Genomic DNA, 112,608 nt, shown 5'->3' on the forward strand with positions numbered 1-112,608 from the left:
TGAACGACCACCTCGCACCCGACCTCATGCAGTGGTGCCTCGACCGTGGCTACGAGCTCCGGTTCATCGAGCAGATGCCGCTCGACCCCGACCACGCCTGGGACCGCACGTCGATGGTGACCGCGGCCGAGACCCGCGCGATGCTGTCGGACACGTTCGCCCTGGTGCCGGACGAGGCACCCCGCGACGGTGCTCCCGCCGAGCGCTTCCGCGTGCTCGCGCGGACGGCCGACGGCGGAGTCGGCGCCGAGCTCGGCACGATCGGGATCATCGCGAGCATCACCGAGTCGTTCTGCGCCGACTGCACCCGCACCCGCCTGACCGCCGACGGCAACGTCCGGAGCTGCCTGTTCTCGGACGACGAGACCGACGTCCTCGGTCCGATGCGCGCCGGTGCCTCCGACGACGAGGTCGCCGAGCTCTGGCGTCGGGCGATGTGGGCGAAGCCCCGCGACCACGGCGACGACAGCGACGACCTCGTGCACCCCACCCGCGGCATGAGCGCGATCGGGGGCTGAGCGTGACGACGATCCGGTTCTTCGCGGCGGCCCGTGCTGCGGTCGGCGCGGACGAGGTCACCGTGCGGGCCTCGGCGCTCGACGACGCGCTGCGGTCGGTGACGGCCGAGGACCCCGACCGCTGGCGGGCACTGCAGGAACGGTGCTCCTACCTCGTCGACGGGGTGACCACGCGCGACCGGTCGACCCGGCTCGACGGCGTGGCGGTCGTCGACGTGATGCCGCCCTTCGCCGGCGGCTGAACCGGTCCGTCCCGCGCAGAGCGTCGGGTCAGGCTGGCGGGTAGACCGTCAGCTCGTCCGGCGGCACGGCGATGCGCACGACGTCCCCGGGGACGAGTCCGAGCGTCGCCGCGACCGCCACGGTGACGTCGGCCACGAGGGCACCGGCCCGCACCCGGACGAGTCCGTCCCGCGGCTCGAGCGCGGTCACCCGGCGCGTCGGTCCGGCGCCGTCGCGGGTCACGACGGCGACCGTCGGGTGGTAGGCGGCGAGGGCGGGCGATCCGGGAGGCACGGTGTGCGTCGTCGAGACGAGCTCGCCGCCGTCGACCGGTGCGATCCCACCCCGGGTGGCGGTGCCGCCGACGAGCGTCAGCCCCGAGAAGGACGCCGCGAACGCACTGGTCGGACGACCGAGGACGGCGGCGGTCGGTCCCTGCTCGACCACCCGGCCACCCGCGAGCACGACGATGCGGTCCGCGAGGCCGACGGCCTCGAGCGGGTCGTGCGTGACGAGGACCGTCGGTCGACCGGTGCGGGCGGTGCCCAGGGCGGTCCGGACCTCGGCGCGGGCGTCGACGTCGAGCGCCGAGGTGGGCTCGTCGAGGAGCAGGAGCACGGGGTCGGTGGCGAGTGCCCGGGCGATCGCGACGCGCTGGGCCTGTCCGCCCGAGAGCGTCCCGGGGGCGCGGTCCGCCAACCCGGCCACGCCGACGGCGGCGAGGGCCGCGTCGGACCGGTGTCGCGCCTCCCGGCCGCCGGAACCGGTCGCGCGCGGTCCGTACGCGACGTTGCGGGCGACCGACAGGTGCGGGAAGAGGTCGGCGCGCTGCGCGACGAGGCCGACGCCGCGGCGGTGTGCGCGGACGCCCGTCAGGTCGCGCCCGCCGAGGATGACCGCGCCGGACCGGACCCGCAGCAGGCCGGCGAGGGTCTCGACGACGGTGGACTTGCCCGCGCCGTTCGGACCGACCAGCGCGACGCACTCGTCCGGGGCGACGTCGAGTCGCACGTCGACGCCGCGGTCCGGCACCACGACGTGGGCGCGGAGGCCGCCGTGTCCCGGGTGGTCGCTCGTCATGCGATCACCGTCCGGGTGCGGACCGCGGACGCGCCGATGACCACGAGCGCGACGACGACCAGCACGAGGGCCAGCGCGACCGCCGTGTCCGGGTCGATCTCGCGCTGCAGGTAGATCTCGAGCGGCAGCGTCCGGGTCACGCCCTGCAGGCTGCCGGCGAAGGTCAGGGTGGCCCCGAACTCGCCGAGCGCGCGGGCGAAGCAGAGGACGAGGCCGGCGAGGATCCCCGGCAGTACGCGTGGTGTCGTCACGGTCAGGAACGTCCGGGTCGGGGACGCGCCGAGCGTTGCGGCGACCCGTTCGAACCGGTCGCCGCCGACGCGCAGCGCCCCCTCGATGGACGACACCAGGAACGGCATCGCGACGAAGGTCTGGGCGATGACGACCGCGGTCGTGGTGAAGGCGATGCGGAGGCCGTGGTCGTCGAGCCACGCGCCGACCACGCCGAGTCGACCGAACGCCGCGAGGAGCGCCAGTCCCCCGACCACCGGCGGGAGCACGAGCGGCAGCAGGACGAGTGCCCGGGCCGCGCCGATCCACCGCGACGTCGACCGGGCGAAGAGCACGGCGAGCGGGTACCCGAGCACGAACGCGATCCCCGTCGCGGCCGCCGCGGTGCCGAGGCTCAGCCCGAGGGCGGTCAGCGACGCGGTCGAGGTGACGAGTGCGCCGAAGGAGCCCCAGTCGACGCGGCCGACCATCGCGAGGACCGGCACCACGACGAACAGGCCGCCGAGCACCGCCGGGAGCGGGAGCCACCACGGCACCGGCGTCCGGACGGCGCGGACCGCCCGCGGCCCGGCGGTGCGGACCGCTCGGTCGGGGGTGCGGCCGGCGTCACCGGTCGGCTCGGTCGCCTCGGGCACGGGTCAGGGGGCGCCGAAGCCGGCGGCGGTGAGGACCTCCCGGCCGGCGTCGGAGCGGACGTACGCGGTGAACGACTCGGCGAGGCGCGGGTTCGCCGCGTCCCGCAGGACACCGATCGGGTAGGTGTTCACGGCCTTCGACGCGGCGTCGAAGCGCACGCCGTCGACCTTGCCGCCTGCGCCCTCGACGTCGGTGACGTAGACGAGTCCGGCGTCCGCCTGCCCGGACTCGACCTTCCCGAGGACGTCGGTCACGGACTGCTCCTCGCTGACCGGGCGGAGGTCGACGCCGCTCGCCCGTTCGACCTTCGCGGTCGCGGCGCCGCACGGAACCGGGGTCGCGCACGTGACGAGCTGCACGTCCGACGCCGTCAGGTCCCGGAGGCCGGTGATCCCCTTCGGGTTGCCGGGTGCCACGGCGATCTCGAGGACGTTCGTGGCGAAGTCGTGCGCGGTGCCGGCGGCGACGTCGGTCCCCACGAGCTTCTGCATGTTCGCCTCGTCGGCCGAGGCGAAGACGTCGGCGGGGGCGCCGTTCTGGATCTGGGTGACGAGGTCGCTCGACCCGGCGAACGAGAAGGTGATCGTGGTCCCCGGGTGGGCGGCCTCGTACTGCTCGCCGAGGGTGGTGAAGGTCTTCTGGAGCGACGCCGCCGCGAAGACGGTGATCGTGCCGGTCGGACTCGCCGATGCGCTGCCGGACGACGCGGTGCGCGCGCTCGCGCTCGGGGCGGCCGTGCCGGTCGTCGCACATCCCGCGAGGCCGACGGCGGCGAGTGCGGCAGCGGCGAGCAGGAGGGCGGCGTTCCGCACGTGCGTCGTCATTCCCCGATCGTACCCGCATCTGCGGCCGATGCGGGGATGGTCATCGGCAGTCCCTCACGCTGCCACGCCTGGATGCCACCGTCGAGCACGGTCGCGTCGCGCCCCGCGGCGCGGGCGGTGCGCGCCCAGGCGGTCGCGCGGACGCCGCTCGCGCACACCACCACGAGGGGCCGGTCGTCGTCCGCGGGGAGGTCCTCCGGACGGAGGCTGCCGGGGACGATGCCGGTGGCCCGTTCGGCCGGGGTGCGCACGTCGACGAGGACGGTCGCGTCGGACCTGCCGTCAGCCGACCGGCCGTCGCTCGTGCTGCCGTCGTTCGTGCTGCCGTCGCTCGTGCTGCCGTCGTCCGTGCTGCCGTCGCTCGTGCTCCCGTCGGCCGACCGGCCGAGTCGCGCGGCGAGTGCAGCCGGTGCGATCCGGGGCGGGGCGTCGTCGACCGTCGGGGCCGGGCGGCGGGACCCGGGGCCGCGGCGGAGCGTGCTCTCGGTCCACCGCCAGCGCCGGGCGTCGACCGTCAGCACGCGACCGGTCAACGGTTCGCCGATGCCGGCGACGAGGGCCGTCACCTGCGCCGCCATCACGCTGCCGACGGCACCGCAGAGCGCGGGGAGCACGCCGTCGAGCGCGCAGGACCCCTCGTCCGGCAGGGCGTCCGGGTGCAGGTCGTGGAAGTCGATCGGTTCCGGGCCGGCGTCGTGGAACACCGACACCTGCCCGTCGGTCCCGAGCACGGTCCCCCAGACGAACGGGATCCCGGCCGCGGCGCAGGCGTCCGAGATCGCCCGGGTGACCTCGACGCTGTCCGCGGCGTCGACGACCACGTCGTGCCCCGTGACGTGCTCCGGGCGGAACGGCTCGGCGATCGCCACCACCTCGAGCTCCGGGTCGACGCCACGGACACGCTCGGCCGCGCACTCCGCCTTGGGACGGCCGACGTCCGCCCGGGCGAAGAGCGTCTGCCGTGCGAGGTTCGACGTGTCGACGACGTCGAGGTCGACGATGGTGACGCGGCGGAGCCCCGACCCGGCGAGGTAGGTCAGCACGGGTGCGCCGAGGCCGCCGGCCCCGACGACGAGGACGCTCGCCTCGGCCAGCGCCCGGACGGCCCGGTCACCGGCACCCGCGAGCGCTGCGGTGCGCGACATCAGCCGGCGTCGGTCGTCGGTCATGCGTCGGCCGGTTCCGCCGGCACCTCGACCGAGACCATCGTCGCCTTGACCGAGGCCACCGCGACGGTGCCGACCTCGAGCCCGAGGTCGCGGACGGCCTCGGCGCTCATCAGGGACACGACACGGTGCGGGCCGCTCTGCAGCTCGACCTGCGCCATCACCCCGTCGACGACGAGGTCGGTGACGATCCCGACGAACCGGTTGCGGGCCGAGCTCCTCGCCCCGGACGGGTCGTCGAGCTGGGCGGCGGTCCCGCGGATGTGCGTCGCGAGCTCGCGACCGTCGACGACCGTCCGGCCGGAGCCGTCCGTCGACCGGGTGAACACACCGGCGTCCACCATCCGTCGGACGGTGTCGTCGCTGACGCCGAGGTACCGCGCGGCGTCGCGGATGCGGAGCTTCGTCATGGTCCTCGGCACGATACCGGTATGGGGAACTCTCAGTCTCGCCTGCCGGGACGCCGGGCACCTGCTCAGCCGCCACGGATACCGTCCTCACCGTGACTGCACCACGGACCGGCACCATCAGCATCCCCCGCTCCCCGGGGATCGCGCCGGTCCGTGCCCGCTTCCGGACGCGCCTGCGCGGCCTCGCGTCGAGCGCCGGTGCCGCCGTCGTCCGCACGCCGGAGCTGACGGTCGGCGCGTTCGGCGTCCTCGTCGGTGCCGCGTTCGCCTGGGTGCCGTCGCTCTGGTACGACGAGGCCGCCACGGTGACGAGCGCCACGCGCAGCTGGCCCCAGCTCTGGGCCGAGCTGCACAGCGTCGACGCCGTGCACGGCCTGTACTACGCGCTGATGCACGTCTGGTTCTGGCTCGTGGGGTACACGCCCTTCACGCTCCGGTTCCCGAGCGCCCTCGCGATCGGGGTGGCGGCCGGGCTCCTCGTGGCCCTCGGCCGTCGACTCGGCGGGCGCCGGCTCGGCATCACCGCCGGTCTCGTGTTCATCGCGCTGCCGCGGGTGCAGTGGGCCGCGTCCGAGGGGCGCCCCTACGCCACGATCACGACCCTCGCCGCCTGCCTCACCCTCGTCGGCCTGACCGCGGTCCGCCGGACCCGCACCGGGCGCAGCCTGCACTGGTGGGCGGCCTACGGGGCACTCGCGCTCGTCTCGGTCACCTTCAACGTCTACCTGTCGCTCGCCGTCGTCGCGCACGCCGTGACCCTGCTGTGGACGCTCCTCGCCCGACGCGCCGCCGTGCGCCGCGCAACGGTGTCCCGCGGTGGCCCCGACCTCGGCCCGGCACTCGTGACCCGCGGGGTCGTCGTGCGCTGGGCGATCGCGTCCGCGATCGCCGCCGTCGCCGTCTCGCCCCTCGTCGTCGAGGTGGCGTCGCAGTCGAAGCAGGTCGCGTGGATCGCCGGCATCGGGGAACGGACCGTCGCCCAGGTGTTCGCGACGGCGTGGTTCGGCGGTGCCGACGTGTACGCCGCCGGCGCCTGGGCCCTGATGCTCGTCGGCACGGTGCTCGTCCTGGTCGAGGCACACCGACGGTCCGCGACCGTCCGGACCCTCGTGCGCGCCCAGGCCGTCCGGGTCGCCCTGCCGCTCGTCGTGATCCCGACCGCCGCGCTGGTCCTCGCCACGGCGATGGGCAAGCACCTGTACTCCCCGAAGTACGCCTCGCTCAGCCTGCCGTTCGTCGCGCTGCTCATCGCCCTCGCGCTGACGTTCGTCCGTCCGAAGGCCCTGCTCGCCACCGTCGTCGCCGCGGTCCTCGTGCTGTCCGTCCCGACGGCCGTCGCCGTGAAGGAGCCGCTCGCGAAGCAGGACTCCACCTGGGCCCGTGCCGCCGCGATCATCTCGGCCGAGCGCAGCAGCAACCGGGCCGACGCCGACGAGGGCGTCGTGTTCGGCAGCGTCTACGGCCACCCCGGCACCACGGCCGACATCATCCGCATCTCGTACCCGACGGCGTTCACGGGCATGACGGACCTCGGCGTCCGCAAGCTCGGGACCGAGTCGGGTGTCCTCTGGAACCAGACGGGCGACCTCGCCACCACGATCCCGAGCCGCCTGGGCGACATCGACACGGTGTGGTTCGTCGGCGGGACCGTGAAGGCGCGCAACATCGAGCCCGAGACGGCCGAGGTGCTCGCCGAGCACGGGTTCACCGCCAAGGAGCACTGGAAGACCGGAACCGTCGTCATCACGGAGTACGTCCGCAGCTGATCGACGCCGAGCGCGTGCCCGAGCGCCTGCCCGTCAGTGCAGGAGGCGGGCGCCGTGCACGGGACCGGCGGCGCGCACCGCGACCATGCCGGCGGCACTGAGCTCGACCTGCACCTCGAGTGCCGCGTCGCGGTCGGTGACGAGGAACGCCACGGTCGGCCCGCTGCCCGAGACGAGTCCGGCGAGGGCACCGGCCTTCTCGCCGATCTCGAGCGTCGTCGCGAGCGTGGGCTGCAGGCGCATCGCCGGGGCCTGCAGGTCGTTGTGCAGGCAGTCCGCCAAGAGGTCGGGGTCGCCGGCGCGGAGGGCCTGCAGCACGTTCGCCTCGACCACGGGCGTCGTCGGCGCGGGGGCGATGTCCGCGCGGTAGCGCTCGCGGTGCTCGTCGAGGGCGCGGTACACGGCCGGCGTCGACAGGCCGGCGTCGCTCAGGGCGAGGACCCAGTGGAACTCGCCCTTGGCCAGGGCCGGGCTCAGCTCGTCGCCGCGACCGGTGCCGACCGCGGTGCCGCCGGCGAAGGCGAACGGCACGTCGGCGCCGAGCTGCGCGGCGAGCCGGAGGAGCTCCTCACGCCCGAGCGCCGTCCCCCACAGCGTGTCGACGGCGAGCAGGGTCGCGGCGGCGTCGGCGGATCCCCCGCCCATCCCGCCGGCGACCGGGACCTGCTTGTCGATGGTCAACCGGACGCCCCCGCGGTACCCGGCGGCGTCGGCCACGAGCCGGGCGGCACGGATCGCGAGGTTCGACTCGTCGACCGGCACCGCCCGCGTGTCGATGGGTCCGGTGAAGGTCACCGAGAAGTCGTCGGCCGGTTCCGCCGAGACGTCCTCGTACAGCGAGACCGCCTGGTACGCCGTCGCCACGTCGTGGTAGCCGTCGTCCTGCAGCGCGCCGACCGACAGGTAGACGTTGATCTTCCCGGGGGCGCGCGTCCGCACGCGGGTCGGTGCGGCCAACGTGGTCATGCCCCCAACCTATCCCGACGCAGCCGCGAAGCCGCGCGCGAGGTCCGCGCGGATGTCGTCCACGTGCTCCAGCCCGATCGACAGGCGGATCAGCCCGTCGCCGACGCCCGCGGCCGCACGCTCCGCCGAGGTCATCTGCACGTGCGTCGTCGACGCGGGGTGCACGACGAGGGAGCGCACGTCGCCGATGTTCGAGACGTGGTCGAACAGCTCGAGCGCCGCGACGAACCGCCGTCCGGCGTCGACGCCGCCGTCGAGGTCGAAGGCGAGCACGGCGGACGGTCCCGCCGGCACGTACCGCTCGGCCAGGTGGTGCCAGGGCGACGTCGGCAGTCCGGCGTAGTGCACGCCGAGCACCTGGTCGTGCGCGTCGAGCCACGACGCCACCGCGGCGGCGTTCGACACGTGCCGCTCCATGCGGAGCGAGAGCGTCTGGACGCCCTGCAGCACCAGGAAGGCGTTGAAGGGTGCGATCGCCGGTCCGAGGTCGGCGGACAGCTTCGACCGGGTGCGCTGGATGAACGCGCGACGGCCGAACTTCGACGCGAAGTTCGTGCCCGCGAACCCGGACTGCTCGGTCGTCGTGAGCTGCGGGTACCGCTCGGCGTGTGCCGCCCAGTCGAAGTTCCCGCTGTCCACGATGAGCCCGGCGATGGCGCTGCCGTGCCCGGCGAGGTACTTCGTGGCCGAGTGCACGACGATGTCCGCACCGTGCTCGATCGGACGGACGAGGTACGGGGTCGCGATCGTGTTGTCGACGATGAGCGGGACGCCGTGCTCGTGCGCGACGCCGGCCACCCCCTCGAAGTCGAGGACGTCGCCGCGCGGGTTCGGGATCGACTCGCCGAAGAACGCCTTCGTCTCCGGTCGGACCGCCGCGGCCCACTCGTCGAGGTCCGTCGGGTCCTGCACGAAGGTGAACGAGATGCCGAGGTCGCCCAGCGTGGAGTGGAACAGCGTGTAGGTCGCGCCGTACAGGGACGCACTCGACACCACGTGGTCGCCGGCACGGGCGAGTCCGAGCACCGCGAGCGACGTCGCCGCCTGCCCGGACGCGAGTGCGAGGGCGCCGACACCGCCCTCGAGGTCGGCGATCCGACGCTCCAGCGCGGCCGCGGACGGGTTGTTCACCCGCGAGTAGGTGTGCCCCGGTGCGTCGAGCAGGAACCGGGCGGCGGCGTCCTCACCCGACGGGTACACGAAGGCGGCGCTCTGGGCGATCGGCGGGACGTTGGCGCCCCAGCCCGGGTCGGCCTTGTAGCCGGCGCGGATCTGCCGCGTCTCGAACGCCCAGTCGTCCTCGGTGGCCCCCATCAGGCGCCCGCCCCGGACGGCACCGTCACCGCGGGGCGGACCAGGGGGATGACCTGCTCGCCGAACCGGTCCATCTCCTCGAGCTGCGGCGAGAACTGCAGCAGCAGCGTGTCGACCCCGGCGTCCTCGAACTCCCGGATCCGCGCGGCGACCTGCTCGGGCGTGCCGACGAAGCCGGGGCGGAGGCCGCGGTTCGACACCGAGTAGTCCTCGAGCGACGGGACGTGCTCGAGCTGCGACTTCGAGATGAAGTCCTGGTAGGACTCGTACGCGTGGCCGTGCTGCACGTCCGTGATCCGGGCGAGCTCGGCCTGCGCCTCCTCCTCGGTCTCGCGGACGATGACGTAGGCGGCCATGCCGAACGCCTCGAACGGCGGCAGCCCGGCGTCGACCCGGCGCTGCTTCATCTCGGCGATCTTCGTCCGGAGTTCCTCGACCGTGCCGCCGTGGGTCACGTAGGCGTCGGCGTAGCCCGTGATCGCCGCCTTGCCGGCCTCGCTCTCCCCGCCGGCGTAGATGCGCGGGGTGACCCGGGGCTTCGGCTCGAGGTGGCTGTTCTCGATGTCGTAGTACTCGCCGTGGAAGGAGTACGGCGTCTCCCGCCAGAGCCCCTTCATGACCTCGACGAACTCCGCCGTGCGCTTGTACCGGTCGTCGTGCTCGGAGAAGATCCCGCCGTACTGCTTGGCCTCTTCCGCCCACCACGCGCTCACCACGTTGAACGTGAACCGGCCGCAGGAGATGTCGTCGATGGTCGCGGCCTGCTTCGCGGTGACGGCGGGCAGGTGGTACCCGGGCCGCATCGCCGCCATGATCTCGAGGCGCTCGGTCGTCGCCGCGATCCCGGCGGCGAGCGCCCACGCCTCGAGGCTCGGTGCCGCGGTGCCCTTGATGTCGTTGAGGTTCAGCTCCGGCACGAGCGTCAGGTCGAAGCCGACGCGCTCGGCGCGCTGCGCCAGTCGCTTGACGTAGTCGAAGGTGACCGGCATGTGCTCGTTGTCGACGTTGCGCAGCCAGCCGCCGAAGAGCGGGGTCCAGTATCCGAATCGCACGGGTGAGTTCCTTGGGGAGGTGGGGATTGACGGACTGGAGGCGCGGGGCGGGCCCGCACCGCGCCTCCAGTCCGGTGGATCTTGCGTTCTCAGGCCGTCAGGTGCGCCGCGTACTGCGTCTCCAGCAGGCCACCGAGGTACCGCGCGATGGAGCGCGGGCCGGAGGCCGGCGCGGTCTCCTCGACGGCGGGGTTGTAGTTCGTGTTCGTGTTGATGTCGTAGACGACCGTGCGACCATCGGTCGTCTCCATGAACTCGACGCCCGCGATCTGGATGCGCTGGTCGGCGAGGAACGTGCGGAGCTGCTGGACGAGCGGGTGCTCGGCGGTGACCTCGGTCCGGACGCTGAACGCCGGAGGTGCGCCGACGGCCTCGGTGCCGGGCACGTCGCAGACCGCACCCGCGATGACCTGCGGGACCTCGCACGCGTCGGCCGGGCAGAGCTCGAAGCTGCCGGCACTCGTGTCCACGCGGACGGCGTAGACGAACTCGCCGCCGACGAACTCGACGCGGGTGATGAACGGCTCGCGGGCGGTGAGGTACTCCTGCAGCAGGGTGATGCCGTCGACCGGCTCCTCGAACTCCGGGCTGTCGACGTAGGCGTCGAACTCGGCGAGCGAGTCGAAGCGACGGACGCCGAGGCCCTTGCCGCCCTGGTTGTGCTTCGTGATGAAGGGCACGTCCTGGCCGCCGGTGAAGTCGTGGGCCGCCCGCTTGAGCGTCGTGCGCCCGAAGACGGCGGTGGTGCGGGGGACGTCGAACCCGGCGTTCCGGAGCAGTCCGTGCTGGGCGACCTTCGACACCTCGAGCTCGAGGACGTGGCTGCCGCCGACGACCTGCCGGCCGGCCCGCTCGAGCCAGCCGAGGACCGCGCGGGTGTACTCCTTGCTGTGCTCGTGCCCGCGGGTGTGGGAGCTCGCCGACATCCGGGACCAGTACACGCCCGGCTCGGGGTCGGCGGCGAGGTCGATCTGGCCCTCGGTGAGGAGGATCTCCTCGACGGGGACCCCCTCGGCCTCGAAGGCAGCGGCGAGCGGCGGGAACCACTCGGGGTTCTCGTGGATGACGTACACGCGGGGAGTGCTCACCTCGCCACCCTAGGCACGGCACCCTGGAGTCGCCAGGTGTGTGACGCGGCGTTGCTCGGTGGGTGCGGTGCTGCTCGCCGCGTGCGGCGTTGCTCGCCGGGTGCGGTCGTGGGGTTCGCCGGATCCGCACGGTGCGACCTTGTCCGATCCGTGCGCCGCTGGTGGCTCGGTGCGAGGTTGTAGGGCCGCACCGAGCGATCGCGGCGGCACCGAGTGAACAACCTCGCACGGTGCGCGGCCGGCCAAGCTCGCACGGGCCGCACGGACCTGCACGGTGCGCGGACGGCCGAGCTCGCACGGGCCGCACGGACCCGCCCGGACCCACGCGGTTGGACGAAGCCGCACGGTGCGACCTTGTCCGATCCGTGCGCGGCTGATGGCTCGGTGCGAGGTTGTAGGGCCGCACCGAGCGGTCGCGCCAGCACCGGGCGGACAACCTCGCACGGTGCGCGGCCGGCCAAGCTCGCACGGGCGGCACGGCCCCGCACGGGCCGGACGAAGCTGCACGGTGCACGGCCGGCCAAGCTCGCACGGGCCGGACGGACCCGCACGGTGCGCAGGTCTCAGCCGGAGAAGACCTGCCGACCCACGACACGGAGGAGCTCGAGCTTCTGCGCGGCCTCACTGCCCGCCGGCGCCGTGAAGAGCAACAGCGCCTGCGTCTGGCTCGTGGTGTGCAGCACCTGGCAGTCGACCGTGATCCGGCCGAGCTCGGGGTGGACGAACGTCTTGTGGTCCTCCCAGCGGCTGGCCACCTCGTGCAGGGACCAGAGCGCCCGGAAGTCCGCGCTGCCCGCCTCGAGGTCGGCGATCAGCCGGGCGGCCCGACCGTCGCCCGGCCCGGCGGCACCGACGGCGGCGCGGAGTGCTGCGACCTGGGCCCGAGCGAGCCGTTCGTGCTCCTCGGGCGCGTACCTCGCCCGCTCGTACTCCGTCATGAACCACCGCCACGGCTGGTACCGCTCGTTGCCGGGCAGGCCGGTGGTCGTGCCGACGAGTGCGGCTCCGAGCTCGTTCTCGACCAGGGTCTCCCCCAGGTCGTTGACCACGATGGCCGGGGTGTCCTCGAGACGGTCGAGCACACGGAGGATCGCGGGGTCGACGTGGTCGGAGCGGTGCACCCGTGCGGGTGCGTTGTGCCCGGCGAGGCGGAACAGGTGGTCGCGCTCGTCGAGGGTGCAGCGGAGTGCCCGGGCGATCGCTGCGACCATCTGCTCGGACGGCTGGGGCCCGCGCTGTTGCTCGAGTCGGGTGTAGTAGTCGGCGGACATCCCCGCCAGCGCGGCCACCTCCTCGCGCCGGAGCCCCGGCGTCCGGCGGCGCTGCCCGGAACCGAGTCCGACGTCCTCGGGGCGCAGCAGTTCTCGGCGGCGACGGAGGAAGTCGGCGAGCACGGGTCGGTCCATGGTCATCATCGTGCCCCCGCGGCGCGCCACGTGCCAGGGATCGGCGGTCCCCCGATGACCGGCCTCTGGATGCTCCTGGAGCGTCGCACCACGGTGGTGGACATGGACATCACGAACTCCACCGTCTTCATCCCCGGCGCGACCTCGGGCATCGGTCTCGGCCTCGCGCTCCGCCTGCAGGCAGCGGGCAGCACCGTCGTGATCGGCGGCCGACGCCGGTCGTTGCTCGACTCGCTCGCCGCTGAGCACGGCTTCGGTACCGTGCAGCTCGACGTCACCGACCCGGCGTCGATCACCGCTGCGGCCGCCGCCGTCACCGAGGCGTACCCCGCGCTCGACGCCCTGATCACGATGTCGGGCATCATGCGCACCGAGGACCTGCGCTCGTCGGAGCACCTGCGCGACGCCGTCGCCGTCGTCGAGACGAACCTGCTCGGGACGATCCGCCTCGTCGACGCGTTCCTGCCGCACCTGCTCACCCGTCCCGCGTCGACGATCGTCACCGTGACGTCGGGGCTGGCGTTCACCCCGCTCACGGCGACGCCGACGTACAGCGCGACGAAGGCCGCCGTGCACTCGTACACGCTCTCGCTCCGGCAGCAGCTGTCCGGGTCGCCGGTCGCCGTGCTCGAACTGGCGCCGCCGGCGGTCGCTACGGACATCATGGGAGAAGGGGTGGACTTCGGCGGGATGCCGCTCGACGACTTCCTGACCGAGGTCGTCGACCTGCTGCGCTCGGGTGCCGCCCCGGAGATCCTCGTGCAGAACGTCCTGCCGCTGCGGTGGTCGGAGCGTGACGGGACGCAGCAGCAGCTCATCGAGGCGCTGGCGTCGCGCGGGCACTGACGACCGGCTCACCGTCCCCGCCGCCGGGCCGGCGGCGGGGACGGGTGACGGGTGGCGGGCGCGCTCAGTCGGTGGCGCCGTCCGCCTCGCCGCGAGCTCCGCGCCGCCGGATCACACCGTCGAGGAACCGGTTGACGAGCCGCCAGGCCGGCCAGGTGAGGGCCCCGATCAGCGCTGTGTCGACCGGCCGACCGAGCGCGCGGATCACGACGTAGGCGCCCGTCATCGCCAAGCCGGTCGACAGGGCGGTGTTGAGGCGACGGGGCGTCCAGATCGACGCACGAGGATCGTCCCGGTCGTGGCCCTCGCGGTCGTCGTCGTCGTCGGGGAGCCGGTCGAAGGTGATCCCCCACGCGACGAACATCGCCCCCAGCGCGACGGCCACCCACGCGGCGTCGGCGGACGGATCCCGGAGCAGCGCGCGCACGGCGACGACCACGATGGCGCAGCCTGCGACCACTGCCGTGAGCAGGAGGACGAGTGCGGAACGGGAACGCGGTGCAGACACCCGTCGAAGCCTAGGGCCATCCGGTCGGCCCACGCGTGCAGGTCGACGTGCTGCGGATCTCGAGGACCCGTCGCGCGCTTTCGCTGTCGAGGGACTCGCGCTGGACACCGGATCCCACGAAGATGGGCGGTGATGAACGACCGCCTCGCCACCGTCCAGCGCATCGTCGCCGAAGCCGGCATCGACGCGACCGCCCGGGAACTCCCCGACTCGACCCACAGCGCCGCGCAGGCCGCCGCCGCGCTCGGCACCGAACCGGGAGCGATCGCGAGCAGCCTGCTGTTCCTGGCGGACGGTGCACCCCTGCTCGCGATGACCTCCGGTCGGCACCGGGTCGACACCGACCTGCTCGCGGCCCAGATCGGCGCGACCGAGCTCACGATGGCCACCGCGAAACAGGTCCGCGAGATCACCGGGCAGCCGATCGGCGGCGTCTCCCCCGTCGGCCACCCGGCCCCGATCCGCACCGTGGTGGACGAGGCGCTCCGCGAGTACGAGACGGTCTGGTCGGCCGCAGGGACCGCCAACAGTGTGCTCCCCCTGACCTTCGAGCAGTTGCTGTCGCTGACCGGTGGGACGGTCGTCCGGGTCAACGACCACTGATGACGACGCGGACGCGTGTCGAGCTGGGACGACGCGAGGACCTCGGCGCCGACTGCGCGAACTGCTTCGGCCTGTGCTGCGTCGCCCTGGCCTTCACGCGGTCCGCGGACTTCCCGTTCGACAAGGACGCCGGCGACCCGTGCACGAACCTCGACGACGCGGACGGCTGCCGGATCCACCCGCACCTGCGGGAACGGGGTTTCTCCGGCTGCACGGTGTTCGACTGCTCGGGGGCCGGGCAGAAGGTCTCCCGGCACACCTTCGCGGGCCGCTCGTGGCGCGACGACCCCGAGACGCGGCGGTCCATGTTCGCCACGTTCCCGATCGTCCGACGACTCCACGACCTCCTGCGGTACCTCGACGAGGCGATCACCCTCGTGCGAGCGTCACACGACGAGACCCCCTGGGTCCAGGCGTTCGAACACGTCCGTCTGCTGAGCGACGGCGCGCCGGCAGACCTCGCGACCCTCGACGTCGACGCGGAGTACGACCGGTCCCGCCCGCTCCTGCTCGAGGCGAGTGCGATCGCAGGGGGACGGGGTCCGGTCGGCGCCGACGGCCAGCGGGTCGGTCCGGGGACGGACCTCGTCGGCGCGGACCTGCGTAGGGCCGACCTGCGCGGGGCGACGCTGCGCGGATCACTCGCGATCGCGGCGGACCTCCGGGGTGCCCGGTTGGACCGCTGCGACCTGCTCGGCGTGGACCTCCGCGACGCGGACCTGCGCGGCACCGACCTCCGCGGAGCGGTGTTCCTCACGCAGATGCAGGTCAACGCGGCACGGGGCGACGCGGCCACGGTCCTGCCGGCGGGGTTCCAGCGTCCCGGGCACTGGAGCACGACGGCCGATGCGACCGACGGGGTCACGCCCCCGCGGCGAGCACCGTCCGGCCGAGCCGCACGAAGTCGTCGGCGCTGAGCATCTCCCCGCGGGCCGTCGGGTCGACCCCGGCGGCGGTGAGGAGTTCCGACGCCCGGGCACTGCTGCCGAGGACGCCGGACAGGCTCTGCCGCAGCATCTTCCGCCGCTGCTGGAACGCGCCGTCGACGAGCGCGAAGACCTGCGCCCGCAGGGCTTCGTCCCCGGGGGGCTCGTGCCGGTCGAACCCGACGAGCACGCTGTCGACGTTCGGCACCGGCCAGAACACCTGACGGCTGACCTGGCCGGCGATCGACCACGACCCGTACCACGCGGCCTTGACGCTCGGCGCCCCGTAGACCTTGCTGCCGGGTCCCGCGGCGATGCGGTAGCCGACCTCGGCCTGCACCATCACGAGCGCGCGTTCGATGGACGGGAAGGTCGCCAGCAGGTGGAGCAGCACCGGGACGGAGACGTTGTACGGCAGGTTCGCGACGACGTGCGTCGGCGGCTCCGGCAGGTCGGTCGCGGCGACGGTGAGGGCGTCCTGGTGGATCACGCGGAGCCGCGCGTCGGGCTGCATCGTGGCCACGGTGGCCGGGAGCTCGGCGGCGAGGCGACCGTCGATCTCCACCGCGGTCACCGAGGCGCCGGTCTCGGTGAGACCGAGCGTCAACGACCCGAGGCCGGGCCCGATCTCGAGGACGGCCGAGTCGGCCGACACCCGGCCGGACGCCACGATGCGCCGGACGGTGTTGGCGTCGTGCACGAAGTTCTGGCCGAGCTTCTTCGTCGGGGTGACGTCGAGCCGGGCTGCGAGGTCCCGGATCTCCGCCGGGCCGAGGAGCGTCGCCACTAGCCGTCCACCGTCACTGGCTCGGCGTCCCACGCGCCGTAGACGAGCTCGGTGTTCGAGGCGATCTGTGCCGCGAGCATCGAGGCGTCGGTCCCGAGGGTCTCGGCCATCGACCGGAGCGTGAGCGGGATGAGGTACGGCGCGTTCGGCCGGCCGCGGTACGGCGTCGGGGTGAGGTACGGCGCGTCGGTCTCGACCATGATCAGGTGACGCGGCGCGACGTGCAGGGCCTCGCGCAGGGGTGCGGCGTTCTTGAACGTCACGGTGCCGGCGAACGACATGTACCAGCCGCGCTCCGCACAGAGCCGGGCGAGGTCGGGGCCCCCCGAGAAGCAGTGGAACACGGTTTTCTCGGGGGCGCCGACCCGGTCGAGGACCTCGACCACGGCGTCGTGCGCGTCGCGGTCGTGGATCGTGAGCGCGAGGTCGTGCTCCTTCGCGATGCGGATGTGCTCCTCGAACGAGCGGACCTGGGCGTCGCGGCCGTCCTCGCCCGTGCGGAAGAAGTCGAGCCCGGTCTCGCCGATCGCCCGGACGCGGGGCAGCGCCGCGAGCCGTTCGATGCCCGCGAGGTGCTCGTCGAGCAGCCCCTGCTCCTGCAGCGACGGCGCTTCGTTCGGGTGGAGCGCCACGGCGGCGAGGACCCGGGGCTCCCGTGCTGCGATGGCCGCCGACCACTCCGAGGTCGCGAGGTCGGTGCCGACCTGCACGACACCGCGGACACCGACGCTCGACGCCCGGCCGAGGTGCTCGCGGTAGTCGAGCGCGCCGTCGCCACCGTCGGCGATCTCCATGTGGGTGTGGTTGTCGTACACCGGGACGACCAGCGCCTCGGGCAGCGGCGGGTAGGTCAGGTCCCGCTTCGACCCGTCGCCGTCGCCCCGGGAGCGGAGGTGCGCGTCGGTCACGCGGCGCCCTGCTCGGACTGCTCGATGCGCGGGAACAGCCCGCTCTCGAGCGGGACCACGGTCGACGCGCCCTGCCACTCCCACGCGCGGTCCACGCGCTGCTCGGTGATGGAGCCACCCGCACCGATCGCGGCCCAGAGCTTCTCGGTCGCCTTCGGCATGACCGGCGACAGCAGCACCGCGACCGTGCCGAGGCCGCGGAGCGCGGTGGACAGCACGGTGCCGAGCCGCTCGCGCTGGGCGTCGTCCTTCGCCAGGGCCCACGGCTGCTGCTCGGTGATGTACCCGTTCAGGGCGTCGACGAGCTCCCACACCGCGGCGATGGCCTCGTGCGGGGCGAACGCCGCGATGGCCGCGTCGGCACGCTCGGTGACCGACACCGCGAGGGTGTCGATCGCCTCGTCCGACCCGGTCAGCGCGCCGCGCTCGGGCACCGCGCCGTCGAAGTACTTCTGCAGCATCGCGACCAGGCGGGACGCGAGGTTGCCGAACCCGTTCGCGAGCTCGGCCTGGTAGCGGGCGGAGATGTCCTCCCAGCTGAAGTTGCCGTCCTGCCCGAAGGTGATCGCGCGGAGGAAGTAGTAGCGGAACGCGTCGGACCCGAACGTGTCGGTGATCTCGGACGGCGCGATGCCGGTCAGCTTCGACTTGGACATCTTCTCGCCGCCGACGAGCAGCCAGCCGTGCCCGAACACGCGCTCGGGGACGGGCAGCCCGGCGGCCATCAGCATCGCCGGCCAGATCACCGCGTGGAAGCGGGCGATGTCCTTGCCGACGATGTGCACGCTCGGCCACAGGCGCTGGAAGGCCTCGTCGTCGTCGGTGCCGTAGCCGAGCGCCGTGACGTAGTTGAGCAGGGCGTCGAACCACACGTAGAGCACGTGGTCGTGGTCCCACGGGATCTGGATGCCCCAGTCGAAGCTCGACCGCGAGATCGACAGGTCGCGCAGGCCCTGCTTGACGAACGAGATGATCTCGTTGCGGACGCTCTCGGGCTGGATGAACAGCGGGTTCGACTCGTACAGGTCGAGCAGGCGCTGCTCGAAGTCGGACATGCGGAAGAAGTAGTTGCGCTCGGCCAGCACCTCGACGGGGATCGAGTGGATTGCACAGACCTGCTGCCCCTCGTACGCACCCGTGCCGGGCACGAGGTCGCTCGGCTGCTTGTACTCCTCGCAGCCGACGCAGTAGAAGCCCTCGAACTCGCCCGCGTAGATGTAGCCGTCGTCGTACAGCTTCTGCAGGAACGCCGTCACGCCGCGCTCGTGGCGTTCGTCGGTCGTGCGGATGAAGTCGTCGTTCGCCACGTCGACGGTGTCGAGGAGCGGCTTCCACGCCTCGGTCACGAGCCGGTCCGCCCACTCCTGGGGCGTGACGTCGTTCGCGGACGCCGTGCGGAGGATCTTCTGCCCGTGCTCGTCCGTGCCGGTCAGGAGCCAGGTGTCGTCGCCGCGCTGCCGGTGCCAGCGCGCGAGGACGTCCGCGGCGACCTCGGTGTAGGCGTGCCCGATGTGGGGCACGTCGTTCACGTAGAAGATCGGCGTGGTGATGCTGAACGAGGACCCGTCGGACATGCGGACCATCCTACGGGCGCACCGGTGCCGCATGACGCGCCCCGCGCGCCACCTGTGGAGAACCGGACGGGAGGCGCGGTGCGCGTCCGGAGCCGCGCCTCCCGGCCCGTGGCGCTCGCGTCTACCGCGCCGCCAGCGCACCCTCGTAGAGGTCGCGCTTCGACAGCCCCGTCGCGTCCGCGACGGCCGCCGCCGCCTCCTTCATGCGAGACCCGGCGGCGACCCGCTCGAGCACGAGCCGGACCCCGTCCTCGATCGTCGTCACGTCGAGCGCCCCGGTCGATCCCTCGACGACGACGCAGATCTCGCCGCGCACCCCGTCGGCCGCCCACGCCGCGAGCTCCGCGAGGGACCCGCGCCGGACCTCCTCGTGCAGCTTCGTCAGCTCGCGGCAGACCACCGCGCGCCGGTCGTCGCCGAAGCCCGCGGCCATGTCGGACAGCGTGTCGGCGAGTCGGTGCGGGGACTCGAAGAACACCATCGTGCGCTGCTCGCCGGAGAGCGCGGAGAACAGCCGCCGCCGCTCACCGCCCTTGCGTGTCGGGAACCCCTCGAAGCTGAACCGGTCGGTCGGCAGGCCGGACACGGCGAGCGCCATGAGCACGGCGGACGGCCCCGGCAACGCCGTCACCGTCACCCCGGCGGCAGCGGCGGCCTCGACGAGGGGGAAGCCGGGATCGCTGATCGCGGGCATGCCGGCGTCGGTGAGGACGACGACGTCCTCGTCACGGGCGAGCTCGACGACCTCGGCCGCCTTCGCGCGCTCGTTGTGCTCGTGCAGGGCGATGAGGCGGGGGCGGTTCTCGATGCCGAGCGCCCGCATGAGGTGGATCGCGGTGCGGGTGTCCTCGGCGGCGACCACGCTCGCGTTCGAGAGGGTCTCGACCAACCGCCTGGAGGCGTCGCCGAGGTTGCCGATGGGCGTTGCTGCGAGCACGATCACGGGACCATTGTGGTCGCCTGTGCGCGCCAGCGCGGACATGGCGTCGATCCGTAGGATGCTCTGCGATGACCAGCGCGCTGACCGACGACCGCACCGCCGTCCCCGACGGGCCGGTCGGTTCCCGTCTCGACGACTGGTGGGGGCGCACGCTCTCGACCGCCAGGCGCGTCGCACTGTGGCGCTGGGCCGGGCCGCTCGGCGTCACGCTGCTGGCGGCGGTGCTGCGGCTCGTCGCACTCGGCCACCCGCACTCGCTCGTGTTCGACGAGACCTACTACGTCAAGGACGGCTGGTCGATCGTGCACCTCGGGTACGAGGGCACCTGGCCGGGCAACCCCGCCGACGACTCCCAGCCGACGACGGACCAGCGGTTCGCCGATGGGCAGACCGACATCTTCACGAACGCCGCCGAGTTCATCGCGCACCCGCCGCTCGGCAAGTACCTCATCGGCCTCGGCATGCTGCTGTTCGGCGCGGACAACTCGTTCGGGTGGCGCTTCGCCGTCGCCGTGCTCGGCATCGCGACCGTGTTCCTCACGGCCGTCATCGCCCGCTCGCTGTTCCGGTCCACCCTCGTCGGCACGCTGGCGGGGTTCCTGCTCGCGGTCGACGGGCAGGCGATCGTGCTGTCCCGCGTCACGCTGCTCGACGGGATCCTCACGTTCTTCGTCGTGCTCGGCTTCGGCGCGCTGCTGCTCGACCGACGCTGGACGTCCAGACGACTCGACGCCTGGGTCGCCCGACGGACGGCCGCCGGACGCGACACGCTCTGGGGACCGGTGCTGTGGTGGCGGCCGTGGCTGATCGCCATGGGGCTGGCGCTCGGCCTGGCGACCGCGACGAAGTGGTCCGGCATGTACTTCCTCGCGTTCTTCGCGGTGTACTCCGTGCTGACCGACATGATGCTGCGGAAGCGGGCCGGCATCGAGTTCTGGTCCTCGAGCGCGTGGCTGCAGCAGGCACCGGTGTCGTTCCTGCTCACCGTGCCGATCGCGGCCGTCACCTACGTGACGTCGTGGACCGGGTGGTTCGTGTCGAAGGACGGCTGGGACCGGAACTGGATCGCCACGGGAGGCGAGCGCTGGACCGGCGTGCTGTCGTGGGTGCCGGACAGCCTGCAGAACTGGTGGCACTACCAGTCCGAGATCTACGGCTTCAACATCGGCCTGCACACCCCGCACTCGTACCAGGCGAACCCGCTGCTCTGGCTCGTCATGCAGCGCCCGACGTCGATGTACTACGTCGGCACGAACGCGGGCCAGGACGGCTGCACGGCCACCCGCTGCGGCGAGGCGATCACCGGCATCGCGAACCCCTTCGTCTGGTACGCGGCGGTCGTCGCCGTCGTGGCGCTGCTCGTGCTCTGGATCCTGCGCCGGCGGTGGGAGTACGCGTTCGTCCTGATGGGGGTCGCGGCGGGGTACCTGCCGTGGCTGCTCTACGTCGACCGGACGGTCTTCCAGTTCTACACGATCGCCTTCGAGCCCTTCATGGTGATGGCGCTCGCCGCGGCGATCGGGTTGGTGCTCGGACGACGGGACGACCCCCGGCCACGCCGGACACGTGCCGTCGTGTGGGTCGGCGTGTACCTGGGCGTCGTGGTGCTCGCCTCGGCGTACTGGCTGCCGATGTGGACGGGCATGCAGGTGCCGTGGGACTTCGTCCGGTCCCACTACTGGCTCCCGAGCTGGCTGTAGCACGCGACCACCCGTCGGCCGGGAGGCGCGGGTCGGCCCCGCACCGCGCCTCCCGGCCCGGACGGGGTCGCGTCCGGAGCGCGCGCTGGTGCGCACGGCGGGTAGGGATCGTGCCGCGCGCTCGTGCGCACGGCGGGGCGGGGTCGTGTCCGGGCCGCGCGCTGGGGCGCCCGGTCGGGCGGTGTCACGACCGCGCGCTGGTGCGCCCGGTCGGGCGGTGTCACGACCGCGCGCTGGTGCGCCCGGTCGGGCGGTGTCAGGACTGCGCGTGCAGGGCGCGCTCGATCGACTCGCGGTCGAGCGGGTCCCCGAGCATGGGCGCGTCGGGGGTGCCGGGCAGCACGCCCTCGATGAGGACCTCGGCGTAGCGGCGCCATGCGTTCGGGTCGTGCGCGCGCGTCGTGTCCGCGACGGCGCCGACCATCGAGGTGAGCATCGGCAGGTCGCGGTAGTCGAAGCCGACCCGCACCACGCCGGCGTCCCGCGCACGACGGATGATCTCGGAGACCTGGGTCTCGAGCCGGTCACGTTCCTGCACGATCGACGGGCGCGACTTGCCGGCACGCACGATGGCGTCCGCGAGGGCACGGTCGCGCGCCCGGAACTCGAACACGCCCATCAGGTACACCCGGAGGGACTCGCGCGGATCGGACTCGTCCGCAGCACGTGCCGCGGCGTCGTTCATGGCCTCGAACTTGGTGGCGAGCAGCGCCTCGATCAGGGAGTCCTTGTCGGCGAAACGGCGGTAGACGGTCCCGACGCCGACGCCGGCCTCGTGCGCGATGTCGTTCAACGTGACCGACAACCCGCGTTCCGCGAAGCACTTGCGTGCCGTCTGCAGGATCAGCTCGCGGTTGCGTGCTGCGTCGGCGCGGAGGGGGCGCTCGAGGTCGGTGGTGCTCACGTCACCGAACCTAGTTGAACTTTCTGGGAATAAGCGGATGCAGACCTTCCGTTTCGGTCTACACTGGTCGCAAGCGGATGCGTCGCATCCGCTTCACCCCCTCCGCTCCAGGAGCGCCCGACGGCGCGTGCTCCGCCACCCCTCCACCTTCTCGAAGGAGGCTGCCGTGACGGCAGAACAGACCGTGCCGACCCCCACCGGGGCCGCACCCACGACTCCGGGCACCACGCCCGACAAGGCCAACCACCGCTGGATCGCCCTGGCGGTCATCGCCCTCGCGCAGCTGATGGTCGTGCTCGACGCGACCATCGTCAACATCGCCCTGCCCTCGGCCCAGGCGGACCTCGACTTCGGCACCGACCAGCGTCAGTGGATCGTGACCGCGTACTCGCTGGCGTTCGGCTCGCTGCTGCTCCTCGGCGGGCGACTCGGCGACCTCTTCGGCCGCAAGAACACCTTCATCATCGGGCTCGTCGGCTTCGCCGTCGCGTCCGTGCTCGGCGGTCTGGCCGACTCGTTCGGCCTGCTCGTCGCCGCCCGCGCGCTGCAGGGCGTCTTCGGTGCGCTGCTCGCACCGTCCGCGCTGGGCATGCTCACCACGACGTTCCGCGACCCGAAGGAGCGCGGTCGCGCGTTCGGCATCTTCGGGTCGATCGCGGGCTCCGGTGCGGCGATCGGCCTGCTCCTCGGCGGGGTGCTCACCGAGTACGCGTCGTGGCGCTGGTGCCTCTACGTGAACGTGGTCTTCGCGGTGCTCGGCGTGATCGGTGCCCTCGTGTTCATGGCGAAGCCGCCGAAGGTCGAGCGTCCGCGCATCGACGTCGCCGGTGTCGTCACGATCACGGCCGGCCTCGTCGGCGTCGTCTACGGCTTCTCCAACGCCGAGACCAACGGCTGGGACGCCCCGCTCACCATCGGCATGCTCGCCGCCGGCGTGGTGCTGATCGCGGCGTTCGTCTTCATCGAGACGCGCGTCGCCCACCCGCTGCTGCCGCTCCGGGTCGTCCTCGACCGTGACCGCGGTGGTTCGTTCATCGCCATCGGCCTCGTCGCGATCGGCATGTTCGGCATCTTCCTGTTCCTGACGTACTACCTCGAGCAGACCCTCGGGTTCAGCTCGCTGCAGACGGGCCTGGCGTTCCTGCCGATGCCGCTGTCGATCATGATCTCGGCGACGCAGATCGGTGGTCGACTGCTCCCCCGCGTCGGTCCGAAGGTGCTCATCTTCGCGGGTGGGCTCGTCGCGGCGACGGGGCTGCTGCTGCTCCTGCGCACCGACCTCGACAGCTCGTACGCGGGCACGGTCCTGCCGGCGCTCGTCGTGATCGGCCTCGGCATGGGCACGATCTTCTCGTCGGCGATGAACACCGCGACGACCGGGGTCGCCCGGGCCGATGCCGGTGTGGCCTCGGCGACGGTGAACACCATGCAGCAGATCGGCGGCTCGATCGGGACCGCGCTGCTCTCGACGATCTTCGCCGACGTCGTGGCGAACAGCCTCTCCGGGCTGACCGCGGCGCCGACGAAGCTCCAGCAGGCGCAAGCTGTGCTCGACGGCTACCACGTGGCGTTCGGCATCTCGGCGGGCGTGCTCGTGCTGGTCGCCCTCGCTGGTGGGCTGCTCATCAACCGCCAGTCGGTCCGGCTGGCGAAGCTCGAGCGCGCCGGCGCAGCGACGACCGGGAGCATCCCGACCGCCGCGCACTGACGCCCCGCTGCTCAACGCGGACGGCCCGCCCTGGTTCTCCGGGGTGGGCCGTCCGTGTGTGCTGGCAGGGGTTGGGGGTTGGGGGTTGGGGGTTGGGGGTGGCGGGTGGCGGGTGGTGGGTGGGGGCGCGGCGGGTGGTGGGTCGCGGGTGGCGGGTGGTGGGTCGCGGGTGGGCGGGTGGCGGGTGGGCCGACGCTGACGCTGACGCTGCTGACGCCGAGCGACATCGTCGACGTCGTACGACAGCGGCCTCGTCGCTCCTTGCACACGCGGGCAATCGTCGACCGGTGCAAGCGACATCATCGACGTCGTACGACAGCGGCCTCGTCGCTCCTTGCACACGCGGGCAATCGTCGACCGGTGCGAACGACATCGTCGACGTCGTACGACATCGGGCTCGTCGTTCGAGGTCCACACCCGGGCGGCCGCCGCACACCCGGGCGGCCGCCGCACACCCGGGCGGCCACCGCGCACCCGGGCGGCCACCGCACACCCGCCCCGGGTCGCACGCGATGTTCGACGACCCGCGCGTGGATCGACTCGCGGAACGTCGCACTCCCCGCGGGAACCACTCGCGCCAGGGCACGATCCGCGCCAGGATCGAGGGGTGACCGACCACGAGCAGGACCACCCCGTCGTCGTCTCGGTGAGCCGCGACACCGACCACCACTTCAGCAAGCCGGTCGTCGACGAGGTCGTGCTCGTCGCGGGCTGGGGCATCGAGGGCGACGCACACGCCGGCACCACCGTGCAGCATCGGTCGCGGGTCGCCCGGGACCCCTCGCAGCCGAACCTCCGCCAGGTGCACCTGCTGCACACGGAACTGTTCGACGAGGTCGCCGGCGCCGGGTACGCGGTCGCACCGGGCCAGATGGGCGAGAACGTCACCACCCGTGGGATCGACCTGCTGCGCCTGCCCACGGACACGCTCCTGCACCTCGGCGACGACGCGTGCGTGCGTGTGACGGGCCTCCGGAACCCGTGCCAGCAGATCAACGACTTCGAGCCCGGCCTCCTGCGTGCCGTCCTCGGTCGCGCCGACGACGGCTCCGTCGAGCGGAAGGGCGGCGTGATGGCCGTCGTGGTCACGGGCGGCGTCGTCCGACCGGGCGACCGCATCCGCGTCGAGGTCCCCGCGGGCCCGCCGGAGCCGCTCCAGCCCGTCTGACGACCCGCGACACGACCTCGTTGCGTCGTGTGTCCGTTTCCCTCGCACACGTCAGGGGTCCCGGTTATCGTGTGCGCCATGGCCCCCGTCCTGACCTCGCCGCTCGTGTCGACGCAGTGGCTCGCAGACCACCTCGGTGCTGACGAGCTCATCGTGCTCGACGCCTCGGTGCACACGGCCGGGACCGGATTCCAGACGACGTGGCAGACCGCACGGGACGCGTACGAGCAACGCGGGCACGTGCCCGGTGCGCGGTACGCCGACCTCGTCGAGGCGTTCTCCACGCCCGACGCCCCCGTGCCGTTCACCCGCCCGGACGCCGAGCGGTTCGAGTCCGCCGCCGGCGAGCTCGGCGTGACGAACGGCTCGACGGTCGTGGTCTACGACGACAGCGTCGGCGAGTGGTCGGCACGCCTGTGGTGGATCTTCCGCTCGTTCGGCTTCGACTCGGTCGCGGTGCTCGACGGCGGCTTCACGAAGTGGCGGGACGAAGGACGCCCGGTCCGCGTCGGCGCGCTCCGGACGGCTCCCGCCCCGACCTCGCGGACGGCCGAGGAACCCGCAGCGTTCCTCGCCGGCGAGGAACGCGCGCTCTGGGCCGACCACGACCGGGTCCTCCGCGCCGTCAGCGGCGACGAGCCCGCCACGCTCGTCCTCGCGGCGCCGGACGCCGCGCTCGGCACCGAGCACCCGCCGATCGTCCCCGGCAGCACGACGGTGTCGTTGGACGCCATCGTCGACCCGACGACGAACGCGTTCCTGCGGCGTCCCGCGCTCGAGCAGGCCTTCGCATCGGTGCTCGACGCCGACGAGATCGTCACATACTGCGGGGTCGGCAGCGCCGCGTGCGCCGATGCCCTCGCGCTCACGGTGCTCGGCCACGACAAGGTCCGGGTGTACGACGGGTCCCTGCTCGACTGGTGGCGCCGCGAACCCGAGGCGCTGGCCTCCTGACCCGGCGCCCGCGCCGCAGCCCCGCTGCCGCACGATCCGCGCGGCGCCCGCACCGCAGCCCCGCTGCCGCACGATCCGCGCGGCGCCCGCACCGCAGCCCCGCTGCCGCACGGTCCGCGCCCGCGCCCGCGCCGCAGCCCGGCTGCCACGCGGCCCGCCCGGACTACCGTTGACGCATGAGCACCAGACGCGCGGTCGTCCTCGGCGGTACCGGCGGGATCGGTTCGGCCGTCGCGCGTGAGCTCCTCGACGTCTCGGGGCGCGGCGGCGACGACTGGCAAGTGGACGTCGTCGCCCGCCGCGGTGGCCCGATGGCCGACATCCTCACGGCAGCGGGAGCGACGTTCGTCCCCGGTGACCGCCGGGACTCGACGGTGCTCCGCGACCTCCTCCGTCCGGGAGCCGACCTGCTGGTCGACACCGTCGGGCTGACCCGCGACGACGCCCGGCAGCTCGCACCCTTCCTCGACGACGTCGGCTCGACGGTCTTCGTCTCGTCGAAGGCCGTGTACGCCGACGAGCAGGGACGCCACGCGAACTCGGTCGACCGGCCGGTGTTCGGGGGTGCGGTGACCGAGCTGACGCCGACCGTCGCGGCGGGTGACGGCGACCCCACCGCGCGCGACGGCTACGGCGCGGCGAAGGTCGCCGCCGAACAGGTCCTGCTCGACCACGGCGCGCCCGTCACCGTGCTCCGCCCGTCGAAGGTCCACGGCGTCGGCATCGGACGACCCCGCGAGTGGTTCGTCGTCCGCCGCGCCCTCGACGGCCGGGAACGCATCCTGCTCGCCGACCACGGCCGCGGTGTCGACCACACCACCGCAGCGAGCGGCATCGCGTCGCTGGTGCGTCTCGTGGCGGACGCCCCCGACCGGCGCATCCTCAACGTGGCCGACGACACTGCCCCGAGCGTGCTCGAGATCGTCCGCACGATCGCGGGACACCTCGACCACGCCTTCGACGAGGTCCTGCTCGACGAAGGCGCCCCCGCGTTCGTCGGCACGACCCCGTGGTCGTCCCCGACGCCGTTCGTCCTCGACACGACGGCGGCACGGTCGCTCGGGTGGGAGCCGCCCGCGTTCGCGACGGCCGTCCGACCCGAGCTCGACTGGCTCGTCGAGACGGCCCACGCCGTCCCGGCGGACGGCGACGTCCCGTGGGCGGCCGACCCGTTCTGGGACCGGCTGTTCGACTACGGCCCCGAGGACGCCGCGCTCGCGTTGCTGTCCCTGAGCCACCGCGGCTGACCCGTGCCACGCTCCGAGGTCCTGTTCATCGGCGGACGCTCCGGGGTCGGCAAGACCACCGCGGCCGAGGCCCTGCACGACCTGCTCGTCGCCGCCGACGTCCGGCACGCCGTGATCGAGGGCGACTTCCTCGACCTCGCCCACCCGGCACCGCACGTCGAGCACCCCGAGGCCCGGCTCGCGGAACGGAACCTCGCCGCGATGTGGGCCGCCTACCGCGAGCTGGGTCACCACCGGCTGGTCTACACGAACACCGTGTCGGTGCTGGAACGGGACGCGTTGGCGCGGGCGATGGGCGACGACCCAGTCGTGACCGCGGTCCTGCTGCGCGCCGACGACGCGACCACGGCCGACCGCCTGCGCCGTCGGTCCGGTGGACACCTGCCCGAGGCGCAGCTGGCGCACAGCACGCGGACGGCCGGGAGGCTCGACGCGGCGGTCCGGGGCGACGTCACGTGGGTGGACACGGACTCCATGGCACCCGGTGACGTGGCCGTGCGGCTCGCGGCCCGCACCGGGTGGATCGACCTGCGGTCGCCTGTGGACGGACCAGATCCGTCCACAGATCGCGCCTGACGGCGCGGCACCCAGGCCGAGGGAGGCAGGCTGGACGCATGACCGACAACCGCCTCGGCTCCGCGATCAGCCCCTACCTCCTGCAGCACGCCGACAACCCGGTCGACTGGCGCGAGTGGGGTCCCGAAGCGTTCGCCGAAGCCCGCGAGCGGGACGTCCCCGTCCTCGTGTCCGTCGGCTACGCGACGTGCCACTGGTGCCACGTGATGGCCCGCGAGAGCTTCTCCGACCCGGGGATCGGCGAGCTGCTCCGGCAGGACTTCGTCGCGGTGAAGGTCGACCGCGAAGAACGCCCCGACGTGGACGCCAGCCTGATGGCGTCGGCGAGCGCGTTCACCGACCAGCTCGGATGGCCGCTGACGACGTTCCTCACGCCCGACGGGCACGTGTTCTTCGCGGGCACGTACTTCCCGCCGTCGCCGGTGGGGCAGGTACCGGCGTTCCGGCAGATCCTCGCCGCGGTGCTGGACGCGTGGACGGACCGCCGGCACGAGGTGGACGCGAACGCGAGCGCGATCGCCGCCGCGATCCGGCAGGGTGCCGAGGCGGACCGGACCGCCCCGGGTGGTGCGGTCGGTGGCGGGGGTGCGCCGCGCCTCCCGGCCGTCGACGAGATCCGGGCCGTCGTCGACCAACTGGCACGTGCTGAAGACACCACCTACGGCGGTTTCGGGGGTGCGCCGAAGTTCCCGAGCGCACCGTTGCTCGAGTTCCTGTCGGACGTCGCCGCCGACGGCGGTGAGCAGGCATCCGCGCTGCTCGACCGCTCCCTGCACGCGATCCGCACGACCGAGCTGACCGACGCGGACGGCGGGGTCTTCCGGTACGCGACCAGGCGCGACTGGTCGGTGCCGCACTACGAGCGGATGCTCTACGACAACGCCGGACTGCTCGCGGTCGCCGGGGCCGAACAGGCCCGGGGCATCGCCGACTTCCTGCGGGACACCCTCCGCCGGCCGGACGGCGCGTTCGTCGCGGCGCAGGACAGCGAGTCGACGATCGACGGCCGGCGGGTCGAGGGCGCGTGGTACCGACTGCCGCTCGACGAGCGTGGACGACTCGATCCCCCGCCGCTCGACGACCAGGTGCTCACGGGGTGGAACGGCCTTGCGATCCGCGGACTCGCGATCGCCGGGGCCCGCCACGGGGACGACGAGATGATCGCGCTCGCCCGGGGAGCAGGGGACGCGATCGTGGCCAGGCACCTCACGGACGGGCACGTGGCGGTACGGTCGAGCACCCCGCGTGGCACCTCGACCGCGGCGCCGACCATCGAGGACGTGGGGCTCCTCGCCGAGGGGCTCCTCGAACTCGCCCTCGTCACCGGTGCGGTGCACTACGCCGAGGTCGCCCGATCCCTGGTCGCCGACGGCCTCGCCGGTCGGTTCGACGCCGACCCGGTGCTCGCCGCTGCCGGTACCGTCACGGGCGAGCAGCCGCAGACCGCCGTGCGCTCCGGCACGGTGGCGCTCGCCGCGGCCGCCGCGACGCTGGCCGCGCTCACCGGTGACCAGTCCTTGCGGGCAGCGGCAGCCTCGCTCGTGGCCGACCGGGCCGTCACCGGGACGGAACGACCGCTCGGGCATTCCGACGCCCTCGGGGTCGCGCTCGCCCTGGGGCGTCCCTCGCGCGAGGTCGTCGTGGTGACGTCGGACCCGGACGACCCGATGCGATCGGCCGCGCTCGCGGCCAGGCGACCGGGGACGACGATCGCCCTCATGAACCCGACGCAGGCCCGGGCCTGGGCTGCCGCGGGCTTCGAGCTGCTCGCGGGCCGCGCCGACGACGACGGCGCGGCGTACGTCTGCCACGACCGGGTGTGTGCGCTCCCGGCGCACTCGGCGGACGCGCTGTCCGCGCAGCTCAGCGACGCGAGCCGCTGACGGGTATCCTGGAATGCTCATGTCGACCACGCTGCCCGTCATCACGTACCCGCCCGAACTGCCGGTGTCGCAGCGGCGGGACGACATCGCTGCCGCCATCCGCGACAACCAGGTCGTGATCGTCGCGGGCGCCACGGGGTCGGGCAAGACCACGCAACTGCCGAAGATCTGCCTCGAGCTCGGACGGACACACATCGGGCACACGCAGCCCCGACGGATCGCGGCCCGCACCATCGCCGAGCGTGTGTCGGAAGAACTCGGCGGCGAACTCGGCGGACTCGTCGGGTACCAGGTCCGCTTCACCGACAAGGTGTCCTCCGACACCCGGGTGAAGCTGATGACCGACGGCATCCTGCTCAACGAGATCCACTTCGACCGCGACCTCAAGCGGTACGACACGATCATCATCGACGAGGCGCACGAGCGGTCCCTCACGATCGACTTCCTGCTCGGCTACCTCAAGCGGCTCCTCCCCCGCCGCCCCGACCTCAAGCTCATCATCACGAGCGCGACGATCGACCCGGAGTCGTTCTCGCAGCACTTCGGCGGTGCGCCGATCATCGAGGTCTCCGGCCGCACGTACCCGGTCGAGATCCGGTACCGCCCGCTCGTCGCGGAGAACACCGACGACGCCGACGACGGAGGGGACGAGGACGACCCGCGGACGGACGACCACGGCAGCAGCGCCGACGACCGTGACACCATGCAGGGGATCACGGACGCACTCGACGAACTCGCTCGGGAAGACCCGGGCGACGTCCTGGTGTTCCTGTCCGGCGAGAACGAGATCCGCGACGCCCAGGACGCCATCGAGGGCAAGCACTACCCCGGCACCGAGGTCCTGCCCCTCTACGGCCGTCTGTCCGCCGCCGACCAGCACCGCGTCTTCGAGCGCCGCAGCACCCCGGGGATCCGCCGTCGGGTCGTCCTCGCCACGAACGTCGCCGAGACCTCCCTGACGGTCCCGGGCATCAAGTACGTCGTCGACACCGGCACCGCCCGCATCTCCCGCTACTCGCCACGCGCCAAGGTACAGCGGCTCCCGATCGAGGCGATCTCGCAGGCGAGCGCGAACCAGCGCTCCGGTCGCGCCGGCCGGACGAGTGCCGGCATCGCGATCCGGCTCTACTCCGAGGACGATTTCGACCGTCGTCCGGAGTACACCGACCCCGAGATCCTGCGGACGAACCTCGCCGCGGTGATCCTGCAGATGATCTCCCTCGGCTTCGGCGACATCGAGGCGTTCCCGTTCCTGCAGCCGCCGGACTCCCGGGGCGTCAAGGACGGCCTCGACCTGCTCCGCGAGCTGCGCGCCGTCGACGGCTCCGGCTCGATCACGAAGACCGGGCGGCAGCTCACCCGGCTCCCGATCGACCCGCGGCTCGGACGCATGGTGCTCGAAGCCGGTCGCCAGGGCGTCGGGCGCGAGGTCATCGCCGTCGTCAGCGCCCTGAGCATCCAGGACCCGCGCGAGCGTCCCCTCGAGAAGCGTGCGCAGGCCGATCAGCTGCACGCCCGGTTCGCCGACCCGACGAGCGACTTCCTGACCCTGCTGAACCTCTGGAACCACATCGAGGACAAGCAGGACGAGCTCTCGTCGAGCGCCTTCCGCCGCCTGTGCAAGGCCGAGTTCCTGAACTACCTCCGCATCCGCGAGTGGCAGGACCTGTACCGGCAGCTCTCGCGGGCGGCGAAGCAGGTCGACGTCCGCATCGGGCAGGCCCGGTCCGACGACGGCGACGCCGTGCACCGGTCGCTGCTCGCCGGGCTCCTCAGCCAGATCGGTCTGCGCGACCGCGAGAAGCGCGACTACCTCGGCTCGCGGAACACCCGGTTCGTGGTGTTCCCGGGCAGCGTGCTGGCGAAGAAGCAGCCGGACGCGGTGATGGCCGCCGAACTCGTCGAGACGAGCCGGCTCTTCGCCCGCACGGTCGGCCGGATCGACCCGGCCTGGGTCGAGCCCCTCGCCGGCGACCTCCTGAAGCGGACGTACGGCGAGCCCCACTGGGAGAAGAAGCAGGGCGCTGCCGTCGCGTACGAGCGCGTCACCCTGTTCGGCGTGCCGATCGTGCAGCGACGTCGGGTGCAGTACAAGCGCGTCGACCCCGAGCACTCGCGCGAGCTCTTCATCCGGCACGCCCTCGTCGAGGGCGAGTGGGACGCGCAGCAGGCGTTCGACCGCGACAACCGGAAGCTCCGCCGAGAACTGGAGCAGCTCGAGGAGCGCACCCGTCGCCGCGACATCCTCTTCGACGACGAGCGGGTCTTCGAGTTCTACGACGCCCGTGTGCCGGCCGACGTCGCCACCACGCGCGACTTCGAGGGCTGGTGGCGCCAGGCGCGGCGCGACCAGCCGGACCTGCTCACCATGCGCCGGTCTGACCTCCTCGACGAGGACGCTGCGGAAGCCGCACAGGACCAGCAGGAGTACCCGACCCAGTGGCGGAGCGGCGACCAGCGCCTTGCGATCAAGTACCGGTTCGAACCCGGCGCGCAAGACGACGGCGTGAGCGTGCAGGTGCCGCTCGCGTTGCTCCCCCGTATGCGCGAAGAGGGCTTCGACTGGCAGGTGCGCGGCCTCCGCAAGGAGCTCGTCACGGCGCTCATCAAGTCCCTGCCGAAGCAGATCCGGAAGAACGTCGTCCCCGCTGCAGACTGGGCCGAGAAGATCGTCGCCGAGCTTCCCGACGACGCCCCGACCGAGCCGACAGAGTCGTTCCGCGCCACCCTCGCCACGGCGATCCAGCGCATGACCTACGTGCCGGTTTCGGAGTCGGACTTCGACCTCTCGCGGGTCCCGGCACACCTCCTGCCGACGTGGGCGGTCGTCGACGAGCGCGGCCGTCGGGTCGAGGCCGGCAAGGACCTCTCGGCCCTCCAGACGAAGCTCAAGGACCGGACGCAGCAGAGCGTCGCCTCGGCGACGACGCGCGCCGCAGGGCGTCCAGGAGGCGCGGCTCGCGTCGCGTCCGCTGCCTCCGGTGGCGCCGTGGAGGGGTCGGGGCTCACCGCCTGGCCGTCCGACGACCTGCCGCAGGTGCTCGACACGAAGCAGGCGGGTGGCGTGATCCGCGCCTACCCGTCCCTCGTGGAGGAGGGCGACGGCCCGAAGGCGACGGTCGGCGTCCAGCTGCTCGCGACGCCGTCCGACCGGGCCGTGCGGATGCCCGCGGGTGTCCGGCGGCTCGTCATGCACGCCGTGCCCTCGCCGGTCTCCTACATCCAGTCCCACCTGACCGCGCAGGAGAAGCTCGCGCTCGCCGCCAGCCCGTACCCCTCCACCGCGGCGCTCTTCGACGACGTCCTCGCGGCGGTCGTCGACGCCGGGATCCGCAGGGCGCACCCCGACGGGCTGGTGTTCACCAAGGCCGACTTCGAGGCCGTGCGGGACACCGTGTCCGCGACGGTCGTCGACACCATGTTCACGGCCGTGTCCGAGGTCGCTGCCGTCCTCGCCGCGCACCGGGCCGCGGAACGATCGCTCAAGCAGGCCAACTCGATGTCGCTGCTGCCGGCGCTCACGGACATGCGGCAGCAGATGGAGCGACTCGTGTTCCCCGGGTTCGTCGCGGTCGCGGGGCTCGATCGGCTGCGGCGCATCCGGGTGTACCTGCAGGGTGTCGACACTCGCGTGCAGAAGCTGCTGCAGAACCCCGGGCGCGACGCCACCTGGATGCGCGAGGTCACCGTCGCGACCGACCGCTACCTCGACGCCGGGGGCACCTTCCCACCGGCCGCGGGGGCGCACCCGGAGCTCGTGCACGCCCGATGGATGCTCGAGGAGTTCCGGCTCAGTCTCTTCGCGCAGGAGCTCGGCACGGCCGAGACTGTCTCGCTGCAGCGCATCACGAAGGCCCTGGCCGCCACGCGCTGATCCCGCTAGCGTGTCGGCCATGATCGGCACGCTCGACGTCATCGTCCTCGACTGCGCGGACCCCCGTGCGCTCGCCCGCTTCTACGCCGAACTGCTCGGCGGCGAGATCGTGGGCTTCGACGAGGGATGGGCAGAGGTGGCCCTGCCCTTCACGGACCACCGACCGATCCTCGCGTTCCAGCGGGTGGCGGAGTACCGCGCGCCCGAGTGGCCCGGGCAGGACGTCCCCCAGCAGAGCCACCTCGACGTGAAGGTGGACGAACTGGACGCCGGCGAGACCGCAGTCCTGGCGATCGGCGCGACGGCGACCGGATCGGGCACCGACACGTTCCGCGTGTACCTCGATCCCGCCGGCCACCCGTTCTGCCTGATCCGCCCGAACGACTGAGGTCCCGTGACGGACATCCGCGCGGTCCTCTTCGACCTGGACGGCGTCATCCGGCACTTCCACCCGGAGCACGTCGAGGCGATCGAACACGCACACGACCTCGCCTCCGGGACGATCGAGGCGGTGGCGTTCGCTGCACCCCTGATCGACGAGGTGACGACCGGCCGGATCACCCGGGCCGAGTGGGTCCGGGTCGTCGGCGAGCGCATCGGCGACCCGGCGGCGGCCGAGGCCTGGGGTCGGCAGCCGTTCACCCCGGACGCCGAGGTCCTCGATCTCGTCGACGAGCTGCGTGCGGCGGGTTGCACGACCGCGGTCCTGACGAACGGCACCGACGGCGTCCCCGCCGAGGTGGCGACGTTCGGCCTGCACGACCGGGTCGACGCCGTGTTCAGCTCGCACGAGATCGGCTTCACGAAGCCCGACGTCCGAGCGTTCCGGCACGTGCTCGACGCGCTCGACCTCGACGGCCCAGAGGTGTTCTTCACCGACGACTCGGAACGGAAGCTCGGTGGTGCGATCGAGCTCGGCATGCCGGTGCACCACTTCGCCGGGGTCGACGGACTCCGGGCAGCGCTGCGCTCGAGCGGCATCGACGTCACCGACCGATCCGCCCACCGGGCCCGCATCGACCTGCTGGAGGAGGCGATCGACGGGTTCGAGGCCGTGCTCCGGTCGGGCGACCACAGTGCTGTGGTGCCATCGTGCCCGGGGTGGACGCTGACGGACCTCGCCGGGCACCTGACGGACGTCCACCGCTGGGCCCTCGGCCAGCTCACCGGAACCGAGCCGGACGCGCGGGACGGTCGGGACGGGCACGACGGGCGCGACGAACCGGGAGCGCCGCAGCCCGCCGACCTCGCCGACCGGTTCCGCGCGGGAGCGGACCGCCTCGTGGGCGCGCTCCGCGCGCGTCCCGCGGACGCCGCGTGCAGCGCGATCTACCCACCCGAGAACGCCGGGACGTGGGCGCGACGCCAGCTGCACGAGACGACGATCCACCTGTGGGACGCGCAGCAGGCGGTCGGGGGCGAGCCGCGCCTCCAGGCCGACACGGCGGCCGACGGCGTGCGCGAGGTGGTCGGCGACCTGTACCCGCGCCAGGTGCGGCTCGGCCGCGTCGAGCCGCTCGCCGCGACCGTGGTGTTCCGGTTCGCGGACGCCGATGCCGAGGCGGAGCTCGTCGGCACCGCCGGTGCCGCGCCGGCGGTCCGGTTGACCGGTCGGGCGGAGGACCTGCTGCTCGTCCTCTGGGGTCGGCGATCGTTGGACGCCGTCGACGTGCGGATCGACGGGGACCGCACGGCACTCGACCAGGCACTCGCGACGAAGCTGGTGCCGTGACCGAACTCCGACCCGTCGACCTCGACCGCTGGCCCCGCCGCGAACACTTCGCGCACTACCGCGACCGCGTGCCCTGCACGTGGGAGATGACCGTCGAGCTCGACGTGACGGACTTCGCCGAGACCGTCCGCGCGACCGACCGTCGGACGTACGCGTCGCAGATCTGGGCCATCGCGTCGGTCGTGAACCGGCACGCCGAGTTCCGCATGCAGCTGCAGGACGACGGTTCGCCAGCGGTCTGGGACGTCGTGCACCCCATGTTCACGGTGTTCCACGCCGACACCGAGACGTTCTCGGTCCTGACGGTCCCCTACGACGAGGACCCGGCCCGCTTCCACGAGGCGGCGGTCGCGACGATGGAGCGCTACCGGGACGACCACCGGATGTTCCCGCAGGAGGACCGCCCGCAGAACGTGTTCGACATCTCGACGCTGCCGGGGGCGTCCTTCACCGGGTTCGCCCTGCACGTGCGGGACGGATGGGACCACCTGCTGCCGATCTTCACGATCGGGCGGTACCGGTTCGTCGAGGGGCGCACCATCATGCCGCTCGCGATGCAGGTCAACCACGCGGTGACGGACGGCTTCCACGCGTCGCGGTTCGTGACCGAGCTGCAGACGGTGTTCGCCGAGGCCGGCTGGCTGCGCCGCTGACCGACGGGTCCGGGCCGCGCCCCGGGCCAGGCGCCCACTCGGGTCGGGTGCCCGCCCGGGTCAGGCGCGCTCGTCGATCGACCGTGCGCCGGGCACGGGCGGCGCCGGGTCGTCCGATGCCTCCGGGTCGTCCGCGCGCGCCCACTTCACGGTCCACCGCACGAGGGGCTGCACGCGCTCCCAGGCGTCCACGACGTCGGCCAGCGGGCTCGTGAGCGGCAGGTGCACCAGCGCGGCGTAGTGCTGCATGCGCAGGAGTCCGATCCGGGGGTGGTCCGCCGGGTACCCGCGCGGCGCGGTCTTCAGCGGCGGACCGGCGAGCTCGAAGCCGGCGTCGGTGAGCTCGTCGAGCACGCGCTGCAGGGCGGCGGCCGCCTGCGGGTGCTCGTCGATCGCGGTGCGGGCCGCGGTCAGCTGCGCGCGGGACGGCGTGTAGAGCCCGCCGCCGGCCTGGATCCCGTCGACCCCGGCGCTCAGGTAGACGCCACCCGCGGTGAGCCCGGTGTCCTCGCGGTAGGGGCGCTTGTCGGGCGTGAAGCGCAGGTCGCGGTGCTGGCGGAGGACACGGCCGGGTCCGTACCGCCGCTCGGCCTCGGCGAGCAGCGCCTCCATCGGCTCCTGCACGTGCCGCTGCCAGTCGTCGCGGTGGTCCTCGAACCACGCGGTGTCGTTGTGCGCTGCGAGGCCGCGGAAGAAGGTCGCGAGCGCCGGTCGGAAGGGCGTGTCGGTCACGGGTTCCTCCGGGTCTGGTCGGTCAGGTCCGCAGCTCGGTCCGCCGCGGTTTGAGTCGCTCGGGCGCGTCGGTCGCCGGCGTCCACTCGCAGGTGAACGTCCCGCGGTACCCGAACAGGAACCCGAAGACCCGATTGTGCACCTCCAGGTCGACGTGGAACGCCTGGTCGTCCTCCGACCACCACTCGTTGAGGGTCGCCCGACCGCTGAACAGCATCGGGAAGCGGAACGCGATCGGGCCCTCGTAGAAGCGCTGGGCGTCCGAGGTGAGCACGAGTCCGCCGCGGTCGTCGACGGCGAGGTCGAGGTCCACCGCGAGGTGCTGGTGCGACCCGAGGTAGTCGAGCACCCGGCCGTCCGCGAGGACCATCGTGGCGTCGAACCGCGCCGTCCGCCCGGGCTTGGTCGTGTAGGTCCGGACGAAGGTCACCGTCTCGCGGCCGTACCGGTCGCGGTACGGGTAGTTCTCGATCGTGAAGGGCACGTCGGTCCCGACGTCCGGCACGAGGATGTTCCGCAGCCGACCGATCTGCAGGAACGGCACGGTCCACCACGGTCCCCGACGGATCGACGTCATCACCCCGCGGCCGGTGCACGCCTCGGCCGCGTCGAGCCCCACACCGAACCGGCGACGCATCATCGGGTGCAGCCGCTGGAAGTCGGCGCCGAGCGCCTCCTCGAACACCGAACTCATCGATCCCCTCCCGGATCGGGCAGCGCCGCCAGCGTGACGGGCGCGTCGTGCAGCTGGTCGCCTCGACGAGAGCCGCCCGCGGGTGCGCGGCGGGTCCGGGAGGCGCGGGGCCGGTCCCGTCGCCACGGCTGCAGCACCGAGGTGAGCGGCCAGGCCTCCGGCTCGGCACCGCCCTCGACCCAGATCCGGAGGCGGTCGAAGCTCCACGCCGTCGCCCAACCCAGGAGGGGCCGGACCACCACGTCGAGGATCCCCCAGCCGGGGTCGTAGTCGTAGCCGGTGACGAAGCGGGTGCGCCCGTCATCGGTGGGCACGTACCGCCAGTAGCCCCGACCGGCACGGATCGGTGACAGCCGGTCGTCGGTGGCGAACCGCAGCGCCGAGGTCCTCGTGCCGTCCGCCCGTCGCCGCTCGCCGATGCTCACCCCGGTCCCGTGCACGTCGTGCACCGGGGTGCGCCGGACGTACGTGAAGCGGGCGGCGCCGTCCGCGTCCGCCGGCTCGGGGACGATCTCGGAGAACCGGACGTCCCACCGCACGTGCTGCACGGGGTCCTGCGTCGCCGCCCACACCCGGTCGACGTCGGCGTCGATGATCGTCTCGACGTAGATGCCACGCTTCCCCACAGGCCGAGCGTAGGGCACCGCTCACCCCGGGTGCGGGTCCGCCGCGTGAACCGTGACCGTTCCGGTTCACGATCCCCGGGTTCCGCGAACCGGAACGGTCACGGCCCGAGGAGGACACGACCTCTACGCTGGCTCCATGACGTCGCAGTCGGCACCCCGTCCACGCCGCACGATCGGACTCGTGGGCGCCGGCGGCATCGCGGTCGCCCACGTCCCCGGGCTGCTCCGCCTCGGTGACGTCGTCGTGCACTCGCAGGACGGCGCGCACGAACTCGCCGCGGCCTTCGCGGACGAGGCCGCGCGGGTCGGCAGCACGATCACCGTCGCCGACTCGCTCGACGAGCTGCTGGCGGCGGTCGACCTCGTCGACGTCGTCGTCCCGACGCCCGCCCACGCCGCCGTCGTCCGTCGGGCGCTCGCGGCCGGACGGCACGTCGTCTCCGAGAAGCCGCTGGCCCGCACGGACGCCGATGCCGAGGACCTCGTGGCGCGCGCGGCGGACGCGGGCCTCCACCTCTACCCGGCCCACGTCGTGCGCTGGTTCCCCGCCTACCGGCGGCTGCACGAGGCCGTCACCACGGGCCTCCTGGGCGACCTCGCCGTCCTGCGCTTCTCGCGCTCCGGCGCGTTCCCGACCCGGGTGGCGTGGTTCGGGGACCGGGCGCAGTCCGGCGGCATCGTGATGGACCAGATGATCCACGACCTCGACATCGCCCGCTGGGTGGCTGGTTCGGTCACGCGGGTGTCCGCGGTCACCGTCCGCGCGGGGGACGCCGAGCACCCGGTCGAGGCCGCGCACGTCCTGCTCACCCACGCGTCCGGCGCGATCAGCCACGTCGCCGGGCTCTGGGGCCCGCAGCACCTCGCCTTCAGCACCGAGTACTCCGTGACCGGCACGCTCGGCAGCCTGGCGCACTCGTCCCTCGCCGAGGAGGACACCCGCGCCGACCTCGCGACACCGACCGCGGTGGACGGGTTCCTGCCAGCGGTCGACCCCGCCGAGGACCCGTACGCCCTCGAGCTCGCCGACTTCGTCGCGGCGTCCGAGGGCGGACCGCTCCCCCGCGTCAGCGCTCGGGACGGTGCCGTCGCGGTGCGCATCGCCAACGCCGCCCTCGCGTCCATCGACTCCGGTCAGCCCGTGGAGGTGACGCTGTGACACTCCGCGTCGGTGTCCTGTCCTTCGCCCACACGCACGCGATCGGGTACCTGTCCGCGCTCGCCGCGATGCCCGACGTCGAGGTGCGCGGGACCGACCCCGGCGGCGTCTCGACCGGGGCGGCCCTCGGCGAACTCCGAGGCGCCGACCTCGCCGGAGCCCAGGGCGTCCGGTACGCCGAGTCGGTCGACGACCTGCTCGCGTGGGGCCCGGACGCCGTCGTCGTGACGAGCGAGAACGCCCGGCACCGGGAGTTCGTCGAACGCGCTGCCGCCGCGGGTGCGCACGTCCTCTGCGAGAAGCCGCTCGCGACCTCGTGGGAGGACGGCCTGGCCATCCGTGACGCCGTCCAGCGCGCCGGGGTGACGCTGATGACGGCCTACCCGGTGCGCTTCGCCTCGGCGTTCGACCGGTTGCGGGCCACGCACGCCTCCGGGGCACTCGGCACGGTCCTCTCGGTCCGCGGCGCGAACAACGGGATGCTCCCGCTCACCCGCGACTGGTTCACCGACCCGGCGTTGAGCGGTGGCGGCGCGATCGTCGACCACGTCGTGCACGTCGCCGACCTCGTCGACGGGCTGACCGGCGCGCGCCCGGTGTCCGTCACGGCGGTCGCGAACCGGGTGCTGCACGCGGGTCGTGCCCACGCCGAGACCGCCGGGCTCGTGACGATCACGTACGACACCGGGATGATCGCCGCGATCGACTGCTCGTGGAGCCGTCCGGACACGGCGCCGGCCTGGGGCGGGTTGACCCTGGACGTCGCCGGGACCGGCGGGACGGTCTCGGTCGACTTCTTCGGCGCTGCCGCCCGAGGACTCGACGCGGTCGGCGGACGACCGATCGAACTGCGGTACGGGGCGGACCACGACGTGCCGATGCTGCGGACGTTCCTGGGCGCCGTCCGGGCCGGTGTCCAGCCCCAGCCCGACGTCGAGGTCGGGCTGCGGACGCTGTCGATCGTCCTCGCGGCGCAGGAGTCGCTGCGGACCGGCAGGACGGTGCCCGTCCCGACGGCGTGACCGACGCGTCGCCGCGGCGACCCCACTGCGGAGGGGAGGCGCGTGGCGGCCCCGACCCGTGCCTCCAGGCCGGTACGCGGCCGGACGGGAGGCGCACGACCGGCCCGACCCACGCCTCCCGTCCGTCACCCGCCAGGCGGGGCATGCTGGTCGCATGACCTCCGCGCCGGACGCCAACTCGTTCGGGGCCGCTGCCGACGCCTACGAGCGCGGGCGCCCCGGGTACCCGGACGCGGCGGTCGACTGGCTCCTGCCGTCCGGCGCCCGACTCGTCGCCGACGTCGGTGCGGGCACCGGGAAGTTCACCAGGAGCCTCGTCGGACGCGCCGCCGAGGTCGTCGCGGTCGAACCCGACCGGGCCATGCGCGAGCGACTCACGGCCGTGCTGCCGGGCGTGCGGACGCTCGCGGGCAGCGGCGAGTCGATCCCCCTGCCCGACGGGAGCGCCGACGCCGTGACGTTCGCGCAGGCCTGGCACTGGGTCGACCCGGCGCAGGGTGCCCGCGAGGCAGCCCGGGTGCTCCGGCCCGGCGGTGTCCTCGGCCTGGTGTGGAACGTCCGCGACGAGACCCGACCGTGGGCCGCCCGGATCAGCGCGATCCTGGCCCAGCCCGAGTCGCGGGCGAGCGTCCAGAGCGCACCCGTCGTCGGCGCACCGTTCGACCCCGACGCCGTCGAGCACGAACGGTTCCCGTGGGTGCACGAGCAGGACCGCGCGGCGTTCCTCGACATGGTCGCCTCGCGCAGCTACGTCATCGTGCTCCCGCCCGACGAGCGCACCGCACTGCTCGACCGGGTGCGACGGGTGCTCGACGAGGACCCGGAGACCGCCGGCCGCGCGACGATCCCGGTCGGCTACACGACCTACGCGCACCGGTCCGTGCGGCCCTGACCCGTCCCCGCGCTACGCTCGTGCCGATGCGCGCGACCGTGCGGGACGTGGCTGCCCTCGCCGGGGTGTCGCCGAAGACCGTCTCCAACGTGATCAACGGCGGCGTCGTGGTGCGCCCGGAGACCCGGCAACGGGTCGAGCAGGCGCTCGCCGAGCTCGACTACGTGCCGAACCTGTCCGCCCGGGGCCTGCGCAACGGACGTTCCGGGGCGATCGCCCTGACGCTGCCCGAGATGTCCAGCGCCTACTCCGCCGAGCTCGCGCAGTGGTTCGTCGAACTCGCGCGGGACCGCGGCTGGACCGTGCAGCTCGACCAGACGGCCAACGACCCCGCCCGCGAGCGTGACCTCGTCTCGCGCGCCCGGGCGCACCTCGTCGACGGGCTGATCCTCAACCCGGTGTCGCTCAGCGCGAGCGTCCTCGCCTCCACCGAGGGCCTGCCCCCGACCGTCGTCATCGGCGAGGTCGAGCCCGAGCACGTCGACCAGGTGCACGTCGACAGCCGTGCCGCTGCCGAGCAGGTCACGTCGTACCTCGTCGGACGGGGGCACCGGCGGATCGCGATCGTCGGGGCCGCCCGCGCGGTCGAGGCCACCGCGACGAGCGAGCTGCGGGAGCGCGGGTACCTCGCCGGTCTCGCCGGAGCCGGGATCGCGGCCGACCCCGGGCTCCGCGTCCCGCTGGCCGCGTGGACGACGAGTGCGGCGGCGTCGGCGTTCGCGGCGTGGCTCGACGACCACCCGCTGCCCGACGCCGTGTTCGCCTTCACCGACTCGATCGCGTTCGGCGTGCTGCACGTCCTCGCGGCCCGCGGCGTGCGGGTCCCCGAGCAGGTGAGCGTCGTCGGGTTCGACGACGTCGACGGTGCCGCCTACGCGATCCCCGCCCTCACCACGGTGTCGTTCGACCGACGAGCGTTCGCGACCGCGGCGCTCGATCTCCTCACCCGGCGGATCGAGGACCGCGAGGCGCCGCCCGAGACCGTCGTGGTCCCGCACCGCATCGTCGAGCGCGCGAGCGTCAGTCCGCGCTGACCTCGGGGTCCGCCGCCGCCAGCACCGCAGCACGCGTTCGCGGGTCGCCGAGGATGCGGAAGTGCCCGCCGACCGGCACCCGCACGTTCGTCGCCCCGGCGAGCGCGCTGCCCTCGGGGATGAGCGTGTCGAACACGCCGTACACACTCGTGATCCGGGCGTTCGCGTCGAGCTCCCGTGCGAGGCCGGCGAGCACCGGGTCGCTCGACCGGAACGCACGGAGGTGCCGCACGGGCGCCAGGCGTGCGTACCCGGAGCCGGCGAAGGGCGTCGACACCGCGACCATGCGGTCGATCCGGCCGTGGTCGTCGAGCCGCGTCATCGCGTACTTCCCGATGAGTCCGCCCTTGCTGTGCGCGACGAGCAGGACGTCGTGCAGGTCGTGCGCCTCGAGGTACGCCAGCACCTCCGCCGCGGACTCCGGGACCGGGCGCAGGTTGTGCCGCAGCACCGGCAGCACGTGCACGGGGTGTCCGCGGTCGTGCAGGGCGTCCATGAGCGGGCGCATGAAGTGCCAGGTCTCGTAGACGCCCGGCACGACGACGACCTGTTGGCCGTCGCCGCTCCGGTAGTCGTCGGCGGTCGTCGGGCCGAGGCTCCGCACCTGCCAGCGGATCGCGTACCACCAGTCGAGGACGGCCCACCGGCAGCGGCGGAGCACGGTGACGCGGACAGGAGGCGCGGTGCGGTCCGTGCGCGGCCCATCCGTCCCCGACGTGGTCGCGTCGGTCATCGCGGGCCCTCGAGGGTCTGCACGCGGCGGAACTCCCCCACGAGCCGTGCGAACGCCACCGGCTGGCGCTCCTGCACGTGGTGCGGACCCGGCAGCTCGACGAACGCACCACGCGGGGCGGTCGCGGCGACCCGGGCGGACCAGTCGTGGCGCGCGATCGGGTCCTGGTCACCGCGGACGACGAGCACCGGCTGGGTGAGTTCGGCGACGGTGTCCTCGAGCCGGTAGCGGAGCATCTCTCGGAGCTCGGGCACGTACTGGCGCACGCTCCGCAGGTAGTCGGTCACGAGGACCGCGTTCATCCGGGTGCCCTCGACGAAGCCGTCCCGCCCGAGGTCGAGCGCCTGCGTGAGCAGTCGACGGCGACCAGCGGCGATGACCGGACCGACGAGCACGACCGACGCGACGGCGTCCGGGTGCCGACGCGCTGCCTCGACGACGACCTGCGTCCCCATGGACTGTCCGGCGAGCACGAGGTCGCCGGCCCCGCGGGAGCGCACGGCGCGGACGACGAGGTCCCCGAGCTCCGTCATCGTGAGGCTCCGGCCGGCTGCCGGGAGCCCGCCGAACCCCGGCAGGTCGACGCTGACGGTCCGGTGCGTCGCGGCGAGTGCCCGCTGCGACCGCGCGAAGGACCGGTGCGACATGCCGATGCCGTGCACGAGGACGACCGTCGGGGCGAGGACGTCGTGCACCCGGCCGGCCGGTGCCAGGGTGTGCAGGCGCACGGGGAGTCCGTCGATCCGGACGGTCTCGACTCTGGCGCGCACGGTGCGAGGCTACGCGGACCGTGCTGTGCACAGTGAGGCGTCAGCGTCGTCATCGCCCGCACATAGGCGACCGGTCTGTACTCGTCCTCATGACCGAGCGCACCCCCGTGAACCCCGAGTCCCGCGAGTTCCGCGACGACATGGACCCCGCAGCCCACCAGCACACCACGCCGTACCCCGCCAGCCCGGCCGGCTGGGGGGCGGCACCGACGTCGACCGCGACGCTCGACGAAACCCCGTCCCCGTCGGGCCTGTACGCCCCCGCGCCGGCGGCCGATCCGTCGCCCGCCCCCGCTGCTGCCGCCGACGGCCAGTGGGCCGGGGAACCGCCGTACGTGACGCCGGCCCCGCCCGCCGGTTCGTGGGCTCCGGTCGCTCAGGGTGCCCAGAACGGTGCGACGCCCTGGTACGGCGCCGCAGCGACCAGCCGCCGGAAGCGCGGCCTCGGCGCGAACGGCCCGCGACCGCCGTGGTTCTGGCAGGTGCTCGCCGTCGGGGTCGGTCTCGCGGCGCTGCTCGTCGGCGGCGGGATCGGCTTCGCGATCGGGCACGCGATCGGTGGCGGCTCGAGCCAGTCGACGACCCAGGTGCCCGGGACGAACGGCGGCACGAACCAGTTCCCCGGGGGCGGCACCGGGCAGTTCCCCGGGAACGGTTCGCAGGGCGGCACCGGGACGCAGGGCGGGACCGGGACGCAGGGCGGGACCGGGACGCAGGGCGGGACCGGCACCGGCACCGGATCGGGCACGAGCGGTTCCGGGTCGAACAGCTGACGGCTACGCTCCGAGCATGCGCAAGGTCACCGCGGGACTGTTCACCTCGGTCGACGGCGTCGTGCAGGACCCGTACACGTTCCAGTACGACAGCTTCGACGACGAGCTCGGCGCGGGCATGGGCGCGTTCATGGCCCGGACCGACACCGTCATCCTCGGCAGGAACAGCTACCTCGAGTGGGCCGAGTGGTGGCCCGCCCACCCCGACGACCCCTTCGGGCAGTGGATCAACCCGATCGAGAAGTACGTGGCCTCGACCACGCTCGACGACGACCTGGCGTGGGAGAACAGCACGCGGATCGACGGCGACCTCGACGCGTTCGTCCGTGCGCTCAAGGAACGGGACGGTGCCGACATCGCCGTGTGCGGGAGCGTCACCGTCGTCCGGCACCTGCTGTTCGCCGGGCTCCTCGACGAGCTGCAGCTGATGGTGCACCCGGCGATCGCGGGGTCCGGACGCACGCTCTTCGAACCGACCGACCCGGCCACGCGCCTGCGGTTGGTCCAGAACACCGTGACGAGCAAGGGCAACGTCGTGAGCACCTACGCGAGGCTCGACGCCTGACGGCGGTGAGCCGTCCCTCCAGGCCCCCGTCGAACGACCGTCCGAACCGCGCGTACCCTCGGTGGTGACCATCTCACCATCCGAGGAAGCCGGAGTCAGCATGCCCCAGGACACCCGCCCGCACGTCGTCATCGTCGGCGGTGGATTCGCCGGTGTCGCGGCCATGCGCGAGCTCGCCGACGCACCGGTGCGGGTCACCCTGGTCGACCGCCACGTCTACAACATGTTCCAGCCGCTCATGTACCAGGTGGCGACGGGCGGGCTGAACGCGGGCGACGTGACGTACTTCCTCCGGAGCCTCCGCGCGAAGCAGAGCAACGCCGAGTTCCGGCACGGGCTGCTGACCGGCATCGACCCGGTCGAGCGCATCGCCGAGATGTCCGACGGCGAGCACCTGCACTACGACTGGCTGATCCTCGCGAACGGCGTGAACACGAGCTACTTCGGCACGCCCGGAGCGTACGAGTACGCGTACTCGATGTACTCCCGCTCGCAGGCGCTCCGGATCCGCGACGAGCTGTTCACCCGCCTCGAGGAAGCCGCCGCCAACCAGGGCCCCGACGAGATCAAGATCGTCATCGTGGGCGGTGGCGCGACCGGCGTGGAGATGGCCGGCGCGCTCGCCGAACTCCGCGACCAGGCCCTCGTCGGCGCGTACCCGGAGATCGAGCGGGGCAACATCTCGATCACCCTGGTGCACCGCAGCGGCGAGCTCCTGAAGCCCTTCGCCCCGCGGCTGCGTCGGTACGCGGCCAAGGTCCTCCGCAAGCGCGGTGTGGTCCTGCGCCTGAACACCGGCGTCTCCGAGGTGAAGCCCGACGGGGTGATGACGGCAGAGGGTGAGTTCATCCCGGCGTCGCAGGTCATCTGGGCGACCGGCGTCGCGGCCCACAAGGAGGTCTCCGGCTGGGGCATGCCGCAGACCCACGGCGGGCGCATCCAGGTGAACGACGACCTCAGCGTCAAGGGCGTCGAGCGGATCTTCTCCGCTGGCGACATCGCCGCGCAGGACGACGCCCTCGCGCAGCTCGCCCAGCCGGCACTGCAGGGCGGCCGGCACTCGGCGCGGCAGATCGTGCGGCTCATGGCGGGCAAGCCGACCGAGCACTTCAAGTACTTCGACAAGGGCACCATGGCGACGATCGGGACGAACGCCGCCGTGGCGCAGCTCCGCGGCGGCATCACGATGGTCGGCCCGGTCGCCTGGCTTGCATGGGTCGCCGTGCACATCGCGTCGCTGCTCGGCAACGGCAACCGGCTGTCGACGCTGTCGCACTTCTTCGTGCGGTACCTGTGGTTCATGCGGAAGCGGGCGATCCCGATCGTCGGCGACGTGCGGCCCGTGCGGCCGAACGGCGACCGCGAGCCCGAGCCGTGGCAGATGCAGAAGGCGGAGTAGGCGGGGGCGCGCGGGGCCCGGGGTGCGTCCGCTCGTGTGAGGGGGCCGTCTCGGTACGACATCGTCGACGTCGTACGACAGCGACTTCGTCGCTCCTCGCGGCGGGTGACATGACGCGCGTGCACAGAACGACAAGACCGACGTCGTACGACGTCGGTCTTGTCGTTCTGGGTCAGCGGCGCGCGGCGTCCCCGGCGTAGGCGCCCGCGGCGATGTCCTCGAGCAGCCCCGGCCCGACGGGCTCCCAGCCGAGGAGCTCGCGCGTCGCCTCGGACGTCGCCGACATCTCCATGCCGAAGAACCGCCCGATGAACCCGAAGTGCGACAGCGCGTCCTGCGGGTCGATCGAGGTCACCGGCAGCCCGAGGCTCTCGCCGATGGCCTCGGCGATCGCCCGGGTCGGGATCGCGGTCTCGGCGACGGCGTGCAGGCGCGTGCCGGCCGGAGCCTGTTCGAGCCCGAGCCGGACGAGCCGGGCGGCGTCCGTGACGTGCACGGCCGCCCAGCTGTTGGTGCCGTCACCGACGTAGCCGGACTCGCCCCGCTCCTGGGCGGCGGCGACGATCGCGGCGATGAACCCGTGGTCGCCGGTGCCGTGCGTGGTCGGGCTGAACCGGGCAGCGATCGTCCGCACGCCCTGCTCGACGAAGTCGAACCCGCGGTTCTCGCTGCCGCCGCGCATGCTGTCGGCGCCGACGAAGGGGCTCGGGTCCGCCTCGGTCGAGGGGCGGCCCTGCGCGAGCCCGGCGACCCCGGACGCGACGACGAACGGACGGTCGGTGCCGACGAGCGCCTGCCCGATGGTCTCGACCGCGGCCCGCTCGCTGGCGTTCGTGGCCGCCGCGTTCGCCCAGTCGTGCTTGTTGGCGAGGTGCAGGACGCCCTCGGCCTCGGACGCGCCGCGCCGGATGGCGTCGAGGTCGTCGAGGTCGCCACGGACGACGGCGACGCCCTTGGCCTCGAGCGCGGCGGCCGACGAGTCGGAGCGTGCGAGGCCGGTGACGGTGTGCCCGGCGGCGAGGAGCTCGTCGACGGTGTGGGAGCCGATCCATCCGGAGGCCCCGGTGACGAACACGTGCATGTGCTTTCCCTTCACAGGTGTCCACGGCGCTGATGTCATGAACTGACATCACCGTAGCACTCGATGTCAGCCACTGTCATCAGTAGACTGCGGACATGGCCCGATGGCAACCCGGAACCCGCGAACGACTGCAGGCGACCGCACTGCAGCTCTTCGCCGAGCGGGGCTACGACGACACCACGGTCGCCGAGATCGCCGCCGCGGCCGAGGTCACCGAACGCACCTTCTTCCGGCACTTCACCGACAAGCGCGAGGTGCTGTTCGCCGGGCAGGACGACTTCCTCGGCATGTTCACGACCCCGATCGAGACCGCACTGGCGGACGCGGCACCGTTCGACCTCGTCCGGCTCGCGCTCGCAGCCAGCAGCGCGTTCTTCCCCGACGACCGCCGCCCGTGGTCGCGCGCGCGACAGGGCATCATCGACGGCAACCCGGCACTCGGCGAACGGGAGCTCGGCAAGCTCGCCACCCTGAAGGTCCGGCTGGGAGAGGTGCTGCGCGACCGCGGCATCCCGGAACCGGCCGCCACGATGGCCGCCGAGACCGCGGTGACCGTGTTCCACCTGTCCTTCGCCCAGTGGATCGCGCCGGACGAGGAGCGGTCGTTCGCCGCGATCGTCGACGAGCGCCTCGACGCCCTGACGGAGCTGGTGCACCCCGTTCGTTGAGACGGCTCTTACGTGGCGCGAGCATGATGTAACGATCCGGTCACGACCCCACGGTCCGTGACCCCATCGACCAGATCGCGCAGGAGGCGTCCGTGGCCATCACCACGACCTCGCCGGAGCGGACCCGCACGACATCCGCACCGGCCGACACCGACGGCAGGCACGCACGACCGACACCCCCGCCGCCGCTGACCAACCGGGCCCCGGCGCTCGACGGACTCCGGACGGTCGCGATCCTCATCGTCATCCTGTACCACCTGCACGTGCCGCAGTTCGAGGGCGGCTTCATCGGCGTGACGGTGTTCTTCGTGCTGTCCGGGTTCCTCATCTCGACGCTCCTGCTCGGCGAGCACCGGCGCACCGGACGCATCCGGCTCGGCTCGTTCTGGACGAAGCGCCTCCTGCGCCTGTACCCCGCGCTCCTGGCCCTCGTGGGCGTCGGACTGCTCCTCTGGAACTGGGTCGGCGACTACAAGGGCGCCTCGTTCTCCCCCGGCGAGGCCGCCTTCATCGCACTGAGCTACACCGGCAACCTCTTCCGCTCGTACTGGGACACCACGCAGGGCGTCTTCGCGCACACGTGGAGCCTGTCGATGGAGGAGCAGTTCTACCTCGTCTGGCCGCCCGTCCTCGTGCTCCTCTTCGCACTGCGCGCGCGTCGCCGCTGGCTCATGACGGGGCTCGGCGTCGTGATCGTCGGGGCCGCCGCGGCATCGTGGCTGAGCTACCGCACGCCGAACAGCGGTGCGACCCCGGACGTCTACTTCTCGCCCGTGCTCGGCGTCGTGCCGCTGGCGACGGGCTGCCTGCTCGCGCTGCTCCTCGACGACGAGCGCGTCCGGACCTGGGCGGCCGGGCTCGCCGGGCACGTCGGCACCTGGCTCGGCATCGGGCTCCTCGCGGCGGTGCAGTTCTGGATCGACGGCGACTGGACCCAGCACGCATGGTCGTTCGGTGTCGTCCTGCCGGTGACCGGGCTCATCTCGGCGCTGCTCATCGGCGGCCTGGTGTCCGTTCGCTCGCCCCTGTCGGCGGCGCTCGCGTGGACGCCGGTCTCGTGGTTCGGTCGCCGGGTGTCGTACTCGGCGTACCTGTGGCACCCGCTCGTCATCGCGCTGCTCGGTACGTTCGCGATCGGCCCGTGGGGCACGGTGTGGCTCGTCGCGGTGGCGCTGCTCGTGGCGGTGGGCGCGGCCTACGCGGTCGAGGTGCCGGTCGAACGGCTGCGGAAGCGACTCCGCGAGGCGCGTCGCCTCGTCGCGGCCGACCGGTCCGCGCGCGAGACGGCGGACGCGACCGTCTGACGGCCTGGAGGCGCGGGTCGGCCCCGCACCGCGCCTCCCGACCCACGGTCTGCCGGACGCGACACCCGCGGGCCGGCCCGCACCGCGCCTCCCGACCCACGGTCTGCCGGACGCGACACCCGCGGGCCCACCCGCACCGCGCCTCCCGCCCCGGCGTCAACCGACGCGACGGCGACGCACGACCAGCAGGCCGACCGCCCCGAGCACGAGCACCAACGCGACGACCACCGGCAGCCGGAACGCCAGCTCCGTGACCACCCCAGCGACACCGCCGCCGCCGAGGAACGCCCGACCGGCGAGCCCGAGCGCCGCCACGGCCACGACGACGCCGGCGACCACCACGACCGTCCGCTCCGACCCGCCGAGCGGCGGCAGCACCCGCGGCGTACTCCGTCGCCACCAGACCACGGCGGCGACCACGAGCCCGGCCAGTCCGAGCACGCTCGATGCGTCCTGCACGCCCGCCCAGACCGGGTAGCCCACGGGCCCCTCGCGGAGAAAGGGAATCGCCTGCACCGCCCAGCCCGCCTGGTGCGAGAACGCGTCCCAGACCACGTGCGTCACGCTCCCGACGACGCAGGCGACGACGACCGTGAGCAGCCGGCGGACCGGTCGCTCCGGCCGCGGTGGTCGGTGCGACCAGGCCTGCGGGACGCGCTCGCGCACGCCCGGCACCGCGTCCGCCCACGCCGGTCGCACCAGGCACCACCAGGCCGCGAGGACGACGAGCGCCACGAGCAGGTCGATCGTCACCACGCCCACCCACGAGTGCGCCACCACGTACGGCGGCAGGAACGGCGCGAACAGGACGGCATCGGGTGCCATCGCGCCGACGGCGACGGCCGCGACGGGCAACGGGGTGCGTCGCGCTGCCAGGGCGACGACCGCGTGACTGACGGTGAAGGGCACGACACCAGCATCGCGGAGCGAGCGCTCCGCCCGCTTCGGTCGAGCGGATGACCTCGGGGCGTCGACCGAGCGGCGCGTGTCCGGCTCGCCTGGGCGAGCGCCCCGCCCACCGTCCGTAGGCTCGACGCCGTGACCACGGAGCGCGTCGACGTCCTCGTCGTCGGCGGTGGGCCCGTCGGCCTCTTCGTGGCGGCCCTCCTCGCGGCGCGTGGGGTCGAGGTCGCCGTGTGGGAACGCCGCAGCGGGGCACCGACGGGCTCCCGCGCGATCGGCATCCACCCGCCCTCGCTCGACGCCTTCGCCGCGATCGGGCTGGACGCACCGGTGCTGCGGGAGGCGGTGCGCGTCCGACAGGGCGTCGCCCGGAGCCGCGGCCGGACGCTCGGCACCCTGACCTTCGACCGGGCGTCGACCACGCACCCGTACGTCGCGACGCTCGACCAGCACCGCACCGAGGCCCTGCTGCGGGACGCCCTCGCCGCCGCCGCACCGGACGCGCTCCGGACCGGCACCGCGCTCGCCACGCTCGAACGGCACGCGGACCACGTCGACGCCGTCGGGACCGACGCCCGCGGGAGCGTGGCCGTCCGCGCCCGGTTCGTCGTCGGGGCGGACGGCGCCCGGAGCGCCGTGCGGGACCTGCTCGGCATCAGCACGACCGGACGGGACTACCCGGACCGCTACGCGATGGGCGACTTCGCTGACGTCGAGCGGTCAGCGGCGCGGACTTCGGCCCTCGTCGACGTCGGACCCGCCGGTGTGGTCGAGTCGTTCCCGCTCCCCGGGGACCGACGGCGGTACGTCGCGCTCCTGACGCCGTCGGACGACCCCGCACCCGACGCGACGGCCCTGGCCGCGATCGTGGCGGGCCGCACCGGTGTCCGGCCGGACCCGGGCTCCTGCAGCATGCTCAGCGGGTTCGGCGTCCGCCGCCGCCATGCGGAACGCGTCGGCGTCGGACGCGTCGTCCTCGTCGGGGACGCCGCGCACGAGATCAGTCCGATCGGCGGGCAGGGCATGAACCTCGGTTGGCTCGACGCGGCCGCGCTCGCGCCGCTCCTCGCCGAGGGGGTCCGCACCGGCAGCGCGGGACCGTGGCCGGAGTACGCGCGGCGCCGGCAGGCCGTGGCGCGACGGGCGGCGCGGCAGGCGGAGGTGAACATGGCGCTCGGACGTCCGTTCGGCCGTCCGCTCGGCAGGGTGGGGGCGGTCGGACGGGAGGCGTTGCTCCGGACGGTCCTGTCCCTGCCGTCCGCCGACGGGCTGGCCGGGGTCTACGCGATGCGGTGGGCGTGACGGGTCGCGCGGGGGGTCGCGCGGGGGGTCGCGCGGGGGGTCGCGCGGGGGGTCGCGCGGGGGGTCGCGCGGGTCGGGTCGCGCGGGTCGGGTCGCGCGGGGGGTCGCGCGGGTCGGGTCGCGCGGGTCGGGTCGCGTGGGTCGGAACGCGCGGGCGTGACGGGTCGGTCGTCGGTCAGGCGACGAGGCGGGCGCCGGCGAGTCCGAGCTCGACGACGAGCACGAGGGACGACGTGATGACGAGCCGGAACAGGATCCTCGACGCCCGTCCCGCCAGCACGAGCCGGACCCCCACAGCCGCCAGCACGACCACCACGACCGTCCCGAGGACCGCGAGCACCACCCCGGGGCCCCGGACCGGGTCGTCGCCGAGCACCTGACCGCCGACGACGAGCAGCGCCGCGACGACGAGCGACCCGAACGCCACCACGCCGGCGCCCCGCAGCCCGAGGCGGTGCGGGAACCCGCGGACCCCCGTCGCCGCGTCGTCGACGAGGTCGGGCAGCACGTTCGTGCAGTGGATCGCCACCCCGAACACCGCGCCGGTCGCGATCGCCCACCACGCCGGCCACGATCCGTGCGGGCCGGCGGCGACGGCGACGACCGGCAGCAGCCCGAACGCGACGACGAACGGCACGACGGACCACACCGTGCGCTTCAGCCCGGCGTCGTACGCCCACCCCGCGGCCACCAGGACGAGGTGCGCCACCGCGGCGACCGGCCCGAGCACGAGCGACAGCACGACCGACGCCAGGGCGGTGCCGAACGCCGCCCGCCGGACCGTGCCGACGGCGATCAGTCCCTGGGCCACGGGCTTGTCCGACCGGCCCACCGCCCGGTCACGGTCGGCGTCGATCCAGTCGTTGGCGAGCCCGATCGAGAGCTGCCCGGCGACGACCGTCAGCGCGACGAGGAGCACGGTCCACCAGGCGTGGCCGACCGCGACGGCGATCACCGTCGCGAGGACGGTCACGGTGACGGTCGGCCCCGGGTGCGACGAGGCGAACAGCAGGCGTGCGGTCGAGGCCCTGCCGGTGTCGCTCACGTGGCCAGGGTACGCACGGCCGCCGTCAGGACCCCGTCCGGACCTCGGTGCCGAACCGCTCGACGAGCTCCCGCTTGAGGATCTTCCCGCTCGGGCCCAGGGGCAGCGCGTCGAGCACGTGCACGGCCCGGGGGTACTTGTACGCGGCGATCTCGGCCGCGACGAACTCGATCAGCTCCTCGGGCGTCGCGGTCGCACCGGCGCGGAGCACCACGGCGGCCTCGACCTCCTGCCCGTGCAGCTCGTGCGGCACGCCGAACACCGCGGCCATCGTGACGTCGGGGTGGGTGGCGAGGACCTCCTCCACCTGCCGCGGGTACACGTTGTAGCCGTTCCGGATGATCATGTCCTTCGTCCGGTCGACGATCGTGAGGTACCCGTCGTCGTCCTTCGTGCCGAGGTCGCCCGTGCGGAACCACCCGTCGACGATCGCCTCGGCGGTGTCCTCCGGACGGTCGAGGTAGCCGTTCATGAGGTTGTGCCCGCGGATCACGAGCTCGCCGATCTCGCCGTGCGGCAGCATGACGATCGCGTCGTGCTGCTCCGGGTCGGCGATCTCGACGTCGACGCCCCACACCGGGGTGCCGATCGTGCCGGGGCGCGGCGGCGTCCCGACGTGGTTGAACGTCGCCACCGGCGAGGTCTCGGTGAGGCCGTAGCCCTCGTGGATCGGCGCGTCGTAGACGTCCTGGAAGCGCTCGAGGACCGCGAGGGGCAGCGAGGCACCGCCGGAGATCGCGTACCGCAGCGCCGGGCGGTCGTCGGAGCGGGTGGCGGCGTCGAGGAGCGCCATGTACATCGTCGGGACGCCCATGAAGACGCCGCACCCGTGCTCGACCATCGCGGCGAGCGCGGTGTCCCCGTCGAACTTCGGCAGCATCACGATCGTCGCGCCGACGCGGAAGCCGGTGTTCATCGTGCAGGTCTGCCCGAAGGTGTGGAAGAGCGGGAGTGCCCCGAGGAGGACGTCGCCGCGGTGCATGTCGAACGTCGTCATCAGGTTCGTGTTGACCTGCTCGAGCAGCGAGAAGTGCGACCCCTCGGCGCCCTTGGGCTTGCCGGTGGTGCCGCTCGTGTACAGGATCGTCGCGGTGTCGAACGGGTGCCGCGGGACGTAGGTGTCGAGGGGTTCCGCCTGCTGGGCGAGCGCTTCGAGCCGGTCGTGGCCGGTGCCGGGCTGCTCGTCGGAGGGCGGCGGCGCGAGCACGGTCAGCACCTCGACGCCGGCGAGCTCGGCCCCGGCCGCCCCCTCGCCGATGAGCGGTGCGGCGCAGACCAGCAGGCTCGCGCCGCTGTCGCGCAGGACGTACTCGATCTCGCGGCGCTTCAGGAGCGCGTGCACGGGGACGGCCACGGCGCCGAGCGCGAGGGTCGCGTAGTAGACGCGGGGGAAGTCCTCGACGTTCGGGACGAGCATCGCGACCCGGTCGCCGGCGCCGACGCCGCGGGCCCGGAGTGCCCCGGCGTAGGCGAGCGTCTGGCTCCAGAGCTCGGCGTACGTGGTGTGCCGGTCGCCGACGATCACGGCGACGTCGTCCGGGTACCGCGAGGCGGACTCGGAGAGGATCGCTGCCACCGAGGCGGTCGCGCTGGTGTGGTGGGTGGCGGTCATGACCGTGCTCCGTCTCGTCGGCGAGTGCGTGGCCCGATCCTACGGCGGCCGTCCGCCGTGGACCCTGCCCCCGTTCAGGCGGCGGCGCGGTCCGGGGTCCGCGCGGCTCGCCGACGTCGACCGACCACGCCGGAGGCCAGCGCGATGCCGAACAGCACCACGAGGCCGCCGACCGGTTCGTTCCACCGCACGTGCTCCCCGAGGACGAGCACGCCGAGCACCACTCCGACGACCGGCGTCAGGTAGGTGACCGTCGAGGCGCGACCCGCTCCCCACGCCTGCACCAGCCGGGTGTTCCACGCGTAGGCCAGCCCCGTGCCGACGCAACCGAGCGCGACCATCGCGCCCACGATCCTCCAGTCCAGCCGTACCGGACCGGTGGCGATGACGGGCGCGACCAGCAGGAGCAGCCCGGAGGCGAGCGTGAGCTGCACCGTCGCGAGCGTGACCGGGTCGTACGCGCTGCCGACCGCCACCCGTCGCAGGTAGGCGAGGCCGATGCCGTAGCAGGCGGTCATCCCGAGCAGCGCGACCTGCCCGGGCACACTCGCGAGGACCTCCGGGTCGCCGATGACGTTCCACGGCCCGACCAGCACGAGGATGCCGACGATCCCCAGCACGATGCCGGCGACCTGACGGCCGCGGAGCCGCTCGGACGGCACGAGCACGGCGAGCGCCGCCAGCGTCATGATGGGCGTCGTCGCGTTGTAGATGCTCGCGAGTCCGGACGGCACGGTCTGCTCCGCCCACGCCATGAGCGACGACGGGACGGCGTTGAGGAACACGGAGACGACGAGCAGGTGCCCCCAGACCCGTGGCTCGCGCGGCCACCGGCTGCGGGTGGCGACGAGGACCGCGACGAGCGTGAGCGCGCCGAGGACGGTGCGCACCGTCGCGACCTGCTGCGGCGCGAGGCCGTCGAGCCCGATCTTCGCGAAGAGGAAGCTCGACCCCCAGGTCAGTGCCACGAGCAGGTAGAGGACGGCGTTCATGTGGCCTAGTGTCGACATCCACGGCGCATGCGGCAAACGCATGGCGCTCATGACCGGATGAGGAAGACGCATGACCGTCTCGTTCCCCCAGCTGCGCGCGTTCGTCGCCACCGTCGACGCCGGATCGTTCACGGGCGCGGCCGCCGCCCTCGGCGTCGGGCAGTCGGCCGTCTCGCACGCCGTCGCAGGGCTGGAGCGCGAGGTCGGTGGTCCGGTGGTCCGGCGCGGTGCGGCCGCGGTCACGACTCCGCTCGGCGACCGGCTGCTGGCACACGCCCGCAGCGTGCTCGCCTCCGTCGAGGCCCTGGAGGAGGTGGTCCGGCCCGCCACGGCGCGCGGCACCGTGCGCCTCGCCGCCGTCCCCACGGTGTGCCAGGGCCTGCTGCCGCGGCTCCGCGAGCTGTGGGCGGTGACGCTGCCGGACGTCGACGTGCAGGTCTACGAGGGCGACGACGACGAGATGCCCGAATGGCTCGAGGCCGGGACGGTCGACGCCGCCGTGCTCGTCGACCCGTCCCCGCTGCCGCCAGGAGGCGTGGTCGTCGCCGAGGACGAGATGGCCGCCGTGGTCCGGCGGGACCATCCGCTGGCCGACCTCCCCGCACTGACCCTCGACGACCTGCACGAGGACGGTCTGGTCGCGGGTGGCGGCGGGTGCGAGCACCAGATCCAGCGGCTGCACGAGCTCGACGGGCAGCCGTTCCGGTACGCCCACCGCGTCCGCGAGATGAGCACGATGTTCGGGATGATCGAGCGGGGCGAGGGGGTGTCCATCGTGCCGACGCTCGGCCGGGTGATGCTGCCGCCGGACCTCGTCATGGTGCCGATGGCCCGGCGGCTGGCGCGGACGCTGGTGCTGAGCGGACCGACGTCCAGGGCGTGGCACCCGCTGGCGAAGGCGCTCGTCGACGCGGTCTGAGGCGGAGTCGAGGCGGCTTCGGCAGGATGGGGCGATGGCCGCGACGCACGTGAAGACCTTCGCCTCCCCCGACGAGGCCGCCGCCGAGGCAGCCGGCCTGGGCTGGCTCGCCGAGGCCGAACCGGACGGCGGCACCCGGATCGCCCGCGTGCTCGGTCGACCGCGCCCGACGGTCCTCGACCTCGAGCTGATCCCGGACGGCTCCCCGTCCACCCGGCAGGCCGAGCGCTTCGGTCGGTCCCTCGCGCACACGCACGCGGCCGGCGCCGAGCACTGGGGTGCGCCGCCGCCCGGCTGGCCGACGGGCACGCCGCTCCGCATGGGACGCTCCCGCACGCCGTTCGTCGACGCCGCACACGCACCGGCCACCTGGGGCGAGTTCTTCGCCGAGTACCGGATCCGCGACTTCGTCCGCCGCATCGTCGATGCCGGCGGGTTCGACCACGCCCAGGCCGCGGTGTTCGACCGGGTCGCCGACCGGGTGCAGGACGGCACCCTCGGGTCCCCGCAGCCGGCGCTCGTCGGGGACCGTGCGGCGCGGCTGCACGGAGACCTCTGGGCGGGCAACGTGCTCTGGCCGACCGACGCGGACCCGGTCGACGGGACGACACCGACGGGCGCGGTGCTCATCGACCCGATCGCGCACGGCGGGCACGCCGAGACGGACCTGGCGCTCCTCGGGCTGTTCGGGCTCCCCCGGCTCGAGGCCGTCCTCGCCGCGTACGACGCCGAGTCGCCGCTCGCCGCCGGGTGGCAGGAGCGCGTCGCGCTGCACCAGCTCGCGCCGCTGCTGCTGCACGTGTTCCTGTTCGGGGGCTCGTACACGGGTGCGGCCCTGCGCGCCGCCGAGCGGTACGCCTGACCGCGCGCGGGTGCTTCGCGCGCACCGTGCCGGTTCGCTCATCCCGTGCGAGGTTGCCCGCCCCGTGCCGGCCGGTGTGACGGTCCCGCGGCCGAAAGCTTCCCGCCCCCGCACCGTGCCGGTTCGCTCATCCCGTGCGAGGTTGCCCGCCCCGTGCTCCGCTACAACCCCGCACCGAGCAGGCAGCGCCGCACCCGCCGAACAACCCCGCACCGTGCCGCCCGGCGAGGCGACCCCGCGGCCGAACACTTCCCGGCCCCGCACCGTGCCGGTTCGCTCACCCCGTGCGAGGTTGCCCGCCCCGTGCCCCGCTACGACCCCGCACCGAGCGGGCAGCGCCGCACCCGCCGAACAACCCCGCACCGTGCCGGCCGGCATGACGGTCCCGCGGCCGAACACTTCCCGCCCCGCACCGTGCCGGTTCGCTCACCCCGTGCGAGGTTGCCCGCACCGTGCCCCGCCACAACCCCGCACCGAGCGGGCAGCGCCGCACCCGCCGAACACCCCCGCACCGTGCTGGCCGGGGCCGACCGGAGCCGAACAGCCCAGCACCGTGCGGGCCGGGCGCGGCCCGGAGCCGAACAGCCCAGCACCGTGCGGGCCGGGGGCCGACCGGAGCCGGACGAGCCAGCACCATGCGTCCTTAGCGCCCACATAGCCAGCGCAGTGCATCGTTCGGGGAACGCCCGGAATCCTCACTGCCATGACCACGTACCCGATACCCGTGACCGATCGACGCGAGACCGCGCGCACCGACGCGCGGGATCGGCGCCGCAAGCCCCTCGCCCGACTCTTCCTCGGCGAACGCGAGGACGCCCGCTGGCTCCGGCCGGCGTTCTGGGCGCTCCTGGCCCTGACCGCGGTCGTGTACCTCTGGGACCTCAGCGTCTCCGGGTACGCGAACAGCTTCTACGCCGCCGCCGTGCAGGCCGGCACGAAGTCATGGGAGGCGTTCTTCTTCGGCTCCCTCGACTCGTCGAACTTCATCACCGTGGACAAGCCCCCGGCGTCGCTCTGGGTGATGGTGCTGTCCGCGCGACTGCTCGGCTTCTCGAGCTTCAGCCTGCTGCTCCCCCAGGCGCTCATGGCGGTCGGCTCCGTCGCCCTGGTGTGGGGAACGGTGCGCCGCACCCTCGCACGCGTCGGCACCACCACCGCGAACGTCGGCGCCCTGCTCGCCGGCTTCGTCGTCGCGGCTACCCCGGCCGCCGCCCTGATGTTCCGGTTCGACAACCCGGACGCCCTGCTCGTGTTCCTGATGACCGCCGGCGCCTACTGCACCGTGCGGGCACTCCCGAAGGGCAGCTGGAAGTGGATCGCCCTCGCCGGCGTCGCGCTCGGGTTCGCGTTCCTCACGAAGATGCTGCAGGGGCTGCTCGTCCTGCCGGCGTTCGGCCTCGTCTACCTGTTCGCCGCCCGCACCTCCTGGGGCCGGCGCGTCGTCGGACTGCTGATCGCCGCGGGCTCCCTCGTGGTCTCCGCCGGCTGGTGGGTCGTCGCCGTCTGGCTCTGGCCGGCCGAGTCCCGCCCGTACATCGGCGGCTCGACGAACAACACCGTCCTCGACCTGGTGTTCGGCTACAACGGCCTCGGCCGGATCTTCGGCGGCTCGGGCAACGGCGGCGGAGGCGGCGGCATGACGGGTGGCACCGCCGGGAGCTCCTTCGGCGGCTCGACGGGCCTGAACCGGCTGTTCTCCTCCGAGATGGGCCTCGAGATCTCGTGGCTCCTGCCCGCGGCACTCATCGCACTGATCGTCGGCCTGGTCGTCGTCGGACGCCGTCACCTCGCCGACCCGGCCCGCGCCGGACTGGTCCTGTGGGGCGGCTGGCTCCTCGTCACCGGACTCGTGTTCTCCTACATGTCCGGCACGATCCACCCGTACTACACGGTCGCACTGGCCCCGGCGATCGCCGGACTGGTCGGCACCGGCGGCGCCCTGCTCTGGCACGCTCGCGAACGGTTCGTCGGCCGGCTCGGCCTCGCCGCGATGATCGGCATCACGGCCTTCTGGGGATGGTGCCTGCTGAACGAGAACCCGACGTGGCTGCCCTGGCTCCGCTGGGTGATGCTGGCCGGCGGTCTGCTGTCGGCAGCGCTCGTGGTCATCGGCAGCGTCCCGTCGCTCCGCAAGCTCGTCACGGTCGGCGTCCTCGCCGGCACCCTGTTCGGGCTCAGCGGCACCACCGCCTACGCCCTCGCCACGACGACCGTCGCGCACTCCGGCTCGATCCCGAGCGTCGGCCCGGCCGGCAGCAGCTCCGGTGGGATGGGCGGCGGTGGCACCCGTGGCATGCCGGGAGGCGCGGATGGACTAGGCGGGTCGACCTCCGGTTCCGAGAGCAGCGGCTCCACGTCCGACGACGGCTCGCAGCAGGGTCCCGGCGGGACCCCGCCGGAGGGCATGACCGGCGAGGCGCCGGAGGGCGCCGACGGGACGGCGCCCGGTGGCGCCTCCGGGACCACCGAGGGCTCGACCGGGACGACCGACGGCACCGCCGAGGGGTCGACCGACGGTGCCCCGAGCGGCATGGGCGGTGGCGGGTCGACGACCTCGTCGGCGCTGCAGAAGCTCCTCGAGGCGTCCGACGCGAAGTGGGCGGCCGCGGTCAACGGCTCGCAGTCGGCCGCGCAGCTCGAGCTCGACACCGACACCGCGGTGATGGCGATCGGCGGTTGGTCGAGCGACCCGGCGCCCACGCTCGCCGAGTTCAAGGCCTGGGTCGCCGCCGGTGACATCGGGTACTACGTCTCCTCCGGTTCGGGCGGCGGCATGGGCGGCGGATCGTCGACCGCGTCGGCCATCCAGGAGTGGGTCGCGGCGAACTTCTCGTCCACGACCGTGGGCGGGCAGACCGTGTACGACCTGAGCAGCACGAAGTGACCGACGACGAGGGCGCGGTGGATAGGCTCGCGGGCGTGACCGGCCAACCGCTGCAGCGCACCGACGGGTCCCCCGTCCGCGTCCTCGTCGTCGACGACGAGCACGCCCTCGCGGTCGCCGTCGCCCTCGCGTTCGAGGGCGACGGCTGGTCCGTGCGGACGGTGCACCGCGGACGCGACGTCCTGTTCGCGGCACGCGAGTCGCAGCCGGACGTGATCGTGCTCGACGTGATGCTGCCGGACATCGACGGCTTCGAGGTCCTCGAACGGCTCCGGGACGCCCGGGACGACGTGCGCGTGCTGTTCCTCACCGCGCGGGACGCTCCCGAGGACCGGCTCGCCGGACTCACCGGCGGTGGCGACGACTACCTCACGAAGCCGTTCGGCATCGAGGAGCTCCTCGTCCGGGCACGCATCCTCGCCCGCACCTCACCCCGGGTGACGGCGGTCGCCGGCTCCGCCGGGACGAGCGTCGGCGACCTCCACCTCGACGAGGACACCAGGACGGTCACGCGGGCCGGCGAACCGATCGACCTCACCCCGACCGAGTACGAGCTGCTGCGACACCTCGCACGGAACGCCAACCGCGTGCTCTCGCGGGAGCAGCTGCTCGCCAACGTGTGGGGCATGGACTTCGGCACGTCGTCCAACCTCGTGGACATGTACGTGTCCTACCTCCGCAAGAAGCTCGACGCCGGACGCGAGCCGATGCTGCAGACCGTGCGCGGGGCCGGGTACGTGCTCCGGCCGACGACGTGAGCCGACGGCGGCGGCCGAGCCGCGCCTCCCGGACCACGACCGTGACCGAACGGTCCCGACGCGTGCCGTCGCTGCGGTGGCGGATCGTGGCGGCCGTCGCCCTCCTGCTCGTCGCGACCAACGTCGTCGTCGGGGCGGTGACGGTCGTCGCGTTCCGCGGGTACCTCGTCGATCGACTCGACGCGGAACTCGCGACGGCGGCGAACCGGACCGTCGGCGGGCAGGACGGCGACCGTCCCCCGCCACCCACGAGCAGCTCCGGCTCGGACCCGGAGAACGCGTTCATCGGCGCACCCGGGCAGTCCGCCGGGACGGTCGTCGCGATCCGTCGCGACGGCGCGACGGTCCTCGGCGGGTACACGGACAGCAGCGGCCGACAGCACGGGCTGACGTCGGCGCAGGAGGCGACGCTCGCCGGGATCGCCAGCGACGGCGACCCGGTGACGGTCCACCTCGGGGCGCTCGGCTCGTACCGTGCCCAGGCGATCGGCGACGACGGCGACGTGTTCGTCACGGCGCTGCCCCTCGGCGACCTCGACGCCGCGATCGGCCGCCTGCTGCTCGTCATCGGGGTGGTGACGGTCCTCGGCCTGCTCGTCGCGGCGTGGGCGCTCACGCTGCTCGTCCGACGGTCGCTCCGACCGCTCGAGCGGGTCGCGGCGGTGGCCTCCGACGTCACGGGGCTCGACCTGGAGCGCGGCGGCACCGACATCCCGGTGCGGGTGGCCGCCGGGGACCTCGCGGCGAACCGCGAGGTCGCGCAGGTCGGCACCGCGCTCAACCGGCTCCTCGGGCACGTCGCCCGCGCGCTGACGGTCCGGCGGGACGCCGAGGCGGGCATGCGCACGTTCGTCGCCGACGCGTCGCACGAGCTGCGCACCCCGATCGCGACCGTGCGGGCGTACGCGGAGCTGACCGCGACGACCTCGGACCTCCCCACGATCCACCGGAACGTCGAGCGCATCGGGCGGGAGGCTGTGCGGATGGGCGACCTCGTCGAGGAGCTCCTCCTGCTCGCGCGCCTCGACGCCGTCGCGCTGGCCTCGGGACCGGCGCCGGTGCGGGGACCCGTCGACCTGACCTCGCTCGTCGTCGAGGCGACCATGGACGCGCGTGCGACCGCACCGGACCACCGCTGGACGCTGCAGGTGCCGGACGACCACCCGCTCGTGGTCTCGGGGGACGCGACGCAGCTGCGACGGGTCGTGACGAACCTGCTGGCGAACGCGCGGACGCACACGCCGGCCGGCACCACGGTGGTGGTCTCGCTGCAGCGGTCGGGCGGGGTCGCGCGGCTCGTGGTCGCGAACGACGGGCCGGTCATCCCCGCCGAGGCCCTCCCGACGCTGTTCGAGCGGTTCACCCGCGGCGAGGCGTCCCGGTCCCGCGAGCACGGGACGAGCGGCCTCGGGCTCGCCATCGTCCGGGCCGTGGTGACCGCGCACGACGGGCTCGTCCGGGTCGTGTCGGAGCCGGGGCGGACGGCGTTCACGGTCGACCTGCCGGGCGGGCCGGCGGACGGGGCGGCTGACCTGGACTGACCGGGCGGGGCGGCGGGCCGGGGCGGCTGACCTGGACTGACCGGGCGGGGCGGCGGGCCGGGCGGGTTCGCTCCGGCCGCCCGGAGCAACTAGGTTCGGACGGTGCCCTCACGCCTGTCCGCACTCGCCGGTGACCTCCGCATCCGGGCAGGGGTGGCGGCCGTGGTCCTCGTCTGGGCCCTCTACCAGTGCTTCTGGAACATCGGCGGGCCGAACATCACCGGTGACGAGGACATCTACCTCCGGGCCGGCTGGCAGTACGTGCACGGCGACTTCTCGTTCAACCGCGAGCACCCCCCGACGGCGAAGTACCTCTTCGGTCTCGCCCAGCTCGTCGCAGGGCAGGGACCGATCGGTCCGCGGGTGCTCGTCGCGCTGCTCACCTTCGGCGTCGGCATCGCGCTCTACGGGTGGCTCCGACGCGAACTCGGGTACTGGGGTGCGCTGCTCGCCGCGGCGCTCTGGTGGCTGACGCCCCGCGGCGGTGCCGGTCCGCGCGTCGACCGGCTCGCGCTGCTCGACCCCGTGATGACCGCCTTCGCGGTGCTCGCGGTCGCGACGGCGTGGGTGTGGATCCGCGGCGACCGCTGGTGGCTGGCGCCGGTGTCCGGGGCCCTGATGGCCCTGTCGGTGACGAGCAAGGTGTCCACGGTGGTGCTGCTGCCGGCGTTCCTGCTGCTGCCCGTGCTGTTCCGTGCCTGGCGTCGGCTGCTCGTCGGCGGTGCGATGTGGGCGGTGGCGTTCGGGATCGTGTTCCTGGTGTCCTACGTGCCGATGGGCATCCGGTCCGCGATCCGCTACATGATCGACTTCCAGGAGGGGCAGAACACCCTCGGGCACCCGATCACCATCGGCGGCACCGTGTACCGGTTCGCGCCGTGGTGGGCGAACCTGCACTTCATGGAGGCCGGCACGGGCGCGCTCCTGCTCGTCGTCCTGGCGGTCGGTGTCGTCGCGGCCCTCGGGATCCGGCCCGACCGCCTCGTCGCCTACGTCGGGGTCGTCCTGGCGCTGCTGGTGGGCTTCTACGTGGTCGTCGCGAAGATCGCGCTGCCCACCTACTACTCGGCCTGGATGCCGTTCCTGCTCGCCCTGGCCGCGATCGGGCTGGCACGGCTGCCGCGCGTGCCGGTGCGGCGGGCAGCCCCGGTCGCGACGGCGCTGTCGCTGGTGGTCGTCCTCTCGCTCGTCGTGCCGTCCGTCCGGCTCAGTCAGGACATAGCACGCCAGCACCCGACGGGCATCGCGCTGCTCGGCGACTACCTCGACGCGCAGCGCGTGCCCGACGGCAAGATCCTGTTCGTGTCGGCGACCCCGGGACTCTTCGTGCCGTACGTCGCCGAGCGGGGCACCACCCGGGCCGACCAGGGTCCGTACGTCGCGATCGTGGTCGGGAACGACCGACGCTTCCCGCCGTCGGGCGCGGTCACGCAGCTGTTCGCCACCGAGCGGTCGCGGTTCTCCGTGGCCGAGGTGGGCGGGCTCCAGGTGTGGCTGCCGAAGGACGGTCGGGTCGTCCTGCAGTCGGGGGCGCTCACCGTCCAGGGGTGACGGCCGCATCGTCCTGCGGCCCGGGGCTCCCACCGTCCAGGGGTGACGGCCGGGCCGTCCGCTGGCACACTGGAGTGGACCGGACGGGGGCCCGCATGCCGAACGACTTCGCACGACTGCCGGACCGTCCACGCGCCGACGACCTCGTGGTCGAGGTGCCCGCCTTCGAGGACGACCGCCCGCAGCCCGAACCCGCGCCGCCGGCCGCCGCACCCGAGCTCGTCGCGGCCACCGAGTTCGCCCGGTCGTCGCACGCCCCGGCCACGATCCGCCGGACCCAGGTGCGTGCCGGTGCCTGGATCGCCGGGGTCCCGATCGCCGTGCTCGCCGTCGTCGCGGTCGTGCAGATCCTCCTGCCCGACTGACGCGGCCGTCGCCGCGCGGCTGCGGAACGCGTTCTTAGACGCGGCACAGCAGGCTGCAGCGGTCCCCGTATGCCCGCTGTCGAGCATGTGCGGTATGACGGAGACGAACCAGACCCTCGACATCGACATCGTCGTCCCCTGCTACAACGAGCAGGACACGCTCGCCGCGCACGTCCGCCGCTTGCACACCTTCTGCCGGACGTCGCTCCGGAACACCTGGCGCATCACGATCGCGGACAACGCCTCGACCGACGACACCGCACGCATCGCCGACGACCTCGCCGCGATGCTCCCTGACGTGCACGCGGTGCACCTCCCCGAGAAGGGACGAGGACGGGCACTCAAGGCGGTGTGGGCGGCTTCCCCCGCCTCGGTTCTCGTGTACGTCGACGAGGACCTCTCCACCGACCTCGCGGCCCTGGAACCGCTCGTCGCTCCGCTGCTGTCCGGGCACTCGGACGTCGCGATCGGCACACGCCTGGCGGGGTCGTCGCGGGTGGTGCGCGGCGGGAAGCGCGAGTTCATCTCACGCTCGTACAACCTGCTGCTCCGCACGACGATGGGGGTGTCCTTCTCCGACGCGCAGTGCGGGTTCAAGGCGATCACCCGCCAGGCCGCGGAACACGTCCTGCCGCTGTGCGAGGACGACGCGTGGTTCTTCGACACGGAGATGCTCGTGCTGGCCGAGCACGCCGGACTCCGGATCCACGAGGTCCCGGTCGACTGGGTGGACGACGTCAACTCGTCGGTGCACATCGCCTCGACCGCGACCGAGGACCTCAAGGGGATGTGGCGCGTGTCCCGCGGGCTCGCGACCGGCCGGGTGCCGGTCGCCGCGGTGTACGACGCCATCGGCCGTCGCCCCTTCACGCCGCCGCACGTCGGGATCGTCGGGCAGGTCCTGCGCTTCGGTGCGATCGGGGTGCTGTCCACGATCGCGTTCGCCGCCCTCTACGCCCTGTTCCGTCCGGCGATCGGCGCGCAGACCGCCGACTTCCTCGCGCTCCTGGTGACCGCGATCGGCAACACAGCGCTCAACCGACGCTTCACGTTCGGGGTCCGAGGCCGGGCCGGGGCGGGACGGCACCACGTGCAGGGGCTCGTCGTCTTCGGCATCGCGTGGGCGATCACCTCCGGGTCGCTCGTGATCCTGCACGCGGCCGCGCCGGGATCGTCGCACGGTGCCGAGATCGTCGTGCTCACCGCTGCGAACCTCGTCGCGACGCTGGTCCGCTTCGTCCTGTTCAAGGCGTGGGTGTTCCGGTCGCGGCGTCGCCCGGAGATCATCCGACCGGGAACGACCCCGGCGGCGGACGCGAGCACGGCGGCGACCGAGCCGATCGAGGTCGAGGAGCGTCGCGCGGCCTGATCCCGTGCGAGGTCGTGCGGCCCGTGCGGGGTTCGCCGCACCGTGCGCACCGGCGCACGGTGCGGCCTTCGCCACTCCGTGCAGCCTCGGCCGCTCCGTGCCGCGCTACAGCCCCGCACCGAGCGGTCAGTGCCGCACCGGCCGAACAACCCCGCACCGTGCAGCCTCCGCGATCCCGATGGCCCGCGCGGGCCCGGCGCACAGCGGCGCACCGGCTCACCAACCTCGCACGGTGCCGCGCGCGCCAGCCCGTGCGCGCTCGACCGCTCCGTGAGCGGCTACAACCCCGCACCGAGCGGGCAGCGCCGCACCCATCGAACAACCCCGCACCAGCCGAACCAACCCGCACCGTGCGGCGCGCGCCAGCCCGTGCGCGCTCGACCGCTCCGTGCGCGGCTACAACCCCGCACCGAGCGGGCAGCGCCGCACCGGCCGAACGAAGCCGCACCGTGCGCCGCTCGCCGCCCGCCCGCGCCGCCCCGCACCCGCACCCGCCCGCCCGCGCCGCCCCGCCCGCCGGCGCCGCCCGCCACCCGCCGCCCGCGCGCGGAGCCGCCCCGCGCCTCCTGGCTGCGCCGTGTTGCGCGGGCGGTATACCGCGCCGTAGCATCGCCTCACCGCACCACAACCCCACAGGGCCCGACTGCCACCACCGGTCTGCCCGCGGCGAGCGCTCCACTGATGCAGCCTGGCCGTCCGCTGCCGGCAACGCCCCACTGGACCTGCACACGTGAACCCCTCCTCCTTCGGTCTCTACGACCCTGCCCGCGAATCGAGCGACTGCGGCGTCGGTTTCATCACCCGACTCGACGGGACGCCGAGCCACGACGTCATCCGCAAGGGCGACGAAGCGCTGTGCGCCATCCCCCACCGCGGCGGCAAGTCCGCCGAGGGCGTCGGCGACGGCGCAGGCGTGAGCATCGACCTGTCGGTCGAGTTCTTCAGCGCGATCACCGGCGTGGAGCTCCGCGCGGGCCACTTCGGCGTCGCCAACTGCTTCGTGCCGAGCAGCAACGGAGCCCACGCCGACGACGAGCGCGCAGCAGCCCAGCAGACCGTCACGGACGCCATCGAGCAGCAGGGTTTCGAGCTGCTCCTCGTCCGCGACGTCCCGGTCGACCACTCCGTCGCCCGTCCCGAGGCCGAGCAGTACCAGCTGCCCATCGTGCAGTGGGTCTTCCGTGCCCTCGAGGCCTGGACGCGCGACGAGGTCGACGCCGCCGCCAACCGCGCCCTGCTCGCGATCGAGGCGGTGTCGTACGGCCAGGCCGCCGCCGCCCGCGCCGAGCACGCCGCCCTGTACCCGCTGTCGCTCAGCGCCCGGACGCAGATCCTCAAGGGCCGGCTGAACTCCGGCGAGGTCATCGGGTACTTCACCGACCTACGGGACCCGCGCCACTCGGTGCGGACGCTCTACTTCCACACGCGCTTCTCGACGAACACCGAACCGCACCCGACGATGGCGCAGCCGTTCCGGCTCATGGCGCACAACGGCGAGCTCAACACCGACCGCAAGAACCGGCTGTCGGACGAGGCCCTCGCCCGTGCCCGCACCCGGAGCATCGTGCGGCCGCCGGGACAGTCCGACTCGAGCCGCCTCGACCAGACCCTGCAGAGCCGCGTGTTCGACGACGGCCTCGAGATCGTCGAGGCCGTCGTGACGCTCATGCCCCCGGCGTGGGAGAACGACCGGACCCTCACACCCGAGGTCCGGGACATGCTCGAGTACTTCTCGCTCTACGAGGAGAAGAACGACGGCCCGGCAGCGGTGATCTTCAGCGACGGCGACGTCGTCGGTGCCCGGCTCGACCGGCTCGGCCTCCGCCCGCTGCGCTCGGTGCAGACGGCCGAGTACCTGATGGTGTCGTCGGAGGCCGGCCAGGTCGAGTTCGCCGCGGACGAGGTCGTGCACCGCGGGCGCATCGAGGCCGGCGGCATGCTCGTCGTCGACCACCGCACCGGCACGCTCATGCGCACCCGCGAGGTGCTCGAGATGCTCGCGGCCCGGAAGCCCTACGGCGCCCTGCTCGACGCGGCGCGCGTCAACCTGGACGACGTCCCGGCGCCGGAGTACCAGCGCACGACGACCACGCTCGGCTACGAGGGCGACCTGTCGCTCGCGGGCCGCTACGTGGCGTACTCGCTGAACCAGGAGAGCTTCCGGTTCATGCTCGACCCGATGCTGCAGAACGGCTCGGAGCGGATCTCGGCGATGGGCTACGGCAACGCCATCAACGCGCTCAGCGACACCGAGGGCGGCATGGCGAAGTACTTCTCGCAGCGCTTCGCCCAGGTCACGAACCCGCCGCTCGACTCGATCCGCGAGGCCGACGGCATGTCGATGCGCGTGGCACTCGGGGCGAAGCCGGACGGCACGGGCACGACCAGCCGACAGCTGGTGGTGCAGTCCCCGATCCTCGGGCACCTCGACATGGTGCGCCTGCGCGAGCAGGACATCGTCCCGCTCGAGCGCTTCGAGATGCTCTACGTGCCGGTGCTCGGCGACGAGCAGGCGAACGCCGACGCGGTCCGTTCCGCGACCGAGCAGCTCGCCGAGGCCGTGACCGCGTTCGCCGAGCGGACCGGCGGGATCGCCGTCCTCACGGACCGCAACGTGTCCTCGACGCACGCGGCCCTGCCCGTGATCCTCGCCGTGGCCGCCGTCAACCAGCGACTCATCGAGACCGGGCTGCGGCTGCGGGTGTCCGTGGTCGCCGAGTCCGGCCAGCTCCCGTCGTCGCACCACGTGGCGACGGCCCTCGGCTTCGGTGCCGCGGCCGTGTACAGCCTCAGCGCACGCCTCCGTGCGGAGGAGAAGTACCCCGCCGCCCCCGCACCCGCCGGTGAGCTGACCGCGACCGACCTCGCGCTCAAGCGCTTCCGGAAGGCGGCGGAGAAGGCCCTCGCGAAGACGATGGGCCGCGTCGGGCTCTGCACGGCCGAGAGCTACATCGGCGGCGAGTTCTTCGAGCCGAACTACCTGGACACCCGCGACGACCTGCTCGCCCGGGTCTTCCCGCACATGCAGGCCCCCGTCGGCGGTGTCGGGTTCGCCCGCATCGCCCAGGCCGCCACGGACTGGCACGAGCGCGCCCGCACGGTCGCCTCCGAGGGCCAGGTGCCGATGCTCGGGCTCTTCAAGGAGCGTTCGGACGGCGCCGGGCACTCGTTCGGTGTCGCGAGCGTGCGCGGCTTCGGCGGCATGACCGAGGAGCGTCCGTCGTTCGAGCGCTCCGGCGACTCCGAGGCCCTGCGGCTGCTCACCCTCGGGCAGCTCGACGACGCCTTCGGCATCACCGACACGGCGTACCGCAACACCGGCTACGACCGGCTGAGCGACGCCGAGATCGACGCGCACCGGATCACGCCGGGCTACGTCACGTTCCTGCAGACCACGCACGACGAGCGCTCGCGCCGTCCCGCGGCGCTCCGCGACGTGCTCGCCCTGCCCGCGGACGTGACCGGCATCGACACGGCCGAGGACTTCGCCCGCGAGCTCGGCCGCTTCTCGACCAGCGGCAACGCCAGCGTCACGGTGCGCGGGCTCTCCGGCTCGCGTCCGTCGGACGACCAGGACCTGCCTGGAGGCACGGCGCGCTTCCGCCTCGAGCTCACGTCGACGGGGACCACGGGTGCACTGCGCCACGCCGCCCTCGCGGACGGCCTCGCGCTGCTGCACCCCGGCCAGGTCGACGTCGACTCCGTCGACGACGCCCAGGTGACGCTCCGCGCCACCGGCTCCGCCGTCGAGCTGCTCGCCCTGTTCGAGCACGCCCCGGCGAGCGTCCCGCTCGACGAGGTCCAGCCGGCGCACGAGATCACCCGGACCCTGGCGTCCGGCGCGATGAGCCACGGCGCGCTCGTCGCGACCGCGCACGAGGCGGTCGCGCACGGCACGAACATGGTCGGGGGCATGTCGAACAGCGGCGAGGGCGGCGAGCACCACTCCCGCTACGGCACGATCCGCGGCTCGCGGATCAAGCAGTTCGCCTCCGGACGCTTCGGCATCTGGGCGGGCTACCTCGCCGACCCGATGCTCGAGGAGCTCGAGATCAAGATCGGCCAGGGCGCGAAGCCGGGCGAGGGCGGCCAGCTGCCCGCGCCGAAGGTCACGGTGGACATCGCCGCGGCCCGTGGTGGCACGCCCGGCGTCGAGCTCATCTCGCCGCCCCCGCACCACGACACGTACTCGATCGAGGACCTCGCGCAGCTCATCCACGACTGCAAGGCCGCCCGCGTCCGGGTGATCGTGAAGCTCGTGTCCTCCGAGGGCATCGGCACCATCGCGGTCGGCGTGGCCAAGGCCGGTGCCGACGTCATCAACGTCGCCGGGAACACCGGTGGCACGGGCGCCGCGGCCGTCACGAGCCTGAAGTACGCCGGCCGCTCGGCGGAGATCGGCGTCGCCGAGGTCCACCAGGCCCTCGTCGCGAACGGCCTGCGCCAGAAGGTCACGCTCCGCTGCTCCGGCGCGCACCAGACCGGCAGCGACGTCGTCACGAGCGCGCTCCTCGGCGGTGACAGCTTCGAGTTCGGCACCACCGCGCTGATGATGCTCGGCTGCGTGATGGCGAAGAACTGCAACGTGAAGTGCCCGGCGGGCCTCACCACGAACGCCGAGGCGTTCGAGGGCGACCCCCGCGCGCTCGCGCAGTACCTGCTGAACATCGCGCACGACGTGCGGCAGATCCTCGCCCGCCTCGGTCTGCGCTCCCTGCGCGAGGCCCGGGGCCGCACCGACCTGCTGCAGCTCCTCGACCACCCGGCGTCGGTCGGACGCCTCGACGTCCGGAACCTGCTCGCGCAGGTCCCGGAGAAGGTCGTGACCGACCCGGAGTACCTCGAGAAGGACTTCCACACCGACGACGCGCTGCTCGAGCGGGTCCGCACGGCCCTGGTCGACCACGAGCAGGCGCACGTGCTCGTGCACGGCGTCCTGCTCGGCAACAGCGACAAGTCCGTCGGCGGGCAGCTCGGCATCGACGTGGAGCGCCTGCTCAACCACGAGCTCCGCGACACCGACCTGTCCGGGCACCCGGCGATCACCACGGACGACCGCGGCCGCCGCCGGCTCGTCGACGGCGCGGTCACGATCCGCACGCTCGGCTCGGCCGGGCAGTCCTACGGCGTGTTCAACAACGACGGCATCGTCCTCGAGCACACCGGAACCGCGAACGACGGTGTCGGCAAGAGCCAGAGCGGCGGGCGGATCATCGTCCGCGCCCCCGGCGGCGGGAGCACCGGGCAGGGCGGCAACGTCCTCGTCGGCAACTTCGCGCTGTTCGGCGCGACCGGCGGCCGCACGTTCGTCGAGGGCGAGGCCGGCGACCGGTTCGCCGTGCGCAACTCCGGGGCGACCGCGGTCGTCGAGGGCGTCGGCGACTTCGGCTGCGAGTACATGACGGGCGGTGCCGTGTTCAACCTCGGCGCCTTCGGCAAGGGGCTCGGCAACGGCATGTCCGGCGGGTTCCTGTACCAGTACGACCCGTCCGGCGAGGTCACCGAGCGTGCGAGCACCGATTCACTCCTGGTGTTCCCGGTCACCGACACCGAGCGTGGGGCGTTCCACGAGGCAGCGGCGCGCCTGCTGCTCGAGTGGCACCTCGAGGCGACGGGCTCGGCGCTGGCCGAGCGTCTGCTCGCCGAGTGGGAGACCACCCGCCAGCACGTGTACGTCGGCATGCCGCGGGCGCTCCTGCTCACCCAGGACGCCGACGAGATCCTCGCCGCCGCGACCCGCCCCGAGCTGCTCGACGAGCTCGCGAACTCGGTGGCGACCGACAAGCTCCGTGCGTTCAAGGTCGACTACCGCGACCGGCGCACCGTGCTCGACGGCCGTGCCCCCGCGCTCGGCGACCAGGGCGACGACATGTTCTCGCTGCTGTCCTCGTACACCGTGCTCGGGGTCGCGCAGGACGTCGCGCAGGAGCGGGTCCCGGGCGCCGGCCCGAACGACCCGCGCGTGACCGAGGCCGTGAAGAACCTCGTCCTGACCGAGGACTTCCAGGTCAAGCAGCGCGTCGTGAAGTACCTCCGCAGCACGTTCGACCGGTTCGCGGACGACGAGCTCGCGACCCTCATCGCCGTCAAGCGACTCGACGACTCGAAGCGTGCGCTCGCGCAGCGGAACAACCGCAGCACGGACATGCCGGGCACCACGGGGTGGATCATGCACCAGAACGCCAAGAACGCCGGACGCGTCCGGGCGGCGCGCTTCGACGAGCTGCTCGCGAACGCGGCGCTCGAGGACATCGCCGGCCGTGCGCCGCAGGCCCCGACCGAGGTGGTGTCGGCATGAGCACCCTCCCTCCCACCGGACAGCTGATCCCGGTCGACGCCCCGTTCTCCGCGGCGCAGGAGTCCTGGCTCGCGGGGTTCATCGCCGGGATCGCCGCCGCGGGCAAGCGGGCCGCCGGTGGTGCCCCGACGACGACGGTCGACGTGCTGTTCGGCACGCAGACCGGCAACGCGGAGTTCCTCGCGGACGAGCTGGTCGCCGGCGCGAAGGCGCGTGGCCTCGGTGGCCGCACCACGCCGCTCGACGCCGTCACGCCGGAGCAGCTGGCCGGGATGTCGCACGTGCTCGTCGTGACCTCGACGTACGGCGAGGGCGAGTTGCCCGACAACGCCGGCCTGTTCTGGGACGCGATCCAGGCGACCACCGTGCCCCGGCTCGAGGGGCTGCAGTACGCCGTCCTCGGGCTCGGCGACACGAGCTACGACGAGTTCTGCCAGGCCGGCAAGCTCCTCGACACCCGCTTCGAACAGCTCGGCGCGACCCGCATCCACGACCGCGTCGACTGCGACGTGGACTTCGAGGACCCCGCCGCGCTGTGGACCGCCGCGGTGCTCGACCGTCTCGCGGCAGAGGCCGGCGCGCAGCCGAGCGCGTCCGGCCCCGCCGGCGACCCGGCCACGTCGGCGACCGCGACCGGCGGGGCGGGCGCGAGCCGTGCCTCCCGGCCCGGTTCCCGGTGGAACAAGCGCAACCCGTACCCGTCGGCCCTGGTCGAGAACCGGCTGCTCTCCTCGCCGCGCAGCGCGAAGGAGATCCGCCACTACGAGTTCGACCTCGGCGACTCCGGGATCGAGTACGCGGCGGGCGACGCACTCGCCGTCGTGCCGACGAACGACGAGGTGTTCGTCGGCGAGCTGCTCGAGCAGGTCGGCGCGAACGGGTCCGAGACGCTCGACGGCCGCGCGATCACCGAGGTCCTCCGGACGGACCGCGAGATCCGGACGCCCTCGAAGGACCTCATCGCGGACCTCGTGCAGCGCGCCCCGTCGTCGGAGCTCGCCGCCGTCGTCTCCCACGGCGACAAGCACGAGCTCGACCGCTGGCTGTGGGGTCGCGACGTGCTCGACCTGCTCCGCGACGCGGGACCGGCGGCGCCGGGACTCGACGAACTGCTGCCGAACCTCCGGCCGCTGCAGGCACGGCAGTACTCGATCTCGTCGAGCCCGTTCGCGCACCCGGACCGGATCCACCTGACGATCGCGTCCGTCCGCTACGGCGACCCGCACCGCATGTACGCCGGCGTCGCCTCGACCTTCCTGGCGGACCGGGTCGACCCGGACGGCACGGTCGACGTCTACCTGCAGCCGAACGCGTCGTTCGGCGTGCCGGCGGACGACAGCGCACCGATGATCATGGTCGGACCGGGCACCGGCATCGCGCCGTTCCGCGGGTTCCTGCACGAGCGCGCCGTCTCCGGGGCGACCGGGCGGAACTGGCTCTTCTTCGGGGACCAGCACCGCGACACCGACTTCGTCTACGAGGACGAGCTCACCGAGCTGCAGCAGCAGGGCGTGCTGGACCGACTCGACCTGGCGTTCTCGCGCGACCAGGCCGAGAAGGTCTACGTGCAGACCCGGATGCTCGAGCACGCCCCGGAGCTGTACGCCTGGCTCGAGGACGGCGGCCACTTCTACGTGTGCGGCGACGCCTCACGCATGGCGAAGGACGTCGAGCAGGCGCTCCTGACGGTCATCGCCAGCCAGCGGGGTCGGGGCGAGGACGACGCGCAGGCGTACCTCGCCGACATGCGCCGCGGCAAGCGGTACGTCCGCGACGTCTACTGAGCGGCGGGGGCGGCGCCCGGCACACGACCGGGCGCCCGCCCGTCGCCCCGGTGCGGAACCCGAATCCACGACCGGGGCGACGGCGAGGGGGCGCTGTGGGCCGGGAGGCCCCTGATCCGGGACTCCTCGCACGATGCGTGGTTCCCCCCTCCGACCGCGGAGCCACCGTCACCGGATCCCTGGGCCGGAGTCGATCGCTCGCGCGGTACGCCCACCGTAGTCAGTCTGCACGGACGTGCGCGACCCGTTGACCGCCCACAGACCGTGTGCTATTGCGCGTCCTCGGTACCGGAGTCGTCGTCGGCATCGCCCGGCACCACCGCACGGGACCACGCGGAGTCGTCCGCGGTGCTCGTGTCCGACGGCTCCGGGGTGAGCACGAGCCCTGCGCCCGACGTCGCTGCAGCGTAGAGGTCCTCGAGCCAGCTGCGGTTGATCCGGGGCACCCGGCTGCCGGAGAACTTGAAGTGCAGACTCACGTTCGGGTGCAGCCAGATCGTGCTGCGCCCGTTGCCGTGGACGGCGTCGTCCTTCCACGAGAACGCGAACCGGTGCTCCCGCCGGAGCATGTTCACGATGACGATCTGCAGGTGTGTGAGCGCTCGGTCGTCGATCCGGAGGTCGAGCGGCTCTCCGTCGTAGATGAGCTGACCCATGCGTCCTTGTACACCGCGGGGGTTGTGCGGCGGGCAGGACCGTCGTAACGTACAACCGGATGGTTGTACGAACCGAAATGAGCGATGCCGATGTCGACCGGGTCTTCCACGCCCTGGCCGACGCGACCAGACGCGACATCGTCCGTCGCACCCTGGTCGGCGAGGCATCCGTGAGCGCACTCGCGGACGCCTACGCGATGTCGTTCGCCGCCGTCCAGAAGCACGTCGCCGTCCTCGAAGGAGCGGGACTCGTGACCAAGGAACCCCGGGGCCGCACCCGCATCGTGCGCGCCGAGCCGGGACAGATCGATCGCGTCCGTGGGCTGCTCGACGGCTACGCGGACCTCTGGCGCGGCCGGATCGAGCGGCTCGACGCACTGCTGGGAGAAGACCGCACGCCGCTGGGAGAAGACCGCACGCCGCTGGGAGAAGACCGCGCGCCGCTGGGAGCCCATCGCGCACCGCGCGGCGACGATGACCGAACGCAAGGGAGCCGATGATGCCGACCACTTCCGTCCACACCGACCCCGAGGAGCTCACCGTGACCCTCGTGGCCGAGTTCCCCGTCCCCGTCGAACGCCTCTGGGCAGCGTTCGCGGATCCCCGGCAGCTCGAACGCTTCTGGGGCCCGCCCGGGTTCCCCGCAACGTTCACCTCGTTCGACCTGCGCCCCGGCGGCGTCGCCCACTACCGGATGACCTCGCCCGAGAACGAACGGTTCCACGCACTCTGGCAGGTGTCCGAGGTCGACGAACCCCGCCGGATCGCCTTCCGCGACCTGTTCTCCGACGCCGAGGGCACGGTCGACGACTCGCTGCCCGCGAGCGAGACCGTGCTGTCGTTCGACACCGTCGACAGCGGGTCACGGGTGACGGTGCTGACGTCGTTCGCGTCCGCCGCCGACCTCGACGCCATGCTCGAGATGGGCATGCTCGACGGCTACGAGCAGGCGTTCGGGCAGCTCGACACGGTGCTGGCCGACCTCCGCGAGTACGCCCTCGGCCGGGGCACGGTCACCGAGATCGTGGACGACACCCACGTGGCCATCACCCGCGCGTTCCGGGCGCCGCGGCACCTGCTCTGGCGCGCGTACACGGAGCCGGAGCTGATGCGGCGCTGGCTGCTCGGCCCGGACGGGTGGGAGATGACGGTGTGCGAGGACGACCTGGTCGTCGGCGGATCGTTCCGGCAGGCCTGGGCGCCCGTCGGGGACACCGAGGGCGAGGCGTTCGGGTTCGAGGGCGAGCACCTCGTCATCGAGCCGGAACGCCGCATGGTCACGACCGAACGGATGACCGGTGCGCCGTTCCCGGCCAACGTCAACGACCTGCAGTTCGACGAGGCCGACGGCGTCACGCTCATGACGCTCCGCATCACCTACCCCGACCGCGAGCAGCGGGACATGATCCTCGCGACCGGCATGACGGACGGCATGGAGACGAGCTACCAGCGTCTGGAACGCGAGGTCCTGTCCACAGCGGCGTGAGTCGTGCGGGACGGGAGGGACGGTGCCAGCGGGCACCGCGCCTCCCGTCCGTCAGACGGTCGCGTCAGCGCTGCGTCGCCTCGTAGCGGCGGGCGCCGCCGCGCACCCCGGCGAAGCGGTACGGCGCAGCCGTGACCTGCGGACGCTCGACGTCCTCGCTCGTCGCGGCACCCGCGGCGTGCAGCTCGCGGTAGGCGTCGACCGAGAGCGGGACCCGTGCGGCGAGGAGCTCGCGGACCCGCCCCTCGCGGCGGTGCTCGCGGTACGCCGGCTGGACGATGCCGGTGATGAGCTCGCCGACACTGCCGGATCCGTAGCTGAACAGCCCGATGCGCTCCCCCGCGAGGTCGTCGTCGAGGTCGAGCAGGGCCGCGAGCCCGATCCAGAGCGACGCCGTGTACGTGTTGCCGGTCTGCTTGTTGTACGTGAAGCCGAGGGCGAGCTCGGACTCGTCGAAGGGCACCCCGACGTGCTGCGTGAGCTTCCGGTGCGCCTTGAGCGCCATCTTCGTGAACGGCTGGTGGTGGACGAAGCGCACGATGTCCTCGTACGCCGGGCCGCCCTGTGCCGCGAGGTCGTCCCACGCCCCGACGAACGCGTCGACGTAGGCGCTCACGGACAGGCGGCCGTCCACGAGTGCGGTGGAGCGGTCGTTCGGCCGCCAGAAGTCGTCGACGTCGGCGGTGAAGACCCCGGCGGCCGGCTCGATCTCGATGAGGTCCGGGTCGGCGGCGATCAGCATCGCGGCCGCGCCGGCACCCTGCGTCGGCTCGGCGGCGGTGTCGACGTCGTACCGGGCGACGTCGGCGGCGATGACCAGCACGCGCTCCCGCGGGGCCCGCGCGACGATGCCGAGGGCGAGCTGGACGGCAGCGGTCCCGCCGTAGCAGGCCTGCTTCAGCTCGACGACGCGGACGTTCTGCGGCAGCCCGAGCAGTCCGTGCACGAACACCCCGGCGGCCTTGGACTGGTCGACGCCGGACTCGGTCGCGAACAGCACCGTGCGGATGCCCTCGGCACCGTGCCGGTCGATGATCTCCTTCGCCGCGGCGGCGCCCATCGTGACGATGTCCTCGTCCGGCGCGGGCACGCTGAACGCGTCCTGCCCGATGCCGACGTGGTACTTCGCCGGGTCGACGCCGAGGCGCTCGGCGAGGTCGTCGAGCTCGAGGACGTGGTGCCCGGTCGCGACGGCGAGGTCGTGGATGCCGATGCGGGTCATGCTGCACCTCCGGCAGGCTTGGCGCCACGGCGTTCCATGGCGACGTGGGCGGCCATCAGCTCGCCCGGGTTGGTCTGCGCGGCGAGCAGGGAGAGCTCCCCGCACAGGACGGTCGCGGCGCACAGCGCCGCGAGACGGCGGGCGTTCGCGCCGGGCTCGCGGTCCTCGCGGCAGCCGAGACGCGCGAGGGCGTCCTCGACGACGGGCAGGTCACCGCCCTTGCCGTTGCCGACCGTGCCGACGATGAGGTGCGGGAGCGAGGTCGCGAAGTACAGGTCGCCGTCGCGGTCCTCGGCGCTCGTGATGCCCTGGGAGCCCTCGACGATGTTCGCGGCGTCCTGTCCGGTGGCGAGGTAGAACCCGAGGAGCATGTTCGCGTAGTGGGCGTTCGCGGAGCGGATGGCCCCGGCGATGGTCGACCCGACCAGGTTCTTCGCGACGTTCAGCTCGGCGATCCGGGCGGCGCTCGACCGCAGGCGCTTCTCGACGACCTCGCCCGGGATGACGATCTCGGCGACGGTGTTCCGGCCGCGTCCGCGGATCCCGTTCACCGCCGTGGCCTTCTTGTCGGTGCAGAAGTTGCCCGAGACGCTGACGTACCGCAGGCCCGGCTCCCACGCGAGGATCGCCGGCAGGAGCTTGTCCGCCGCCTGCGTGACCATGTTGTGCCCGGAGGCGTCGCCCGTGGTGAACGCGAAGCGCAGGAACAGCAGGTCCCCGACGATCTCCGGGTGCACCTCGATGAGCTTCGCGAAGCGGCTCTGCCCGGCGACGATCTGCTCGAGCTCGTCCTGCCGCGCGAGGATGCGCCCGGTCGCCAGGTGCGCGGCGGCGGCGCTGTCGGCGCGGACGACGACCGAGCGCGTCATGCGCTCGTCGACGACGGTCGCGACGATGCCGCCCTCGACCATGCGCGAGATGCGGGCACCGCGGCCGACGGACGGCCAGAGCGGCGACTCGTACGTGGCGAGCGGCACCTCGTGCTCGCCCTCCACCGCGTTGCCGCTGATGCGGATCGGCCCCACCCACTTCGTGGGGATCGGGGTCAGCAGGTCAGTCATCGACGCTCCCTTCGGGCGCTTGCACCGCGACGCTGAGGTGTCTGATGTCGTGCGCCTCCCAGGCGCGGTGGATGCCGGCGAGGTCGGTGTCCGCCGGGACGAGGGCGATGCCGCAGTCGCCGCCGCCGGCACCGGACGGCTTGGCCGCCCCGCCCGCCGCTTCGACGACGTCGCACAGGGTCGCGAGTCGCTCGGTCTCGATCTGCGAGCCGACCGACGTGCCGAGGCGCTGGAGCAGGCCGCGAGCGCGACGGAGCGCACCGAGGGCCCGCTCGGCGTCGCCGGTCTGCAGGCCCGCGGTGAGGTCGTCGACGCAGGCGCGGCTCTCGTCGAGGAAGGCCTGGTAGCCGCCGTTCCGGTGCCGACGCACGACGCCGACGAGCTTCGTGGTCGACGCCGGTGAACCGGTCCAGCCCACGAGCAGCTCGAGGTTCTCGGGGGCGGGCAGGCGCTGGACGTCGAAGCCCTCCCACGCGTCCTGGTCGCCGAGGATCTCGGTCACGGAGCGGGTGTCGAGCTGGGCCGCGAGCCGCTCACGGTCGGGCGCGCTGTAGCGCAGCCAGCCGCCGAACGTGCTCGCCGCGAGGTCGCCGCCCGATGCCCGCGGGTTGACCCGGATCGTGGCGAGCAGGGCGACCTGGAACCGCTTCCGCTGCGAGAGCCCCAGCCCGTAGAAGCGGTCGAGCGCCCCCACCGTCGCGACGGTCACGGCAGCGGAGGACCCGAGCCCGAACTTCCGGCCGCTCGCGTCGTCGAGCTGGCTGTGGATGCGGAGGTCGTGGAAGCGCGGTGCGATGCCCTGCTCGGCTCGGAGCTTCTCGACGAGGTCGATCGTCGCCATCACGTAGTCGTAGGGGTGGTGCTCGGTGTCGAGCGCGATGCCGTCCTCGGCGCGGGTCCACGTGAGCGGGAGGTGTCCGTACTCCTCGGAGTGCACGCTGCCAGCACCGTGCCCCTCGCTGACCCGCGCGGTGATGGCGCGGTCGAGGGCGATGATGACGGACGGCTGCCCCGGCTCGACGACGGCGTACTCCCCCGCGACGAACAGCTTGCCGTGGGCACGGAACTCGATCACTCGGCGGACTCCTCTGGTCGGACCACGCCCGGTGCGTGTGCCGCCGGGTCCTCGGTCCCCGTTCCTTCGGAGCCGACCAGGTACGCGCCTGGTCCGGTACCGGACTCGATGACGTCGCCGAACGACGCCAGCGCCGTGGCGACGGCCGAGCGGTCCTCCGGCTTGCAGAGCACGACGACGTTCGGGCCGGCGTCGGCGGTGGCGTACGCCTCGAGTCCGGCGGCGCGCAGTTCGGCCACGGCGTCGAACACGGCGACGCTGCGGGCGTTCAGGTACCGGATGGGCGGGAAGGCGCCCTCGATCGTGGCGTGCATGCGGAGCGCGTTGCTCTCGGTCAGCTCGCCGATGCGGGTGAAGTCACCGGCGGCGCAGGCGGTGAGCACGTCACCGACGGTCTCGGTGGTCGAGGTGACCCAGGCCGGGTAGAACGGCGACGTCGCGATGGTGCGTCGCATGGCCTCGCGGGAGCCGATCGGCTTCGGGCCGGCATCGATCGTCACGACCACCATGGCCATCGGCGGCGCGGGGATCGGTTCGGCGTAGGAGCCCTGGTCGTCGCCGGCGTGCCACACCGCGACCCCGCCGGGGATCGACCGGGTGGCCGAGCCGGAGCCGCGACGGGCGAGCCGGGACAGGTCGCGCGGCGACAGGTCGAGCCCGTAGGCCGCGGCGGCGGAGGTGGCGAGCGCGGCGAACCCCGAGGCGCTCGAGGCGAGGCCCGCACCGGTCGGGACGGTGTTCTCGGAGACGACGGACGCGCGCGCGGAGGACCCGGCGAGCCCGCGCACGAGGTCGAGGAACTGCGTGACCCGGACGAGCGCCCCGTCGGTCGTGACGGCACCGTTGAGGGTCAGGGTGTCGTCCGCGGTGTCCCCGACGGTGACCGACGTCGTCGTCGGGAACACGTCGAGCCCCATCGAGACGCTGCCCGTGGCCGGCAGGGCGAGGGCGGCGTCCGCCTTGCCCCAGTACTTGACGAGGGCGATGTTGGGGTGCGCGACGGCGGTGGCGGTCATCAGGCGCGGTCTCCGATCGTGGTGGTCCAGGTGGCTGCGGCACCTGCGCCGCGCAGTGCGGCCGCGATGCGGTCCGCGTGGTCGTCGTCCGTGGCGAGGGCGATCACGCACCCGCCGCGGCCACCGCCCGTGAGCTTCGCGCCGAGGGCGTCGGCCGCACGTGCGGCGCCGACGAGCCGGTCGAGGTCGTCGCTCGACACGTCGAGGTCGCCGAGCAGCCCGTGCGCGGCGTCCATCGTGGCACCGAGCGCCTGTGCGTCGCCGTCCACGAGTGCCGCCCGCGCGCGTCGGGCGAGTGCACCGATGCGGTCCACGACGGCGTCGGTGGCGTCCGGATCGGCGTCGTGGCGAGCACGGACGGCCGCGACCGCCTCGCGCGTGTGACCGGGCACGCCGGTGTCGGCGACGACGAAGGCGAACCGCGCGCCGAGCTCGACCGGTCCGATGCGGCCGCCCTCGAACCAGACGGGCGCGTCCGCGACGACCCCGCGGGCGTCGAGGCCGGACGGTCGACCGTGGGCGACGCGTTCGCACTCCTGGATGAGGTCGTGGTGCGTCTCGGCGTCGAGGGGCTCGCCGAGGGCGTCCGCGACGGCCGCGGTCACCGCTGCGGCCACCGCCGCGCTCGAGCCCATGCCCCGGGCGGTGGGGACCGCGCTGTCGACACGCACGTGGAACCGGCGGTCCGTCGCGCCGAAGTGGCGGAGCGTCGCGGTGACGGCGGTCACGGTGGGCATCACGGCGGCCGGGGCGAGGTCGAGCGGTCCGGTGTGCACGGCGGACTCGAGGTGGTGCCCCTCGGCGTCGTCGGTCGGCGTCACCGTCGCGACGACCACGGCGTCGAGGACCGGCAGCACGAGCGCGGGTGCGCCGTAGACCACGGCGTGCTCCCCGATCAGGATCGTCTTGCCGTGGGACGACGCCCTACCGGTGCGGCGGGTGGGGCCGGCTCCAGTGGTCGCTGAGTTGTCGAGGTCGTTGGTGGTCATCGTGGGTCACGTCAGCCTAACCGTCCCGGCCACGGGCGCGCTCGACGGTGTCCGTACCCCGCCCGTGCGCGTGCTGCACGAGGTCCGCGTTCGGGGCGTACGGTGATCGTCAGCATGCTGACTACCCGAGGAGCCGCCACGTGAGCACCCACCACACCCCCGACCGTCGACGCTGGGCCGGACTCGTCGTCATCAGCATCGCCGTCTCGCTCATCATCGTCGACTCGACGATCGTGAACGTCGCGATCCCGAGCATCGTCCGCGACCTCGACATCGGGTCGACGGCGGTGCAGTGGGTGCAGGAGAGCTACACCCTGGTCTTCGCGGCGCTCCTGCTCGTGTTCGGCTCCCTCGCCGACCGGTTCGGCCGACGGCGCCTGCTGGTCGTCGGCGTCTCCGTCTTCGCGCTCGCGTCGGTCCTCGCCGCACTGGCCCCGACGGGCGACCTGCTCGTCCTCGCCCGCATCGCGCAGGGCGTCGGCGGCGCGATGGTCCTGCCGACGACCCTGTCCCTCGTCAACGCGACCTTCACCGGGCGCGAGCGCGGGATCGCCTTCGCGGTCTGGGGCTCGACGATCGGCGGCATGGTCGCCGTGGGCCCGCTGCTCGGCGGCTGGCTGACGACGGACTTCTCGTGGCGGTGGGCGTTCGGCATCAACATCCCGCTCGGCGTCGCGATCGTCATCGGCGCGTACCTGACCGTGCGCGAGTCCCGCGACACCGTGCACGCCGGCCGGATCGACGTCGTCGGCGCGGTGCTCAGCGTCGTGACGAGCGCCGCGCTCGTGTTCGGCCTCATCGAGGGACGGACGTACGGCTGGTGGACGAACGCCACCCGGTTGACCGTCGGCGACTGGACCTGGCCCGGACCGCTGTCACCGATCCCGTACGCGTTCCTCGTCTGCGTCGTCGCGGGCGTGGCCTTCGTGCTCTGGACCCGGCGGCGGCAGCGCGCGGGCCGCTCCACGCTCATCGCGCTCGACCTCTTCACGATCGGGTCGTTCCGGAACGGGTCGATCGCGGCGCTCATCGTGTCGCTCGGCGAGTTCGGCATCATCCTCTCCCTGCCCATCTGGCTGCAGAACGTGCTCGGGTACTCCGCCCTGCAGACCGGGTTCGTGCTGCTCGCCCTCGCGATCGGGTCGTTCGTCGCGAGCGGGTTCGCCGCGACGGCCGGCCAGCGGATCGGTGCACTCAGGATCGTGCGCATCGGCATCGCCGCCGAGATCGTGGGCGTCGCGGCGATCGGCTTCGTCGTGACCTCGTCGACGCCGTGGTGGGCGATCGTGCCGTGCCTGTTCGTCTACGGGTTCGGCGTCGGGCTGGCGACCGCGCAGCTGACCGGCGTCGTGCTGCGCGACGTCCCGGTCGAGCGGAGCGGCGAGGCCTCCGGCGCCCAGAGCACCGCGCGCCAGATCGGCTCGGCGCTCGGCATCGCGGTGCTCGGCACGGTCCTGTTCACCTCGACCGGGACCCTGCTCCAGCACCGCCTCGAGGACGCCGGCACCCCCGCGGCCACGGCCTCGCAGATCGCCGACGCCGTGGTGGCGTCCTCCGGCGGGTCGATCGCGGCACTCACCGAGCAGAGCCCGACGGCAGGAGCTGCGGCGGCCGAGGCGTTCAGCGACGGCACGCGCGCCGCGGCCTGGTCCGCCGCGGGCTTCCTCGTGCTCGGCCTCGCGGCGACGCTGCGGCTGCGCAGCCGCCCCGAGGACGTCGAGGACGGTGCGGCCGAGCCGACCCGTCAGCGCACCGACGTGACCGACTGACGGACGCACGGCGCGGGTCGGCCCCGCACCGCGCCTCCCGGTCCGCGGTCCGCGGCACCGCCTGCGCGGCGAGCCGTCCGGATCAGACGGCCAGGCGCTCGAGCAGGCCCGCGAGCGCCTCGCGCTCGTCCGGCGTGAAGCGCTCGAGCAGACGCCGCTCGGTCGCGAGGTGGTCCGGCAGCACCCGGTCGAGCAGCTCCTTGCCCCGGGCGGTGAGCTCGACGATCTTGCCCCGGCCGTCCGAGGGGTTCGCAGTCCGCCGCACGTACCCGAGCGACTCCAGGCGGTTCAGCCGCTGCGCCACGGCGCTGGAGGTCACCATCGCCTGCGTCGCGAGCTCGACGGGCGTCAGCCGGTACGGGGCACCCTGCCGGGCGAGGGAGGCGAGCACGTCGAAGGTCGACGCGTCGATCCCGTGCCGGGCGAAGGTCGCGGCGAGGACCCCCTCGACCGCGGTCGCCGCCCGACTCAGGCGCCCGATGACGGCCATCGGACTCGGGTCGAGGTCCGGACGTTCCGTACGCCACTGCGCGAGTACTCGATCGACGTGGTCCACGTCGCGATCCTAATCGCTCAGCACTGAGCTACATTTACTCAGTGCTTAGCAATCGACTTCCGCTCATCGCCGTGACGGCGCTCGCTCCGGCGCTCTGGGGCACCACGTACTCGGTCTCGACGACGTTCCTCCCGCCAGGGCACCCCCTCCTCACCGCCACCCTGCGAGCCCTGCCCGCGGGCCTGGTCCTGCTGGCGATCGGCCGGCGCCTGCCGCGCGGCTCGTGGTGGTGGCGGTCGCTCGTGCTCGGTACCCTGAACATCGGTGCGTTCTTCGCGTTCCTCTTCGTGGCCGCAGATCGACTGCCCGGAGGCGTCGCGGCGGTGATCGGCGGCGTGCAACCCCTGCTCGTCGCCCTGCTCGCATCCCGGTTCCTCGGCGAGCGTCTGACACCGGTGACGATCGCCGCCGGCACCGGTGGGCTCGTCGGCGTCGCCCTGGTCGCGCTCCGCGCCGAGGCGGCACTCGACCCGGCCGGAGTCGCCGCCGCCCTGCTCGGCGCGGGGTCGATGGCAGTCGGCGTCGTGCTCACGAAGCGCTGGGCCTCGACCGAGCCTCCGATCGTGACGACCTCATGGCAGCTGCTCGCCGGCGGACTCCTGCTGGCCGCACTGACCGCCGTGGTGGAGCCGCTCCCGACCTCGGAGGTGACACTCGGTGCCGTCGGGGCATACGCCTGGCTGGCGATCGTGGGGACGGCGTTCGCGTACCTCGTCTGGTTCCGTGGCGTCGCGTCCCTGCCGACCCGGGTGCCGGCGTTCCTCGGGCTCCTCAGCCCGGTCGTCGCGCTCGCGATCGGGACCCTCGTCGCCGGGGAGACGCTCTCGTCCGGGCAGGTCGTCGGCGTCGCCGTCGTCCTCGCGGCGGTCGGGACAGCGGTGATGCTGGGAGGTCGACCGGCGCGCGACCCGGCCAGATCGACGACAGGTGTCCGCGACAAGGTTGTGCACAACTGAATTGCGTGCAATCCTTGTGGCATGCCCGTGACCGACGAGATGGTGTGCTTCTCCCTCTACGCGGCGAGCCGTGCCACCACGCAGGCGTACCGGTCCCTGCTCGAACCATGGGGCCTCACGTACCCGCAGTACCTCGTCCTCGTGACGCTGTGGATCGAGGGCGACCAGACCGTCTCGGGCCTCGGCGACCACCTGCAGCTCGACTCCGGCACGCTCTCGCCGCTGCTCCGTCGCATGGAGCAGGGCGACCTCGTCCGCCGCGAGCGCCGCAGTGCCGACGAACGCGTCGTCACGGTCACACTCGGTGACCGCGGCCGCACGATCCGCGGCGAACTCGCCCACATCCCGTCGACGATCGCCGCGGGGATGGGACTGGCCGACGAACACGCCGCGACGGAACTCATCGCGACGCTGCACCGGCTGACCGAGACCATGCACGCCGCCGCGACGCCGGACCGCGCCGCAGCGGACCACTGACCCCCACGAAGGAAGGAACCACATGGAAGCCCTCTACACCGCCGAGGCCCTCTCCACCGGAGCCGGTCGCGACGGCCGCGTCGCCACCAGCGACGGCTCGTTCGCGCTCGACCTCGCGATCCCCAAGGAGATGGGCGGCTCCGGCGCCGGCACCAACCCCGAGCAGCTCTTCGCCGCCGGGTACGCCGCGTGCTTCCACTCCGCGCTGCAGGGCGTCGCCCGCAGCCAGAAGGTGAAGATCGCCGACTCGTCCGTCGGCGGCCGCGTGCAGATCGGCCCGAACGGCGAGGGCGGCTACCAGCTGGCCGTGCTGCTCGAGGTCGTCCTGCCCGGGCTCGAGCACGACCAGGCCCAGGCCCTCGCGGACGCCGCGCACCAGGTCTGCCCGTACTCGAACGCGACCCGCGGCAACATCGACGTCACCATCACCGTCTCGGAGGACTAGTCCATGAGCACCACCCCCACCACCATGCGTGCCGTCGTCCACCACGAGTTCGGCGAGCCCGCCGACGTGCTGACCGCCGAGGACCGCCCGGTCCCCACCCCCGGCGCGGGCGAGGTCCTCGTCCGCACCGTCCTCTCCCCGATCCACAACCACGACCTGTGGACCATCCGCGGCACGTACGGCTTCAAGCCCGAGCTGCCCGCGGCCTCCGGCACCGAGGCGCTCGGCGTCGTCGAGGCCCTCGGCGAGGGCGTCACGAACCTCACCGTCGGCCAGCGCGTCGCCGGCGGCACCTTCGGCGTCTGGGCCGAGTACTACGTCGCGAACGCCGCCGGGCTCGTCCCGGTGCCGGACGCGATGACCGACGAGGACGCCGCGCAGCTCGTCTCGATGCCGTTCAGCGCCATCAGCCTGCTGCACTCGCTCGACCTGCACGAGGGCGACTGGCTCATCCAGAACGCCGCCAACGGCGCGGTCGGCCGCATGGTCGCCCAGCTCGGCAAGGCCCGGGGCATCAACGTCATCGGGCTCGTCCGTCGCGCCGCCGGCGTCGAGGAACTCGGTGAGCAGGGCATTGACCGCATCGTCGCCACCGACGCGGACGACTGGCAGGACCAGGTCCGCGCGATCACGGGCGGCGCCCCGATCGTCGCCGGCGTCGAGTCCGTCGGTGGCAAGGCCGCCGGTGACATCGCCTCGGTGATGGGCGAGAACGGCACCCTCGTCGTCTTCGGCGCGATGGCCTCCCCCACCCTCGAGATCCCGTCGGGCAAGGTCATCTTCGGCCAGCTCACGGTCAAGGGCTTCTGGGGCGCCGTCGTCAGCAGGACGATGGACGCGCCGCTCAAGCAGCAGCTCTTCGGCGAGCTCATCTCGCGCGTGCTGGACGGCTCGCTGACCCTGCCGGTCTCCGAGGTCTTCCCGTTCGACGAGGCGCGCGCCGCGGCGCGCGCCAGCGACACCGCCGGCCGCGTCGGCAAGGTGCTCCTGCGCCCGTAACGCAGACAGCAGGCGGACAGGAGGCTCGTGGCGGATCCGCCACGAGCCTCCTGTCCGTCAGGTGGCAGGGACCAGGGCCCGCAACGCGTCCGCCTGTCCCAACCACCCGACGGGCCGTCCGTCCTCGTCGACGACCGGCAGGCCCGCGGGGTCGGCGTCGTCGACGACCTCCCGGACGACCTCGTCGAGCGGGGCCGTCGCCGACACCGCGGCCACGTCGGCGACCACGTCCGTGACGGGCCGCTCGGCGAACGCGGTGTCCCCGAGCACGGCGTCCCCGACGGACCGCGCCGTGACGACCCCGGCCAGGCGCCCGGCCCCGTCGACGACGACCACCGAACCGCCCCCGGCCCCCTCGATCGTCTCGAGCGCCTGCCCGGCGGTCGCCCCGGTGTCGAGCACCGGTCCGAGCGGCCGCGCCGCGCCACCCGCCGTCGAGGGCTCCGGGGACCGGACCGCGGCGTCGGTCAGGTCGACACCGCGGCGACTGAGCTTCAGCGTGTAGATCGTGTCCCGCGAGAGCACCTTCGACACCGCCCCGGCGATCACGACCGCGACGACCAGCGGCAGCACGAGTTCGTACGCACCGGTCAGCTCGAACAGCATGATCCCCGCCGTGATCGGCGCACGCGTCGACCCGGCGAAGACCGCGCCCATCCCGACGACGGCGAAGGTGCCCACCTGCCCCTGCATCGACGGGTCGATCGCCGCGACGACCTCGCCGAAGGCCGCGCCGGTCATGGCGCCGATGAAGAGCGAGGGCGCGAACACCCCGCCGGATCCGCCGATGCCGAGCGTGAGCGACGTGGCGACCACCTTGCCGACCACGAGCACGGCGAGGAAGCCGAGCGCGTACTGCCCGGCGACCCCGCGTTCGAGCACCGGGTACCCCACGCCGTACAGCTGCGGCAGGACCAGCAGCACGCCCCCGAGCAGCAGCCCGCCGACGACCGGGCGGAGCCACTCCGGCCCCCGCGTCGCCCGCCACAGGACGTCACAGGCGTCCTCGACGAGGTACAGCACGCGGGTGAAGCCGATGCCGATCGCCCCGGCGAGCAGCCCGAGCAGCGCGAAGAGCAGGTACTCGGGCGGCGTGATCGAACCGATGGACGGCAGGTGCAGGAAGGCCGCGTCGCCGAAGACGGCGCGACCGACGAGCGCCGCGGTGACGCTCGCGATCGCGACCGCGCCGAACGAGGTCGGGGTGAAGTCCCGCAGCAGCAGTTCGAGCGCGAAGAAGATGCCGGCGACGGGGGCGTTGAAGGTCGCCGAGATCCCGCCGGCCGCGCCGCACGCGACGAGGGTCTTCAGGCGCACCTCCGGCATCCGGGCCCACCGACCGATAGTCGAGCCCAGGGCGGCGCCGATCTGGATGATCGGCCCCTCGCGGCCCACCGAACCGCCCGCGCCGATGCAGACCGCACTCGCGAGGGCCTTCACCACGGCGACGCTGCCCCGGATCCGACCGCCGTTCCGGGCGACCGCGTACATCACCTCGGGAACGCCGTGGCCCCGCGCCTCCCGCGCGAACCGCTGGATCAGCGGCCCGTACAGCAGCCCGCCGACCGCCGGGGCGAGCACCACGAAACCGGCCCCGAGCCACGGCACCCAGGGGTTGGCCGGGTGCCCATCGGTCGCCGAGTAGTCCGCGTGGCCGCTGAACACCCACGTGGCGTGCTCGATCAGCCAGCGGAAGACGACCGCCGCGCCGCCGGCCCCGAGGCCGATGAGCAGTGCCGGGAGCGCCAGCCGGACGGCGGCACCACCGAAGCGGGTGCCGGCGGTCACGAGGTGCGGACGGATGGTCTGGGCAGCGTCGGGCACGGTCCTCCTGAGTTGTACGGGCACAACGATTGTACGCGTACAACGAACGGGAGTCACCCCCCGAAGGCGGAGACCTCCTCGGGTGACGGTTCCCCCATCGCCCGACGGAGCGCCGCCATCCCGGCGGTCACGACCGCGCGGTCCGCGACCGGCACCCGCTCGATGATCTCCTCGAGCTCCCGGCGGCGACGATCCGTGACCTCGGCCACCAGTGCACGCCCGCGCTCCGTCGGCGCCACCAGGACCTCGCGGCGGTTGTCCGACGACGCCCGGCGTTCGACCCACCCGCCGGCCACCAGACGGTCGACGTTCCGCGTGAGGGTCGACGGTCCGACCGCCAGCCGGTCCGCCAGGACGCCGGCACGCGTCGGCCCGAGGCTGACGACGAGCACGATCAACCGGAACTGCGGGACCGTGACCGACTCGAGCGCCGGCGCGAGCGACCGCGCGACGACGCCGAGCAGGCCGCGCGACGCGGCGAGGACTTCATCGATCCCGTGGTCCGGACGTTCACCCATGTCCGCCATCCTCGCAGGCGATCACGTCGCCCCCTCGATCCCGCGGCCCAGGAGGCCGGTGCGGGGACGCCTTCGTGGTCAGCCGCGGGCCTGCGTCGTCGGGACCGTGAAGATGTTGCCGGTCGTGACGCCCTCCTGGACCTCTTCGAGGGTGCGCCCGCGACTCTCCGGCACGAACTTCCAGATGAAGAGCAGGGCGAGGACGCCGACGGCCGCGAACCCGAAGAAGGTGCCCGTGATGCCGGTCGCGGCGACGATCGTGGGGAAGTACAGCCCGAGGAACGCGTTCGCGATCCAGAGGCAGAACACCGAGATGCCCATGCCGAGTGCGCGGATCTGGGTCGGGAAGATCTCGGACAGGATCACCCACGTCGCGATGTTGAGGAACGTCTGCATCGAGCCGACGAACGCGACGACGAGGAACAGGATCACCCACGGGCGGGCGGGGTTGCCCTCGACCAGGGTCATCGACGCGATCCCGATGAGGAAGTGGCAGACGGTCGTCAGCGAGTAGCCGAGGATGAGCGTCGTGCGCCGGTTGATCTTCTCCATGTTGCGGATCGCGATCACGCCGCCGACCACCGCGATGACCCCCGGCGCGATGTTCGCGATGAGCGCTGTCTGGTCCGCGAAGCCCGACTCGACGAGCACGGTCTGGCCGTAGTACATGATCGAGTTGATGCCGGTGAGCTGTTGCGCCACCCCGATGCCGGCACCGATGAGCACGATGCGGATCAGCCACTTGTTGCCGAGCAGGGTGCGCCAGCCGCTCTGCCGCTCGACGTCCGCCTCGAGCTCGTTCGACCGGGTGATGTCCTCGAGTTCGGCGTGGGCGCGCTCGCGGGAGCGGATCTGCCCGAGCACCTCGAGGGCCTCGTCGTCGCGCCCCTTGGAGGCGAGCCACCGCGGTGACTCCGGCACGCGGAGCATGCCGATGAACAGCGCGATCGCCGGCAGGGCACAGACGGCGAGCATCACGCGCCAGACGCCCTCGCCCTCGCCCCAGAGGGAGCCGATGATCGCGTTCACCACGAACGCGGCGAGCTGGCCGATCACGATCATCAGCTCGTTCCGACCGGACAGCGATCCGCGGATCTCGTACGGCGCGAGTTCCGCGAGGAACACCGGCACCACCGTCGAGGCACCACCGACCGCCAGGCCGAGCAGGACGCGACCGACGACCATCACCCCGAAGACCGGGGCGAACACGCAGACGAGCGTCCCGACGAAGAACGTCACGGCGAGCAGGATGATCGTCCTGCGGCGCCCCCAGCCGTCGGCGATCCGGCCGCCGAGCATCGCGCCGATCGCCGCCCCGAAGAGGAGCGAGCTCGTGACCACGCCCTCGGTGAGGTTCGTGAGCCCGAGCTCCTGCTTCATCGGCAGCAGGGCGCCGTTGATCACACCGGTGTCGTAGCCGAAGAGCAGGCCGCCGAACGTGGCCACGAGTGCGAGGACGCCGAGGCGTCGGACGTGCGGGCCGTGTCCGACCGGCGGGAGGGGGACGCTCGTGGCTGTCGGTCTGATGTCGACCATTCGGTGACTCCTTCGTCAGTGATCGGGCTGCATCGCTGTGGAGGATCGTAGCCCGAAACCATGTCCTGTCAATCGGTCATACACACGGAATGACGAATGGATGGCTCCGCGAAAGCCCCGGTCAGCGATCACTCGCCGTTGCCGGCGGGGTCGTCGAGCACGTCACCCAGCGACGGCATGTCCGCACCGTGGTCGGTGTAGCGACGGACGGTGCGTCGAGCGGCGGCACTCGCGGCGCCCGAGAGCCGGGGGTTCCGTCGTGCAGCGTCGGCCACGCGTCCAGCGTGCCCGGCGGTCGACAGCAGGATGTTCGCCAGCGCGCGGGCGTCGCCCGGCTCCGGGACCCCCGTCACCGTCCAGGCCGTGCGGACCTGCTCGTCCGGGGTGACCCCGCGACGCGTCCCCATCCGGTGCCAGTCGGACAGCGAGCCCTCGGTGCGGGCGGCGGCACGGTCGGCCTCGCCCGCCCGACGACGCTCGGCGTCGCGAGCGGCGTCGTCGGCCGCTTCGCTCCGTTCGATCCGGTCGACCAGGCCGTCCGCCCGCTTCCGGACCTGCTCGGCACGCTCGCGCGCGGCGGCGTCGTCACCGCCGGCCTCGGCGATGCGGGCGGCGTGCGCGGCGGCCGCCGCGGCGAGGATCTCCGAACGCTCCATGCACCGACGGTAACCCGTGCAGCCGACAGCGCCCGACCGTACGTCCACCGACACATCGCCGCACGGGCGACGGTGTGCACGTCCGGCAGTCCGCTACGGTTGAACCCGAGGGGGAGTCATGAAACGAACCGCAGTGGTCGGAACCGTCCTGGTGTCGACCGTCCTGCTGTCCGGCTGCTCGTGGCTGCGCGGGACGGACGGGGCGATCCCCGCCCCGTCCGCCCCGCCCACGAGTGCCTCCCCGACCCCGAGCGACACACCCACCGCCGACGGCGACTCGGCCGCGGACCTCCTCGAGGCCTCCGCGACCCCCCGCACACCGACTGCCGCGCCCACCGAGGCCGCCGCACCGGCACCGACGCTGACGCCCATCCCGGCCGGCACGGTCCTCGCCCAGGGCGACGTCGCGTCCCCGAAGGGCAGCATCCACTTCCACTTCCGTGTCGTCGCCGACGGAGCGGACGCGTTCACCGCCGAGTACTCCGGGTTCACGTCGACGCTGCCGGTCCCCGTCGGGGTCGGGCTGTTCGACCTGCCGAAGGAGGTCGGCGACGGCCTGACCTACCGCGGGGTGGGCGACCACACGCTCGGCGGGCCGACGAGCACGCCCGGCTCCGCATCGGTCCCGCTCACCGGGTCCGGCGTCGAACCGTCGCACCTCGGCACCCTCGTGACGTACTCGGCCGCCCGCCCCGGCCAGGACGTCCCCGTCGAGATCGCCGCGGACAAGGTCCTCGCCGTCACGACCGTGCGGTGGTCGATCCCCGCCCGGCAGACGAACGTGCACCCGGTCGACCACGGTGCCCGCCCGAACGCCACCGGATCGGTGACGGCAGCCGCCGGCGGCGGGGCTCCTGCGCGGTACACCGTGGCGCCCGACGACCTCATCGGCGACGTCGCCGCACGGTTCGGCATCACCGTCCGGGCGCTCGTCTGGCTCAACGAGGGCGTGCAGGTCTTCGGCGAGGACCAGCACCTCTACGAGGGCACCACGCTCAACCTCGACCCGCTCGGCCGCTGAGCTGCGCGGGTCCCGCCGGAGCGCGACCCACCGACGACAGGAGGCGCGGTGCCAGCCGGCACCGCGCCTCCTGTCCGTCAGGTGCGTGCGTTACTCGCCGCGCAGCTCCAGGTACTTGGCGATGAGCGCCTTCGTCGAGGAGTCCTGCGCGTCCAGCGCGGCCTGGTCACCGTCGACCGCCGGGGCGATCTGCAGCGCCAGCTGCTTGCCGAGCTCGACGCCCCACTGGTCGAACGAGTCGATGCCCCAGATCGTGCCCTCGGTGAACACGATGTGCTCGTACAGCGCGATGAGCTGACCGAGCACGCTCGGGGTGAGCTCCGGCGCGAGGATCGACGTCGACGGCTTGTTGCCGGTGAAGGTGCGGGCGGAGACGATGGCCTCGTCCGTGGTGCCCTCGGCGCGGACCTCGTCCGCCGTCTTGCCGAACGCGAGCGCCTTCGTCTGCGCGAAGAAGTTCGCCAGGAAGAGCGCGTGCACGTCCTGCCCGGGCTGCACCGCCCCGCCGTCACCGGTCTCGTCCTTGAGCGGACGCGCGGGCTTCGCGACCGTGATGAAGTCGGTCGGGATCAGGCGCGTGCCCTGGTGGATGAGCTGGTAGAACGCGTGCTGGCCGTTCGTGCCCGGCTCACCCCAGAAGACCTCGCCGGTCTCGGTGGTGACGGGCGAGCCGTCCCAGCGGACGCGCTTGCCGTTGGACTCCATGGTGAGCTGCTGCAGGTACGCGGCGAAGCGGTGCAGGTACTGCGTGTACGGCAGGACCGCGTGGCTCTGCGCGCCGAGGAAGTTCGAGTACCAGACGTTGAGCAGGCCCATCAGGACGGGGACGTTCTGCTCGAGCGGCGTCGTGCGGACGTGCTCGTCGATCGCATGGAAGCCCGCGAGGAACTGCTCCCAGTTCTCCGGGCCGATCGCGATGACGACGCTCGTGCCGATGGCGGAGTCGACCGAGTACCGGCCGCCCACCCAGTCCCAGAAGCCGAACGCGTTCTCGGGGTCGATGCCGAACGCCGCGACCTTGTCGAGCGCGGTCGACACGGCGACGAAGTGCTTCGCGACGGCGTTCGACTTCTCGTCGTCGGACGCGTCGGCCAGGCCGAGCCGCTCCCAGAGCCACTGGCGGGCCAGGCGGGCGTTGGTCAGCGTCTCGAGCGTGCCGAAGGTCTTCGACGCGACGATGAAGAGCGTGGTCTTGGGGTCGAGATCAGCGGTCTTCTCGTAGATGTCCGCCGGGTCGATGTTCGAGACGAACCGCGCCTCGAGGCCGGGCTGGACGTACGGCTTCAGCGCCTCGTAGACCATGACCGGGCCGAGGTCGGAGCCACCGATGCCGATGTTCACGACGGTCTCGATGCGCTTGCCGGTGACACCGGTCCACGCGCCGCTGCGGACCTGCTCGGCGAAGGCGTAGACCTTGTCGAGCGTGGCGTGCACGTCGGCGTCGACGTCCTGGCCGTCGACGACGAGCGCCGGCGAGGCGCCCTTCGGACGGCGCAGGGCGGTGTGCAGGACCGCGCGGTCCTCGGTCGCGTTGATGTGCTCGCCGGCGAGCATCGCCTGGAAGCGCTCGGCGACGCCGGTGTCCTTCGCGACCTGGAGCAGGTCGGCGAGGATCTCGTCGGTGACGAGGCCCTTCGACAGGTCGACGGTGAGGTCGGCGGCCTGGAACGTGTAGCGCTCGGCGCGAGCGGGGTCGCTGTCGAACCAGCCGCGCAGGTCCGGGGTGAAGCCGTCGGCGATGCCGGCGAGCTTCTTCCAGCCGTCGGTCGATGTGGGGTCGACGGGAGCGGATTCGGTCACTTGTGGTCCTCCTGGATCGCCTTCAGACGTACGAGCCCGCGGGTCACCGCTGCGCTGCGTCGCGGACCGCCTCCGAGCGTAGTGCGCTCCGGCGGATGGTGTGCGCCGTCGGACAGGAGGCGCGGGGCACGTTCGCTGTGCGCGTCACGGGGCGAGCGGCGCGAGCGCGTCCGCGACCGGGCAGGCCCGGGCGACGCGCCAGGCGCGTCCGGCCCGCAGGTGGCGACGCCGGGGGCCGTGCGCGGTGGCGGCGCGGTCAGGACTCGGGGGTGAAGCGGCGGAGGCGCAGGCTGTTCGTCACGACGAAGACCGACGAGAACGCCATCGCCGCGCCGGCGAGCACCGGGTTCAGCAGCCCCGCCATCGCGAGCGGGATCGCCGCGACGTTGTACGCGAACGCCCAGAACAGGTTGCCCTTGATCGTGCGGAGGGTCGCTCGCGAAAGCCGGATCGCCTCGGCCACCACGGTGAGGCGACCGCTCACCACCGTGATGTCGCTCGCGGCGATCGCGGCGTCGGTCCCGGCGCCCATCGCGATGCCGAGGTCGGCCGCCGCGAGGGCCGCGGCGTCGTTCACGCCGTCACCCACCATCGCGACGTGTCGGCCATCGGCCTGCAGGCGGCGGACGGTCTCGAGCTTCGAGGCCGGGGTGGCGCGGGCGTGCACCTCGTCGATGCCGACCGCGGCGGCGACGCTCCGGGCAGCGCCCTCGTTGTCGCCGGTGAGCAGCACCGGGTGCAGCCCGAGCTCCCGGAAGCGCCGGACGGCGTCCGCAGCCTCGGGCTTCACGGTGTCGGCGACGACGACCACGCCGACTGCTCGGCCGTCCGTCGCGACGACGACCGCGGTGCCACCGTCGGACTCGGCGTCCCGGACGGCACGCAGCACGGTCTCCGGGACGGCGACGGACCACGACGTCTCGAGCCAGGCGGTCGTGCCGACGAGGACCACCGCGCCGTCGACGACCGCCTGGACCCCGGCCCCGGGGGTCGCGGTGAACTGCGCCGCTCCGGTGACGTCGAGTCCTCGGGCGCGGGCGGCCGCGACGATCGCCCGGGCGACGGGGTGCTCGGAGCCGTCCTCGACCCCGGCGGCGAGCCGGAGGACCTCGGCGTCGTCGGTGCCGGGCGTGCCCGTGACCGCACGCAGGGCCATCGTCCCGGTCGTCACCGTCCCGGTCTTGTCGAGGACGATCGTGTCGACGCCGTGGGTCTGCTCGAGGACCTGCGGGCCACTGATCAGGATGCCGAGCTGCGAGCCCCGGCCGGTCCCGACCAGGAGCGCGGTCGGGGTCGCGAGGCCGAGCGCGCAGGGGCAGGCGATGATGAGCGTCGCGACCGCCGCGGTGAAGGCGGCCGTCAGGGATCCGCCGAGGACGAGCCACCCGACGAACGCCGTCACCGCGAGCCCGATGACGATCGGCACGAAGACCCCGGACACCCGGTCGGCGAGGCGCTGGACGTCCGCCTTCCCGGTCTGCGCGTCCTCGATGAGCCGCCCCATCCGGGCGAGTTCGGTGTCGGCCCCGACCCGGGTGACCGCGACGACGAGCCGACCGCCGACGTTGATCGTGGCGCCGGTGACGTCGTCGCCGACGTGGACCTCGACCGGTACGGACTCGCCGGTGAGCATGCTGCGGTCGACGGCCGACGTGCCCTCGCGCACGGTGCCGTCGCTCGGGATCCGCTCCCCCGGCCGGACGACCACGACGTCGCCGACGACGAGGGACGCGGCGGGCACGCGCGTCTCGGTGCCCCCGCGCAGCACCGTGGCGTCCTTCGCGCCGAGTTCGAGCAGCGCCCGGAGTGCGGCGCCGAACTGCTGCTTCGCGCGGGCCTCCATGTACCGCCCCGCGAGGATGAACACCGTGACGGCCGACGCGACCTCGAGGTAGAGGTCGCTCGCCTCGGGATCGGTCGCGAACCACGAGAAGGTCATGTGCATGCCGGTCGTCCCGGCGTCGCCGAGGAACAGCGCGTACAGCGACCACCCGAACGCGGCGAGGACGCCGACGCTCACGAGGGTGTCCATCGTCGCCGCGCCGTGCCGGGCGTTCACCCAGGCGGCCCGGTGGAACGGCAGCGCGCCCCACACGGCCACCGGGGCGGCGAGGGTCAGTGCCAGCCACTGCCAGTTCGGGAACTGCAGGACCGGCACCATCGAGAGGACGACGACGGGGACGGCGAGGACCGCCGAGACGACGAGTCGTCGCCGGAGCGCCGCGGTCGGGTCGTCCACGCGGTCGTCGTCGGCGGTCTCGGGGTCGGCGGTCGCCGGCGGGCGCGGCACCGAGGCCCCGTACCCGGCCGACTCCACGGCCGCGATGAGGGCACCGGTGTCCGAGCTGCCGGAGACGGTGGCCTTCTCGGTCGCGTAGTTCACGGTCGCGGTGACGCCGGGGAGCTTGCCGAGCTTCCGCTCGATGCGGTTCGCGCACGAGGCGCAGGTCATCCCGGTGATGTCGAGCTCGACGACCCCGTCCGTCATGACCGCACGACCTCGTACCCCGCCTCGGCGACGGCGGCGCGGAGCGCGTCCTGCGGCACCGGGGCCGCGGACGTCACGGTCACCTCGGAGGCGCCGCCGGGGACGAGCCGCACCCGGACGTCGGACACCCCGTCGAGCTCGCCGAGCTCCTCGGTGACGCTCATCACGCAGTGGTCGCAGGTCATGCCCTCGACGAGCAGCAGTTCGGTGGTCATGGTGGTTCCCTTCTGGGGTCGGGTCACGACGTCGGCGTCGACGCCGTCAGGAGCGGACGAGCCGCGCGATGGCGTCGCTGGCCTCGCGCACCTTCGCGTCCGCAGCGTCACCGCCCTCGGCGACGGCCTCGGCGACGCAGTGCCGCAGGTGGTCCTCGAGCAGCGAGAGGGCGACGCGTTCGAGTGCCCGGTTCGCCGCGGAGATCTGGGTGAGGACGTCGATGCAGTACGTCTCGTCCTCGACCATGCGCGCGATGCCACGCACCTGCCCCTCGGCGCGACGGAGTCGCTTGAGCAGGTCGTCCTTGTCCCCGATGTAGCCGACGTGTTCGTGCATGCTGGCCTCCGTCATCCGTACGGTACCCCCCTAGGGTATACCCATCCGCCGTTGCCGTGACCCCGGGATGAACCGTGCGATGATGCGACCATGACCGAGGTGGCGACGAACGGCTTCCGCAGACTGCGGTTCGCCGACGGCGACGGGTCGGACTACTCCGACATCTTCGAGGCCGAGTACCACGGCTCCGACTTCGCCTCGGGCACCTTCGCCACCCGCGACACCCGCTACGAGTACACGGTCGTGGGCGACGACGACCTGACGCTCCGGACGATGCGGGCCGAGGGCGGCAGGCGTGGTGGAGTCATCGGGCCACGGGACGACCACGTCGTGTTCTGGCTCACCAAGGGGCAGCTCGAGATGCACTTCGCCGACCGGTCCCGCGTCGTCGTCCCCGGCAGCCCGTACATCGCCTCGGCGTCCGAGGCCTACCGCTTCGAGTCGACGGGCACGATCTACAACGGCGTGCACATCGCCGACCGGTTCCTCCGCGCGGTCGGACAGGACCTCGGCTTCGCACTCCCCGACGGCCCGCTCCTGTTCGACCAGCAGGACGAGGTCGTCGCGCGCCAGGAGCCCCTCCGACACCTCGTGCGCGAGATCGGTCCGATGCTCGTCGACGACCGCGTGCTCGGCCCGATGCGCACGGCACTCAACCGCCGGCTCGCGGTCGTCGTCCTCGACACCTTCCCGATCCGGAACCGCGGCTCGGACGTCCCGGTGGCGAACCGGCTGCGGGACGCGGTCCGGTTCATCGAGGAGCACGCCGCCGAACGCCCGGCAGTCCCCGAGATCGCCGCCGCGTGCGGGCTGAGCCAGCGCGGCCTGCAGGACGTGTTCTCGCGGACCCTCGGGTCGACCCCGCACCGATTCCTCCGCGACCACCGACTCGACCGCGTCCGACGCGAGCTCCTGCACACGGACGGCGACGAGAGCGTCACCGAGATCGCCCGGCGATGGGGCTTCACGAACCACGGACGTCTCGCCGTCGCGTACCGCGACCGGTTCGGCGAGGACCCGGCGTCGACCCTGCGCTCCTCACGCGCCGCCCGACCGGGCCGCGCCTCGTGGCGGCTCCGTCGTGCCGTCGAGTTCATCGAGTCGAACCCGGACTCGGCACTGACGCTGCAGGCGATCGCCGACGCCGCGGGCGTGCGCCCACGGCGGCTGCAGCAGCTCTTCCTGGAGGAACGGGGCGAGTCCCCGATGGCGGCCGTGCGGTCGATCCGTGGTGCTGCAGAACGCAACGCGTCGGACGGAATCAGCGCAGCTCGCTGACCGTCGGCACAGCAGGGGTACGCAGCGCTGCGCGTTCCGCGCCATCCCTGGGAAGTTCCTGAACTCGATCGGCCCCGTGTGACGATCCTCGAGTCAGCCCCGTCTCATCCGTGAACAGCAACCGCTGGGAACGCCCGGCGGGACCGAATCGGAAGGAAACCACGATGGCTGACACCACGACGACCACCCCGGCTGCGACGACCGCGGGCCGCGCTGCGACCGCACCGGCTGGTGGCGTGACGGGCAAGACCACGATCGACGACACGGTGGTGTCGAAGGTCGCGGGGATCGCGGCTCGCGAGGTGAACGGTGTGCACTCGCTCGGCAACGGCGCAGCGCGTGCGATCGGTGCGATCCGCGACGCGATCGGTCAGCGTGACTTCGGTCAGGGCGTCAAGGTCGAGGTCGGCGAGAAGCAGGTCGCCGCGGACATCGTGATCGTCGCCGAGTACCCGGTGTCGCTGCAGCAGGTCGCCGACGGCGTCCGCTCCGCGGTGGCCCGTGCGCTGACCCAGATCGTCGGCATGGAGGTCGCCGAGGTCAACGTGACCGTCCAGGACGTCTACATCCCGGGCGACGACGACGACAACGACGACAAGAAGGAGTCCCGCGTTGAGTAACACACTGGTCGGCGCGCTGATCGGCGCGATCCTCGCCGTCGTGGCGTTGCAGTTCGGGTTCTGGGGCTTCGTCCTGGTGGTCGTGTTCGGTGCTCTCGGCGCGCTCGTCGCGGCGTTGGTGACGGGCAAGATCGACCGCGGCGCCCTGACGGACGTTCTGACCGGGCGTCGGAGCTCCCGGTGAGTGCCGGCCCGGACGTCCCGGGCCGGGTCGAGATCACCGCTCGTGCCCTGACCTCGCTGGCGCGGGCCGTCGCAGCCGAACGGCTCGGCGCGCCCGCGAAGCGGGTGCGGGTCGGCCTGGGCGATGCGTCCGGGGCGCTCGCGCTCGACATCACCGGTCCGATCTCGGCGGGCGAGGACATCCTCGCCCGGTCCGTGCGGGTCGCTGACGAGGTCAAGGGCCGGGTCGGGGACCTCACCGGCCGCCGGGTGGGCAGTGCCCACATCGAACTCACCGGGATCGTGCGCGAGCACCGGTCCCGGACCCTGTAGGAGGCCATCATGAGCAACGGTTCCGTGGAACGACGCATCCGTCGCCGCAGCGTGCACCGCTCCCGCTCGACCGCGGTCGCCGTCGCCCTCGTGGTGCTGGCGTTGGTCGCGGCGTGGATCGGCACCGAAGCGGTCCTCGCCGGGATCGGCCGTCCGCCGCTCGTGGCGGACCCGCAGCAGGTCGTGGACGCGGCCCTGCGACCGGACGCGGCGTTCGTGACGATCGCCGAGGTCGTCGCGGTGGTGCTGCTGGTGCTCGGTGTGGTGCTGATCGTGCTGGCCCTCAAGCCCGGCCGGCAGCACCGCTCGGTCATCGACCACGACCGTGGCGCGGTGATCATCGACAGCCGCATCGTCGCCTCGACGGCCGCCAACGCGGCCGGGCTCGCCGCGGGTGTGCCCGAGGGCAACACGTCCGCGACCGCTCGTGGCCGTTCCACCCACGTGCGCGTGGTGCCCGTCAGCGGGATCCCCGTCGACGACTCCGTCGTCCGGGACGCCGTCCAGGCACGCCTGGCGGGCTTGGACGAACGCTTCGGCCGGCGCGTGAGCGTCAGCGTCGAGGAGAAGGGAACGCTGGCATGACCGGCAGCAACCGGACCATGAACCGGATCATCCTGCTCGTGCTCGGCCTGGTCGCGGTCATCGTCGGTGTCACCATCGGCGCCGGCGTGCTGACCCCGGTCCGGGACGCCGTGCAACCGTACGTGGACCTGCCGCGCAACCTCGACGTGCCCGCGTCGTCGCTGTGGATCGTCGTCGCGGTCTGCGCGGTCGTGATCGTGCTGTCGCTGCTGTGGGTGTTCACCCGCGGTCGTGGCGGGACCTCCGTCGCCGTGCGGGAACGCTCCGGCGACGACCAGGTCACCGTGAACGTCGCGCTCGTCCGCGACGTCGTCGAACACGAACTCCAGGACGTCCGTGACGTCGTCGGTACCCGGGTCGACACGTACCTGGTCCGTCGTCAGCGCGCCGCACGCATCCGCGTCGCGGTCCGCCGCGGCGGTGACGCGGTCACCGTCCTCGACGCCGTCGACCACGCCGTCTCCACGCTGGACCGGACCCTCGGCCGGCAACTGCCGATCCTGGTCCACCTCACGGGCGGCACCCGCTCCGCCCTCGCCAAGGCAACCCGCGTCCACTGACACACGCGCGCCGGGCGGCCACCGCGCCTCCCGACCCGCCGGACGCACCACCCACCGGGCGTCAGCCCGACCGATGAAAGGACCCCTCATGGGACTCGACGACAAGATCAAGAACGCCGCTCAAGACCTCGCCGGCAAGGCGAAGGAAGCCGTGGGCAAGGCCACCAACGACGACGACAAGGTCGCCGAGGGCAAGAAGGACCAGGCCGCCGCGAGCGTCAAGCAGACCGGCGAGGACGTCAAGGACGTCTTCAAGAAGTAGGACGCACGAACCGTGTCGGGGCACTCGCGATGTCGAGTGCCCCGACACGTTTCCGGTGGACCGAACGAGGAGGAGAACGATGCAGCACGACCCGAATGCGCACACGCAGGTGACCGAAGTCGCCCTGCCCGCGGAGCTCACGGAGCCCCTGCCCGACGACGCGAGCACCGTGACGATCGTCGCCCGCACCGCGGCCGAGACGGCGCTCGGCGTCCCCGGCGTGCACCACCTCGGCGGTCTCGCCGCCCGCGCAGCCGACCAGCTCCGCCAGCAGCTCGGGAAGAGCGCGGGGACCGCGGGCGTCCAGGTCGACGACGAGGACGGCGCCCTCGCGGTGAACGTCTCCGTCGTCGTGAGCTACCCGCACCCGGTCATCGCCGTCGCGGACGAGGTCCGCAAGCAGGTCGCCGCGGCCACGCGACAGGTGTCCGACGTCCCGACCTCGGTCGACGTCCGCGTGCTCGACGTGCACGGTCCGTTCGACGACGAGCAGTCGCCGCTCGGCCGGGCGGCGGAGGCGACCGGCGACGCCGTCAAGCAGGCCGCGACCGCGACCGCGGATGCGACCAAGCGCGCCACCGACGCCACGGGCGCGGCGCTGAAGGACGCGGCGGAGGCCACCGCCGACGCCACGAAGCGAGCCGCGTCCGCCACCGCCGACGTGACCAAGCGCACCGCCGAGGCGACCGCCGACGTCGCCCGTCAGGCAGCTGACGCCACCCGCGACGCCGCAGAGGCGACGGCGGAACAGACCAAGCGGGCAGCCGACGCCACCGCCGACGCCACCCGCCGTGCGGCGGACGCCACCGCCGACGCGACCAAGCGCGCCGTCGACTCCGCCGCCGAGACCACCGGCGACGTCCGTGACGCGGCGACCGAGGAGCTGGCCCGCTCCTCCGAGCTGGCAGCGGACGCCGCCGACTCGGCGAAGGACGCCGCAGCCGGTGCACGGGACGCCGTCGTCGACACCGTCGCCGAGCACGACGCGACCCCGGCCGACCGTGCCGCTGCCGCCGCAGACGCGGCCGAGGACGCGGCCGACGCCGCCGAGGACGCCGCAGCAGCCGCGTCGGAGTCCGCCGACGCAGCAGCCCGGGCCGCCCGCTCGGACGCAGCGGACACGCCGGACGCGCTGGCCACGCAGGAGGCACCGGAGGCGTCGGACACCACGGCCGCCCTCGACGCCGACACCGAATCCGGTCGCCACCGTCAGGACCAGCCGTGACGACCGCCTGGTCGGGGAACCGTCGGACGCGCGTCCGACGGCCCCGCCCGCGCGGCGTGTGGATCGCGGGCGGCATCGGCGTCGTCCTGGTCCTCGGCACGCTGCTCGGCGCGTTCCTCCCCCTCGTCGGCTTCCTCGGCAGCGTCACCGCCACCACCGCCGGCCTCGTGCCGTTCCCGTTCATCCGAGTCACGGTCGTCGCCCTCCTCGGCGCGATCGTCGTCCTGGCGCTCCTGCTGCTCGCGTTCACCCGGCGGCACACCGCCACCGCGACCATCGCGGTGGTCCTCGCCGTCCTGGTGAGCATCGCCGTCACGGTCGTGCCGGTCGTCCTCGTCGCCGTCGGGTCCGCCGACCGTGCCGGTGACGTCTGGCCCATCGTCACCGAGCTCTGGAACCGCTTCACCGGCTGAGTCCCTCGGCCGTCCGCACCACCATCGAAGGAGTCACCATGCGCAACCGCATCATCCTCATCGGCGCGATCGTGTTCCTCGGGTTCTGGTTCGGCGCACGCGCCACCCGTCCCGTGAACAAGAAGTCCAAGGCCCAGACCGCGCGCGAGCTCTGGAACGACCCACGTTCGCGGAAGGCCCGCAAGAAGCTCCGGAAGAAGATCGCCGGAGCGACCAAGCACTGACACCGACACGAGGCGCGGTGCACGTGACCCGATCTGGGTGGCGTGCACCGCGTCCGTCGTTCGCTACGGTCGCAGCATGCACCGTCTCTCCCCCGCACAGCGCTGGGTCGTCGCGCTCGGCGCGTTCGCCGTCGTCCTCCTCGTCGTCGGCGTCGTCGGGCTGGTCGTCGGGCTGTCGAACCGGTACGGGTGCCTCGGCGCGGGCGACACCTGGCCCGAGGAGCGGTGCCCCGGCGACGACTCCGGGATCGTCTGGGGCAGCGTCCTCGGCATCGTGGGGCTGCTCCACCTCGGTCTCACCGGCCTGGCCGGCGCGATCGTCTGGACGGCCGCGCCGACGATCGCTCCCGGCCGTCTGCGTCGCCCCGCCCCGAACGTCGGTGTGAACGTCGTCTTCACGGTCGGCGCGCTCCGGCAGCCCGAGGTGCAGGACGCGCTGTTCGGCGACCCGGTGCCGACTGCCGAGGACGCCCTGGCCGGCTGGCGGATCGACGACGCGACGAGCACCGACCCGGACGTGGTCCGAGCGAGCGGACCGGGCCGTCGTCCGACCCTGCGACGCGGCACCAGCGAGGACCGGGTCGAGGGTGCGGCCCTCACGCTCGGGTACGAGTGGCAGCTGCGGGACGTCGACGACCACGAGCCCACCGACCACCAGCGCATCGAGGTGACGCTGGAGTCGGGTACCCGGGCCTGGGTCTACGTCGCCGCCGACGAGGTCTGAGCGGCTGCGAGCCGTTCGAGCCCCTCGTCGATCGACACCGCCGGCGTCCACCGCAGGTCCTGGCGGGTGCGGCGCTGGTCGAACCAGTGCGCCGTCGACAGCTGCTCCGCGAGGAACCGGGTCATCGGCGGCTCGTCCTGCCCGGGTCGTACCCGCCAGAGGGCCTCGACGAGCGATCCGGCGACGCGGGCCACACCGGCCGGCACGTGCAGCCGGGGTGCCGGGACCCCGGACGCCGCGCAGATGCCCGCGAGCAGGTCGGCGACGGGCCGGGGCTCGCCGTTCGTGACGACGTGGGCGGCGCCGTGCACCGCGTCGTCGGCGGCGTGCTCGAGCGCAGCGACCATGGCCGAGGCCGCGTTGTCGACGTAGAGCGTGTCGATCAGGGCGGCGCCGGAGTCGAGCACCGGGAGCCGTCCGCTGCGGGCCCGGTCGACGATCCGCCCGATGAGCTGGGTGTCGCCCGGTCCCCACACCAGGTGGGGGCGGACGGCGGTGACCGCGAACCCCGGGGCGTCGGCGGCGAGGGCGAGGAGCTCGGCGGCGGCCTTCGTGCGGGCGTAGTCCCCGCGGGCGCGCGCCGGCTCGGCCGGTGCGGCGCCCGCCCCGACGAGCGACGAGCCGGTGTGCGCGACCGAGGGCGACGACACGAACACGAACCGTGTCGCCCCCGCGCGGCGTGCGGCGTCGAGCAGGGTCCGGGTGCCCTCGACGTTCACGCGGACGAAGTCGGCCGGGTCGCCGGCGAGCGAGACCTCGGCGGCGAGGTGCACGACCGCGTCGACGCCCTCGACCGCCCGGACCACCGCGGTGGGGTCGGTCACGGTGCCGAGGACGTCCGCCGCCCCGTCGACGCCGGACGGACGCCGCTGGAACGTCCGGACCTCGTGGCCGGCGTCCCGCACGGCCGCGGCGGTCGCTCGCCCGAGGAACCCGCTCGCGCCGGTGACGAGGACCCTCACGGCCGGACCATCCGCCCACCGGACAGCACCGATGCGGCCCACCGTGACAGCCGCGCACGGTCGACCTTCGAGTTGTGCCGGATGTCGGTCGGCAGCTCGGGCACGGTCAGGACCGCCGCGACGGGGATGCCGGCGGCTGCCCGCACGGCGCGCGCGAGGTCCGGGTCCGCAAGTGCGGGTCGACGAGCGCGGCGCGTGCCGGTCGTCTCGACGACGGCCACCGCCTGCTGCGTCCCGCGCGGGCCGACCCCGGCGAGACCGGCGCGGCCGACGCCGGGGACCCGTTCGATCCGCTGCTCGGGTCCGACCGGCGTGACCACCCCGTCCGGGGTCGTCAGCACGTGCTGCAGGCGTCCCTCGACCCAGAGGCGGCCGGCTGCGTCGAGGTGCCCGACGTCACCGGTGCGGTGTCCCCGGGAGTCGTCCACGCCGAGTCGCGACACCCGGTCCTGTCGCCAGAGCCGGTCGTAGCGCGCCCGGACGTGCGGCGCGGCCACGACGATCTCGCCGGTGACGCCCGGGTCGTCGGTCAGCGTGCCGGTCGGCAGACCGTCGCCGTCGAGCGGGGCGATCCGCACCCGGACGTTCGCCGCCGGGGCCCCGACGCAGATGCCGTCGTCGACCGCGGACCCCGCCGAACGGACCCCGTCGAGGTCGACGTCGGTCATCAGCAGCCCCTCGGTCATGCCGTAGGGCGTGTGGGCGCTCGCGTTCGGCATCAGCTCGGTGGCCGCGGTCAGCAGGGCCGCCGACACCGGCGCCCCGGCCGACAGGAACAGCCGCACCCGGCCGAGTGCCGCACGCTCGTCGGCGGTGAGCGCACCGGCGGTCGCCACGACGTTGGCGACGGCGGCCGGCGACAGGAAGACGACCGTGGCGTCCGCTGCCTGCACCGCGTCGGCGACCGCCCGCGCGGTGAGCGTCCTGGGTGCCGTGACGTCCATGTCCGGTGCGACCGACCGCGCCCCGAGGGCCGGACCGAGCAGGGCGAACGGGGCGAACCCGGCGACGAGCCCGGTGCCGACGCCGATGTCGTACTGGGTGGCCAGCGCGTCCCGGACGGCACCGAGCTGCCCGTGCGTGTACACGACGCCCTTGGCCGGGCCGGTCGACCCCGACGTGAACAGCACGGCGGCCGGTGCGTCGGCGCCGGGGGCCTCGGGCATGGCGGTCCCCCGTGCGAGCCGGTCGGCTCCGCGGCGAGCGACCTCGGTGAGGGTGCGTTCGACCCGGAGCGCACGCCGGGCGGCGGCGGGCAGCGCGACCGTCGCGATCCGACGACCGGGCCAGCCGAGCGCCCGCGCGGCTCCGAGGCCGGGCAGCGCACCGATGATCCAGTCGGGACGCGCGCCGCGCACGGCCCGGGTCAGGCCGCGCAGGCCGAGCCCGGCGTCGGCGACCACGACGACCGCGCCGATGCGGACGCAGGCGTAGAGGACCGCGGTGAGGTCGGCTCCCGGGGTGACGAGCAGCGAGACACGGTCGCCGGGGCGGACGCCGAGGTCGACGAGTCCCGCCGCGATCTCGTCCACCCGGCGGGCGAGCAGCCGCCACGACACCGTGCGGGGCCCGCCGGCGGCGGCCATCTCGACGAGCGCGGCGTCGTCGCGCTCGCGCAGTGCGTCGAGTGCGGCCCACAGCGGGCGGCTCGCGTCGGCGACGGTGTCGGTGGGGGCCTGGAGGGACGGTTCGGCCCCGGCGGGCCCGTGACCGTCCGGCAGGTGGTCACCGAGCCAGTCGAAGACCGTCCCGGCGACGTCGGCGTCGTCCGGCAGCAGGTGCCCGGCGCCCTCGAAGCGGTGGACGTCGGCGTGCGGCAGGCGGTCCGCGAGGTCGTCGAGGTAGCGCTCCAGGAACACCGGGTCGCGCGGGCCCCACATCACGAGGGCCGGCAAGTCGAGCGCCGCGACCCCCGCGGCGATCCGGTCGAGTTCCGGTGCGCTCGGGTGGTCGGCGTCGACGGGGATGTCGGCGACGAACCCGCCGATGCCCCCGCGACGGGCGGCGCCGCGGTAGGGCGCTCGGTACGCGTCCGCGACGGGACGGTCGAGCCGCGGGTGCGCGATCGCGAGGGTCGTCTCGAGGAACGCCGGCGTCAGCACCGTGGCGCGGCCGAGGAGCTCGGGACGGAGGGCGAGCCGCAGCGGCGCCGGGATCGGGGCGTCGTCCGGCTGGTGCACGGCGGTGTTGCAGGTCGTGACGGCCACGACGAGGTCCGGGTGGTCCACCGCCCAGCCGAGGGAGACGACCCCGCCCCAGTCGTGCCCGAGGGTCACCACCGGGCCGGTCAGGCCGAGTTCGTCGGTCAGCGCGCCGAGGTCTCGCACGCGGTCCGCCAGCCCGTGCTGCGTGCCGGTCCGCTCCGAGAACCCCATGTCGAGCTGGTCGACCGCGACGACCCGCCACGCCGGACCGCCGGCCGCGGCGACGTCGAGCGAGGTGCGGAGCACCGACCGCCACAGGTACGACCACGTCGGGTTGCCGTGCACGCACAGCAGCGTGCCGACGGGTTCCACGCCGAGCGCGGCCAGGGAGCCGGCCGTGTCGAGGAGGTGCCAGGAGCGCTCGGGGCGAGCCGCGCCTCCAGGACCCGCAGCGGCCGGGACCGCGACGATGCGCGACCAGGCGGGGTCGAGTCCGGGCAGGGGCGGCGGGGGCGTCGCCGGAGCCGTGGCAGCGGCGACGCGCGGGAGGCCGGAGGTCACCAGCGCAGTTCCATCATCGCCGTGTTGATGCCGGAGCCGACACCGCCGAGGAACACCCGGTCGCCGGGGCGGATGGCGCCGCGGGCGACCTCGTCCGCGAGGGTGATCGGGATCGACGCGGGGCCGACGTTGCCGAAGCGCTCGTACGTGGTGGGGACCTTGTCGCGCGGGACGCCGATGGCCTCGACGAACGCGTTGGTGTGCACGTCGGAGACCTGGTGCAGCACGTAGCGGTCCATGTCGGCCCAGTCGAAGTGGGAGCGCGCCTCGTTCCAGGCGGCGACGACGAGTTCCATGCCGCCCTTGAGGAGCATCTTCGCGTCGGTGAACATGCCGTCGACGCTGCCGACGCAGAGGTCGTACCACTGGGTCGCCGCGCGGGTGACGCCGCCGACGATCCGGTGGCCGCCCGGGTGCATGTCCGCCGGGCCGAGCACGGCCGCCGCGGCGCCGGAGCCGAGCGTCAGGCTGGCGAACTCGCTCATGAAGTCCTTGCGGTTGCGGCCGCCCTGGTTCAGGCGCTCGATGGTGTTGAGCTGCACCTGGTCGGCGTCCTCGCCGTCCACGACGAGCGCGTACTTGATCTGGCCGGAGTCGATCATGCCCGCGGCGACGCTCATCGCGTTCACGAACCCGAGGCAGGCGTTCGCGATGTCGAAGTTGATCGCGGACGACGGCAGCCCGAGTCCGTGGTGCAGCCGCACGGCCACCGAGGGCTCGAGGTGCGGGCGGGTCACCGACGTGTTGATGAGCAGGCCGACGTCCTCGGGGCGGATGCCCGCCTCCGCCATGGCACGGCGCCCGGCGTCGATCGCGGCGTCCTGGAAGGACTGCCCCTCACCCCAGTTGCGACGCTCCTTGACCCCGGCGACACGCTCGAGCAGCCCCATCGGCAGGCGCAGGCGGCGCAGCACGACGCGGAGCTTCTCCTCGATGTCGGCCGAGGTGGTCACGCGTTCCGCCACGGTCGTCGCGACGGAGAGCAGCGCGACGTTGTCGTGCTTGGCCGTGGCGTTGCCGGGCCGCTCCGTGTCGCTGCTCGTCGCCTGGTCGACCGGCCGTTCCGTCATGATCGTCACCGACACATACTTCCGCATCTGGCCTGGGTACGCGATCCGGAAGCGCTGACAGGCGGGGGACAGTGCGCTCCGGATGCGCCTCACGCCTCGGGCTGGCGTGGTTCCTTGGGGAGTTTCCGGACCTTCGCGCGACGCTTCCGACGCTCCGGGATCATCGATCGCATCTCCTCCAGCTTGCCGAAGCAGAGCAGGCGGTCCCCGGGTTCGAGGGCGACGCCGCTCCGGGGGTTGGGGATGACGCCGGAGCCGCGGTGCAGCGTGAGGACGGTGATGTCGCGGTCCCAGAGACCGGACTCCTTGATGGTCTTCCCGACGAGGTCGGCGTTCGTGTGCACGAGGAGCTCGGCGACGCCGTACCCGGTCGAGACGGACAGCCGCTGGCGGACGTCGATCTCCGGGAAGGCCACCTGGTTCGCGATGAAGTCGATGATCGCTCCGGCGATGTCGAGCCCCGTGGCGCGCTCGATCCCCTCGAGCCCCGGCGACGAGTTGACCTCCATCACGAGCGGTCCGTCGTTGCCCTCGAGCATGTCGACGCCGGCGACCCGGAGGCCCATGATCTGCGCCGAGCGGACCGCGGCCTCCTCGTACTCGGGCGTCAGCGTGACCTTCTCGACGGTCCCGCCGCGGTGCACGTTGGACCGGAACTCGTCACCCGAGGCGCTCCGCCGCATCGCCGCGACCACCCGGTCGCCGACGACGAGCGCACGGATGTCCTTGCCGCGGCTCTCCGAGATGAAGCTCTGGATGAGGACGTTCTGCTTCGTGGAGTGCAGCGTCTCGACGATCGACTCGGCCACCTTGGCCTCGGGGGCGAGGATGACGCCGATGCCCTGCGTGCCCTCGAGCAACTTGATCACGACCGGAGCACCGCCGACGCGCTCGATCGCCCCACGGACGTCGGCGCGGCCGTTCACGAACGTCGTCGCGGGCATGCCGATGTCGTGCCGCGACAGGATCTGGTTCGCCCGCAGCTTGTCGCGCGAGTTCGTGATCCCGTTGGCGGTGTTCGGCGTGTAGACGTCCATCTGCTCGAACTGCCGGACCACCGCGGTGCCGTAGTACGTGATCGAGTTCCCGATGCGCGGCAGGACGGCGTCGTAGTCGGACAGGAGCTTGCCGCGGTACTGCAGGTCCGGGTCGTCGCCGGTCAGGTCGATCGCGAACCGGAGCGTGTTGAGCACCTTGACCTCGTGCCCGCGGTCGATCGCTGCAGCCCGGAGGCGCTCCGTCGAGTACGCGTGCGGCGCGCGCGACAGGATGGCGAGTTTCATCGGGTGTGCTCCGGGGTAGGGGTATCGACGGCGACGCTCCATCCAAGCATGCGACAGGATGGGCACATGGCCCGAGAACCGAAGTCACCCAACGGCGGTCTCGTGGTCGCCGGATGGCGGGAGTGGGCCGCCCTGCCGGGGCTCGGCATCCCGTGGATCAAGGTGAAGCTCGACACCGGTGCGCGGAGCTCGGCGCTGCACGCGTTCGACCTCGAGGAACTCCCCGGCGACCGGGTCCGCTTCTCGGTGCACCCGTGGCAGGACACCGATGCCGACGCCGTCACGATCGAGTGCGCGGTGCACGACCGTCGCATCGTCCGCAGCTCCACCGGGCACACCCAGGAGCGCATCGTGGTGCTCACCGAGATGTCCCTCGCCGGGCGTGTCTTCGAGGCCGAGGTCACCCTGAGCAACCGCGACCAGATGGGCTTCCGGATGCTCGTCGGCCGCGAGGCACTGCGCCAGGGCTTCCTCGTCGACCCGGCCCGGTCCTTCATGGCCGGTCGGGCCCCGAAGGAGATCCGCCGGCGCAACCGGGGCCGCGCCTGATGCCGGACGGCCACGCGGCCGACGTTCTCGAGCGCATCGTCGCCGGTGTCGACGCGGCCGGACTCGGTGCCTACGGCGTGCACGTCCGGATCGGTGACGACGAGGTCGAGCACCGGTGGCGCAGCGACGATCGCGAGAACCTCTACTCCGTCTCGAAGGGTGTCTGCGCGCTCGCGATCGGGATCGCCGTCGACGCGGGCATCCTCACGCTCGACACCCGCGTCCCCGAGCTGCTGCCGGACATCCCGCTCGGAGACGGCGTCGACGCGGTCACCGTCCGACACCTGCTGACGATGACGAGCGGCATCGACTTCGCCTGGTTCGGCGACGAGGTCGTGTCGTGGCCGGACCTCGCGGCCGAGATGCTCGGTCGACCGACGGTCGGCCCCGGCTCGGTCTTCCGGTACTCCGACGCGAGCCCCTACGTCGCGATGCGCATGCTGGGAGCCGTCGTCGGCGACGTCCGCGACTGGCTCCTCCCGCGCCTGTTCGACCCGCTCGGCATCCACAACCCGCAGTGGCACCGGTGTCCGCTCGGCTGGATCGTCGGCGGCAGCGGCCTGGAGCTCCGCACGTCCGAACTCGCACGCATCGGCGCGCTGCTGCGCGACCGCGGACGGTGGGGCGCGGACCAGCTCGTCCCGGCGTCGTGGGTCGACCGGATGCACGCGGAGTGGGTACCGACGGAAGGCGGAGCCCCCTTCGAGCGCTACGGCCTCGCCGTGTGGGACGGCCCGGGCGAGACGTGGCGGCTCGACGGCCGCTACGGCCAGTACGTGGTCGTCGACCAGGCGCGCGACGCGGTCGTGACGATCACCGCCCACGAGGAGACGGACGACCACCGCCTCGCCGAGCTCGCCGCCGACGCGGTGCGCGAGGCGCGCGGGCCGCGCTGACCGGTCCCGCCCACGCCGAACTCGCCGGACTCGCCGCCGACGCGGTGCGCGAGGTTCGCGGGACCCACTGATCATTCCTGCTCGTTGACCGTTCCGGTTCGCGGACCCCGGGGATCGCGAACCGGAACGGTCAACGCCGTGACGGGGAGGGCCCTCGACCGGACCGACGGGCGGTCGGGAGGGGCCCACCCGTGGGTCCCGGCGCGACGCGACGCGCCAGCCGTACGACGACCGTGACGGGAGGGACGGTGCGGGCCCGACCCGCGCCTCCCGTCCGCCGTCGATGCGGGTCAGGGCCGCAGGTGCCGACCCAGGAACCGCAGCTGGTCCGGCGCGAGGCGCCGCCAGTAGGCCGAGGTGTGGCCGCCGGCCTCGAAGCCGCCGGCCGGTGCGGTCGCGAAGCCGTCGACGTACGTCTGCACGGCCGGCTCGAACCCGTCGCCGGTGCCGCAGTCGACCCGGACCGCGACGCCGTCGAGCGATGCCTGTCGGCCGAGCACGGTGTTCGCGGCGAAGTCCGCGGGGTCGTCGAACGCGCCCCGTGCGGTCTCCCCCGCCGACCGCCACAGTGCGGGGCTGATCGCGGAGACCGCGCGCACGTGCTCCGCGCCGAGACCGCCGGCGAGGTGCAGCGCGCCGTAGCCGCCCATCGAGTAGCCGGTGAGCCCGAGTCGCGCGGTGTCGAAGCCTCGGCGGGCGAGCAGGGGCAGGAACTCGTCGACGACCATCGCGGCGGGGTCGTCGCCGTCGGCACGACGGTGCCAGTACCGGTTGCCGCCGTCGACCGCGGCGATCGCGAACGGCGTCCCGCCCGCCGCGACGTGCGCGGCGAGGAACCGGTCGTAGCCGAGGTGGGAACCGAAGAAGTCCGCGTGGTCGTCGCCGTACCCGTGCAGGGCGACCACGATCGGCAGGGGGTCGTCGGACCGCGGCGCGGCGATCGTCCAGCCGACCTCGAGTCCCTTCCGTGCCCGGGACGTGAACGATCCGGACACGGTCGGCACCGGGGTGACGTCGGGGACCGTTCCCGCCGGCCCGTCGAGGCCGAGCACGCGGTACATGGTCGACCGGCCGGGGAGGAGCCGGAGGTTCACGGCCTCGGCCGCGGCGCCCGCCACGACGACCGCGGCCCCGCCGACGATGAGCGAGCGGCGGGTGATCCGGGCTGCACGGGAGCCGCTCATCCGCGGGGGCCGGCGTCGCCCTGGGGCACGCACGTCGTCACGAGGGTCGGGGAGGTCCGCTGCACACCGGGCAAGCTACCGAGTCGGGCGCCGGAGCACCTCGGGTACACGCGGACGTCAGGTGTGAAGTCGCGCAGGAACCGGTCGCTCCGCCGACCCGAGGAGCGCGTCGGCGACGGCACGCGCGGTACCCGTCCCGAGGCCGGGTTCGCGCAGGCGCATCGCGAGGTACCCCGAGACGAGGAGCAGCAGCTGCTCGGCGAGCGCCCCGGCGTGTGCGCCGACCACGGGCTCGGCCGACGCGGTCAGGCGTCGACGCAGGGTGTCGGTCTCGTGGTCGAGGACCGCGCGGACGTCGGACGGGGCGTCGACGTACTCGGCGGCAGTGCCGAGGAACGCGCACCACCGCGAACCCGCTGCGGTCGACCGGTACGCGTCGAGCGCGTCGAAGACCGCCAGCAGACGGCCGCGGTCGTCCGACGCGTCCGCGACCGCCCGGTCCCACGTCGCGAGCCAGTCGTCGTGCCGGCGACCGAGGGCAGCGGCCACGAGGGACTCCTTGCTGGCGTACCCGCGGTAGAGCGTGGCGCTCGAGATCCCCGCGCGCTCGAGGACGGCGTCGATGGGCGTCGCGGCGATGCCCTGCGAGAAGAAGAGCTCCTCG

Annotated in this window: 105 protein-coding genes (2 of these 105 running past the window's edge); 58 read left to right on the forward strand and 47 right to left on the reverse strand. The window is 73.1% G+C overall.

Annotated features, from left to right (window positions below; genetic code table 11):
- Both moaA and ACIQUC_RS13120 read left to right on the forward strand, forming a co-directional pair.
- A protein-coding gene (moaA, locus tag ACIQUC_RS13115) for a GTP 3',8-cyclase MoaA (protein ID WP_402267596.1) crosses the window boundary here: on the forward strand, positions 1 to 518 show its end. 526 nt of this gene lie to the left of the window's left edge; the window shows 518 of its 1,044 coding nt (coding positions 527–1,044); its start codon lies off the left edge, out of view; its stop codon occupies positions 516 to 518.
- A gap of 2 nt (positions 519 to 520) precedes the next feature.
- Positions 521 to 760 (forward strand): MoaD/ThiS family protein, encoded by a 240-nt coding sequence (locus tag ACIQUC_RS13120; RefSeq protein WP_022906317.1) that lies wholly within the window; start codon positions 521 to 523, stop codon positions 758 to 760.
- Positions 761 to 788: 28 nt separating this feature from the next.
- Here the strand turns inward: ACIQUC_RS13120 and ACIQUC_RS13125 are convergent, their stop codons facing one another.
- The 5 genes from ACIQUC_RS13125 to ACIQUC_RS13145 form a co-directional block, all read right to left on the reverse strand.
- Positions 789 to 1,820: an ABC transporter ATP-binding protein gene (locus tag ACIQUC_RS13125; RefSeq protein ID WP_402267601.1), complete on the reverse strand. Its 1,032-nt coding sequence runs from the start codon at positions 1,818 to 1,820 to the stop codon at positions 789 to 791.
- The gene (locus tag ACIQUC_RS13130) at positions 1,817 to 2,587 is read right to left on the reverse strand and encodes an ABC transporter permease (protein WP_402268014.1); all 771 of its coding nucleotides are present in this window, start codon (positions 2,585 to 2,587) and stop codon (positions 1,817 to 1,819) included. The genes ACIQUC_RS13125 and ACIQUC_RS13130 overlap by 4 nt, the downstream gene beginning before the upstream one ends.
- 102 nt (positions 2,588 to 2,689) lie before the next feature.
- Complete coding sequence (gene modA, locus ACIQUC_RS13135; protein WP_402267604.1) at positions 2,690 to 3,511, reverse strand: molybdate ABC transporter substrate-binding protein; 822 nt, start codon at positions 3,509 to 3,511, stop codon at positions 2,690 to 2,692.
- Positions 3,508 to 4,680 (reverse strand): ThiF family adenylyltransferase, encoded by a 1,173-nt coding sequence (locus ACIQUC_RS13140; protein ID WP_402267607.1) that lies wholly within the window; start codon positions 4,678 to 4,680, stop codon positions 3,508 to 3,510. Before ACIQUC_RS13140 ends, modA begins: the two co-directional genes overlap by 4 nt.
- Positions 4,677 to 5,087 (reverse strand): molybdopterin-binding protein, encoded by a 411-nt coding sequence (locus tag ACIQUC_RS13145; protein ID WP_022906322.1) that lies wholly within the window; start codon positions 5,085 to 5,087, stop codon positions 4,677 to 4,679. Before ACIQUC_RS13145 ends, ACIQUC_RS13140 begins: the two co-directional genes overlap by 4 nt.
- Positions 5,088 to 5,179: 92 nt before the next feature.
- Here ACIQUC_RS13145 and ACIQUC_RS13150 point away from each other — a divergent pair, with 92 nt between their 5' ends.
- Positions 5,180 to 6,853 (forward strand): hypothetical protein, encoded by a 1,674-nt coding sequence (locus ACIQUC_RS13150; RefSeq protein WP_402267611.1) that lies wholly within the window; start codon positions 5,180 to 5,182, stop codon positions 6,851 to 6,853.
- 33 nt (positions 6,854 to 6,886) lie between these two features.
- Here ACIQUC_RS13150 and ACIQUC_RS13155 read toward each other — a convergent pair whose 3' ends face one another.
- From ACIQUC_RS13155 to ACIQUC_RS13175, 5 genes are all read right to left on the reverse strand, one after another.
- The gene (locus tag ACIQUC_RS13155; protein WP_402267614.1) at positions 6,887 to 7,819 is read right to left on the reverse strand and encodes a 4-(cytidine 5'-diphospho)-2-C-methyl-D-erythritol kinase; all 933 of its coding nucleotides are present in this window, start codon (positions 7,817 to 7,819) and stop codon (positions 6,887 to 6,889) included.
- 9 nt (positions 7,820 to 7,828) lie between these two features.
- A complete protein-coding gene (locus tag ACIQUC_RS13160; protein ID WP_402267617.1) occupies positions 7,829 to 9,133 on the reverse strand; it encodes an O-acetylhomoserine aminocarboxypropyltransferase/cysteine synthase family protein in 1,305 nt (434 codons plus the stop codon).
- Positions 9,133 to 10,185, reverse strand: coding sequence for an LLM class flavin-dependent oxidoreductase (locus ACIQUC_RS13165; protein WP_402267620.1), 1,053 nt, complete (start codon positions 10,183 to 10,185; stop codon positions 9,133 to 9,135). The genes ACIQUC_RS13160 and ACIQUC_RS13165 overlap by 1 nt, the downstream gene beginning before the upstream one ends.
- A gap of 89 nt (positions 10,186 to 10,274) precedes the next feature.
- Positions 10,275 to 11,273 carry a RimK family alpha-L-glutamate ligase gene (locus tag ACIQUC_RS13170; protein WP_402267623.1) on the reverse strand — a complete coding sequence of 333 codons (999 nt, stop codon included), beginning with the start codon at positions 11,271 to 11,273 and terminating at the stop codon, positions 10,275 to 10,277.
- A 563-nt stretch (positions 11,274 to 11,836) separates the two neighbouring features.
- Positions 11,837 to 12,679, reverse strand: a complete 843-nt coding sequence (locus tag ACIQUC_RS13175) for a helix-turn-helix transcriptional regulator (protein ID WP_022907301.1) — start codon at positions 12,677 to 12,679, stop codon at positions 11,837 to 11,839.
- A 54-nt stretch (positions 12,680 to 12,733) separates the two neighbouring features.
- On the opposite strand from ACIQUC_RS13175, the gene ACIQUC_RS13180 reads away from it, so the two are divergent.
- Complete coding sequence (locus ACIQUC_RS13180; protein WP_402267626.1) at positions 12,734 to 13,525, forward strand: SDR family oxidoreductase; 792 nt, start codon at positions 12,734 to 12,736, stop codon at positions 13,523 to 13,525.
- Positions 13,526 to 13,589: 64 nt separating this feature from the next.
- Here the strand turns inward: ACIQUC_RS13180 and ACIQUC_RS13185 are convergent, their stop codons facing one another.
- On the reverse strand, positions 13,590 to 14,033 hold the full coding sequence (locus ACIQUC_RS13185) for a hypothetical protein (protein ID WP_402267629.1): 444 nt from the start codon (positions 14,031 to 14,033) through the stop codon (positions 13,590 to 13,592).
- A gap of 132 nt (positions 14,034 to 14,165) precedes the next feature.
- Here ACIQUC_RS13185 and ACIQUC_RS13190 point away from each other — a divergent pair, with 132 nt between their 5' ends.
- Together ACIQUC_RS13190 and ACIQUC_RS13195 are read left to right on the forward strand one after the other, a co-directional pair.
- Positions 14,166 to 14,636 (forward strand): YbaK/EbsC family protein, encoded by a 471-nt coding sequence (locus tag ACIQUC_RS13190; RefSeq protein ID WP_402267632.1) that lies wholly within the window; start codon positions 14,166 to 14,168, stop codon positions 14,634 to 14,636.
- The gene (locus ACIQUC_RS13195; RefSeq protein WP_402267634.1) at positions 14,636 to 15,553 is read left to right on the forward strand and encodes a pentapeptide repeat-containing protein; all 918 of its coding nucleotides are present in this window, start codon (positions 14,636 to 14,638) and stop codon (positions 15,551 to 15,553) included. The genes ACIQUC_RS13190 and ACIQUC_RS13195 overlap by 1 nt, the downstream gene beginning before the upstream one ends.
- Here ACIQUC_RS13195 and rsmA read toward each other — a convergent pair.
- From rsmA to rsmI, 4 genes are all read right to left on the reverse strand, one after another.
- Positions 15,498 to 16,349 carry a 16S rRNA (adenine(1518)-N(6)/adenine(1519)-N(6))-dimethyltransferase RsmA gene (rsmA, locus tag ACIQUC_RS13200; protein ID WP_402267637.1) on the reverse strand — a complete coding sequence of 284 codons (852 nt, stop codon included), beginning with the start codon at positions 16,347 to 16,349 and terminating at the stop codon, positions 15,498 to 15,500. The two genes, ACIQUC_RS13195 and rsmA, sit on opposite strands and share 56 nt — an antisense overlap.
- Positions 16,349 to 17,257: a TatD family hydrolase gene (locus ACIQUC_RS13205; RefSeq protein WP_402267640.1), complete on the reverse strand. Its 909-nt coding sequence runs from the start codon at positions 17,255 to 17,257 to the stop codon at positions 16,349 to 16,351. The genes rsmA and ACIQUC_RS13205 overlap by 1 nt, the downstream gene beginning before the upstream one ends.
- Positions 17,254 to 18,831 carry a methionine--tRNA ligase gene (gene metG / locus ACIQUC_RS13210; protein WP_402267643.1) on the reverse strand — a complete coding sequence of 526 codons (1,578 nt, stop codon included), beginning with the start codon at positions 18,829 to 18,831 and terminating at the stop codon, positions 17,254 to 17,256. Before metG ends, ACIQUC_RS13205 begins: the two co-directional genes overlap by 4 nt.
- A 121-nt stretch (positions 18,832 to 18,952) precedes the next feature.
- A complete protein-coding gene (gene rsmI, locus ACIQUC_RS13215; RefSeq protein WP_022906479.1) occupies positions 18,953 to 19,774 on the reverse strand; it encodes a 16S rRNA (cytidine(1402)-2'-O)-methyltransferase in 822 nt (273 codons plus the stop codon).
- A 65-nt stretch (positions 19,775 to 19,839) separates the two neighbouring features.
- On the opposite strand from rsmI, the gene ACIQUC_RS13220 reads away from it, so the two are divergent.
- Positions 19,840 to 21,471, forward strand: a complete 1,632-nt coding sequence (locus ACIQUC_RS13220; protein ID WP_402267646.1) for a dolichyl-phosphate-mannose--protein mannosyltransferase — start codon at positions 19,840 to 19,842, stop codon at positions 21,469 to 21,471.
- A 256-nt stretch (positions 21,472 to 21,727) separates the two neighbouring features.
- On the opposite strand, the gene ACIQUC_RS13225 is transcribed toward ACIQUC_RS13220, so the two are convergent.
- A complete protein-coding gene (locus ACIQUC_RS13225; protein WP_022906481.1) occupies positions 21,728 to 22,375 on the reverse strand; it encodes a TetR/AcrR family transcriptional regulator in 648 nt (215 codons plus the stop codon).
- A 166-nt stretch (positions 22,376 to 22,541) separates the two neighbouring features.
- On the opposite strand from ACIQUC_RS13225, the gene ACIQUC_RS13230 reads away from it, so the two are divergent.
- The 10 genes from ACIQUC_RS13230 (at position 22,542) to ACIQUC_RS13275 (ending at position 36,170) form a co-directional block, all read left to right on the forward strand.
- On the forward strand, positions 22,542 to 24,083 hold the full coding sequence (locus ACIQUC_RS13230; protein ID WP_402267650.1) for an MFS transporter: 1,542 nt from the start codon (positions 22,542 to 22,544) through the stop codon (positions 24,081 to 24,083).
- 607 nt (positions 24,084 to 24,690) lie between these two features.
- Positions 24,691 to 25,251 (forward strand): MOSC domain-containing protein, encoded by a 561-nt coding sequence (locus tag ACIQUC_RS13235; RefSeq protein ID WP_402267652.1) that lies wholly within the window; start codon positions 24,691 to 24,693, stop codon positions 25,249 to 25,251.
- A 78-nt stretch (positions 25,252 to 25,329) separates the two neighbouring features.
- Entirely contained in the window at positions 25,330 to 26,205 is an 876-nt protein-coding gene (locus ACIQUC_RS13240) for a sulfurtransferase (RefSeq protein WP_402267655.1), read from the forward strand.
- Positions 26,206 to 26,381: 176 nt separating this feature from the next.
- A complete protein-coding gene (locus tag ACIQUC_RS13245; RefSeq protein ID WP_402267658.1) occupies positions 26,382 to 27,452 on the forward strand; it encodes an NAD-dependent epimerase/dehydratase family protein in 1,071 nt (356 codons plus the stop codon).
- Between the two features lie 3 nt (positions 27,453 to 27,455).
- Positions 27,456 to 28,028, forward strand: coding sequence for an AAA family ATPase (locus tag ACIQUC_RS13250; RefSeq protein ID WP_402267660.1), 573 nt, complete (start codon positions 27,456 to 27,458; stop codon positions 28,026 to 28,028).
- Between the two features lie 38 nt (positions 28,029 to 28,066).
- Positions 28,067 to 29,911, forward strand: coding sequence for a thioredoxin domain-containing protein (locus ACIQUC_RS13255; RefSeq protein ID WP_402267663.1), 1,845 nt, complete (start codon positions 28,067 to 28,069; stop codon positions 29,909 to 29,911).
- Between the two features lie 19 nt (positions 29,912 to 29,930).
- Entirely contained in the window at positions 29,931 to 33,785 is a 3,855-nt protein-coding gene (gene hrpA / locus ACIQUC_RS13260) for an ATP-dependent RNA helicase HrpA (RefSeq protein ID WP_402267666.1), read from the forward strand.
- A 19-nt stretch (positions 33,786 to 33,804) separates the two neighbouring features.
- A complete protein-coding gene (locus ACIQUC_RS13265) occupies positions 33,805 to 34,173 on the forward strand; it encodes a VOC family protein (RefSeq protein ID WP_402267668.1) in 369 nt (122 codons plus the stop codon).
- Between the two features lie 6 nt (positions 34,174 to 34,179).
- On the forward strand, positions 34,180 to 35,517 hold the full coding sequence (locus tag ACIQUC_RS13270; protein WP_402267671.1) for an HAD-IA family hydrolase: 1,338 nt from the start codon (positions 34,180 to 34,182) through the stop codon (positions 35,515 to 35,517).
- A complete protein-coding gene (locus ACIQUC_RS13275; protein ID WP_402267673.1) occupies positions 35,514 to 36,170 on the forward strand; it encodes a CatA-like O-acetyltransferase in 657 nt (218 codons plus the stop codon). The genes ACIQUC_RS13270 and ACIQUC_RS13275 overlap by 4 nt, the downstream gene beginning before the upstream one ends.
- A 60-nt stretch (positions 36,171 to 36,230) precedes the next feature.
- Here the strand turns inward: ACIQUC_RS13275 and ACIQUC_RS13280 are convergent, their stop codons facing one another.
- The 3 genes from ACIQUC_RS13280 to ACIQUC_RS13290 are packed head-to-tail and all read right to left on the reverse strand — an operon-like array spanning position 36,231 to position 38,222.
- A complete protein-coding gene (locus ACIQUC_RS13280; RefSeq protein WP_402267676.1) occupies positions 36,231 to 36,902 on the reverse strand; it encodes a DUF2461 domain-containing protein in 672 nt (223 codons plus the stop codon).
- Between the two features lie 22 nt (positions 36,903 to 36,924).
- Positions 36,925 to 37,596 carry a DUF4166 domain-containing protein gene (locus ACIQUC_RS13285; RefSeq protein ID WP_022906054.1) on the reverse strand — a complete coding sequence of 224 codons (672 nt, stop codon included), beginning with the start codon at positions 37,594 to 37,596 and terminating at the stop codon, positions 36,925 to 36,927.
- Entirely contained in the window at positions 37,593 to 38,222 is a 630-nt protein-coding gene (locus tag ACIQUC_RS13290; RefSeq protein WP_402267679.1) for an SRPBCC family protein, read from the reverse strand. Before ACIQUC_RS13290 ends, ACIQUC_RS13285 begins: the two co-directional genes overlap by 4 nt.
- Positions 38,223 to 38,358: 136 nt before the next feature.
- Between ACIQUC_RS13290 and ACIQUC_RS13295 the strand changes: the two genes are divergently transcribed.
- From ACIQUC_RS13295 to ACIQUC_RS13310, 4 genes are all read left to right on the forward strand, one after another.
- On the forward strand, positions 38,359 to 39,381 hold the full coding sequence (locus ACIQUC_RS13295) for a Gfo/Idh/MocA family protein (protein ID WP_402267682.1): 1,023 nt from the start codon (positions 38,359 to 38,361) through the stop codon (positions 39,379 to 39,381).
- Positions 39,378 to 40,403, forward strand: a complete 1,026-nt coding sequence (locus ACIQUC_RS13300; RefSeq protein ID WP_402267685.1) for a Gfo/Idh/MocA family protein — start codon at positions 39,378 to 39,380, stop codon at positions 40,401 to 40,403. The genes ACIQUC_RS13295 and ACIQUC_RS13300 overlap by 4 nt, the downstream gene beginning before the upstream one ends.
- A gap of 154 nt (positions 40,404 to 40,557) precedes the next feature.
- Positions 40,558 to 41,295, forward strand: a complete 738-nt coding sequence (locus tag ACIQUC_RS13305) for a class I SAM-dependent methyltransferase (RefSeq protein ID WP_402267688.1) — start codon at positions 40,558 to 40,560, stop codon at positions 41,293 to 41,295.
- Between the two features lie 26 nt (positions 41,296 to 41,321).
- On the forward strand, positions 41,322 to 42,329 hold the full coding sequence (locus tag ACIQUC_RS13310) for a LacI family DNA-binding transcriptional regulator (RefSeq protein ID WP_022906049.1): 1,008 nt from the start codon (positions 41,322 to 41,324) through the stop codon (positions 42,327 to 42,329).
- Here the strand turns inward: ACIQUC_RS13310 and ACIQUC_RS13315 are convergent.
- Together ACIQUC_RS13315 and ACIQUC_RS13320 are read right to left on the reverse strand one after the other, a co-directional pair.
- Positions 42,316 to 43,062 carry an esterase/lipase family protein gene (locus ACIQUC_RS13315; RefSeq protein ID WP_402267692.1) on the reverse strand — a complete coding sequence of 249 codons (747 nt, stop codon included), beginning with the start codon at positions 43,060 to 43,062 and terminating at the stop codon, positions 42,316 to 42,318. The two genes, ACIQUC_RS13310 and ACIQUC_RS13315, sit on opposite strands and share 14 nt — an antisense overlap.
- On the reverse strand, positions 43,059 to 43,832 hold the full coding sequence (locus tag ACIQUC_RS13320) for an alpha/beta fold hydrolase (RefSeq protein ID WP_402267695.1): 774 nt from the start codon (positions 43,830 to 43,832) through the stop codon (positions 43,059 to 43,061). The genes ACIQUC_RS13315 and ACIQUC_RS13320 overlap by 4 nt, the downstream gene beginning before the upstream one ends.
- Before the next feature lie 89 nt (positions 43,833 to 43,921).
- Between ACIQUC_RS13320 and ACIQUC_RS13325 the strand changes: the two genes are divergently transcribed.
- The 3 genes from ACIQUC_RS13325 to ACIQUC_RS13335 all read left to right on the forward strand — a co-directional run bounded on the left by ACIQUC_RS13325 (position 43,922) and on the right by ACIQUC_RS13335 (position 46,569).
- Complete coding sequence (locus tag ACIQUC_RS13325) at positions 43,922 to 44,605, forward strand: hypothetical protein (RefSeq protein ID WP_402267698.1); 684 nt, start codon at positions 43,922 to 43,924, stop codon at positions 44,603 to 44,605.
- A gap of 16 nt (positions 44,606 to 44,621) precedes the next feature.
- Positions 44,622 to 45,170 carry a dihydrofolate reductase family protein gene (locus tag ACIQUC_RS13330; RefSeq protein WP_402267700.1) on the forward strand — a complete coding sequence of 183 codons (549 nt, stop codon included), beginning with the start codon at positions 44,622 to 44,624 and terminating at the stop codon, positions 45,168 to 45,170.
- A gap of 64 nt (positions 45,171 to 45,234) precedes the next feature.
- Positions 45,235 to 46,569: an NAD(P)/FAD-dependent oxidoreductase gene (locus ACIQUC_RS13335; RefSeq protein ID WP_402267703.1), complete on the forward strand. Its 1,335-nt coding sequence runs from the start codon at positions 45,235 to 45,237 to the stop codon at positions 46,567 to 46,569.
- Between the two features lie 172 nt (positions 46,570 to 46,741).
- Here the strand turns inward: ACIQUC_RS13335 and ACIQUC_RS13340 are convergent, their stop codons facing one another.
- Positions 46,742 to 47,650 (reverse strand): SDR family oxidoreductase, encoded by a 909-nt coding sequence (locus ACIQUC_RS13340; RefSeq protein ID WP_402267706.1) that lies wholly within the window; start codon positions 47,648 to 47,650, stop codon positions 46,742 to 46,744.
- A gap of 95 nt (positions 47,651 to 47,745) precedes the next feature.
- Here ACIQUC_RS13340 and ACIQUC_RS13345 point away from each other — a divergent pair, with 95 nt between their 5' ends.
- Together ACIQUC_RS13345 and ACIQUC_RS13350 are read left to right on the forward strand one after the other, a co-directional pair.
- Positions 47,746 to 48,318: a TetR/AcrR family transcriptional regulator gene (locus ACIQUC_RS13345; protein ID WP_402267709.1), complete on the forward strand. Its 573-nt coding sequence runs from the start codon at positions 47,746 to 47,748 to the stop codon at positions 48,316 to 48,318.
- 92 nt (positions 48,319 to 48,410) lie between these two features.
- The gene (locus ACIQUC_RS13350; protein ID WP_402267712.1) at positions 48,411 to 49,622 is read left to right on the forward strand and encodes an acyltransferase family protein; all 1,212 of its coding nucleotides are present in this window, start codon (positions 48,411 to 48,413) and stop codon (positions 49,620 to 49,622) included.
- A 156-nt stretch (positions 49,623 to 49,778) separates the two neighbouring features.
- Here ACIQUC_RS13350 and ACIQUC_RS13355 read toward each other — a convergent pair whose 3' ends face one another.
- Positions 49,779 to 50,531: a DUF4184 family protein gene (locus ACIQUC_RS13355; RefSeq protein WP_402267715.1), complete on the reverse strand. Its 753-nt coding sequence runs from the start codon at positions 50,529 to 50,531 to the stop codon at positions 49,779 to 49,781.
- Between the two features lie 129 nt (positions 50,532 to 50,660).
- Here ACIQUC_RS13355 and ACIQUC_RS13360 point away from each other — a divergent pair, with 129 nt between their 5' ends.
- Positions 50,661 to 51,827, forward strand: coding sequence for an FAD-dependent oxidoreductase (locus ACIQUC_RS13360; RefSeq protein WP_402267717.1), 1,167 nt, complete (start codon positions 50,661 to 50,663; stop codon positions 51,825 to 51,827).
- A 175-nt stretch (positions 51,828 to 52,002) separates the two neighbouring features.
- Here the strand turns inward: ACIQUC_RS13360 and ACIQUC_RS13365 are convergent, their stop codons facing one another.
- From ACIQUC_RS13365 to ACIQUC_RS13375, 3 genes are all read right to left on the reverse strand, one after another.
- A complete protein-coding gene (locus tag ACIQUC_RS13365) occupies positions 52,003 to 52,872 on the reverse strand; it encodes a UbiA family prenyltransferase (RefSeq protein WP_402267720.1) in 870 nt (289 codons plus the stop codon).
- A gap of 25 nt (positions 52,873 to 52,897) precedes the next feature.
- A complete protein-coding gene (locus ACIQUC_RS13370; RefSeq protein ID WP_402267722.1) occupies positions 52,898 to 54,484 on the reverse strand; it encodes a long-chain fatty acid--CoA ligase in 1,587 nt (528 codons plus the stop codon).
- A gap of 74 nt (positions 54,485 to 54,558) precedes the next feature.
- Positions 54,559 to 55,476 (reverse strand): DMT family transporter, encoded by a 918-nt coding sequence (locus tag ACIQUC_RS13375; RefSeq protein ID WP_402267725.1) that lies wholly within the window; start codon positions 55,474 to 55,476, stop codon positions 54,559 to 54,561.
- A gap of 70 nt (positions 55,477 to 55,546) precedes the next feature.
- Between ACIQUC_RS13375 and ACIQUC_RS13380 the strand changes: the two genes are divergently transcribed.
- The 10 genes from ACIQUC_RS13380 to ACIQUC_RS13425 all read left to right on the forward strand — a co-directional run bounded on the left by ACIQUC_RS13380 (position 55,547) and on the right by ACIQUC_RS13425 (position 73,807).
- Positions 55,547 to 56,395 (forward strand): LysR family transcriptional regulator, encoded by an 849-nt coding sequence (locus ACIQUC_RS13380; RefSeq protein ID WP_022905900.1) that lies wholly within the window; start codon positions 55,547 to 55,549, stop codon positions 56,393 to 56,395.
- A gap of 34 nt (positions 56,396 to 56,429) precedes the next feature.
- Entirely contained in the window at positions 56,430 to 57,257 is an 828-nt protein-coding gene (locus ACIQUC_RS13385) for a fructosamine kinase family protein (protein ID WP_402267728.1), read from the forward strand.
- A gap of 703 nt (positions 57,258 to 57,960) precedes the next feature.
- Positions 57,961 to 60,141: an ArnT family glycosyltransferase gene (locus tag ACIQUC_RS13390; protein WP_402267731.1), complete on the forward strand. Its 2,181-nt coding sequence runs from the start codon at positions 57,961 to 57,963 to the stop codon at positions 60,139 to 60,141.
- Positions 60,142 to 60,176: 35 nt separating this feature from the next.
- Positions 60,177 to 60,899 (forward strand): response regulator transcription factor, encoded by a 723-nt coding sequence (locus ACIQUC_RS13395; RefSeq protein WP_402267734.1) that lies wholly within the window; start codon positions 60,177 to 60,179, stop codon positions 60,897 to 60,899.
- Between the two features lie 41 nt (positions 60,900 to 60,940).
- Positions 60,941 to 62,440, forward strand: coding sequence for a sensor histidine kinase (locus ACIQUC_RS13400; RefSeq protein WP_402267737.1), 1,500 nt, complete (start codon positions 60,941 to 60,943; stop codon positions 62,438 to 62,440).
- 102 nt (positions 62,441 to 62,542) lie between these two features.
- On the forward strand, positions 62,543 to 63,991 hold the full coding sequence (locus ACIQUC_RS13405; RefSeq protein ID WP_402267740.1) for an ArnT family glycosyltransferase: 1,449 nt from the start codon (positions 62,543 to 62,545) through the stop codon (positions 63,989 to 63,991).
- Between the two features lie 95 nt (positions 63,992 to 64,086).
- Positions 64,087 to 64,356 carry a hypothetical protein gene (locus tag ACIQUC_RS13410; RefSeq protein ID WP_022905355.1) on the forward strand — a complete coding sequence of 90 codons (270 nt, stop codon included), beginning with the start codon at positions 64,087 to 64,089 and terminating at the stop codon, positions 64,354 to 64,356.
- Positions 64,357 to 64,441: 85 nt separating this feature from the next.
- A complete protein-coding gene (locus ACIQUC_RS13415; protein ID WP_402267744.1) occupies positions 64,442 to 65,725 on the forward strand; it encodes a glycosyltransferase in 1,284 nt (427 codons plus the stop codon).
- Between the two features lie 730 nt (positions 65,726 to 66,455).
- Positions 66,456 to 72,023 carry a glutamate synthase-related protein gene (locus ACIQUC_RS13420; RefSeq protein WP_402267747.1) on the forward strand — a complete coding sequence of 1,856 codons (5,568 nt, stop codon included), beginning with the start codon at positions 66,456 to 66,458 and terminating at the stop codon, positions 72,021 to 72,023.
- Positions 72,020 to 73,807 carry a sulfite reductase subunit alpha gene (locus ACIQUC_RS13425; protein WP_402267750.1) on the forward strand — a complete coding sequence of 596 codons (1,788 nt, stop codon included), beginning with the start codon at positions 72,020 to 72,022 and terminating at the stop codon, positions 73,805 to 73,807. Before ACIQUC_RS13420 ends, ACIQUC_RS13425 begins: the two co-directional genes overlap by 4 nt.
- Before the next feature lie 269 nt (positions 73,808 to 74,076).
- Here the strand turns inward: ACIQUC_RS13425 and ACIQUC_RS13430 are convergent, their stop codons facing one another.
- Positions 74,077 to 74,463, reverse strand: a complete 387-nt coding sequence (locus ACIQUC_RS13430; RefSeq protein WP_402267753.1) for an ATP-dependent DNA ligase — start codon at positions 74,461 to 74,463, stop codon at positions 74,077 to 74,079.
- 77 nt (positions 74,464 to 74,540) lie between these two features.
- Between ACIQUC_RS13430 and ACIQUC_RS13435 the strand changes: the two genes are divergently transcribed.
- Both ACIQUC_RS13435 and ACIQUC_RS13440 read left to right on the forward strand, forming a co-directional pair.
- Positions 74,541 to 74,963 (forward strand): ArsR/SmtB family transcription factor, encoded by a 423-nt coding sequence (locus ACIQUC_RS13435; protein ID WP_402267756.1) that lies wholly within the window; start codon positions 74,541 to 74,543, stop codon positions 74,961 to 74,963.
- Positions 74,963 to 75,949, forward strand: a complete 987-nt coding sequence (locus ACIQUC_RS13440) for an SRPBCC domain-containing protein (protein ID WP_402267759.1) — start codon at positions 74,963 to 74,965, stop codon at positions 75,947 to 75,949. Before ACIQUC_RS13435 ends, ACIQUC_RS13440 begins: the two co-directional genes overlap by 1 nt.
- A gap of 64 nt (positions 75,950 to 76,013) precedes the next feature.
- On the opposite strand, the gene ACIQUC_RS13445 is transcribed toward ACIQUC_RS13440, so the two are convergent.
- From ACIQUC_RS13445 to mvk, 5 genes are read right to left on the reverse strand one after another with little or no spacing between them, the layout of a single operon-like run.
- Entirely contained in the window at positions 76,014 to 77,171 is a 1,158-nt protein-coding gene (locus tag ACIQUC_RS13445; protein ID WP_402267762.1) for a hydroxymethylglutaryl-CoA synthase, read from the reverse strand.
- Positions 77,168 to 78,232 (reverse strand): hydroxymethylglutaryl-CoA reductase, encoded by a 1,065-nt coding sequence (locus ACIQUC_RS13450; protein WP_402267765.1) that lies wholly within the window; start codon positions 78,230 to 78,232, stop codon positions 77,168 to 77,170. The genes ACIQUC_RS13445 and ACIQUC_RS13450 overlap by 4 nt, the downstream gene beginning before the upstream one ends.
- Positions 78,225 to 79,307 carry a phosphomevalonate kinase gene (locus ACIQUC_RS13455; protein ID WP_402267767.1) on the reverse strand — a complete coding sequence of 361 codons (1,083 nt, stop codon included), beginning with the start codon at positions 79,305 to 79,307 and terminating at the stop codon, positions 78,225 to 78,227. The genes ACIQUC_RS13450 and ACIQUC_RS13455 overlap by 8 nt, the downstream gene beginning before the upstream one ends.
- Complete coding sequence (mvaD, locus tag ACIQUC_RS13460) at positions 79,304 to 80,323, reverse strand: diphosphomevalonate decarboxylase (protein ID WP_402267770.1); 1,020 nt, start codon at positions 80,321 to 80,323, stop codon at positions 79,304 to 79,306. Before mvaD ends, ACIQUC_RS13455 begins: the two co-directional genes overlap by 4 nt.
- The gene (mvk, locus tag ACIQUC_RS13465) at positions 80,323 to 81,312 is read right to left on the reverse strand and encodes a mevalonate kinase (protein WP_402267773.1); all 990 of its coding nucleotides are present in this window, start codon (positions 81,310 to 81,312) and stop codon (positions 80,323 to 80,325) included. The genes mvaD and mvk overlap by 1 nt, the downstream gene beginning before the upstream one ends.
- Before the next feature lie 140 nt (positions 81,313 to 81,452).
- Here mvk and ACIQUC_RS13470 point away from each other — a divergent pair, with 140 nt between their 5' ends.
- The gene (locus ACIQUC_RS13470; RefSeq protein WP_402267776.1) at positions 81,453 to 83,081 is read left to right on the forward strand and encodes a DHA2 family efflux MFS transporter permease subunit; all 1,629 of its coding nucleotides are present in this window, start codon (positions 81,453 to 81,455) and stop codon (positions 83,079 to 83,081) included.
- Positions 83,082 to 83,163: 82 nt separating this feature from the next.
- Here the strand turns inward: ACIQUC_RS13470 and ACIQUC_RS13475 are convergent, their stop codons facing one another.
- Complete coding sequence (locus ACIQUC_RS13475) at positions 83,164 to 83,637, reverse strand: MarR family winged helix-turn-helix transcriptional regulator (protein WP_402267778.1); 474 nt, start codon at positions 83,635 to 83,637, stop codon at positions 83,164 to 83,166.
- A 41-nt stretch (positions 83,638 to 83,678) separates the two neighbouring features.
- Here ACIQUC_RS13475 and ACIQUC_RS13480 point away from each other — a divergent pair, with 41 nt between their 5' ends.
- Genes ACIQUC_RS13480 through ACIQUC_RS13495 form a run of 4 tightly spaced genes read left to right on the forward strand, consistent with a single transcriptional unit; the run spans position 83,679 to position 86,514 of the window.
- Positions 83,679 to 84,593 carry an EamA family transporter gene (locus ACIQUC_RS13480; RefSeq protein WP_402267781.1) on the forward strand — a complete coding sequence of 305 codons (915 nt, stop codon included), beginning with the start codon at positions 83,679 to 83,681 and terminating at the stop codon, positions 84,591 to 84,593.
- 21 nt (positions 84,594 to 84,614) lie between these two features.
- On the forward strand, positions 84,615 to 85,070 hold the full coding sequence (locus ACIQUC_RS13485) for a MarR family winged helix-turn-helix transcriptional regulator (protein WP_022905449.1): 456 nt from the start codon (positions 84,615 to 84,617) through the stop codon (positions 85,068 to 85,070).
- A gap of 22 nt (positions 85,071 to 85,092) precedes the next feature.
- A complete protein-coding gene (locus ACIQUC_RS13490; protein ID WP_022905450.1) occupies positions 85,093 to 85,515 on the forward strand; it encodes an organic hydroperoxide resistance protein in 423 nt (140 codons plus the stop codon).
- Positions 85,516 to 85,539: 24 nt separating this feature from the next.
- Entirely contained in the window at positions 85,540 to 86,514 is a 975-nt protein-coding gene (locus tag ACIQUC_RS13495; RefSeq protein ID WP_402268017.1) for a zinc-binding dehydrogenase, read from the forward strand.
- A 57-nt stretch (positions 86,515 to 86,571) separates the two neighbouring features.
- Here ACIQUC_RS13495 and ACIQUC_RS13500 read toward each other — a convergent pair whose 3' ends face one another.
- The 4 genes from ACIQUC_RS13500 to ACIQUC_RS13515 all read right to left on the reverse strand — a co-directional run bounded on the left by ACIQUC_RS13500 (position 86,572) and on the right by ACIQUC_RS13515 (position 91,048).
- A complete protein-coding gene (locus ACIQUC_RS13500; RefSeq protein ID WP_402267785.1) occupies positions 86,572 to 88,338 on the reverse strand; it encodes a chloride channel protein in 1,767 nt (588 codons plus the stop codon).
- Positions 88,339 to 88,391: 53 nt separating this feature from the next.
- Positions 88,392 to 88,856: a MarR family winged helix-turn-helix transcriptional regulator gene (locus ACIQUC_RS13505; protein ID WP_031261031.1), complete on the reverse strand. Its 465-nt coding sequence runs from the start codon at positions 88,854 to 88,856 to the stop codon at positions 88,392 to 88,394.
- 78 nt (positions 88,857 to 88,934) lie between these two features.
- Positions 88,935 to 90,392: a sugar porter family MFS transporter gene (locus tag ACIQUC_RS13510; protein WP_402267788.1), complete on the reverse strand. Its 1,458-nt coding sequence runs from the start codon at positions 90,390 to 90,392 to the stop codon at positions 88,935 to 88,937.
- Positions 90,393 to 90,520: 128 nt separating this feature from the next.
- A complete protein-coding gene (locus ACIQUC_RS13515; protein WP_402267791.1) occupies positions 90,521 to 91,048 on the reverse strand; it encodes a hypothetical protein in 528 nt (175 codons plus the stop codon).
- 118 nt (positions 91,049 to 91,166) lie between these two features.
- Between ACIQUC_RS13515 and ACIQUC_RS13520 the strand changes: the two genes are divergently transcribed.
- The gene (locus ACIQUC_RS13520; RefSeq protein WP_402267793.1) at positions 91,167 to 92,069 is read left to right on the forward strand and encodes a LysM domain-containing protein; all 903 of its coding nucleotides are present in this window, start codon (positions 91,167 to 91,169) and stop codon (positions 92,067 to 92,069) included.
- A 90-nt stretch (positions 92,070 to 92,159) separates the two neighbouring features.
- On the opposite strand, the gene pgi is transcribed toward ACIQUC_RS13520, so the two are convergent.
- From pgi to ACIQUC_RS13540, 4 genes are all read right to left on the reverse strand, one after another.
- On the reverse strand, positions 92,160 to 93,869 hold the full coding sequence (pgi, locus tag ACIQUC_RS13525) for a glucose-6-phosphate isomerase (protein WP_402267795.1): 1,710 nt from the start codon (positions 93,867 to 93,869) through the stop codon (positions 92,160 to 92,162).
- Positions 93,870 to 94,125: 256 nt separating this feature from the next.
- Positions 94,126 to 96,357 carry a heavy metal translocating P-type ATPase gene (locus tag ACIQUC_RS13530; RefSeq protein ID WP_402267798.1) on the reverse strand — a complete coding sequence of 744 codons (2,232 nt, stop codon included), beginning with the start codon at positions 96,355 to 96,357 and terminating at the stop codon, positions 94,126 to 94,128.
- The gene (locus tag ACIQUC_RS13535; RefSeq protein WP_022908520.1) at positions 96,354 to 96,572 is read right to left on the reverse strand and encodes a heavy-metal-associated domain-containing protein; all 219 of its coding nucleotides are present in this window, start codon (positions 96,570 to 96,572) and stop codon (positions 96,354 to 96,356) included. The genes ACIQUC_RS13530 and ACIQUC_RS13535 overlap by 4 nt, the downstream gene beginning before the upstream one ends.
- Before the next feature lie 46 nt (positions 96,573 to 96,618).
- A complete protein-coding gene (locus tag ACIQUC_RS13540; RefSeq protein ID WP_031263278.1) occupies positions 96,619 to 96,909 on the reverse strand; it encodes a metal-sensitive transcriptional regulator in 291 nt (96 codons plus the stop codon).
- 90 nt (positions 96,910 to 96,999) lie between these two features.
- Here ACIQUC_RS13540 and ACIQUC_RS13545 point away from each other — a divergent pair, with 90 nt between their 5' ends.
- The 11 genes from ACIQUC_RS13545 (at position 97,000) to ACIQUC_RS13595 (ending at position 103,295) form a co-directional block, all read left to right on the forward strand.
- A complete protein-coding gene (locus tag ACIQUC_RS13545; protein ID WP_402267803.1) occupies positions 97,000 to 98,187 on the forward strand; it encodes a helix-turn-helix domain-containing protein in 1,188 nt (395 codons plus the stop codon).
- A 164-nt stretch (positions 98,188 to 98,351) separates the two neighbouring features.
- Positions 98,352 to 98,807, forward strand: a complete 456-nt coding sequence (locus tag ACIQUC_RS13550) for an Asp23/Gls24 family envelope stress response protein (protein WP_022908523.1) — start codon at positions 98,352 to 98,354, stop codon at positions 98,805 to 98,807.
- Entirely contained in the window at positions 98,800 to 98,991 is a 192-nt protein-coding gene (locus ACIQUC_RS13555) for a DUF2273 domain-containing protein (RefSeq protein WP_022908524.1), read from the forward strand. Before ACIQUC_RS13550 ends, ACIQUC_RS13555 begins: the two co-directional genes overlap by 8 nt.
- Positions 98,988 to 99,302 carry a hypothetical protein gene (locus ACIQUC_RS13560; protein WP_022908525.1) on the forward strand — a complete coding sequence of 105 codons (315 nt, stop codon included), beginning with the start codon at positions 98,988 to 98,990 and terminating at the stop codon, positions 99,300 to 99,302. Before ACIQUC_RS13555 ends, ACIQUC_RS13560 begins: the two co-directional genes overlap by 4 nt.
- A 9-nt stretch (positions 99,303 to 99,311) precedes the next feature.
- A complete protein-coding gene (locus ACIQUC_RS13565; RefSeq protein WP_022908526.1) occupies positions 99,312 to 99,887 on the forward strand; it encodes a DUF6286 domain-containing protein in 576 nt (191 codons plus the stop codon).
- Positions 99,884 to 100,447 (forward strand): hypothetical protein, encoded by a 564-nt coding sequence (locus tag ACIQUC_RS13570; RefSeq protein ID WP_022908527.1) that lies wholly within the window; start codon positions 99,884 to 99,886, stop codon positions 100,445 to 100,447. Before ACIQUC_RS13565 ends, ACIQUC_RS13570 begins: the two co-directional genes overlap by 4 nt.
- Positions 100,448 to 100,535: 88 nt before the next feature.
- Positions 100,536 to 100,709, forward strand: coding sequence for a CsbD family protein (locus ACIQUC_RS13575; protein ID WP_022908528.1), 174 nt, complete (start codon positions 100,536 to 100,538; stop codon positions 100,707 to 100,709).
- A 79-nt stretch (positions 100,710 to 100,788) separates the two neighbouring features.
- The gene (locus ACIQUC_RS13580; RefSeq protein ID WP_402267809.1) at positions 100,789 to 101,934 is read left to right on the forward strand and encodes an Asp23/Gls24 family envelope stress response protein; all 1,146 of its coding nucleotides are present in this window, start codon (positions 100,789 to 100,791) and stop codon (positions 101,932 to 101,934) included.
- Entirely contained in the window at positions 101,931 to 102,347 is a 417-nt protein-coding gene (locus ACIQUC_RS13585) for an MFS transporter permease (protein WP_402267812.1), read from the forward strand. The genes ACIQUC_RS13580 and ACIQUC_RS13585 overlap by 4 nt, the downstream gene beginning before the upstream one ends.
- A 38-nt stretch (positions 102,348 to 102,385) precedes the next feature.
- The gene (locus ACIQUC_RS13590; protein WP_022905857.1) at positions 102,386 to 102,571 is read left to right on the forward strand and encodes a hypothetical protein; all 186 of its coding nucleotides are present in this window, start codon (positions 102,386 to 102,388) and stop codon (positions 102,569 to 102,571) included.
- A gap of 76 nt (positions 102,572 to 102,647) precedes the next feature.
- The gene (locus ACIQUC_RS13595) at positions 102,648 to 103,295 is read left to right on the forward strand and encodes a gamma-glutamylcyclotransferase (protein WP_402267815.1); all 648 of its coding nucleotides are present in this window, start codon (positions 102,648 to 102,650) and stop codon (positions 103,293 to 103,295) included.
- Here the strand turns inward: ACIQUC_RS13595 and ACIQUC_RS13600 are convergent.
- The 4 genes from ACIQUC_RS13600 to rimK all read right to left on the reverse strand — a co-directional run bounded on the left by ACIQUC_RS13600 (position 103,271) and on the right by rimK (position 109,315).
- Entirely contained in the window at positions 103,271 to 104,257 is a 987-nt protein-coding gene (locus ACIQUC_RS13600) for an NAD-dependent epimerase/dehydratase family protein (RefSeq protein WP_402267817.1), read from the reverse strand. The two genes, ACIQUC_RS13595 and ACIQUC_RS13600, sit on opposite strands and share 25 nt — an antisense overlap.
- Positions 104,254 to 106,962, reverse strand: coding sequence for an alpha/beta fold hydrolase (locus ACIQUC_RS13605; protein WP_402267819.1), 2,709 nt, complete (start codon positions 106,960 to 106,962; stop codon positions 104,254 to 104,256). Before ACIQUC_RS13605 ends, ACIQUC_RS13600 begins: the two co-directional genes overlap by 4 nt.
- The gene (locus ACIQUC_RS13610; protein WP_402268020.1) at positions 106,959 to 108,032 is read right to left on the reverse strand and encodes a 3-oxoacyl-ACP synthase III; all 1,074 of its coding nucleotides are present in this window, start codon (positions 108,030 to 108,032) and stop codon (positions 106,959 to 106,961) included. The genes ACIQUC_RS13605 and ACIQUC_RS13610 overlap by 4 nt, the downstream gene beginning before the upstream one ends.
- Before the next feature lie 89 nt (positions 108,033 to 108,121).
- Entirely contained in the window at positions 108,122 to 109,315 is a 1,194-nt protein-coding gene (rimK, locus tag ACIQUC_RS13615; protein ID WP_070418032.1) for a 30S ribosomal protein S6--L-glutamate ligase, read from the reverse strand.
- 66 nt (positions 109,316 to 109,381) lie between these two features.
- On the opposite strand from rimK, the gene ACIQUC_RS13620 reads away from it, so the two are divergent.
- Both ACIQUC_RS13620 and ACIQUC_RS13625 read left to right on the forward strand, forming a co-directional pair.
- Positions 109,382 to 109,864 carry a RimK/LysX family protein gene (locus ACIQUC_RS13620; RefSeq protein WP_022906836.1) on the forward strand — a complete coding sequence of 161 codons (483 nt, stop codon included), beginning with the start codon at positions 109,382 to 109,384 and terminating at the stop codon, positions 109,862 to 109,864.
- Positions 109,864 to 110,760, forward strand: coding sequence for a serine hydrolase domain-containing protein (locus tag ACIQUC_RS13625; RefSeq protein WP_402267823.1), 897 nt, complete (start codon positions 109,864 to 109,866; stop codon positions 110,758 to 110,760). Before ACIQUC_RS13620 ends, ACIQUC_RS13625 begins: the two co-directional genes overlap by 1 nt.
- Positions 110,761 to 111,050: 290 nt before the next feature.
- Here ACIQUC_RS13625 and ACIQUC_RS13630 read toward each other — a convergent pair whose 3' ends face one another.
- Both ACIQUC_RS13630 and ACIQUC_RS13635 read right to left on the reverse strand, forming a co-directional pair.
- Positions 111,051 to 111,944 carry an alpha/beta hydrolase gene (locus ACIQUC_RS13630; RefSeq protein WP_402267825.1) on the reverse strand — a complete coding sequence of 298 codons (894 nt, stop codon included), beginning with the start codon at positions 111,942 to 111,944 and terminating at the stop codon, positions 111,051 to 111,053.
- A gap of 117 nt (positions 111,945 to 112,061) precedes the next feature.
- Positions 112,062 to 112,608, reverse strand: the 3' portion of a protein-coding gene (locus tag ACIQUC_RS13635; protein WP_402267828.1) for a TetR/AcrR family transcriptional regulator. It continues 44 nt past the right edge of the window; the window shows 547 of its 591 coding nt (coding positions 45–591); its start codon lies off the right edge, out of view; it ends in the stop codon at positions 112,062 to 112,064.

Origin of the sequence: Curtobacterium sp. NPDC098951 (assembly GCF_044759965.1) — a bacterium.
Lineage (GTDB): Bacteria > Actinomycetota > Actinomycetes > Actinomycetales > Microbacteriaceae > Curtobacterium.

Bases quoted from the DNA above. Each gene is read 5' to 3' on its own strand.
- ACIQUC_RS13315 (WP_402267692.1), bottom strand. From the start codon at position 43,062: ATGACCGACGCGACCACGTCGGGGACGGATGGGCCGCGCACGGACCGC.
- ACIQUC_RS13145 (WP_022906322.1), bottom strand. From the start codon at position 5,087: ATGACGAAGCTCCGCATCCGCGACGCCGCGCGGTACCTCGGCGTCAGC.
- ACIQUC_RS13520 (WP_402267793.1), top strand. From the start codon at position 91,167: ATGAAACGAACCGCAGTGGTCGGAACCGTCCTGGTGTCGACCGTCCTG.
- ACIQUC_RS13340 (WP_402267706.1), bottom strand. From the start codon at position 47,650: ATGCACGTGTTCGTCACCGGGGCCTCCGGATGGATCGGCTCCCACACC.
- ACIQUC_RS13255 (WP_402267663.1), top strand. From the start codon at position 28,067: ATGACCGACAACCGCCTCGGCTCCGCGATCAGCCCCTACCTCCTGCAG.
- ACIQUC_RS13550 (WP_022908523.1), top strand. From the start codon at position 98,352: ATGGCTGACACCACGACGACCACCCCGGCTGCGACGACCGCGGGCCGC.
- ACIQUC_RS13450 (WP_402267765.1), bottom strand. From the start codon at position 78,232: ATGACTGACCTGCTGACCCCGATCCCCACGAAGTGGGTGGGGCCGATC.
- ACIQUC_RS13375 (WP_402267725.1), bottom strand. From the start codon at position 55,476: ATGAACGCCGTCCTCTACCTGCTCGTGGCACTGACCTGGGGGTCGAGC.
- ACIQUC_RS13385 (WP_402267728.1), top strand. From the start codon at position 56,430: ATGGCCGCGACGCACGTGAAGACCTTCGCCTCCCCCGACGAGGCCGCC.
- ACIQUC_RS13430 (WP_402267753.1), bottom strand. From the start codon at position 74,463: ATGGGTCAGCTCATCTACGACGGAGAGCCGCTCGACCTCCGGATCGAC.
- ACIQUC_RS13380 (WP_022905900.1), top strand. From the start codon at position 55,547: ATGACCGTCTCGTTCCCCCAGCTGCGCGCGTTCGTCGCCACCGTCGAC.
- modA (WP_402267604.1), bottom strand. From the start codon at position 3,511: ATGACGACGCACGTGCGGAACGCCGCCCTCCTGCTCGCCGCTGCCGCA.
- ACIQUC_RS13570 (WP_022908527.1), top strand. From the start codon at position 99,884: ATGACCGGCAGCAACCGGACCATGAACCGGATCATCCTGCTCGTGCTC.
- ACIQUC_RS13245 (WP_402267658.1), top strand. From the start codon at position 26,382: ATGAGCACCAGACGCGCGGTCGTCCTCGGCGGTACCGGCGGGATCGGT.
- ACIQUC_RS13485 (WP_022905449.1), top strand. From the start codon at position 84,615: ATGCCCGTGACCGACGAGATGGTGTGCTTCTCCCTCTACGCGGCGAGC.
- ACIQUC_RS13410 (WP_022905355.1), top strand. From the start codon at position 64,087: ATGCCGAACGACTTCGCACGACTGCCGGACCGTCCACGCGCCGACGAC.
- ACIQUC_RS13390 (WP_402267731.1), top strand. From the start codon at position 57,961: ATGACCACGTACCCGATACCCGTGACCGATCGACGCGAGACCGCGCGC.
- ACIQUC_RS13425 (WP_402267750.1), top strand. From the start codon at position 72,020: ATGAGCACCCTCCCTCCCACCGGACAGCTGATCCCGGTCGACGCCCCG.
- ACIQUC_RS13265 (WP_402267668.1), top strand. From the start codon at position 33,805: ATGATCGGCACGCTCGACGTCATCGTCCTCGACTGCGCGGACCCCCGT.
- ACIQUC_RS13155 (WP_402267614.1), bottom strand. From the start codon at position 7,819: ATGACCACGTTGGCCGCACCGACCCGCGTGCGGACGCGCGCCCCCGGG.
- ACIQUC_RS13220 (WP_402267646.1), top strand. From the start codon at position 19,840: ATGACCAGCGCGCTGACCGACGACCGCACCGCCGTCCCCGACGGGCCG.
- ACIQUC_RS13630 (WP_402267825.1), bottom strand. From the start codon at position 111,944: ATGAGCGGCTCCCGTGCAGCCCGGATCACCCGCCGCTCGCTCATCGTC.
- ACIQUC_RS13445 (WP_402267762.1), bottom strand. From the start codon at position 77,171: ATGACCCGCATCGGCATCCACGACCTCGCCGTCGCGACCGGGCACCAC.
- ACIQUC_RS13495 (WP_402268017.1), top strand. From the start codon at position 85,540: ATGCGTGCCGTCGTCCACCACGAGTTCGGCGAGCCCGCCGACGTGCTG.
- ACIQUC_RS13610 (WP_402268020.1), bottom strand. From the start codon at position 108,032: ATGACGGAACGGCCGGTCGACCAGGCGACGAGCAGCGACACGGAGCGG.
- metG (WP_402267643.1), bottom strand. From the start codon at position 18,831: ATGTCCGACGGGTCCTCGTTCAGCATCACCACGCCGATCTTCTACGTG.
- ACIQUC_RS13565 (WP_022908526.1), top strand. From the start codon at position 99,312: ATGAGCAACGGTTCCGTGGAACGACGCATCCGTCGCCGCAGCGTGCAC.
- ACIQUC_RS13535 (WP_022908520.1), bottom strand. From the start codon at position 96,572: ATGACCACCGAACTGCTGCTCGTCGAGGGCATGACCTGCGACCACTGC.
- ACIQUC_RS13435 (WP_402267756.1), top strand. From the start codon at position 74,541: ATGAGCGATGCCGATGTCGACCGGGTCTTCCACGCCCTGGCCGACGCG.
- ACIQUC_RS13545 (WP_402267803.1), top strand. From the start codon at position 97,000: ATGACCGAGGTGGCGACGAACGGCTTCCGCAGACTGCGGTTCGCCGAC.
- ACIQUC_RS13160 (WP_402267617.1), bottom strand. From the start codon at position 9,133: ATGGGGGCCACCGAGGACGACTGGGCGTTCGAGACGCGGCAGATCCGC.
- ACIQUC_RS13620 (WP_022906836.1), top strand. From the start codon at position 109,382: ATGGCCCGAGAACCGAAGTCACCCAACGGCGGTCTCGTGGTCGCCGGA.
- ACIQUC_RS13330 (WP_402267700.1), top strand. From the start codon at position 44,622: ATGCGCAAGGTCACCGCGGGACTGTTCACCTCGGTCGACGGCGTCGTG.
- ACIQUC_RS13595 (WP_402267815.1), top strand. From the start codon at position 102,648: ATGCACCGTCTCTCCCCCGCACAGCGCTGGGTCGTCGCGCTCGGCGCG.
- ACIQUC_RS13370 (WP_402267722.1), bottom strand. From the start codon at position 54,484: ATGACCGCCACCCACCACACCAGCGCGACCGCCTCGGTGGCAGCGATC.
- ACIQUC_RS13125 (WP_402267601.1), bottom strand. From the start codon at position 1,820: ATGACGAGCGACCACCCGGGACACGGCGGCCTCCGCGCCCACGTCGTG.
- ACIQUC_RS13490 (WP_022905450.1), top strand. From the start codon at position 85,093: ATGGAAGCCCTCTACACCGCCGAGGCCCTCTCCACCGGAGCCGGTCGC.
- ACIQUC_RS13505 (WP_031261031.1), bottom strand. From the start codon at position 88,856: ATGGGTGAACGTCCGGACCACGGGATCGATGAAGTCCTCGCCGCGTCG.
- ACIQUC_RS13515 (WP_402267791.1), bottom strand. From the start codon at position 91,048: ATGGAGCGTTCGGAGATCCTCGCCGCGGCGGCCGCCGCGCACGCCGCC.
- ACIQUC_RS13540 (WP_031263278.1), bottom strand. From the start codon at position 96,909: ATGCACGAACACGTCGGCTACATCGGGGACAAGGACGACCTGCTCAAG.
- ACIQUC_RS13195 (WP_402267634.1), top strand. From the start codon at position 14,636: ATGACGACGCGGACGCGTGTCGAGCTGGGACGACGCGAGGACCTCGGC.
- ACIQUC_RS13575 (WP_022908528.1), top strand. From the start codon at position 100,536: ATGGGACTCGACGACAAGATCAAGAACGCCGCTCAAGACCTCGCCGGC.
- mvk (WP_402267773.1), bottom strand. From the start codon at position 81,312: ATGACCACCAACGACCTCGACAACTCAGCGACCACTGGAGCCGGCCCC.
- ACIQUC_RS13580 (WP_402267809.1), top strand. From the start codon at position 100,789: ATGCAGCACGACCCGAATGCGCACACGCAGGTGACCGAAGTCGCCCTG.
- ACIQUC_RS13625 (WP_402267823.1), top strand. From the start codon at position 109,864: ATGCCGGACGGCCACGCGGCCGACGTTCTCGAGCGCATCGTCGCCGGT.
- ACIQUC_RS13305 (WP_402267688.1), top strand. From the start codon at position 40,558: ATGACCTCCGCGCCGGACGCCAACTCGTTCGGGGCCGCTGCCGACGCC.
- mvaD (WP_402267770.1), bottom strand. From the start codon at position 80,323: ATGACCGCCACCGCCGTCGCGCACCCCAACATCGCCCTCGTCAAGTAC.
- hrpA (WP_402267666.1), top strand. From the start codon at position 29,931: ATGTCGACCACGCTGCCCGTCATCACGTACCCGCCCGAACTGCCGGTG.
- ACIQUC_RS13590 (WP_022905857.1), top strand. From the start codon at position 102,386: ATGCGCAACCGCATCATCCTCATCGGCGCGATCGTGTTCCTCGGGTTC.
- ACIQUC_RS13190 (WP_402267632.1), top strand. From the start codon at position 14,166: ATGAACGACCGCCTCGCCACCGTCCAGCGCATCGTCGCCGAAGCCGGC.
- ACIQUC_RS13240 (WP_402267655.1), top strand. From the start codon at position 25,330: ATGGCCCCCGTCCTGACCTCGCCGCTCGTGTCGACGCAGTGGCTCGCA.
- ACIQUC_RS13440 (WP_402267759.1), top strand. From the start codon at position 74,963: ATGCCGACCACTTCCGTCCACACCGACCCCGAGGAGCTCACCGTGACC.
- ACIQUC_RS13310 (WP_022906049.1), top strand. From the start codon at position 41,322: ATGCGCGCGACCGTGCGGGACGTGGCTGCCCTCGCCGGGGTGTCGCCG.
- ACIQUC_RS13510 (WP_402267788.1), bottom strand. From the start codon at position 90,392: ATGGTCGACATCAGACCGACAGCCACGAGCGTCCCCCTCCCGCCGGTC.
- ACIQUC_RS13325 (WP_402267698.1), top strand. From the start codon at position 43,922: ATGACCGAGCGCACCCCCGTGAACCCCGAGTCCCGCGAGTTCCGCGAC.
- ACIQUC_RS13285 (WP_022906054.1), bottom strand. From the start codon at position 37,596: ATGAGTTCGGTGTTCGAGGAGGCGCTCGGCGCCGACTTCCAGCGGCTG.
- ACIQUC_RS13415 (WP_402267744.1), top strand. From the start codon at position 64,442: ATGTGCGGTATGACGGAGACGAACCAGACCCTCGACATCGACATCGTC.
- ACIQUC_RS13175 (WP_022907301.1), bottom strand. From the start codon at position 12,679: ATGGACCGACCCGTGCTCGCCGACTTCCTCCGTCGCCGCCGAGAACTG.
- ACIQUC_RS13180 (WP_402267626.1), top strand. From the start codon at position 12,734: ATGACCGGCCTCTGGATGCTCCTGGAGCGTCGCACCACGGTGGTGGAC.
- ACIQUC_RS13345 (WP_402267709.1), top strand. From the start codon at position 47,746: ATGGCCCGATGGCAACCCGGAACCCGCGAACGACTGCAGGCGACCGCA.
- rimK (WP_070418032.1), bottom strand. From the start codon at position 109,315: ATGAAACTCGCCATCCTGTCGCGCGCGCCGCACGCGTACTCGACGGAG.
- ACIQUC_RS13140 (WP_402267607.1), bottom strand. From the start codon at position 4,680: ATGACCGACGACCGACGCCGGCTGATGTCGCGCACCGCAGCGCTCGCG.
- ACIQUC_RS13295 (WP_402267682.1), top strand. From the start codon at position 38,359: ATGACGTCGCAGTCGGCACCCCGTCCACGCCGCACGATCGGACTCGTG.
- ACIQUC_RS13530 (WP_402267798.1), bottom strand. From the start codon at position 96,357: ATGACGGACGGGGTCGTCGAGCTCGACATCACCGGGATGACCTGCGCC.